This is a genomic window from Pedobacter sp. T50_32, from assembly GCF_057652195.1.
Genome location: NZ_JBYFBY010000002.1, coordinates 749,731 through 865,073, shown reverse-complemented (window position 1 = coordinate 865,073; position 115,343 = coordinate 749,731). Strand labels below are relative to the sequence as shown.

Annotated in this window: 97 protein-coding genes and 1 tRNA gene (2 of these 98 only partly in view); 53 read left to right on the top strand and 45 right to left on the bottom strand. The window is 37.6% G+C overall.

Going from position 1 to position 115,343, the window contains the following annotated elements; genetic code table 11:
- The 4 genes from AC23ME_RS09080 to AC23ME_RS09065 all read right to left on the bottom strand — a co-directional run.
- Positions 1-684 carry the 5' portion of a Gfo/Idh/MocA family protein gene (locus AC23ME_RS09080; protein ID WP_487727438.1) on the bottom strand. 471 nt of this gene lie to the left of the window's left edge, so the window shows 684 of its 1,155 coding nt (coding positions 1-684); it begins with the start codon at positions 682-684; the stop codon falls past the left edge of the window.
- Positions 685-762: 78 nt separating this feature from the next.
- On the bottom strand, positions 763-2,466 hold the full coding sequence (locus tag AC23ME_RS09075; protein WP_487727437.1) for a GMC oxidoreductase: 1,704 nt from the start codon (positions 2,464-2,466) through the stop codon (positions 763-765).
- A gap of 36 nt (positions 2,467-2,502) precedes the next feature.
- Positions 2,503-3,087 (bottom strand): gluconate 2-dehydrogenase subunit 3 family protein, encoded by a 585-nt coding sequence (locus tag AC23ME_RS09070; RefSeq protein ID WP_487727436.1) that lies wholly within the window; start codon positions 3,085-3,087, stop codon positions 2,503-2,505.
- A 134-nt stretch (positions 3,088-3,221) separates the two neighbouring features.
- A complete protein-coding gene (locus AC23ME_RS09065) occupies positions 3,222-4,310 on the bottom strand; it encodes an SGNH/GDSL hydrolase family protein (RefSeq protein ID WP_487727435.1) in 1,089 nt (362 codons plus the stop codon).
- 318 nt (positions 4,311-4,628) lie between these two features.
- Here AC23ME_RS09065 and AC23ME_RS09060 point away from each other — a divergent pair, with 318 nt between their 5' ends.
- The 3 genes from AC23ME_RS09060 (at position 4,629) to AC23ME_RS09050 (ending at position 7,785) form a co-directional block, all read left to right on the top strand.
- On the top strand, positions 4,629-5,573 hold the full coding sequence (locus tag AC23ME_RS09060; RefSeq protein ID WP_487727434.1) for an NAD-dependent epimerase/dehydratase family protein: 945 nt from the start codon (positions 4,629-4,631) through the stop codon (positions 5,571-5,573).
- Between the two features lie 68 nt (positions 5,574-5,641).
- Positions 5,642-6,370, top strand: a complete 729-nt coding sequence (locus tag AC23ME_RS09055) for a YebC/PmpR family DNA-binding transcriptional regulator (protein ID WP_487727433.1) — start codon at positions 5,642-5,644, stop codon at positions 6,368-6,370.
- A gap of 494 nt (positions 6,371-6,864) precedes the next feature.
- The gene (locus tag AC23ME_RS09050) at positions 6,865-7,785 is read left to right on the top strand and encodes a DUF58 domain-containing protein (protein ID WP_487727432.1); all 921 of its coding nucleotides are present in this window, start codon (positions 6,865-6,867) and stop codon (positions 7,783-7,785) included.
- A gap of 152 nt (positions 7,786-7,937) precedes the next feature.
- Here the strand turns inward: AC23ME_RS09050 and AC23ME_RS09045 are convergent, their stop codons facing one another.
- From AC23ME_RS09045 to AC23ME_RS09015, 7 genes are all read right to left on the bottom strand, one after another.
- Entirely contained in the window at positions 7,938-8,219 is a 282-nt protein-coding gene (locus AC23ME_RS09045) for a GNAT family N-acetyltransferase (protein WP_487727431.1), read from the bottom strand.
- A 101-nt stretch (positions 8,220-8,320) separates the two neighbouring features.
- Positions 8,321-9,517 (bottom strand): aspartate aminotransferase family protein, encoded by a 1,197-nt coding sequence (locus AC23ME_RS09040; protein ID WP_487727430.1) that lies wholly within the window; start codon positions 9,515-9,517, stop codon positions 8,321-8,323.
- 102 nt (positions 9,518-9,619) lie between these two features.
- Entirely contained in the window at positions 9,620-10,078 is a 459-nt protein-coding gene (locus AC23ME_RS09035; protein ID WP_487727429.1) for a hypothetical protein, read from the bottom strand.
- Positions 10,079-10,081: 3 nt separating this feature from the next.
- A complete protein-coding gene (locus tag AC23ME_RS09030; protein ID WP_487727428.1) occupies positions 10,082-10,693 on the bottom strand; it encodes a hypothetical protein in 612 nt (203 codons plus the stop codon).
- Positions 10,694-10,732: 39 nt separating this feature from the next.
- Positions 10,733-11,284, bottom strand: a complete 552-nt coding sequence (locus tag AC23ME_RS09025) for an RNA polymerase sigma factor (protein WP_487727427.1) — start codon at positions 11,282-11,284, stop codon at positions 10,733-10,735.
- A gap of 69 nt (positions 11,285-11,353) precedes the next feature.
- Positions 11,354-12,310: a transketolase family protein gene (locus tag AC23ME_RS09020; RefSeq protein WP_487727426.1), complete on the bottom strand. Its 957-nt coding sequence runs from the start codon at positions 12,308-12,310 to the stop codon at positions 11,354-11,356.
- Between the two features lie 71 nt (positions 12,311-12,381).
- The gene (locus tag AC23ME_RS09015) at positions 12,382-13,227 is read right to left on the bottom strand and encodes a transketolase (protein ID WP_487727425.1); all 846 of its coding nucleotides are present in this window, start codon (positions 13,225-13,227) and stop codon (positions 12,382-12,384) included.
- Between the two features lie 225 nt (positions 13,228-13,452).
- Here AC23ME_RS09015 and AC23ME_RS09010 point away from each other — a divergent pair, with 225 nt between their 5' ends.
- Genes AC23ME_RS09010 through AC23ME_RS08995 form a run of 4 tightly spaced genes read left to right on the top strand, consistent with a single transcriptional unit; the run spans position 13,453 to position 19,880 of the window.
- Positions 13,453-15,723 carry a collagen-like domain-containing protein gene (locus AC23ME_RS09010; RefSeq protein ID WP_487727424.1) on the top strand — a complete coding sequence of 757 codons (2,271 nt, stop codon included), beginning with the start codon at positions 13,453-13,455 and terminating at the stop codon, positions 15,721-15,723.
- 2 nt (positions 15,724-15,725) lie between these two features.
- Positions 15,726-16,913 (top strand): T9SS type B sorting domain-containing protein, encoded by a 1,188-nt coding sequence (locus tag AC23ME_RS09005; RefSeq protein ID WP_487727423.1) that lies wholly within the window; start codon positions 15,726-15,728, stop codon positions 16,911-16,913.
- Positions 16,914-16,916: 3 nt separating this feature from the next.
- A complete protein-coding gene (locus AC23ME_RS09000) occupies positions 16,917-17,894 on the top strand; it encodes a PorP/SprF family type IX secretion system membrane protein (protein WP_487727422.1) in 978 nt (325 codons plus the stop codon).
- A gap of 12 nt (positions 17,895-17,906) precedes the next feature.
- Entirely contained in the window at positions 17,907-19,880 is a 1,974-nt protein-coding gene (locus tag AC23ME_RS08995; protein WP_487727421.1) for an OmpA family protein, read from the top strand.
- 126 nt (positions 19,881-20,006) lie between these two features.
- On the opposite strand, the gene bcp is transcribed toward AC23ME_RS08995, so the two are convergent.
- The 4 genes from bcp to AC23ME_RS08975 all read right to left on the bottom strand — a co-directional run bounded on the left by bcp (position 20,007) and on the right by AC23ME_RS08975 (position 23,439).
- Positions 20,007-20,468 (bottom strand): thioredoxin-dependent thiol peroxidase, encoded by a 462-nt coding sequence (gene bcp, locus AC23ME_RS08990; RefSeq protein ID WP_487727420.1) that lies wholly within the window; start codon positions 20,466-20,468, stop codon positions 20,007-20,009.
- A 12-nt stretch (positions 20,469-20,480) separates the two neighbouring features.
- Positions 20,481-22,202 (bottom strand): M23 family metallopeptidase, encoded by a 1,722-nt coding sequence (locus tag AC23ME_RS08985; protein ID WP_487727419.1) that lies wholly within the window; start codon positions 22,200-22,202, stop codon positions 20,481-20,483.
- Positions 22,203-22,207: 5 nt separating this feature from the next.
- Positions 22,208-22,819 (bottom strand): fumarylacetoacetate hydrolase family protein, encoded by a 612-nt coding sequence (locus AC23ME_RS08980; RefSeq protein ID WP_487727418.1) that lies wholly within the window; start codon positions 22,817-22,819, stop codon positions 22,208-22,210.
- A gap of 110 nt (positions 22,820-22,929) precedes the next feature.
- On the bottom strand, positions 22,930-23,439 hold the full coding sequence (locus AC23ME_RS08975) for a T9SS type A sorting domain-containing protein (protein ID WP_487727417.1): 510 nt from the start codon (positions 23,437-23,439) through the stop codon (positions 22,930-22,932).
- A 195-nt stretch (positions 23,440-23,634) separates the two neighbouring features.
- Here AC23ME_RS08975 and AC23ME_RS08970 point away from each other — a divergent pair, with 195 nt between their 5' ends.
- Entirely contained in the window at positions 23,635-25,614 is a 1,980-nt protein-coding gene (locus tag AC23ME_RS08970) for a KUP/HAK/KT family potassium transporter (RefSeq protein ID WP_487727416.1), read from the top strand.
- Positions 25,615-25,784: 170 nt separating this feature from the next.
- Here AC23ME_RS08970 and AC23ME_RS08965 read toward each other — a convergent pair whose 3' ends face one another.
- Both AC23ME_RS08965 and yihA read right to left on the bottom strand, forming a co-directional pair.
- Positions 25,785-26,642: a UbiA-like polyprenyltransferase gene (locus AC23ME_RS08965; protein WP_487727415.1), complete on the bottom strand. Its 858-nt coding sequence runs from the start codon at positions 26,640-26,642 to the stop codon at positions 25,785-25,787.
- A gap of 42 nt (positions 26,643-26,684) precedes the next feature.
- A complete protein-coding gene (gene yihA / locus AC23ME_RS08960) occupies positions 26,685-27,332 on the bottom strand; it encodes a ribosome biogenesis GTP-binding protein YihA/YsxC (protein ID WP_487727414.1) in 648 nt (215 codons plus the stop codon).
- Between the two features lie 136 nt (positions 27,333-27,468).
- Here yihA and ubiE point away from each other — a divergent pair, with 136 nt between their 5' ends.
- From ubiE to AC23ME_RS08890, 14 genes are all read left to right on the top strand, one after another.
- Entirely contained in the window at positions 27,469-28,197 is a 729-nt protein-coding gene (gene ubiE, locus AC23ME_RS08955) for a bifunctional demethylmenaquinone methyltransferase/2-methoxy-6-polyprenyl-1,4-benzoquinol methylase UbiE (protein WP_487727413.1), read from the top strand.
- Positions 28,194-28,949 (top strand): type IX secretion/gliding motility protein PorT/SprT, encoded by a 756-nt coding sequence (gene porT, locus AC23ME_RS08950; protein WP_487727412.1) that lies wholly within the window; start codon positions 28,194-28,196, stop codon positions 28,947-28,949. Before ubiE ends, porT begins: the two co-directional genes overlap by 4 nt.
- Before the next feature lie 47 nt (positions 28,950-28,996).
- Complete coding sequence (locus tag AC23ME_RS08945) at positions 28,997-29,755, top strand: SDR family NAD(P)-dependent oxidoreductase (RefSeq protein WP_487727411.1); 759 nt, start codon at positions 28,997-28,999, stop codon at positions 29,753-29,755.
- 124 nt (positions 29,756-29,879) lie between these two features.
- Complete coding sequence (locus tag AC23ME_RS08940) at positions 29,880-30,326, top strand: GatB/YqeY domain-containing protein (RefSeq protein ID WP_487727410.1); 447 nt, start codon at positions 29,880-29,882, stop codon at positions 30,324-30,326.
- A 108-nt stretch (positions 30,327-30,434) separates the two neighbouring features.
- Positions 30,435-31,199 carry an alpha/beta fold hydrolase gene (locus tag AC23ME_RS08935; RefSeq protein WP_487727409.1) on the top strand — a complete coding sequence of 255 codons (765 nt, stop codon included), beginning with the start codon at positions 30,435-30,437 and terminating at the stop codon, positions 31,197-31,199.
- A 66-nt stretch (positions 31,200-31,265) separates the two neighbouring features.
- Entirely contained in the window at positions 31,266-31,928 is a 663-nt protein-coding gene (locus AC23ME_RS08930) for a CBS domain-containing protein (protein ID WP_487727408.1), read from the top strand.
- Positions 31,929-32,014: 86 nt separating this feature from the next.
- Positions 32,015-32,896 carry an NAD kinase gene (locus AC23ME_RS08925; protein ID WP_487727407.1) on the top strand — a complete coding sequence of 294 codons (882 nt, stop codon included), beginning with the start codon at positions 32,015-32,017 and terminating at the stop codon, positions 32,894-32,896.
- A 1-nt stretch (position 32,897) separates the two neighbouring features.
- Entirely contained in the window at positions 32,898-33,701 is an 804-nt protein-coding gene (gene porG / locus AC23ME_RS08920) for a type IX secretion system protein PorG (RefSeq protein ID WP_487727406.1), read from the top strand.
- A 22-nt stretch (positions 33,702-33,723) separates the two neighbouring features.
- Positions 33,724-34,464 carry an undecaprenyl pyrophosphate synthase gene (gene uppS / locus AC23ME_RS08915; RefSeq protein ID WP_487727405.1) on the top strand — a complete coding sequence of 247 codons (741 nt, stop codon included), beginning with the start codon at positions 33,724-33,726 and terminating at the stop codon, positions 34,462-34,464.
- A 63-nt stretch (positions 34,465-34,527) separates the two neighbouring features.
- On the top strand, positions 34,528-37,071 hold the full coding sequence (gene bamA / locus AC23ME_RS08910; RefSeq protein ID WP_487727404.1) for an outer membrane protein assembly factor BamA: 2,544 nt from the start codon (positions 34,528-34,530) through the stop codon (positions 37,069-37,071).
- 38 nt (positions 37,072-37,109) lie between these two features.
- Positions 37,110-37,640, top strand: coding sequence for an OmpH/Skp family outer membrane protein (locus tag AC23ME_RS08905; protein WP_487727403.1), 531 nt, complete (start codon positions 37,110-37,112; stop codon positions 37,638-37,640).
- An 86-nt stretch (positions 37,641-37,726) separates the two neighbouring features.
- Entirely contained in the window at positions 37,727-38,320 is a 594-nt protein-coding gene (locus tag AC23ME_RS08900; protein WP_487727402.1) for an OmpH/Skp family outer membrane protein, read from the top strand.
- Positions 38,321-38,379: 59 nt separating this feature from the next.
- The gene (gene murI, locus AC23ME_RS08895) at positions 38,380-39,204 is read left to right on the top strand and encodes a glutamate racemase (protein WP_487727747.1); all 825 of its coding nucleotides are present in this window, start codon (positions 38,380-38,382) and stop codon (positions 39,202-39,204) included.
- 114 nt (positions 39,205-39,318) lie between these two features.
- Positions 39,319-41,220 (top strand): class II glutamine amidotransferase, encoded by a 1,902-nt coding sequence (locus tag AC23ME_RS08890; RefSeq protein WP_487727401.1) that lies wholly within the window; start codon positions 39,319-39,321, stop codon positions 41,218-41,220.
- Positions 41,221-41,535: 315 nt separating this feature from the next.
- On the opposite strand, the gene AC23ME_RS08885 is transcribed toward AC23ME_RS08890, so the two are convergent.
- Entirely contained in the window at positions 41,536-41,997 is a 462-nt protein-coding gene (locus AC23ME_RS08885; protein WP_487727400.1) for a type I restriction enzyme HsdR N-terminal domain-containing protein, read from the bottom strand.
- Positions 41,998-42,130: 133 nt separating this feature from the next.
- Here AC23ME_RS08885 and holA point away from each other — a divergent pair, with 133 nt between their 5' ends.
- Together holA and AC23ME_RS08875 are read left to right on the top strand one after the other, a co-directional pair.
- Positions 42,131-43,150 carry a DNA polymerase III subunit delta gene (holA, locus tag AC23ME_RS08880; RefSeq protein ID WP_487727399.1) on the top strand — a complete coding sequence of 340 codons (1,020 nt, stop codon included), beginning with the start codon at positions 42,131-42,133 and terminating at the stop codon, positions 43,148-43,150.
- Between the two features lie 162 nt (positions 43,151-43,312).
- Positions 43,313-45,859 carry a zinc-dependent metalloprotease gene (locus AC23ME_RS08875; protein WP_487727398.1) on the top strand — a complete coding sequence of 849 codons (2,547 nt, stop codon included), beginning with the start codon at positions 43,313-43,315 and terminating at the stop codon, positions 45,857-45,859.
- 464 nt (positions 45,860-46,323) lie between these two features.
- Here AC23ME_RS08875 and AC23ME_RS08870 read toward each other — a convergent pair whose 3' ends face one another.
- From AC23ME_RS08870 to AC23ME_RS08845, 6 genes are all read right to left on the bottom strand, one after another.
- Positions 46,324-46,701: a DUF423 domain-containing protein gene (locus tag AC23ME_RS08870; RefSeq protein WP_487727397.1), complete on the bottom strand. Its 378-nt coding sequence runs from the start codon at positions 46,699-46,701 to the stop codon at positions 46,324-46,326.
- Positions 46,702-46,840: 139 nt separating this feature from the next.
- Complete coding sequence (locus tag AC23ME_RS08865; protein ID WP_487727396.1) at positions 46,841-47,872, bottom strand: LLM class flavin-dependent oxidoreductase; 1,032 nt, start codon at positions 47,870-47,872, stop codon at positions 46,841-46,843.
- Positions 47,873-47,955: 83 nt separating this feature from the next.
- Positions 47,956-48,903, bottom strand: a complete 948-nt coding sequence (miaA, locus tag AC23ME_RS08860) for a tRNA (adenosine(37)-N6)-dimethylallyltransferase MiaA (protein ID WP_487727395.1) — start codon at positions 48,901-48,903, stop codon at positions 47,956-47,958.
- A gap of 51 nt (positions 48,904-48,954) precedes the next feature.
- A complete protein-coding gene (locus AC23ME_RS08855) occupies positions 48,955-49,608 on the bottom strand; it encodes an IS1096 element passenger TnpR family protein (protein ID WP_487727394.1) in 654 nt (217 codons plus the stop codon).
- Positions 49,609-49,718: 110 nt separating this feature from the next.
- Positions 49,719-51,161 carry a CCA tRNA nucleotidyltransferase gene (locus AC23ME_RS08850; protein WP_487727393.1) on the bottom strand — a complete coding sequence of 481 codons (1,443 nt, stop codon included), beginning with the start codon at positions 51,159-51,161 and terminating at the stop codon, positions 49,719-49,721.
- 77 nt (positions 51,162-51,238) lie between these two features.
- Positions 51,239-51,802, bottom strand: coding sequence for an L-threonylcarbamoyladenylate synthase (locus AC23ME_RS08845; RefSeq protein ID WP_487727746.1), 564 nt, complete (start codon positions 51,800-51,802; stop codon positions 51,239-51,241).
- A gap of 164 nt (positions 51,803-51,966) precedes the next feature.
- On the opposite strand from AC23ME_RS08845, the gene AC23ME_RS08840 reads away from it, so the two are divergent.
- Positions 51,967-52,518 (top strand): DUF4136 domain-containing protein, encoded by a 552-nt coding sequence (locus AC23ME_RS08840; protein WP_487727392.1) that lies wholly within the window; start codon positions 51,967-51,969, stop codon positions 52,516-52,518.
- A 208-nt stretch (positions 52,519-52,726) separates the two neighbouring features.
- On the opposite strand, the gene AC23ME_RS08835 is transcribed toward AC23ME_RS08840, so the two are convergent.
- Complete coding sequence (locus AC23ME_RS08835) at positions 52,727-53,545, bottom strand: 2,3,4,5-tetrahydropyridine-2,6-dicarboxylate N-succinyltransferase (protein ID WP_487727391.1); 819 nt, start codon at positions 53,543-53,545, stop codon at positions 52,727-52,729.
- Positions 53,546-53,691: 146 nt separating this feature from the next.
- On the opposite strand from AC23ME_RS08835, the gene AC23ME_RS08830 reads away from it, so the two are divergent.
- A complete protein-coding gene (locus tag AC23ME_RS08830) occupies positions 53,692-54,093 on the top strand; it encodes an RNA-binding S4 domain-containing protein (RefSeq protein WP_487727390.1) in 402 nt (133 codons plus the stop codon).
- Between the two features lie 60 nt (positions 54,094-54,153).
- Here AC23ME_RS08830 and AC23ME_RS08825 read toward each other — a convergent pair whose 3' ends face one another.
- The 4 genes from AC23ME_RS08825 to mnmC2 are packed head-to-tail and all read right to left on the bottom strand — an operon-like array spanning position 54,154 to position 57,250.
- Positions 54,154-54,516 (bottom strand): iron chaperone, encoded by a 363-nt coding sequence (locus AC23ME_RS08825; protein WP_487727389.1) that lies wholly within the window; start codon positions 54,514-54,516, stop codon positions 54,154-54,156.
- Positions 54,517-54,559: 43 nt separating this feature from the next.
- Positions 54,560-55,366 (bottom strand): nucleoside triphosphate pyrophosphohydrolase, encoded by an 807-nt coding sequence (mazG, locus tag AC23ME_RS08820; protein ID WP_487727388.1) that lies wholly within the window; start codon positions 55,364-55,366, stop codon positions 54,560-54,562.
- A gap of 41 nt (positions 55,367-55,407) precedes the next feature.
- The gene (locus AC23ME_RS08815) at positions 55,408-56,520 is read right to left on the bottom strand and encodes an AI-2E family transporter (protein ID WP_487727387.1); all 1,113 of its coding nucleotides are present in this window, start codon (positions 56,518-56,520) and stop codon (positions 55,408-55,410) included.
- A 58-nt stretch (positions 56,521-56,578) separates the two neighbouring features.
- Positions 56,579-57,250, bottom strand: coding sequence for a tRNA (5-methylaminomethyl-2-thiouridine)(34)-methyltransferase MnmC2 (gene mnmC2 / locus AC23ME_RS08810; protein ID WP_487727386.1), 672 nt, complete (start codon positions 57,248-57,250; stop codon positions 56,579-56,581).
- A gap of 426 nt (positions 57,251-57,676) precedes the next feature.
- On the opposite strand from mnmC2, the gene AC23ME_RS08805 reads away from it, so the two are divergent.
- A complete protein-coding gene (locus tag AC23ME_RS08805; RefSeq protein WP_487727385.1) occupies positions 57,677-58,012 on the top strand; it encodes an MmcQ/YjbR family DNA-binding protein in 336 nt (111 codons plus the stop codon).
- A 65-nt stretch (positions 58,013-58,077) separates the two neighbouring features.
- Here the strand turns inward: AC23ME_RS08805 and AC23ME_RS08800 are convergent, their stop codons facing one another.
- Positions 58,078-60,114, bottom strand: a complete 2,037-nt coding sequence (locus AC23ME_RS08800; protein ID WP_487727384.1) for a M13 family metallopeptidase — start codon at positions 60,112-60,114, stop codon at positions 58,078-58,080.
- 285 nt (positions 60,115-60,399) lie between these two features.
- Here AC23ME_RS08800 and AC23ME_RS08795 point away from each other — a divergent pair, with 285 nt between their 5' ends.
- The 4 genes from AC23ME_RS08795 (at position 60,400) to AC23ME_RS08780 (ending at position 66,790) form a co-directional block, all read left to right on the top strand.
- On the top strand, positions 60,400-62,361 hold the full coding sequence (locus AC23ME_RS08795; RefSeq protein ID WP_487727383.1) for a heavy metal translocating P-type ATPase: 1,962 nt from the start codon (positions 60,400-60,402) through the stop codon (positions 62,359-62,361).
- Positions 62,362-62,456: 95 nt separating this feature from the next.
- Positions 62,457-63,080: a Uma2 family endonuclease gene (locus AC23ME_RS08790; protein ID WP_487727382.1), complete on the top strand. Its 624-nt coding sequence runs from the start codon at positions 62,457-62,459 to the stop codon at positions 63,078-63,080.
- A gap of 649 nt (positions 63,081-63,729) precedes the next feature.
- A complete protein-coding gene (locus tag AC23ME_RS08785) occupies positions 63,730-66,267 on the top strand; it encodes an ATP-dependent Clp protease ATP-binding subunit (protein WP_487727381.1) in 2,538 nt (845 codons plus the stop codon).
- A gap of 169 nt (positions 66,268-66,436) precedes the next feature.
- The gene (locus AC23ME_RS08780) at positions 66,437-66,790 is read left to right on the top strand and encodes a septal ring lytic transglycosylase RlpA family protein (RefSeq protein WP_487727380.1); all 354 of its coding nucleotides are present in this window, start codon (positions 66,437-66,439) and stop codon (positions 66,788-66,790) included.
- A gap of 272 nt (positions 66,791-67,062) precedes the next feature.
- Here AC23ME_RS08780 and AC23ME_RS08775 read toward each other — a convergent pair whose 3' ends face one another.
- The 3 genes from AC23ME_RS08775 to AC23ME_RS08765 form a co-directional block, all read right to left on the bottom strand.
- Positions 67,063-68,133: a PA0069 family radical SAM protein gene (locus tag AC23ME_RS08775; protein ID WP_487727379.1), complete on the bottom strand. Its 1,071-nt coding sequence runs from the start codon at positions 68,131-68,133 to the stop codon at positions 67,063-67,065.
- Positions 68,134-68,390: 257 nt separating this feature from the next.
- Positions 68,391-69,629 carry a carboxypeptidase-like regulatory domain-containing protein gene (locus AC23ME_RS08770; protein WP_487727378.1) on the bottom strand — a complete coding sequence of 413 codons (1,239 nt, stop codon included), beginning with the start codon at positions 69,627-69,629 and terminating at the stop codon, positions 68,391-68,393.
- Positions 69,630-69,682: 53 nt separating this feature from the next.
- On the bottom strand, positions 69,683-70,912 hold the full coding sequence (locus AC23ME_RS08765; RefSeq protein ID WP_487727377.1) for a carboxypeptidase-like regulatory domain-containing protein: 1,230 nt from the start codon (positions 70,910-70,912) through the stop codon (positions 69,683-69,685).
- Positions 70,913-71,021: 109 nt separating this feature from the next.
- Here AC23ME_RS08765 and AC23ME_RS08760 point away from each other — a divergent pair, with 109 nt between their 5' ends.
- The 9 genes from AC23ME_RS08760 (at position 71,022) to AC23ME_RS08720 (ending at position 88,639) form a co-directional block, all read left to right on the top strand.
- Positions 71,022-71,735, top strand: coding sequence for a LytR/AlgR family response regulator transcription factor (locus AC23ME_RS08760; RefSeq protein WP_487727376.1), 714 nt, complete (start codon positions 71,022-71,024; stop codon positions 71,733-71,735).
- Between the two features lie 5 nt (positions 71,736-71,740).
- Entirely contained in the window at positions 71,741-73,849 is a 2,109-nt protein-coding gene (locus tag AC23ME_RS08755; protein ID WP_487727375.1) for a tetratricopeptide repeat-containing sensor histidine kinase, read from the top strand.
- Positions 73,850-73,938: 89 nt separating this feature from the next.
- Positions 73,939-74,550, top strand: a complete 612-nt coding sequence (locus tag AC23ME_RS08750) for a hypothetical protein (RefSeq protein WP_487727374.1) — start codon at positions 73,939-73,941, stop codon at positions 74,548-74,550.
- A 103-nt stretch (positions 74,551-74,653) separates the two neighbouring features.
- A complete protein-coding gene (locus AC23ME_RS08745) occupies positions 74,654-76,018 on the top strand; it encodes a hypothetical protein (RefSeq protein ID WP_487727373.1) in 1,365 nt (454 codons plus the stop codon).
- A 64-nt stretch (positions 76,019-76,082) separates the two neighbouring features.
- Positions 76,083-77,762: a hypothetical protein gene (locus AC23ME_RS08740; protein ID WP_487727372.1), complete on the top strand. Its 1,680-nt coding sequence runs from the start codon at positions 76,083-76,085 to the stop codon at positions 77,760-77,762.
- A 10-nt stretch (positions 77,763-77,772) separates the two neighbouring features.
- Positions 77,773-84,192, top strand: a complete 6,420-nt coding sequence (locus AC23ME_RS08735) for a hypothetical protein (protein WP_487727371.1) — start codon at positions 77,773-77,775, stop codon at positions 84,190-84,192.
- A gap of 2 nt (positions 84,193-84,194) precedes the next feature.
- Complete coding sequence (locus AC23ME_RS08730) at positions 84,195-85,733, top strand: hypothetical protein (protein ID WP_487727370.1); 1,539 nt, start codon at positions 84,195-84,197, stop codon at positions 85,731-85,733.
- A 211-nt stretch (positions 85,734-85,944) separates the two neighbouring features.
- Positions 85,945-87,351, top strand: coding sequence for a glycogen synthase (locus tag AC23ME_RS08725; protein ID WP_487727369.1), 1,407 nt, complete (start codon positions 85,945-85,947; stop codon positions 87,349-87,351).
- Positions 87,352-87,367: 16 nt separating this feature from the next.
- On the top strand, positions 87,368-88,639 hold the full coding sequence (locus AC23ME_RS08720) for a glucose-1-phosphate adenylyltransferase (RefSeq protein ID WP_487727368.1): 1,272 nt from the start codon (positions 87,368-87,370) through the stop codon (positions 88,637-88,639).
- Between the two features lie 132 nt (positions 88,640-88,771).
- On the opposite strand, the gene AC23ME_RS08715 is transcribed toward AC23ME_RS08720, so the two are convergent.
- The 5 genes from AC23ME_RS08715 to AC23ME_RS08695 all read right to left on the bottom strand — a co-directional run bounded on the left by AC23ME_RS08715 (position 88,772) and on the right by AC23ME_RS08695 (position 92,064).
- On the bottom strand, positions 88,772-89,323 hold the full coding sequence (locus AC23ME_RS08715) for a hypothetical protein (RefSeq protein ID WP_487727367.1): 552 nt from the start codon (positions 89,321-89,323) through the stop codon (positions 88,772-88,774).
- Between the two features lie 73 nt (positions 89,324-89,396).
- Positions 89,397-89,978 (bottom strand): pyridoxine/pyridoxamine 5'-phosphate oxidase, encoded by a 582-nt coding sequence (locus AC23ME_RS08710; RefSeq protein ID WP_487727366.1) that lies wholly within the window; start codon positions 89,976-89,978, stop codon positions 89,397-89,399.
- A 9-nt stretch (positions 89,979-89,987) separates the two neighbouring features.
- Complete coding sequence (locus tag AC23ME_RS08705) at positions 89,988-90,371, bottom strand: GNAT family N-acetyltransferase (protein ID WP_487727365.1); 384 nt, start codon at positions 90,369-90,371, stop codon at positions 89,988-89,990.
- Positions 90,372-90,530: 159 nt separating this feature from the next.
- Entirely contained in the window at positions 90,531-91,175 is a 645-nt protein-coding gene (locus AC23ME_RS08700; protein WP_487727364.1) for a hypothetical protein, read from the bottom strand.
- A gap of 151 nt (positions 91,176-91,326) precedes the next feature.
- On the bottom strand, positions 91,327-92,064 hold the full coding sequence (locus AC23ME_RS08695; RefSeq protein WP_487727363.1) for a hypothetical protein: 738 nt from the start codon (positions 92,062-92,064) through the stop codon (positions 91,327-91,329).
- A gap of 230 nt (positions 92,065-92,294) precedes the next feature.
- Between AC23ME_RS08695 and AC23ME_RS08690 the strand changes: the two genes are divergently transcribed.
- Positions 92,295-94,082, top strand: a complete 1,788-nt coding sequence (locus AC23ME_RS08690; RefSeq protein ID WP_487727362.1) for a glycoside hydrolase family 15 protein — start codon at positions 92,295-92,297, stop codon at positions 94,080-94,082.
- A 107-nt stretch (positions 94,083-94,189) separates the two neighbouring features.
- Here AC23ME_RS08690 and AC23ME_RS08685 read toward each other — a convergent pair whose 3' ends face one another.
- Positions 94,190-96,382 (bottom strand): bifunctional alpha,alpha-trehalose-phosphate synthase (UDP-forming)/trehalose-phosphatase, encoded by a 2,193-nt coding sequence (locus AC23ME_RS08685; protein ID WP_487727361.1) that lies wholly within the window; start codon positions 96,380-96,382, stop codon positions 94,190-94,192.
- Positions 96,383-96,617: 235 nt separating this feature from the next.
- Here AC23ME_RS08685 and AC23ME_RS08680 point away from each other — a divergent pair, with 235 nt between their 5' ends.
- From AC23ME_RS08680 to AC23ME_RS08650, 7 genes are all read left to right on the top strand, one after another.
- Positions 96,618-97,421, top strand: coding sequence for an ABC transporter substrate-binding protein (locus AC23ME_RS08680; protein WP_487727360.1), 804 nt, complete (start codon positions 96,618-96,620; stop codon positions 97,419-97,421).
- A 63-nt stretch (positions 97,422-97,484) separates the two neighbouring features.
- Positions 97,485-98,357 carry a hypothetical protein gene (locus AC23ME_RS08675; RefSeq protein ID WP_487727359.1) on the top strand — a complete coding sequence of 291 codons (873 nt, stop codon included), beginning with the start codon at positions 97,485-97,487 and terminating at the stop codon, positions 98,355-98,357.
- A 124-nt stretch (positions 98,358-98,481) separates the two neighbouring features.
- Positions 98,482-98,563, top strand: a tRNA-Leu gene (locus AC23ME_RS08670).
- A gap of 136 nt (positions 98,564-98,699) precedes the next feature.
- On the top strand, positions 98,700-100,046 hold the full coding sequence (gene tig / locus AC23ME_RS08665) for a trigger factor (protein ID WP_487727358.1): 1,347 nt from the start codon (positions 98,700-98,702) through the stop codon (positions 100,044-100,046).
- Positions 100,047-100,368: 322 nt separating this feature from the next.
- On the top strand, positions 100,369-101,055 hold the full coding sequence (gene clpP / locus AC23ME_RS08660; RefSeq protein ID WP_487727357.1) for an ATP-dependent Clp endopeptidase proteolytic subunit ClpP: 687 nt from the start codon (positions 100,369-100,371) through the stop codon (positions 101,053-101,055).
- A gap of 72 nt (positions 101,056-101,127) precedes the next feature.
- A complete protein-coding gene (gene clpX, locus AC23ME_RS08655; protein ID WP_487727356.1) occupies positions 101,128-102,366 on the top strand; it encodes an ATP-dependent Clp protease ATP-binding subunit ClpX in 1,239 nt (412 codons plus the stop codon).
- 147 nt (positions 102,367-102,513) lie between these two features.
- The gene (locus AC23ME_RS08650) at positions 102,514-103,386 is read left to right on the top strand and encodes an AMP nucleosidase (RefSeq protein ID WP_487727355.1); all 873 of its coding nucleotides are present in this window, start codon (positions 102,514-102,516) and stop codon (positions 103,384-103,386) included.
- 140 nt (positions 103,387-103,526) lie between these two features.
- Here AC23ME_RS08650 and AC23ME_RS08645 read toward each other — a convergent pair whose 3' ends face one another.
- The 3 genes from AC23ME_RS08645 to sppA all read right to left on the bottom strand — a co-directional run bounded on the left by AC23ME_RS08645 (position 103,527) and on the right by sppA (position 107,541).
- The gene (locus AC23ME_RS08645; protein ID WP_487727354.1) at positions 103,527-104,024 is read right to left on the bottom strand and encodes a SixA phosphatase family protein; all 498 of its coding nucleotides are present in this window, start codon (positions 104,022-104,024) and stop codon (positions 103,527-103,529) included.
- A gap of 5 nt (positions 104,025-104,029) precedes the next feature.
- Complete coding sequence (locus AC23ME_RS08640; RefSeq protein WP_487727353.1) at positions 104,030-105,706, bottom strand: DNA polymerase/3'-5' exonuclease PolX; 1,677 nt, start codon at positions 105,704-105,706, stop codon at positions 104,030-104,032.
- 71 nt (positions 105,707-105,777) lie between these two features.
- Entirely contained in the window at positions 105,778-107,541 is a 1,764-nt protein-coding gene (gene sppA / locus AC23ME_RS08635; RefSeq protein WP_487727352.1) for a signal peptide peptidase SppA, read from the bottom strand.
- A gap of 104 nt (positions 107,542-107,645) precedes the next feature.
- On the opposite strand from sppA, the gene folK reads away from it, so the two are divergent.
- Together folK and AC23ME_RS08625 are read left to right on the top strand one after the other, a co-directional pair.
- Positions 107,646-108,149, top strand: coding sequence for a 2-amino-4-hydroxy-6-hydroxymethyldihydropteridine diphosphokinase (gene folK, locus AC23ME_RS08630; protein WP_487727351.1), 504 nt, complete (start codon positions 107,646-107,648; stop codon positions 108,147-108,149).
- 8 nt (positions 108,150-108,157) lie between these two features.
- On the top strand, positions 108,158-108,535 hold the full coding sequence (locus AC23ME_RS08625; protein ID WP_487727350.1) for an Hpt domain-containing protein: 378 nt from the start codon (positions 108,158-108,160) through the stop codon (positions 108,533-108,535).
- A 176-nt stretch (positions 108,536-108,711) separates the two neighbouring features.
- Here the strand turns inward: AC23ME_RS08625 and AC23ME_RS08620 are convergent, their stop codons facing one another.
- From AC23ME_RS08620 to AC23ME_RS08610, 3 genes are all read right to left on the bottom strand, one after another.
- Positions 108,712-109,389: a CDP-alcohol phosphatidyltransferase family protein gene (locus tag AC23ME_RS08620; protein ID WP_487727349.1), complete on the bottom strand. Its 678-nt coding sequence runs from the start codon at positions 109,387-109,389 to the stop codon at positions 108,712-108,714.
- A gap of 66 nt (positions 109,390-109,455) precedes the next feature.
- Positions 109,456-111,174 (bottom strand): transcription termination factor Rho, encoded by a 1,719-nt coding sequence (rho, locus tag AC23ME_RS08615; protein ID WP_487727348.1) that lies wholly within the window; start codon positions 111,172-111,174, stop codon positions 109,456-109,458.
- Between the two features lie 288 nt (positions 111,175-111,462).
- Entirely contained in the window at positions 111,463-112,329 is an 867-nt protein-coding gene (locus tag AC23ME_RS08610) for a mechanosensitive ion channel family protein (protein WP_487727347.1), read from the bottom strand.
- A gap of 241 nt (positions 112,330-112,570) precedes the next feature.
- Here AC23ME_RS08610 and pyrF point away from each other — a divergent pair, with 241 nt between their 5' ends.
- From pyrF to AC23ME_RS08595, 3 genes are all read left to right on the top strand, one after another.
- Positions 112,571-113,401: an orotidine-5'-phosphate decarboxylase gene (gene pyrF, locus AC23ME_RS08605; RefSeq protein WP_487727346.1), complete on the top strand. Its 831-nt coding sequence runs from the start codon at positions 112,571-112,573 to the stop codon at positions 113,399-113,401.
- The gene (locus tag AC23ME_RS08600) at positions 113,398-114,297 is read left to right on the top strand and encodes a DMT family transporter (RefSeq protein ID WP_487727345.1); all 900 of its coding nucleotides are present in this window, start codon (positions 113,398-113,400) and stop codon (positions 114,295-114,297) included. Before pyrF ends, AC23ME_RS08600 begins: the two co-directional genes overlap by 4 nt.
- 69 nt (positions 114,298-114,366) lie before the next feature.
- A protein-coding gene (locus tag AC23ME_RS08595; protein WP_487727344.1) for a DUF2851 family protein crosses the window boundary here: on the top strand, positions 114,367-115,343 show its 5' portion. It continues 307 nt past the right edge of the window; 977 of the gene's 1,284 nt are visible here — the first part of the coding sequence; it begins with the start codon at positions 114,367-114,369; the stop codon falls past the right edge of the window.

The following is a 115,343-nucleotide window of genomic DNA, read 5'->3' as shown; positions in this document are numbered from 1 at the left end:
TACAACGATATTTAAATCGGCACACATTTTTGTAATTTGCAGACCAGAAATGTATTCTGCTAGTTGTGCTGCATGAGTGCCAATATCGCCCATACAACCACTTATGCCACTTCGAGAAGGGTCGGTACGCCAAGCCGCTTGTTTATTGTCATCGCCTGTGGCAGCGCTTAACCAACCTTGAGGATAGTTTACACAAACCTTTCTGATTTTACCAAATTCGCCGCTTTTAACCATGGCTTTAGCTTGCTTAACCATAGGATAAGCCGAATAGGTGTGGGTTAAAGCTAAAGTTAATCCAGTTTCTTCAACTTTCTTTTGTAATGCTTTGGCTTCTTCTAAAGTAAAAGTAATAGGTTTATCAATCATCACATTGAAACCGTGCTCCAAAGCCAGCATTGCAGGTTCGAAATGCAAATGGTTTGGCGTTACAATACTCACGAACTGCATTCTTACATCGACTGGTAATTTGCTTTCCGCTTCGAACATTTCTTTATACGAAGTGTAGGCTCTATCTTCCGGTAAAAAAAGTTCTTTGCCAGATATTTTTGCATTTTCTGGATTAGAACTCAATGCACCACAGCACAATTCTATTAAACCATCTATGTTAGCGGCAATGCGATGTACGGCACCAATAAAGGCATTTTTTCCGCCACCAATCATTCCCATTCTTATTTTTTGTTTCATAAATCTTTGAGCTAAAAGACCAAAGTTGAAAGACTAAAGCTTTTTATTCATTCGCTTTAGTCTTTGAGCTTTTCGCTTTTACAGGTTTCCTTTTTTCAATTCTTTTACTGCAAAATCTGCTGAACGAGCTGTTAATGCCATAAAGGTTAACGATGGGTTTTGGCAACCGATAGATGGCATACAAGCACCATCAGTTACGAAAACGTTTTTTACCTCATGCATTTGGTTCCACTCGTTCAGTACCGAAGTTTTAGGGTCTTTACCCATTCTAGCTGTACCCATTTCGTGGATAGCCATGCCTGGATGGCAACCGTTATCGTAAGTTTTGATGTTTTTTGCACCTGCAGCCTCTAACATTTCTGCAGCATCGTTCATCATATCTGTACGCATTTTTTTCTCATTGTCTTTGTATTCGCAATCTATAGCCAATACCGACTGCCCCCATTTATCTTTCTTATTGTGATCGATGAAAACACGGTTCTCGTAATAAGGTAACATCTCTCCAAAACCACCAAAGCCCATTCTCCAAGCGCCAGGAGTGGTCATTTTTTGCTTAAACTCTGCGCCAAACGCTAACTCGGCCACATCATTTTGCCAGTTTTGTCTCGATGCACTTCCTTGATAACCGAAGCCTCTTAAATAATCACGTTTATCGCTACCAACGTTTCTGAAACGAGGCACATAGAAGCCATTTGCACGGCGACCGTAAGTGTAATATTTATCGAAGCCTTCAAACTCGCCATTAGCACCACAACGGAAATGGTGATCCATTAAGTTGTGACCTAATTGACCGCTGCCATTACCCAGGCCATTAGGATGAGCTTCTGAAGTTGAATTTAATAAGATGAATGTTGTGCCTAACGTAGAACCATTTACGAAAACGATTTTAGCATAAAATTCCATCGTTTTGTTAGTTAGGGCATCAATTACAGCAACACCTTTTGCTTTTTTCGTGTCTTTATCGTAGATGATATGATTTACAATAGAGTACGGTCTAAGCGTAAGATTGCCAGTTTCCATTGCCGCTGGTAGGGTAGAAGACTGCGTACTGAAATATGCACCAAACGGACAGCCACGGCTACACAAGTTTCTGTACTGGCAACTGCCACGACCGTTATGGGGAACCGTTAAATTTGCTACACGACCAATGGTCAACAAGCGTTCGTTGCCCCATTTTTGCTTGATACTCTCCTTCACAGATTTTTCAACGATGTTCAAATCCATTGGAGGTAAGAAATGTCCATCTGGTAAAACACCTTCTAATCCTTCGTTTTGTCCACTAATACCAGCAAATTTCTCTGCGTAGTCGTACCATGGTGCAATATCTTTATAACGGATAGGCCAGTCGTTACCGAAGCCATCTTTCGCGTTTTCTTCGAAGTTAACATCGCCAAAACGATAACTCTGGCGGCCCCACATCAATGATTTTCCACCAACATGAAAACCTCTGTACCAATCAAATCTTTTAACTTCTGTATATGGGCACTCTAAATCGTTTACCCACCATTTTTCGGTTACTTCGTTATAAGGATAATCTCTTTTTTGCACAGGGTGAGTTCTTTTCATCTCCTCAGTTAACCTGCCAGCGTGTTTCACATCCCAAGGGTTTTTCATGGCGCCATCATAATCTTTGATGTGCTCAATGTTCATCCCTCTTTCTAACATTAATACTTTTAAGCCTTTTTCGGTAAGTTCCTTTGCAGCCCAACCACCACTAATACCCGAACCCACTACAATAGCGTCGTAAGTATTTTCAGCTTTTAAATTTATATTTAAGTTCATTTTGTTTGTTCTGTTTTGTTTAGGGGAAGGATATTTTTAGGTAGCCCAAGATTTTTGACCAGGTTTAAGCGGATAAGCACCATCGTAACTGCCTGGAATTAACACATATTCTCTTGCTTTGGTACATCCAATTTCTGAAGAGAAATAACCCAGAGAAGTCAAATCTCTCACCGTAGTAAAGAAATAAGTGATGTCCACTTTTTCAGGAAGCTTGTTCGTTTTTTGATCTAAAGTTTCTTGCCTCAAGGTAGTTAGCATTTTTTTACGCTCTGCCAACGGAATTAACGCGAAACTTTTTTTGTAAGTCTTTTTGGCTCTAGCTTCAAATTCTGCCAAACCTTTTTTAAATGACTGCTGTTGCTTTGCAGGGTAACAGTCGTTAATCATCATCGGGATAAATTTACCTACGCCTGCTGCTTTTGCTCCGCCCGAAGATTTGGTTGTTGGAATAATTACATCAGCAATTTCGGTAAGCGCCCTTAATTGCTCTGAAGTAAAAGTGACTGCATTCTTTTCGTTTTCTGGAATAGTGTAGCTGCTGAACAAGATATCCGTTGTTCCAGCAGAAATAGCAGTTCCTAAAAGGATAGCCACGCTTCTGAGTGCTTCTCTTCTGTCCATAATTGGTATATATCGGTTTATAAGTGTGTTTTTTACACGATGTAATTTAACGTAATTATAGTAATTAAAAATTATTTCTCAATGCTTGTTACAAAATTGGTACAATAATTTATTTAAAATACATCTAAAACGATTTACTTGATGTTGTAAGTGACTAGTATTTTAGTGATTTGAGGCGCTAATTGTTCTGCCATTCTATAGAAACCTAGGTCGTTCGGATGTACGCCGTCGGTAGTAGCATCATGGTCTTCGCCTAGCAATTTGTCTGCAGTGATCAAGTAAATGTCTTTTACGCCAGCATTCTTTAAACGGTTAAAAGCTGCGGTTATCTCTTCGTTTTGCTTACGCACGCGATCTTTAACAACCAAGTCAAAATTTCCTTGTTCTCTAATTACAGACTGCATTAAGATAATTGGTGCTTTTGGATGTTTCTCTCTCACTGTTTTTACAAAATTCTCAGCACGTTCCTTTATTTGTTCTGGCGAAGGGTTGGGTACACAATCTAAAACAAAGGCATCGGCTTGGATATCGCTTACCATTTTAGCGGCAGACTTCTCCATTTTGGCATTTCCACTGATGCCTAAATTCATGAAATATAAGCCAGTATTTCTGGAAAGAATTGCTGGATAAGCCATTCCAGGTCGCCCTGCAGATGCTCCATGAACAATACTAGAACCATAAATCGCAATCTTATGTCTAAAAGGATTATTCAGACTGCTTATTGTACTGCCTTCGTCTGTTCCTATTTCAAGACTTTTCAGTTCATCGTAAAGTGGTAAAAAAAGCATGCATTCTTTTTCCGAACCATCCATATTTTTTACCAAGTCAAACTTGCTGCAAACAGCACTTGGTCTGCCTACACCTGCAAACTGCCATTTGCCATCTTTTTTAATATAAAGATCTAGTCCTTTTTGTGCAATTGGAGTGAGGTTATTCGAAGCTTTTGCTTCGGTTACACACCATTTTGCCGAAATGCTTTTGCTATTTGTTTTAAAAGTAATTGCTAAACCTGCAGAATGTGTTAGTAGTCGTTTTACGGCAACTGGCAGATCATTATATTTCGCTGTGTCTACGCGGTGGTAAGGAGTGCTTGTGTTAAAAGCCTTGCCATATAAGTGGAAATTGCTTGCATCACGAAATATGGTATTTTGCGCAATTGCCAGCTGCGACATTGTTAAAGCAATCATAAATACTGCGATTACTTTTAATTTACTTTTTTTCATTGGTTTGGTATCGGTTTTAATTATAGAGATAATTGTTTTAAACGAAACAAATTGTAATAATAACAAGGGTAAATATAATTAAAATTAAGAGTATGGTAATATATCGAAACAGGATATTTTCGTCAAAAATTATAAGCTTATTGAAAATTTTAATTGAGTTTGGTGAGGAGATTGAAACACTGCCTTTAATGTACAGATTGGGTGTCCCCATCCGCTTAAATATTTTTACTTGCGAAAGTAAGACAGTTTCTTAAACTCTTTTAAAAAATCCCAACGCTTTTATGCCATTTTTTTAACTTTGTCAAATTTCAATTATTAATGAAGGATAAAATTTTAGTTCTTGGTTCAAATGGACAGATAGGGACCGAATTGGTAACTGCGCTTCGTGTGACTTATGGAAGTGATAATGTTGTTGCTTGCGACATTCGAAGACCAGATTACGAGATCAAAAATGCGGGTCCGTTTGAGTTTGTAAACGTACTAGATAAAGATATACTTAAAGCAATTTTTGAAAAGTATAAGCCTACACAAGTTTATTTGTTGGCGGCATTACTTTCTGCTACTGGCGAGCAAAACCCTAAGTTAGCTTGGGATTTAAATATGAACGGTTTATTGAACGTTTTAGATCTTGCTTTGGTTTACAAAACGGCAAAGGTTTACTGGCCAAGTTCCATTGCTGTATTTGGTCCAAATTCTCCAAAAAGCCATACACCGCAGTTTTGTACCATGGATCCGAACACGGTTTACGGTATCAGTAAGTTGGCAGGCGAGCGCTGGTGCGAGTACTATCATCAAAAATACGGCTTGGATGTAAGAAGTATCCGTTATCCAGGCTTAATTAGCTGGAAAGCAGCGCCAGGTGGCGGAACAACAGATTATGCCATTCACATTTTTCACGAAGCATTGAAAAAAGGAAGTTACTCTTCATTTTTATCGGCAGAAACCGAATTGCCAATGATGTACATGGATGATGCTATTCGTGGTACGATCGAATTGATGGATGCACCTGCAGATCAAATTAGCATTCGTTCTAGCTACAATTTTGGTGGCGTAAGTTTTACCCCCGAAGTGTTAGCAGCAGAAATTAGAAAACACATTCCAGATTTTAAGCTAACTTACGCAGCTAATGATCCGCGACAAGAGATTGCCAACAGTTGGCCAAAATCTATAGATGATAGCTTTGCGCAAAAAGATTGGGGCTGGCAGCCAGAATTCGATTTGGCAAAAATGACGGCAGATATGTTAACGAATTTGAAAAAATAAAAGTGTTTGGCGTTCAGCGTTTGGCGTTTTTCGCTTCCCGCTTATCGCTTAACTCAATACAATAAACAATGGGAAGAGCATTCGAATTTAGAAAAGAAAGAAAATTTAAGCGTTGGTCTAAAATGGCCGTTCAGTTTACGCGTATAGGTAAAGACATTGTAATGGCGGTGAAAGAGTCTGGTCCAAATCCAGAAACTAACTCTCGCCTGCGTACCGCAATGCAGAACGCCAAAGCGGTAAATATGCCCAAAGATAGGGTAGAGGCAGCTATTAAACGTGCTTCTGATAAATCTTTAGCCAACTACGAAGAAATTGTGTACGAAGGTTATGCGCCTCACGGCGTTGCCGTTTTAATTGAAACTGCTACCGATAATACCAACCGTACAGTAGCAAATGTTCGTAGTTATTTCAATAAAACTAATGGTTCTTTAGGTAAAACTGGTTCGTTAGATTTCGTTTTCAACAGAAAATCTATTTTCAGATTTGCACCAACTGAAGAGCTTGATTTAGAAGAATTAGAGTTCGAATTAATTGATGCTGGTTTGGAAGAACTTTATGTGGAGGCTGATGAAGAAGGAAACGATATTGTCGTTGCACAAGGTGCTTTCGAGAATTTTGGTTCGTTGCAAAAAGCTTTGGAAGAGAAAGGTTTGGAGTTGAAAAGCTCGAAACTAGAGCGTATTGCTTTATCTCACCATGAAGTAACGGAAGAGCAAGCGGCAGATGTGTTGAAATTGATCGATAAGCTAGAGGAAGACGACGACGTTCAGGCGGTTTATCACAACATGGCTGAATAATAAGCCAATAACATAAAGCCCTGTGGTAATTATACTGCAGGGCTTTTTTATTTGAAGTGCAAATTACTGCTTCTAGGTACCGATAGTCCCGCTGACTTGTCCCGATAATTCGGGATACATTTCAAGTCCTCTCCCGATGAAAATCGGGATTGCGGGCTTTCCATTTCTGTCGGGGCTAGGTTTCGAAGCTCATTGCATAATCCGTAGCCATTTTCTAGACATCCTGTTCAATTTACTACAATAGGTTTTTGATTGCCACCGCCGTCAAAATTTGAGCTATCGCACAGGCTGTAGTTACCTAAACCCGACTGACAGCGGTACCAATTAAAAGTTTGATGTTGCAGCGTACGTTCGTGTTTGGGATTTAATTGGTTTAGCAAAAGGCGGGACTGAGCTTACCGATAAGCACTGTAATTGCTTTTCAAAAAATAATTATTGATGGCATTTGCCTCTTTTTATAAGCTAATCGAAATCTTTTCGTTATTTTTAAAATTATGCAAGCATCGCAAAAACCAGACGAAATTAGATTTGAAAGTAGCTTAGAACTGCTGGCTAAGCAGGTGGTAGAGGGTTTTATTACCGGTTTGCACAAAAGTCCATTTCATGGTTTTTCGGTAGAATTTGCGGAACATAGGCTCTACAATAACGGCGATAGCGTGAAAAGTATCGACTGGAAGTTGTTTGCCAAAACGGATAAATTGTTTAGCAAACGCTATGAGGAAGAAACGAATTTACGCTGTCAGTTTGTGATTGACGTATCTTCATCAATGTATTTTCCGAACGATAAGTATAACAAGCTCACTTTCGCAGTACAAAGTACAGCTGCTTTGATTTATCTGCTTAAACGCCAGCGAGATGCTTTTGGCCTAAGTTTGTTTACAGATGAATTGAAGTTGAACACGCCTGCGAAATCTACAAGTGTGCACCAAAAATTTCTGTTCAATAAGTTGGAAGAGGTTCTGGCTGCATCTCAATTGAATGTGCAAACCGATTTGTCGGCGGCTCTGCATCAAATTGCAGATTTAATACATAAACGTTCGTTGGTGGTTGTTTTTAGTGATATGTTGCAAACGGCTAATAGTGCAGAACGTTTGGATATGATATTTTCTGCTTTGCAGCACCTTAAGTTTAATCAGCACGAGGTGGTTGTTTTTAACGTAACCGATAAAGCTAAAGAGTTAGATTTTGATTTCGAAAACCGCCCGTATGAGTTTGTGGATATGGAAACTGGAACTGTGTTGAAGGCGCATGCTACCAAGGTTAAAGATGCTTATTTAACACAAATGAGCGATTATAGGGCTAACTTGGCGTTAAAATGTGCACAATATAAAATCGACATGATTGATGCGGATATTAATGCAGGCTTTAATCAAATTTTAGAAGCATATTTGATTAAGAGGCAAAAAATGAATTAAGGCCCCCTCTATGCCTTTGGCATTTCTTCCCAGGGGGGAATATATTCTCGTCACTGCGAACTTAACAAAGCAATCTTTCCAAAAAGTAATCCCGTTTTGCAGAGATTGCTTCGTCGTTCCTCCTCGCAATGACGGAAAAATTTTAAATTGTGTTAAAACAATACATCACCGATCTCGGCATCCTTATCAAATACTGATTTTGCAAACGGGCATAAGGGCATAATCTTTAATTGGTTTGCTCTGGCATATTCCACGGCTTTCATCAACATTTGTTTTCCTATGCCTTTACCTTTAAAGTCTGGGTTTACATCGGTATGGTCTATGATGAATTTGGTTGGACCAGCCCAGGTGTAGGTCATTGAACCTGCTTCTGTGCCGTTATCTACTGCTTTGAATGTGCCTCTTTTCTCGTCGTTTTCTTGAATGATTTCCATGTTTTTGTAGGTTTTTTAAACTTAATTAACCTTCACTTCTTAATGTTTTTCAAAATACTAAACACTAGGGAATTAAGATACATTAAGTAAGTTTCTATCAATTAAGCTTTTTGAGTTATTTTCTCAATGTTTTTTAAAATCACTGCGCAAGCGTTTCTGATTTCATCTTCTGTAATAATTAGCGGTGGTGCAATTCGCATGGCATCACTGCAATGCAAAAACCAATCGCTAATAATTCCATCTTCAATGCAGGCATCTATAATTGCTTTGTTCGTCTCAAAACTATCGAAACCTATCGCAAGCATCAAGCCCTTTCCTCTAATTTCGGTAATAGCTGGGTGTTGAAGGAGCGATTTGAAAAGTTGTCCTTTGGCTTCAACTTGCTCCACTATTTTTTCATCCAGCAAGGTATTTAACGTTGCCAAACCAGCAGCACAGCAAACTGGATGTCCACCAAAAGTTGTCATGTGGCCTAAAATTGGATTGTAAGATAGTACCGACATGATTTCGATAGAACTAATGAAAGCTCCAATTGGCATTCCGCCCCCGATACCTTTGGCAAGTAGCAAAATATCTGGAGCTACGTTGTAATGCTCAAAAGCAAACATTCTTCCTGTTCTGCCAAAACCAGATTGGATCTCGTCGAAAACCAACAAAGCCCCAGTTTCATCACATCTTTTTCTTAAAGCATCCATATAGGCTTGATCAGCAACTCTGATGCCTGCTTCTCCTTGTATAGGTTCTATAAAAACAGCTGCGGTTTCGGTCGTAATTTTTTCTAAATCCGCAATACTGTTGTGATTGATGAAGTCTACATTCGGTAAGAACGGACCGTAACCTGCAGAATAAAAGTCGCTCTCCATTAAACTTTCTGCGCCCTGCGTACTACCGTGATAAGCATTTTTACAAGCCACAAAGCCTTTTCTGCCAGTGTAACGTTTAGCTAATTTCATAGCTCCTTCTACGGCTTCTGCACCCGAGTTTACAAAATACGTGCTGCTTAAATTGTTTGGTAAAACCGAAGCTAAAGCCGTAGCAAAGTTAACCTGCGGACTTTGAACAAACTCGCCATACACCATTAAGTGCATATAAGTTTCGACTTGGTTTTTTACTGCCGCAACTACATTAGGATGGCAGTGACCCACATTACTTACACCAATGCCAGCAATTAAATCTAGATAAGGTTTGCCTTTTGCATCATAAATATGAACACCTTTTGCCTTTACAAATTCGAGCATTAAAGGAGTAGGAGAGGTTTGTGCGTTGTGCTGTAAGAAAAGTTGTCGTTGGGTAAGCATGGCGCAAAAATAGCTGATTTAAATTTCAGTTTTTTGGAAATAACGTCAAATAAAAAAGTCCCAGTGCTAAACTGGGACTTTTCTAAATTCTCGTTGTATAAGCTAATTCGTTTGCGGAGCAGGCATTGCCGCTCTATATTGCTGTAAAATTTCTTTTTTAAAAGCTTCTTGTGCTCTGTAGAACTTGCCTACTGTTTTAATAGGTAAGCTAGATTTAAACTTGTTATAATATTTACGTTCGATATTCAAATCACGTTGTCTAAAATTGAAATCGTTTAAAATTAAAGTTTGAATTTCTTCATCGTCTAAATCTTCAATTTCTTTCAGTTTTCTAAAGCTGATCATTTTTTGAGAACGCTCTTTCCTTAAAGTAGATAGTTCTCTTACATAATCGTTATAGATTGGCCAGAAAATTTTAGCATCTTCTGCCGATAAATCCAATTTTGTAGTTAACCAGGCAACTTTTCTGGCCTCCATTTTTTCTCCACCTCCGCCACGTGGCCCTTGGGCTGTAGCTAGAAAAGGCATAGAAATCAATAGTACAAAAATAAGGTGTTTCATTCTTTATAAATTGTTAGATAAATCACTAGTAGAGAAATTACTTAAAATGTAATTTTCCATTTCGTCATCTGTTACGTTAGCAGTTTTAACATTTTGGCTTTCTTGTACGTATTCTAGAATTACGCTTTCATCAATATCATAAAGCATTTGTTCTTTGGCCAGCTCTGTATTGCGTAACCGTTTGTTTTGATATTGTTCGTTTGCAAACCATCCTGTAGTTGATACAACTACCAAAGACGCAGCAATTGCATATTTAAATAATGGCTTTTGCCAAAGTTTAACTGTGTTTTTGTTGATGATAGTTTTGGCTTCGATGGTTTGTTGCAGCTTGTCAAAATAGCCATCTGGTACTTTAAATCCGCTTGTTTCTTCCGTAAATTGCGCTAAGGTAATTCTCGATTTAATTTGGCTTTCCAAATCATCGAAATAATTTTCAGGTACATTAAAACCTGAATGTTCACTTTTTTGTAGCGAACTCATAAATACAGACTGATTAATCCTTTCCTCCAATCCTTCAAAATAATTAGAAGGAACTGTAAAAGGGTTAGATTTTTTCAGCTCAGCTAATCTTGGCGCTTCGTTTTCCCATTCCATATTTTCGGCCATTTTACTCATTCGTATTTATTGATGTTTTTTTAGACAAAAGGTTTAATCTCAATCTTCATTTAATAAAATAGTTTCGATTTTTTTTACGGCAATGTGGAACGAAGCCTTTAAAGCGCCTACACTCGTGCCTAAAACTTGAGATATTTCCTCATATTTCATGTCGTCAAAATATTTCATGTTAAAGATGATGCGTTGCTTCTCTGGAAGTGTAAGTACAGCTTGTTGTAATTTGCGCTGAACTTTGTCGCCATCGAAATGTGTGGAAGAGGCTAGTGTTTCAGCAAGCTCAGTATTCACTTCATCTAAAGAAATATTATTACGGTTTTTCTTCTTGTTAAGAAAGGTGATGGATTCGTTGGTAGCAATTCGGTAGATCCAGGTGTAAAGCTGCGAATCGCTGCGAAAGTTGTGCAAGTTTTTCCAAACCTTCACAAAGGTTTCCTGTACTAAATCATCAGCATCATCATGGTCTATTACTAACCTGCGGATATGCCAATATATTTTCTGCTGGTATTTCTGTAGCAATAAGTTGAAACCTACATTGCGAGTTTTTTCATCATTAAACTTCGAAAGTATTTCTTCGTCTTCAACTTGCTTCATTTAATTAATTTTTAGACAAAGATTAAGGCTGAGGTTAAGCTTTAGCCTTAATCTCAGCCTCTTTCTGCGCTATTTTTTACGTTCCATCACCTTTTGCACTGCCGCAACAATATCTGATGGATCTAGTTTGTATTTTGTCATTAACTGATCTGGTGTACCGCTTTCGCCAAAGCTATCGTTAACAGCTACAAACTCTTGAGGAGCTAAATAAGTAGTTGTTAATAGGTGTGAAACGCTTTCGCCTAAACCACCTAATTTGTTGTGCTCTTCGCAAGTTACAATGCAACCAGTTTTCTTTACCGACTTTAAGATGGCTTCTTCGTCCAAAGGTTTAATCGTGTGGATATTTATAATTTCAGCATCGATACCTAATTTCTCTAGCTCTTCGCCAGCTTGGATAGCTCTCCAAACCATGTGGCCAGTAGCAACAATAGTTACATCTTTACCTTCGTTTACCATCCATGCTTTACCAATTTCAAACTTTTGATCTTCTGGTGTGAATACAGGCAATACTGGACGACCAAAACGTAAGTAAACTGGACCTTCGTGATCCACTAAGGCTAAAGTAGCTGCTTTAGTTTGGTTGTAATCGCAGGTGTTAATTACTGTCATGCCTGGTAGCATTTTCATTAAGCCAATATCTTCCAAAATTTGGTGGGTAGCACCATCTTCTCCTAAAGTTAAGCCGGCGTGTGAAGCGCAAATTTTTACGTTCTTGCCCGAGTAGGCGATAGATTGACGGATCTGATCGTAAACTCTTCCGGTAGAGAAGTTAGCGAAAGTTCCTGTAAATGGAATTTTACCACCAATGGTTAAGCCGGCTGCAATTCCCATCATGTTGGCTTCTGCAATACCAACTTGGATAAAACGCTCAGGGAAATCTTTAATAAAGGCATCCATTTTTAACGAACCCACTAGATCGGCGCATAGTGCAACTACGTTTTCATTTTTTTTGCCTGCTTCATGCAAGCCTGCTCCAAAACCAGAGCGTGTATCTTTTTTATCTGTAAAAGTGTATTTCTTCATTTCAAAAGTTTTTAGGTTAAGCGATAAGCGTTATGCGTCGTTAAACGCCGAGCGCAAGTCGCAAAACTCTCTTAGTAATCTCCAGCTGTTTCTTTGATTTGACCCAAAGCATTTTCCAATTGCTCGTCGTTTGGAGCAGAACCATGCCATTTGTGTGTGCCAACCATAAAATCTACACCATAACCCATTTGAGTGCTCATTAAATTTAAAATAGGTTTTCCTTTTCCTGTTAGTGATTTGGCATATTCTAAAGATTTCACAATCTCGTCCATGTTGTTACCGTTTGAGGTAATTACATGCCAACCAAAAGCTTCGAACTTAGCGTGTAGATTTTCTAAAGAAAGTACTTTTTCTGTAGGTCCATCAATTTGCTGGCCATTGTAATCTACACTGGCAATAATGTTATCAACTTTGTTGTGTGGTGCAAACATTAAAGCTTCCCAGTTTTGACCTTCCTGCAATTCGCCATCGCCAAGTAATGCAAAAACTAGAGATTTATCGCCATTCATCTTTTTGGCAAGTGCCGCACCAATAGCTACCGAAAGTCCTTGTCCTAAAGAGCCAGAAGCAATACGAACGCCCGGCAAACCTTCGTGGGTAGTAGGGTGTCCCTGAAGTCTTGAATCCAGTTTTCTAAAAGTTTTCAATTCGCTAATGTCGAAATATCCTGCTCTGGCCAATACGCTATACCAAACTGGAGAAATATGACCGTTAGATAAGAAGAATAAATCCTCGTTCTTACCGTCCATATCAAATTTAGGATTGTGGTTCAATACCTCGAAGTAAAGCGCTGTGAAAAAATCTGCACAGCCTAACGAAGCGCCCGGATGTCCAGATTGCACTGCATGTACCATTCGAAGGATATCTCTTCTTACTTGCGAAGCAATATCTTCTAGTTCACTGATTGTATGTTTCATTAAAAATTAATTATAAAGTAATATAACAAAGTTAATTTTTTTATCTGTTTAAAGGCTATCGCCAAATGGCTTTTTATCACTTTTTGGGGTTGATCCAGTAAGTAGTTTTCCACATATTTTGGAAATTCGGTAAAATAAATGTTGATAAGTTTGCGAATATGAAAATTATACTCTTATTTTGAGTACATTATTACCCAAAACTCAACATTTCAGATATTGACGCTTATGAGAATTTTTACTTTTTTAACATTCTTGTTTTTATCTTCAGCGGCTTATGCCCAAACTGGTGCTATTGGTATTGGTACCGAAAACCCTAACGCAAAATCTATTTTAGAAATCTATTCTACTGAAAAAGGTTTGCTAATTCCAAGGCTAACAGAAACACAACGAAATAATCTACAGGCTACAGGTACTGCAAATGCGGCTATCAACGGTCTTCTCGTTTATAATACAACCACAAATAAGTTTAATGTTTGGAACTTGAATAAATGGGATGAACTTGCTGTTGGCGGTGGTGCTGGCGCAGTTGGTCCGCAAGGCCCACAAGGCTTGCAAGGACCCAAAGGTGATAAGGGGGATGCTGGTACCAACGGAAGCCAAGGACTAAAAGGGGATAAAGGCGACAAGGGTGATAAAGGTGATGCAGGCACAATTGGTCCACAAGGGTTGCAAGGTCCAAAAGGTGATAAAGGAGATATCGGTACTAATGGTGTTAATGGAATAAACGGTGCTACTGGGCCACAAGGTCCAGCTGGTAAAAATGGAATAGATGGCGTAAACGGAAATAAGGGAGATAAAGGTGATCCTGGCGACAAAGGTGATATTGGTTTGCCTGGAGTGAATGGTGCTGTTTGGTCTAATGGAAATCTAAATCCGCCAGCTGCCGCTTCAGAACCCGCTGGTTCAAAAGACGGTGATTACTACCTAAATAACACAAACGGAAAAGTATTTATAAGAAATAACAATGTTTGGCAGGAGGTTGCAAGTTTAACTACTGGTATTATCGGACCCGTTGGTCCGGCTGGAGCGCAGTGGTATAATGGCACGCTTAGTCCGCCAACTAATGCCACAGAGCCTAGCGGCACGAAAGAGGGTGATTTGTATCTGAACAATAACTCTGGGAGCGTTTACAAAAGACAGTCTGATGGTACTTGGCAATCAATAGCGAATTTGACCACTGGCGTTGTTGGTCCCCAAGGTCCGCAAGGTGCTGTTGGTCCACAGGGCCCTCAAGGAACCAAAGGCGATAGAGGTGATGCAGGTGTTGCTGGTCCGCAGGGGGCGCAAGGTGCTCAAGGAGCTATTGGCCCAGATGGGCCAACAGGTTTAACTGGTCCTGCTGGTCCGCAAGGTCCTACAGGCTTAACTGGTCCTCAGGGTCTTAAAGGCGATAGGGGCGATAAAGGTGATAAAGGAGATACGGGTGTTGCAGGTCCTCAAGGAGCAGTTGGCCCACAAGGTGCTGTAGGTGCCAAAGGCGATAGGGGCGATAAAGGTGATAAAGGAGATACGGGTATTGTGGGTCCTCAAGGAGCAGTTGGCCCACAAGGTGCTGTAGGTGCCAAAGGCGATAAGGGTGATAAAGGTGACAAGGGAGATGTTGGTACAACAGGTCCTCAAGGTGCAGTTGGTCCACAAGGTGCGAAAGGAGATAAAGGCGATACAGGTTCTGTTGGTCCTCAAGGAGCAATTGGCTTGACTGGTCCGCAAGGAGCAAAGGGAGATAAAGGCGATGTCGGTGCTCAAGGTGTTCAAGGTTTGCCTGGTGCTACAGGTCCTCAAGGGGCGGTAGGTGCCAAAGGCGACAAAGGTGATAAGGGCGATAAAGGGGATACTGGAACTACAGGTCCTCAAGGTTCGATAGGTTTGACTGGTCCGGCTGGCCCAGCAGGCCCAACTGGAAGTGCGGGACCGCAAGGTGTGAAGGGAGATAGAGGCGACAAAGGCGATAAAGGTGACGCTGGCGTTGCTGGTCCTACGGGTCCTCGTGGAGCGCAGGGAAATCCAGGTGAGCAAGGCCCCGCTGGTCCGCAAGGTCCATCTGGAAATACAGACTCGTGGTTGCGTAAAGGCAATGGAGAAGGAAACTTCGGTGGAACCACTACTCCTGGTGTCAACAATGATTTCGTAGGTACCACAGACGCAAAAGAGTTAGTTATTGCAGCCAACCGAACAGAAGGTATCAGATTAGCAACCGACGGTAAGGTGAGAATTGGAACGAACGGTACTTACATCGCTTCAATTTCAAAAGCTTCCTCAAATGCCAACATACCGGCAATTGCGGTAAAGGGCTCTCATAAACAAACTTTCACCCTTACTGGCGTAGCTTTAGGTGCAAGCGTGGCGGTATCGCCATCTGTAGAGCTTCCTAACGGGATAATTATAGCGTACGCAAGAGTAGTTTCTGCTGGTCTGGTTGAAGTTAAATTTACAAATGTTGGCGATACAGCTACATCTGCGTTGGCTGCTACTTTCTACATCAGCGCAATTCAATAGCTATGAAAGCACGTTTTTACATCGTTGGTATATTATCCATTTGTACAAGTTCGCTGTTTGCGCAACTTGTTAACAATGGAACTGTGCTTTTTGTAGATAAGAATGCGCAGCTTACAGTAACTGGCAATTATGCCCATAAAGATGGTGCTGTAGTAAACAATGGCGAAATAATTGTTAAGGGAGATTGGAATAACAAAAGTAAAAATCCAGTTTTTGATGGCAAATCTTCGGGAGCTGTAATCTTTAACTCAAAAGCAAGTTCGTTTGGTGGAAATCCGACGTTATTTCCTCACTTGCTATTTAAGGGGAATGGTGTTTTCTATGCTAAAGCTCAGTTAATTGCAAGGCTTTCGCTCGATATAGATGACGCTGAAATTCAGGCGGTAATTCCAGAGGCTATCACGGTAATGAATGATAATCCGCTTTCTTTATTTAGAAATAAAGGATTTATTAATACAAGTCTAGGTGTGGATGGTTCGTTGGTGAGATATACTAAAGCCGGTGAAGATTATGTATTTCCGCTTGGTGTAAGTGCCAACTTGCTGCGTTTTGTTACTGTTAAACCAAAAGATGCTAATACCATTGGGATGTCTTTTTTAGACAAAGACCCTAGTTCTGGAGGGTACAGTAGGTTAAGTAAGACCAAAGCAGTAAGTGAAATTAATGATGCTTTTTATCACGTGGTTCAGCGCTTAAATGGTGTTGGAGGTATAGATTTAACTTTCCATACATCAGCAACAGAGAGGTATAACAATTTAGCAAGCTGGACAAGGAATGCCATTTGGGATAAGGCGACATCAGTGCCCAATAAAAGTAATGCTGTCATTGCACCAGGTTTAACACAAGCTTTGTATCATCAAAATGCAGATTTGGCACTAGGTAGCAGCGTGGCTTTTGCGCTTGCCCAAGTTACGAATGCTAGTCCATTAGAACTGTATAATGCTTTTTCTCCTGATGGTGATGGTAAAAATGATACTTGGGAGGTTAAAAATATCGATGCTTTTCCTGATAACGATTTGAAGATTTTCGATCGCTCAGGGAATATCGTTTACAGAATGAACAGCTATAATTCATCTAAATACTGGGATGGGCAAAACGTAGCTTCTGGAACCTATATCTACATTTTGAGAGTGAAGATAGACGGAGCAGATCAATATTTTAAAGGTTCAATTACAATGGTTAAAAATTAGGCAATGAAAAGGTTTTTGTTTCAGCTTTTAATTGTTGTTTGCCCTTTTGCGGCAGTTGCGCAAAATGAGGTAACCTATAGCCAATATATGTTCAATAATTTATTGGTAAATCCAGCATATGCTGGATATAAAGAAGATATTAACATCAATTTGTTGAGCCGTAATCAATGGGTGGGTATCAAAGGGGCGCCAACAACACAATCTTTAATCGCAGACGGTGCGTTTTTCAATAACAAAAATGTAGGCTTAGGGCTTTCTGTTTTAAATGACAGAGTTGGTATACAAGGGCAAACGGCTATTATGGCCAATTATGCTTACCGCCTACCTGTTGGACAAGAGGGGCGTTTGAGTTTTGGTGTGGGTGTAGGGGCTATACAGTTTTCTTTAAACAGTGATAAAGCCATTGTTGGTGATATCACTGACGCAACTTTTAGCGGTACGCAGAATTACCTATCTCCAGATGCAAAATTAGGCATCCATTACAGCGATAACGTTTTTTATGCCGGCCTTTCGGCAAATAATTTGTTAACAACGGCACTCAATAAAAATAATCAACAGGCCCGATTTGTGATTTTGCCACCTATCCACATTTTCTTAACAGTTGGAGCAATAATAAATGTTAATGAAGATGTGAAGATGAAACCTTCGGTTATGCTACGCGATGACCCCCAAAGTATGGGTAATTTAGATTTAAACGCATCTTTTTTGTTTAAGGATGTACTCTGGTTAGGAGGCTCTTACAGAATGGGTGTTAATATGTGGAAAACTACTAACAATTTAAATCCAACTTTTCAACAAAATTCGCTTGTTGGATTAGTTGAGGTTTTTGTTGCAAAACAGTTTCGCATTGGGTACGCTTACGACTACAGCTTGTCTGGACTTAAGTCGTATTCATCAGGAAGCCATGAAATATCATTAGGTTTCACTATTGGAAATAAAAACTACAGAAACAGTGCTTTAACTACTCCGCGGTATTTTTAACGCAGAGTTTTTATGAGATTAAAAAAAATTTTCAGGGCCACTACTCTTTTTTTGTGTATCTACTTACTTCCATCTGTACTTTTCTCTGATGATATTAAGGAAGCCGATAAACTTTATCAGCAACTTGATTACAAATATGCTTTAGAAATCTACGAGAAAATCATGAAGGCTAATCCGAGTATGGAAGTAGCTCAGAAAATTGCCAATTGCTATCGTTTCATTAACAATACAGAAGCTGCAGAAGCTTGGTACAAAAAAACTACTGCTTACACAAACGCTACTGCAGAAAATTATCTTTACCTGGCAGAAGCCTTAAAACAAAATGGAAAATTTGATGAAGCTGCGGCTAATTTCATCTTTTGGGGGCAAAAAAATCCAGCACAAGCTAAAGAAGCTGAAAAGCAGGCTAATATTTGCAGTGTAGCTAAGACTTGGTCAGAAAATCCAGACATCGGTGCGCTGTTAGAAAATGAAATAGGTTTAAATTCTGAAAACTCTGATTTTAGTCCGGCAAGATTTGGATCTGAGGTCATCATCATCTCTGATAGGTGGCAAAAAAATAAAAAAGGTGAAGAAATTTACGGTTGGACCGGTAATCCTTACCTAAAAATCTACAGTGCCTCTCCATCATCTAAGCAAGTAAATATTCTTAAAGGAACAATCAATAAGGGTTTTCACAGTGGGCCTGTAGCGGTTTATCCAAGCTTAGATACTGTTATTTTCACAAGGGCTGTCATGTCTGCCAATAAAAAAATGAAAATTGGTGATACAGGTAAACAGTATTTATTGGTAGCTGTAAAGAAAGGCGATGAATGGGTTGCGAAAGAAAAACTGCCATTTAACGAAGAAGGTCTATTTTCAGTTCAACATCCAGCTTTATCTCCAGATGGTAAGTTGTTATATTTTGCTTCAGATATGCCAGGTGGTTTCGGTGGAATGGATTTGTATTATAGCGAAAAATTGCCAAATGGAACGTGGTCTAAACCATTAAACTGTGGCGATCAGGTGAATACACCACAAGACGATGTGTTTCCTACGGTTAGGCAAGATGGTAAGTTCTATTTCGCTTCCAAAGGTCATATCGGTATGGGGGGCTTAGATGTATTTTCTGCTGTTGGCGCTAAGAATAACTTTAAGGATATAGAAAACTTAAGGGCGCCACTAAATTCACCAAAAGATGATTTTGGTATTTTATTCAACAACGATTTAAAAACTGGATATTTATCGAGCAATAGAAACGGCGGTGTAGGATTAGACGATATTTATAGATTTACTACAGGTATCAAAGCTGAACCGAAATCGCAAATTTATGCGGTAAACGGATCAGTGGTAGAGAAGGGAACAAATGCGCCAATTGCTGGATTAGAAGTACTGTTAATTAACAAAGGTAACGGTACAGAGAACAAGGTGTTTTCTGATGCGCAAGGTAAGTTCGCATTCACTTTAGAAAAAGAAACGGACTACATCGTAAAAGGAAATCCACAACAATATTTTACCACCCAGTCTGGAGAAATATCTACGAAAGGGGTTAATCAATCTACAGTTTACGATATTAAGTTTGAACTAGAGCGTTCTAAAGATGTATTTACCGTGAAACTTAACAACATCTTCTACGATTTTAATAAATGGAATATCAGAAGAGATGCGATCTCTGATTTAGATAAGGTGAACGATTTTATGGCGAGTATGCAAAATGTACGCATGGAATTAGTAGCTCATACAGATGCAAGAGGTACCGCTGCATATAATCAAATCTTATCCGAAAAGCGAGCCGCAAGTGCTATGGATTATCTCATTAACAAAGGCGTGCCGGCAGATCGTTTAAATGCAATAGGTAAAGGCGAAACAGAATTGTTGAATGAGTGTGGTGACGGGATTAAATGTACCGAAGCACAGCACCAACTAAATAGGCGTACAGAATTTAAAATTGTAAAGGTTACGCCGGTAGTAGCAATGGTAACAGCTACTAAACATCAAATGAACTAATCAACATACAATAACCTAGTGTAAATCCTTTTCGATTTTCGGAGAGGATTTTTTTATGCGCTATGTTGCAAAGTGAAAACTTACGAAGTTTCAACAACTTCGTAAGTTTGTATGGTGAGATTGAATTTAACCCAACAATTCTAAAACCTGTGCTGTAGAATTTTTTGTATCTACTTTTTTAATGATATGCGCAATGTTGCCTTCTTCATCTATTACAAAAGTAGCTCTGTTGGTGCCCATATATTTTTTGCCGTACATGTTTTTCTCTCCCCAAACGCCGTAAGCTTCTACAATCTCCTTATCGGTATCTGCCAGCAAAGTAAAAGGCAAGCTGTGTTTGGTAATGAATTTCTGATGTGATTTTTCATCGTCAACGCTTACGCCAAGCACTTCAATTCCTTTTGCTTGTAAACCTTGATAGTTATCCCTAAAATCGCAAGCTTCGGCGGTACAACCTGGGGTGTCATCCTTTGGGTAAAAATATAACACTACTTTTTTACCTTTAAATTGATCTAAAGTAACGGTATTGCCATTTTGGTCTTTTGCAGTAAAAGCTGGTGCTTTGCTGCCTTCTTGTAATGTGCTCATCTTATTAATGATTTAGCGATTAAATTCAATTGCGTATCTTTTGGTATTGTCTTTCATATCCACAACAAGTAACTCAAATGTATGTTTACCTGCGACAGTTTTTTCATCGAAGGTGTGCCATAGGTTTGCTGTTTTTGCATCAAATTCCATCAACACCCACTTGCCGTCAATATAGCCATTAAAACTCTTAATCCCTGATAAATTATCGCTGATCCTGAAACTCATTTTGCTTAGGCCGGCCATGTTTTTGCCATTGACGATATTTACTGGGACGATATTTGGTGCGATAGTATCAATGGCGATGAAGAAACTGCCGAAGTTACGAGGTTTAGCTTTTACCCATCCATTTTCAAAATATCCGCCTTGCGAAGAACGACTGCTGCTTACAATTAATGCTTTGCTTTGGTGTTTGATGATCGAACTATCTGCTTTTATCCAAAGCTCAAAACCTGTATGCAATGGTGTAAGGTTATTATGGATGTGGTGGATTTCCGAAAAAGCATTTTGCTGAGGCTTTGCCGTTTTTTTGTATTGAAAGTTGAAATCGTTGTACAATGTGCCTTTAGGGAGGATCACCTTTACATCGTCGGTATTCAGCTCGTTTTGTTTGTTGTAAGCAAAGCTTGTTCCTTGCGGAGGTTCTGGCGTATTAATCACAGCTTTTGGATCAGCAAACACGTTAAACGCTAAAGTAGTTTTATTGCCTCTAGCATCGCTAATGGTATATTTAACCTTGTGCGTCTTACCATCATTGAAATTAATACGACCATTATTTACTGAATTGAAATAGATCGGCAAAGGATTTCCTGGATCTACAAAACTTTTTTGGATGCTTTGCTTGGTACGAAGATAGGTTGGGTAGTCGATATGGGAATTAATCGCTTTGCTCACATCGAACGTAAATCTCTCAAGTGCCGAAGTATAAATCTTAATGTCATCAACTTCTAACTCTATCGAATATGCGCCATTATTTCCAGATGCGCCGTTGTGCCTATCATTAACCACAATGCCAAAGCCAACTTCGCCACTTAAATTTATGGTGCTAACTTGATTAAGCTTGTAGGTTCCTTTACCGCCAGTAACCTGAAAATACTGCTTTGGTGTAAATTCGTTAAAAGGTTTTCCGTTTAAACGATAAACATACATCGCATGAACAACAGGAGGAACATCGTCTGGTATGCTAATACCCAACAATTGCGGGTTGATAGTTGCTTCGGTTTTGGTATCACGAATTTCGAAATGTAGGTGCGGACCACCAGAACTACCCGTATTTCCCGTATAAGCAATTACTTCACCTTTTCTAACGGGTATTAAGTCTGAAGACGGAAATTCATCAATTTCGTAAGAAGTTTTCTTATACTGGATATTTTTTACAATCTGTGCAATTTTATGGTTAAACCTCGATAGATGTCCGTAAACAGTAGTGTAACCATTTGGATGGTTAATGTACAAAGCCAATCCGAAACCACTGTTTTGCACTCTCAATCTCGAAATGAAACCATCCGTCGGTGCGTAAACCGGATAGCCGATACGCTGGTTGGTTCTAAAATCTATGCCCGAATGGAAATGGTTGGAACGTAGCTCTCCAAAAGATCCTGCCAAAGCTGGTGGTTCAATGTCTAAGGGCGAACGAAAATCCGTTAGCGGATAGGTGTGACTACTATATGTTTTTTGCGCTTTTAGAGGAATGTAAATTGAAGATAATAGTAAAAGGAAAATTATATAATTGCGCATCAAGTTTATTTTATATCAAAATTAAGTAGTTGTTTTTCTTCTAACCAAGCTTCCAATTTGTCGCCTTGGTTTACCTTGCCCACACCTTCTGGCGTGCCTGTAAAAATTAGATCTCCTTTTTTTAAGGTGATGTATTGCGACACAAAAGAGATGATCTTTTCAAATGAAAACAAAAGGTTGGCCGTGTGTCCGTTTTGCTTACTTTCGCCGTTTTTTTTCAGTTCAAATTTCAAATCGTACATGTCTTTATAATCGCTCTTTGGGAAGAAATTACTAATTACCGCAGAGTTATCGAACGCTTTAGCCAATTCCCAAGGCAATCCTTTTTCTTTGTGCTCGCTTTGGATATCCCTTGCTGTAAAATCAATGCCCAAACCAATTTCTTCGTAATAGTTAGAAGCAAATTTCTCGGCAATATGTTTGCCTTCTTTACAAATTTTAAGTACTATTTCTAATTCGTAATGCACATCATTAGAAAATTCGGGAATGTAAAAAGGTTTATTGTCTTTTAATACCGCGGTATCAGGTTTTAAAAATATGATGGGTTTTGTAGGGATCGCGTTGTTAAGTTCTGCAGCATGTGCAGCGTAATTTCTACCAATTGCAATAATTTTCATGCCGTAAAAATAGGGTATTTTTTTTGGTTAGTTGCTGATTTGGTTAATCGGTTAATTGTTTAAACCAGTTCATTCAGTTAAACAGTTGAAACGATAACCAGTTAACTCAGTTACAATACCGATATCCTTTTAATAACAGGTTCTCCGCCCGCTACAATACGCAGAAAATAAATTCCAGAATTTAGTTTAGCGGGCATATTGTAGGTTTTGGTGTGCTCGCCGTGTTGAATACGTTCGTTGGCAAGAGTTACAATATCATTGCCCAGTAAATCAGTGATTTTGATAGACAAACTGGTTTCTCTTTCTAAACGAAGATTGATATTTAGCTGGTCTACAACTGGATTTGGATATATTTTTAAAACATTAAGCGTTTTGCCATCTTTTGCCTTTGTACCGTGGTCACCATTTGCGCTGCCAGAATTAATATTATAACTAGGTCTGTAAGTTTGTACACTGCCTTTAATAACAGGAATACGACTTACAACCTTAGCTTTTGGCCTTACAGAAAATTTTGTGGTGTCGGCTTTTTGAGCGAAAACAGTACCGCATAGCAGCAACAGCATCATTACTAAGGATGCTTTAATGCCATTGAGCGCTATTTTTACTCTGTCTGTTTTCATTAAAATGCTTGACAAAAATATAAATATTTAAACAAAAAAATCAAACAAAAAGTTGAAGCTTTATATTATTTAACAATATTTAACAGAGATATAAAATGATTTGATTTTAGAGCGATATTTTAAATTTTTAGCTTTTCGAATCAAATAAATTTTAATCTTGAATATTTATGTAATTTTGCTTCAAATTATTATTGCGTGTCAAGTCATAAAAACGTTAATGCCCTTACTGCCGGAGGGTTATTATTAACACTAGGTATAGTGTTTGGTGATATAGGAACGTCACCTCTTTATACATTAAAAGCCATTTTTAACATCGCGTTAGCGAAAATTCAGGTAAACGGACAATGGGTTACTCCAACGCTAGATGAAAAACTAGTTTTAGGCGCTTTGTCCTGTATCATCTGGACGTTAACCTTACAAACAACTATCAAATATGTAATTGTCACCTTAAGGGCTGATAATAAGGGTGAGGGTGGAATTTTCTCGCTTTATTCGTTAGTACGCAAGAAGGCGAAGTGGTTGGTTATTCCTGCAATTATTGGCGGTGCCGCTTTGCTGGCAGATGGTATGATTACGCCAAGTATTACCGTTACTTCTGCCATTGAAGGCTTAAAACTAAAGTTTCCTGAGCTATCGATACTTCCAATTGTACTTGCAATAGTTACCGTACTTTTTGTGATACAGCAGTTTGGTACCAACTTGGTGGGCAAGCTTTTTGGACCAATCATGCTATTGTGGTTCTTGGTGCTCGGCGGTATTGGCTTTGTTCAAATATTAGACAGTCCGTTTGTTTTAAAGGCACTCAACCCATATTATGCGTTCGATTTATTGAGGACTAACTCAAAAGCACTGCTCATTTTAGGTGGCGTTTTCCTTTGTACTACAGGGGCAGAAGCATTGTATTCGGACTTAGGTCACTGTGGTAAGGCAAATATCCGTGTAGCTTGGGTTTTCGTAAAACTAATGTTGATTTTCAATTATTTAGGTCAAGGTGCTTGGATTTTAAATCACGCTAACTACGATATTGCGACCACGAATCCATTTTTCGAATTGGTGCCAGCTAGTATGGTGCTGTACCTGGTAGGTTTAGCTACGCTTGCTGCGGTAATTGCCTCGCAAGCAATGATATCTGGCTCTTATACGCTCATTTCAGAGGCGGTAAGGCTCAATTTATGGCCAAAAGTGAGGATCAACTATCCAAGTGTGCAAAAAGGACAGCTATACGTGCCATCTATCAACTGGATATTGTTTGCAGGTTGTATCATTATCGTTTTGATATTTAAAGATTCGAGCCGTATGGAAGGAGCCTATGGTTTGGCAATTAACCTTACTTTCTTAATGACCACCGTTTTGGTTGCAGTATATATGTTGCGCAAAAAGTTTCCGATGTATTTAATCGTGCTTTTTGTTTCTGTTTATATGGCAATAGAATTGGCCTTTTTAGTAGGTAACATGTCTAAATTTACGCATGGCGGATGGTTTGCTTTATTAATGAGCTCTGTGTTATTAAGTGTAATGTGGACTTGGTACTCTGCACGAAAAATCAAAAATCGCTTTGTGAAATACGTAGAAATTGAGGATTACTACGATATTATTAAAGAATTGAGTAGCGACATTTCTGTGCCTAAATTTTCTTCGCAATTAGTGTATTTAACTAGCGCCAATTTTAAACAAGAAATTGAGTCGAAGATTATCTATTCGATTATCCAAAAAGAACCTAAACGTGCAGATGTTTACTGGTTGGTTCATGTAGATGTAATGGACGAGCCTTACACCATGGATTACAAAGTAGAATTTTTAATTCCTGGTAAACTGATTAGGATAGATTTTAAACTTGGTTTCAGGATTGAGCAACGTGTAAACTTGCTGTATCGTAAAGTGGTTGAAGAGCTGGTTAAAAATGGCGAAGTGGATATTACAAGTCAATATACATCCTTAAATAAGCATAAAATAACAGGTGATTTTAGGTTTGTGCTTTTGGAGAAAACGATGAGCAAATTTACCAATTTGAGCTTCTATGAGGAAACCATTATGGATTACTACATGGTTTTAAAGAAGCTTAGTTTATCTGAAGTAACCAGTTTTGGTCTAGATTCAAGTTATGTAGATGTAGAAAAGGTTCCGTTGATTTTTGTTAGCCCAGATGATATTGAGCTACATAGACTGCCGGTATAAAGCCTAGTTAAATCTTTCTTAAATGGACAATTCTTTTAAAGCATTGTCCATTTTTTATTTGCATGAATGAATAATATCCTTTCGTGATTGGAGATCTGCAAAATCAGCGGGTCAAATCTGCGAAAATCAGCGGGAAGATTTAGCAACCAGTGAACTAATGAACGATCTAACTACTTTGTCCGCAAGTAAGCATCAACCAAGAAACAAACAGCAAAAACAACCGAAGCGTAACCATTTGTAGTTGCAAAGGCTCTGTCTACCTTACTAATGTCGTTAGGTTTCACCAAACGGTGCTGATAAATCAACATAGCGCAGAAAAACACAACGCCAGCATAGTACGTCCAGCCAAAATCCATAAAATAAATGGGGCTGATGACGCAAGCAGCAGAAAGTACGTGCAAAAGCGAAGATAGTCTTAGCGCATTTTTTGGTCCTAGTGCAGAAGGGATAGAGTGTAGTTTTTGGGAACGGTCAAACTCTTCATCCTGTAATGCATAAATGATATCGAAGCCACTTACCCAAAATAGTACCGCAAAAGAATACAATACTGGTACAATACTAAAATGACCAGTTACTGCAATGTATGCCCCAATGGGAGCTAAGCCCAAACCAACGCCTAAAACCAAGTGGCAAAGTGCTGTGAAACGTTTGGTGTAGCTATAAAAGAGTACCGTGAAAATTGCTATCGGCGAAAGGTAAAAACAAAGCGGATTGATCAAATAGGTAGTAGCTATAAACAATGCGCAGTTAACAATTACAAACGTTAAGGCTTCTTTGGCAGAAATTTTCCCTGCTGGAATATCTCTTGTTGCAGTGCGAGGGTTTTTAGCGTCGATATCCCTATCTAAATATCTATTGAAAGCCATTGCAGCATTACGGGCAAACACCATGCAAAGTACAACTGCCAATAACAAATACCAGTTAAAAGGATTGCTTGTGGTGGTTACGCCCAAGAAAAAACCGATAAATGCAAAAGGCATTGCAAATATGGAATGCGCAAATAAGACAAGAGAGAAGTATTTCTTCATTTAATTAACGAGGTGTAATAGTAGCCTTAAGCGAAATTGTGTCTATTTTTCTGGATTGCTAGCAGCGTAGAATTTTGGATCTATCACTGGTTTTAAGAAATCTTGGTTCACTTCCTGAATAAACTGTAGTACTTTTTCCTTTCCCTGTCCATTCTCAGAAGAGGTTACAAAAAACGGAGGAACTTCTTCAAACCAGCCAAGCAATGCTTTATTGAATTTGGCTACATTTTGGTCTGTTTTTGGTCCAGATTGCTTATCAGCTTTGGTATAAACTAAGGCAAATGGAATTTGACATTCGCCTAACCACGAGCAAAATTCCAAATCAATTTTTTGAGGTTCTAATCTGCTGTCGATCAGTACAAAAACGCATTGAAGATTTTCTCTTTTGGTGAGGTATGCCCTAATGAATTTCTCCCATTTCTCACGGCTGCTTTTAGAAACTCTTGCATATCCGTAACCAGGTAAATCTACAATGTACCATTTCTCATTCACTAAAAAGTGGTTAATCAACTGTGTTTTTCCAGGTTTTTGCGATGTTTTGGCTAATCCCTGTTGGTTAACTAACATGTTGATTAAGGATGATTTGCCAACATTAGAACGTCCAATGAAAGCGTACTCGGGCATATCTGGTAGTGGCAAAGCCGATACTTTTGTATTGCTGACTACGAAGGTTGCAGATTTAATAATCATAAGGCAAAGATAAGGTTAATTAATAAATGACCAATTAAACCAATAACCAATCATCAATTGACCAACAACGAAATTACCACAGTTAACCATTTAACCAATTCCTACAGTTAACCAAAATAACCTATCTTTGCCAAGCATGAATCCACAAATTACTCCTTATTCTGGTACCGAAACAAAAAAAGAGCAGGTAGCCAGCATGTTCAATAATATCTCGGGCACTTACGATTTTCTTAATCATTTTCTTTCTTTAGGGATTGATATCATTTGGCGTAAAAAAGCAATTAAGGAACTTTTAACTACCAAACCGCAGAAAATATTGGATGTAGCTACTGGAACAGGCGACTTTGCATTTGAATCCATTAAGATTTTAAAGCCACAGCAGATCATTGGCGTAGATATTTCCGAAGGAATGCTGGAAGTGGCGAAGAAGAAAATAGCGGATAGAAACCTTGGTCATGTTTTTTCTGTACAAAAAGGAGATTCTGAAGGCCTGAATTTTGAAGATAATACTTTTGATGCCATTACGGTAGCGTTTGGAGTGCGTAACTATGAAAACCTGGAAAAAGGTTTAGCTGATATGTTGCGTGTGCTAAAACCAGGAGGTAAAGTGGTTGTTTTAGAGTTTTCTAAGCCGAAGGTTTTTCCCGTTAAACAATTGTATCACTTCTATTTTAAATATGCTACTCCATTTTTTGGAGGTTTGTTTTCTAAGGATAAAAAAGCTTATGCCTATTTAGAAGAATCGGTGCAGGCGTTTCCAGATGGCAAGAACTTTACAAACCTGATGGAAAAAGTTGGCTACCAACATACCAAACACCGTTCGCTTACGTTTGGAATTAGTGCCATCTACACCGGTATTAAATGAAGAAACCCTTACTAATTCTCTTATTTTCTGTCATCGCGTTTACGCTTAAAGCCCAAAATTGGGGCGGTGGTATAGATCAGCAGGATTTTAACTGGGGATTTAGTTTCCAATACGTAGCATCAGAATATAAAATAATCAGAAGCCCAAAATGGCGTGATATTTTTCTAGATTATGAGCAAAATGATAGGCCGATAACAGATCAGCTTAATACAATAAGCTCGCCACTTTCAGCAGGTTTTGGGATAGGTTTTGTCGTAAATTTAAGATTAACCAAGAACGTAGATTTGCGAAGTACGCCAACTTTGGTTTTTAATGATAGGTTAGTAGATTATCAGTATGCAGTACCTTCGGTGAATGGCCCATCAGATTTTGTGGACGGGAAAACTCAGCAAAAAGTATCTGCAACCATGGTAGATTTTCCTTTGGGAATAAAATTGAAATCTGAGAGAAGGAAGGACTTTAGGGCATATCTACTGCTGGGCGCAAAATATTCAATGGATTTAGCGTCGGGAAAAAAAGCAAATGATGACGACAAGGCGCTTATCTACAAGATTTTAAAGAATAAAAGAAACTTTGGTTCGTATGAAGCTGCAATAGGTTTCGATCTTTATTTTGAATACTTTAAAATGTCGCCCGAATTGAAAGTTAGCCATTCTTTTGGAGATATTTTAAAGCACGAAAATCATCCATTTGCAAAGCCAATAGAAAAAGCTATTTTAAGAAGTTTTACTTTTAGTTTATTTTTCGAGTAATCGTCATTTAATAAAAAGTATAACTTTGTGCCAAACACAAATTAACAATGGCCAAAATCGCATTAATTACAGGAGCTACATCTGGTATTGGGGCAGCTAGTGCCGATACTTTTGCCGCTCAGGGTTATGATTTGATCTTAATTGCCCGCCGTGAAAATCTATTAGAGACACAATCACAACAACTTACAGGGAAATATGGCGTAAAAGTCAAAAAGATCCAAGCTGATGTGAGGGACAAGGAAAATATCAACTATGTTTTAGAAACTCTGCCTGCCGAGTGGAAGGATGTAGATGTTTTAGTGAATAATGCAGGTTTGAGCCAAGGTTTAGATCCGATAGATAAAGGCGATACCGAAGACTGGGACAGAATGATTGATACCAATATTAAAGGCCTGCTTTATGTTACTAAAGTAGTTTCTGGTTGGATGGTAGAAAGAAAAAAAGGACATATCATCAATATTGGCTCTATTGCTGGTAAGGAAGTTTACCCTAACGGTAATGTATATTGCGCAACCAAGCATGCGGTAGATGCATTAAATAAAGGAATGCGTGTCGATTTGCTGCCACATGGTATTAAAGTTACTGCAATTAATCCGGGTATGGTAGAAACGGAATTTTCTATCGTACGTTTTAAAGGAGATGAAAATAGAGCAAAAAAGGTATATGATGGATTGGAACCATTAATGGCCCAAGATATTGCTGATGCAATTTGGTATGTAGTAAGCAGACCAGCGCATGTAAACATCAACGATATGCTGATTATGCCAACTGCACAAGCTACTGGCACTATCGTAAAAAGAGACTAATAAGGTTAACTGTATAACTGGTTAATAGGTTAACTGTACCTTGCCAACGATTAACCAGTTAACCGATTTCAACAATTAACCATTTTAGACAGTTAACCATTTTACAGAATTAACCCATTTAGATATGATTTCAACAAACATAGATCAAGAAATAAAACAAGCAATGTTAGCCAAAGACCAAGTTCAGTTACGAGGACTTAGAGCTATCAAAGCTGCGCTGTTGTTAGCAAAAACAGAAAAAGGACAAGCCGAAGAGATCAACGAAGAGGCTGAAATAAAAATTTTACAAAAGTTGGTTAAACAGCGTAAAGAATCTGCGGATATCTACAAAACTCAGGGTAGAGAAGATCTTTACCAAGTAGAGCAAGAAGAGATAGACGTGATTTCTAAATTTTTGCCTAAACAAATGGAAAGAGCCGAAATTGAAGCGGTTATCGCAAAAATTGTTGCCGAAACTGGTGCTACTTCTGTGAAAGAAATGGGTAAAGTAATGGGGCTGGCGAATAAAGAATTGGCTGGAAAAGCAGAAGGTAAATTGATTGGCGAAATCGTAAAAAGCCAGCTATCTTAGGCTTTCTGCAAATAAGTAAATAATAAAAATGTGATATTATTTCACATTAATTGCATTTACTCTATTAACTTAGTGGCATATACCAAAAAACATACACAATAAATATTTATGAATTACGAAGTAATCGAACAAGAGGGTTTCAAGTATATAGAGGTTGGGGAAGGAGAACCTTTAGTGTTACTTCATGGTTTGATGGGGGAATTAAGTAACTGGGAGTACGCTATTGAAAAATTCAGAAGCAAGTATAGAGTTATAGTGCCAATATTGCCTATTTACGAACTCCCGATATTAACGTTGGGTGTAAAAAGTTTGTCTAAGCATTTGCATCGTTTCCTTAAGTTTAAGAAGCTAGATCAAGTAGTATTGGTGGGCAATTCGTTGGGCGGCCACGTAGGTTTAGTGTTTACCGTAGCGCATCAAGAATACGTAAAAGCTTTAGTGCTTACCGGAAGTTCTGGTTTGTACGAAAATGCTTTCGGCGGATCTTTCCCGAAAAGAGAGAGCTACGACTTTATTAGAGAAAAGGTTGAGTTTACTTTTTACAACCCTGCTACCGCAACAAAAGAGCTTGTAGATGAAGTGTTTAAAACCGTTAACGACCGAGCACGAGTAATCCGTATTTTAGCTTTAGCAAAATCAGCTATTAGACATAATATGGCTAAAGAGCTAAAAAAAATAACCATTCCAGTGTCTTTAATTTGGGGCAAACAAGATAAGGTTACTCCTCCAGATGTTGCGAATGAGTTCCATGAGCTATTGCCAAATTCTGAGCTAAATTGGGTGGATGAATGCGGACACGCACCTATGATGGAGCAGCCGGAAGTATTTAATAGCTACTTAGAAAAATTTTTGGACAGAATTTTGCTTAAATAAGTTGAAGATTAGACAGCTACCTTTTTAGATATGCTGTCAACCGAAATAAAAAACTGAGAACTGAACATGATTGCAGGAGAACTCATATCGAACATTATTCCACCTTTACGTACATCAGATACTGTACGCAAGGCACTGGATCGTATGAACGAGTTCAAAGTTTATCATCTGCCTATTGTAAATGAAGCTCAGTACTTAGGCCTGGTATCCGAAGAAGAACTAATGGAAGCTAGAGATATGGAAATAGCGATTGGCGCTTTACCATTAGCTTTGCTTAATACTTTTACCTTCGAGAATGCTCATGTTTATGAAGTGATTAGGTTGTTCAGTGAACTGCAGTTGTCTGTAGTACCTGTTTTAGATCTGCAAAAAAATTACTTGGGAGTGGTTTCGACTAATAGTTTGCTTAATTTTTCGGCAAGTCTTTATGCTGTAACCGAACCTGGCGGTATCATTGTACTTTGCATCTCCAACAGAAATAATTCTTTGGCGCACATGTCGCAAATTGTAGAAGCCGATAATGCTCAAATACTATCATCTTACATTAGCTCATTTGCAGATTCTACTCGATTAGAAGTTACGCTAAAGATAAACAAGACAGATCTTTCTGGTATAGTAGCTTCGTTTGAACGTTACGATTACGAAGTGAAAGCAGTTTTTAACAATAGCAATCACGACGACGATTCCATGGACCGATTTAATTCTTTTATGAATTATTTAAACGTATAATCCATCAATAAGCATCATGATCTTTAACAAAGGATTTAGAGAGAGATAGATCAAGACAGGCTTTACCAATAAATTAAACAACCCGAATGAAAATAGCCCTTTACGGTAGAGATTTTAATGATAGCGTATTACCGTTTGTGCAAGAGGTATTTGATACTTTAACTGCAAATCAACTTGAAATAACCGTTTATCGCAAATTTTTCGATTTCGTTAAAGATAAAATTAAACTTCCCGCTCAAATTTCTACGTTTTCTGGTCACAAAGAGTTATTAAGCAAAGCTGATATTTTGATAAGTTTAGGGGGCGATGGTACTTTGCTAGATACCTTGGCTTTAGTGAGAGATTCGCAAATTCCCGTAATTGGAATCAACTTTGGGCGATTGGGGTTTTTGGCAAGTATCAATAAAACTGAAATTCAGGGAGCTATTAAAGCCTTAATAAATGGCGAATATGCTATTGATAAACGCAGTTTGTTAAGTTTAGAGTCGAAAAGTGGTTTGTTTGGCGATGAAAATTTCGCACTGAATGATATCACCATACACAGACGAGACGATTCTGCCATGATGATTATCCATGCCTATATGAACGGTGAGTTTGTAAACTCGTACTGGGCAGATGGATTGATTATTGCAACACCAACAGGATCTACCGCTTATTCTCTAAGCTGCGGTGGACCAATTATTTTGCCAAGTGCGCAGAATTTTGTCATTACTCCGGTAGCGCCACATAATCTAAATGTAAGGCCAATTATCGTTCCTGATGATGTTGAGCTAACTTTTGAGGTGGAAGCTCGTAGTACCAAATTCCTCCTTACTTGCGATTCGAGGACAGAAACTGTAGATCGTAGTGTGAAAATCAGTATCAGCAAAGCAAAATTTAATATAAATCTTATCCGCCTTAACAATGAAACGTTTCTAACTACGTTAAGGAATAAATTGCTTTGGGGTATTGATACCCGTAATTATTAGGATGAGTTTCAAAAAAACGCTGTTAGCTATTATTTTTACTTCGTTTCTCACTACAAAAGCTAATGCTCAGACCTGGGAAGTAGGTTTGCAGGGAGGCGGTGCCGGCTATATGGGCGATTTAAATCCAACCAATCCTTTAAAAGTAAGTGGCCTCCATTTGGGAGGATTTATCAAAGCTAATTTTGATCCAAATTGGGCACTATCTTTCAATTACAACAACGGAAAAATTAAGGCCGACGACGCAAAATCTAGCAACGAGCAGTTTAGACAGCGAAACTTGAGCTTCAGTAACAAACTTCACGAATTTAGTTTTATGGTCGATTTTAATTTCTTCGACTATTTTTCAGGGGGTGGATATTCTAGGTTTTCCCCATATTTATACACTGGCGTAGGTGCGGTACTTTTTAGTCCTAAAACGATGTATCAAGGTACCGAATATAAACTCGCACTTTATGATACAGAAGCAATTGATTATAAGACTTATGCTTTAACAGTGCCTTTCGGTTTCGGTTTAAAATATAATTTTAAGAGTAATTGGACTGTTATGACCAATATTGGCTACAGAAATGCTTATACTGATTATCTTGATGACGTTAGTGATAAATATCCTGACCCTGCAAATTTTTCTAGTGATATTTCGGTTAGACGAGTTCAGGAGGCATTATCTGACCGTTCTGTAGAAGTTCTAGGTCCTCCCGGTATTGGAGGTAAAGACATTCAAAGAGGAGATTTTAGAAAAAGAGATAATTATATGTTTGTAGGTATTGGCATAACTTATACCTTTGTGAGCCAAAAGTGCTTTTAACATAAAAGCCTCAAAAACAGTAATGGATTTTAAAGATCAAATAGATATTAATCGCTTGCCAGAGCATATTGCAATCATTATGGATGGCAATGGCCGTTGGGCAAAAAACCAAGGTAAATTTAGGGTTTTTGGTCACGAGAGTGGTGTGCTTTCTGTAAAGGATATTGTAGAAGGATGTGTAGAGATAGGCGTTAAATATCTTACTGTTTATGCTTTTTCTACCGAAAATTGGAACCGTCCAATTGACGAAGTAAATGCTTTGATGGAATTGTTGATCTCGACCATTAACCAAGAAGCGGAAACCCTCAACAAAAACAACATTAAGTTAAATGCCATAGGCGATTTAAAATCGTTGCCACAAAAGTGTATTGATGACTTGGCTGCCGCAATGGATAAAACCAAAGCAAATACCAAATGCACTTTAACTTTAGCATTAAGCTATAGTGCAAAGTGGGAGATTGTAGAAGCAGCTAGAAAAATTGCCGAACAGGTTAAAGAAGGTAAAGTAGCTATCGATCAGATTGATGAGCAACTATTTGCTTCACAGTTAACTACAGTAAATATCCCAGATCCTGAGTTAATGATACGCACTAGCGGAGAGCATCGTATCAGTAATTATCTGCTGTGGCAAATGGCTTATACCGAACTTTATTTCACAGACAAACTGTGGCCCGATTTCAGAAGAGAAGATATGTACGAGGCCATTGTAGATTATCAAAAACGCGAACGTCGCTTTGGGAAAATTAGTGAGCAATTGAACTAATTTTTCTTTTAACACTTTTTAACATGAGTTTAAATTAACTTAGCAACGTTTTTTAGATTGTAAATGAGAAGAATATACCAACTAGTATTTCTGCTTTTGATCGGTTTTCCGTCGTTAGCACAAATTCGTAACCAACAACAACAAGCTACCCCTTCCTTAAAAGTAAACGGCCTAAATTTAGACTATTTCACGCCAAGAGAATATATCATTGGTGGTACTACTTTAAGAGGTTCGAAATATTTAGATAAGGACGTAATTATTGTACTTTCTAAATTAACCACTGGCGAGTCTATCATGTTGCCAGGAGAGGCTACAGCAAGTGCCATTAAAAATCTTTGGGCGCAAGGCTTATTTGATGATATCAAGCTTAACGTGTCGAAGATTAATGGCGATACCGTTTATTTCGATATCGAAGTTGTAGAACTACCGCGTTTAAGTGGTTTTGAATTCAACGGAATCAGTAAATCTCAAAAAACAGATATTCAAGAAAAATTGGGTGATAGAGCTGGAAAATCTATCATTAACGATAATTTATACAATACAACCAGATCTGTAATTACAAAATATTTGTACGAGAAAGGATTTTTCTACACTACCATCGATTACAAATCTAAGCCAGATCCTAACCAAGAAAACAGTGTAATTTTACAGGTTAACATTAATAAGGGAAGAAGGGTTAAAGTTCAGAAAATCGAGTTTGAGGGAAATAAAGAATTTTCATCAGCTAAGCTTAGAAAATATCTGAAAAAAACCAAGCAACGAGCTTTCTATAAAGTTTTTGGTAGCGGTAAATTCAATAAAGAAAAATACGAAGAAGATAAATTGAACTTTGTTGCGAAGTTGCACGAAAAAGGTTATCGCGATGCGGCAATTATTAGCGACAGTGTTTACAAATACAATGATAAAACGGTTGGCATCAAAATTAAGATGTACGAAGGACCGAAATATTACTTCGGAAATATTACTTGGATAGGCAACGCAAAATACAATACTGACTTTTTAGAGAAGATTTTTGGAATTGAGAAGGGTGAAGTTTTCAGTGAAGAAAAATTAGAGAAAAAATTAAGAGGAAGTGCTAATGGAGACGATGTTTCAAGTCTTTATTTGAACGATGGTTATTTGACTTTTAACGTAGATCCGGTACAAACTAAAATATATGGTGATACGGTAGACGTAGAAATGCGTATCTACGAAGGACCAAAATATACGGTAAACAAAGTAAGTGTATTAGGAAATACGATAACAAATGACAGAGTAGTTTTGAGGGAAATTCGTACCAAGCCTGGAGATTTCTTCTCAAAAGAACAATTAATCAGAAGTGTTCGTGAAATTGGTCAGTTAGGTAACTTTGACGAATCGAAAACTAACCCGGTACCTAAACCTAACCCAGCAGATGGTACGGTAGATATCGTTTACCACGTAGAAGAAAAACCTTCAGATCAAATCGAGTTGTCAGGTGGTTTTGGTGGGGGCCGTGTTATTGGTACCTTAGGTTTAACTTTCAACAACTTCTCGTTAAGAAATTTATTTAAAGGCGAAGCTTACAGACCATTACCAAAAGGAGATGGCCAAAGGTTAAGCTTACGTGGACAAACTAACGGTAAATTCTACCAATCATACAGTTTTTCATTCTCTGAGCCTTGGTTTGGAGGTAAAAAACCAGTAAGCTTTGGTGTTAGTGCATTTACATCGTTACAATCTAACGGTTTAGCTAAAAGCCACGAACGTTTTTATGGTATCCGTTTAAATGGTGTGTCGTTTAGTTTGGGTAGAAGATTGAAATGGCCAGATAACTGGTTCTCATTATCTCACTCTATCAACTTAAATCAGTACATCTTAAACAACTATCCAGGCTTCTTATTTAGCACGGGAGAGTCGTACAACTTAAACTTTACCCAAGAAATTGCTAGGGATTCAAGAAATCATAATATTTTCCCAACGGGTGGTGCTTATTTAAGATTTACGGTACAGGCTACACCTCCTTATTCGTTATTGAACAATGTAAATTATAACACCGCGTCTGATAAAGATCGTTACAGATTTACAGAGTACCACAAGTGGAAATTTGAGGCACAATGGTTCGAAACTGTGGTGGGTAAATTGGTATTCAAAGGACAAGCGCAATTTGGTTTCTTAGGTTCGTACAACAGTGCAGTAGGTCAGTCGGCGTTTGAGCGTTTCAAATTGGGTGGTGATGGTATGCAAGGTTTCGATTTCTTACAGGGTTCTGAGATTATCGCAATGCGTGGTTACTCAAACAACTCGGTTATTCCTGTTGGATCTAATCCTAATATTGCGCAACAGTCTGGTAGTCCTATCTTTACAAAATATGTGATGGAGTTAAGATATCCAGTAATTAGTTCACAACAAGCAACTGCCTTTATGACAGTTTTTGGTGAGGCTGGTAACACTTGGGATAAATTCCGTGACTTCAATCCATTTAACGTTAGAAGGTCGGTTGGTGTTGGTGCAAAGATATTTTTACCAATTTTTGGATTACTTGGCATAGATTATGGTTATGGATTTGATAACATCCCAGGAGTTCCTGATGCTAACAAAGGACAATTCCACTTTAGTATAGCACAACAAATGGGCGGTTTTAACTAATTAGAGGACTTAACACACAATTAAAAAGAAATCTTAGTATGAAAAGGATATTTTTAGCAAGCGTTTTACTCTTAATGGCTTTAGGAGTATCGGCACAAAAAATGGCTTACGTAGACACGGAGTATATTTTAAAGCATGTTCCAGATTACAAGTCATCATTAACACAAATTGAAGGTTTGTCTAAGCAATACCAAAAAGAGGTTGACGACGTTTTCAAGGAAGTGGATGCAATGTATAAGGCCTATCAAGCAGATCAGGTGTTATTAACTGATGATATGAGAAGACGCAGAGAGAACGATATCATCGAAAGAGAGAAAAAAGCAAAAGAATTGCAACGTCAGAAATTTGGCCCAGAGGGAGATTTATTTCAAACTCGCTCTAAATTATTGAAGCCAATTCAAGAAAAAGTTGCCTCAACCATTGCAGAAGTTGCAAAAAACAAATACATTGACTTTGTTTTTGATAAAAGCAGTGAAAGCACCATGATGATTTACGCCAGTGCTAACTACGATATCAGTAACGATGTAATTATTAGATTAGGTTATAAGCCTGGTACTTTAGTAAAATAACACACATAAAATAAAACGAGCTTGCTAGCTCGTTTATACCATTGAAACCAATAGACAAACATTAATAACATTAGGAAAAATAAAAAATGAAAAAGTTAATTAAAGGATTATTTGTAGCGGCAGGATTACTTTTAACTACACAAGTTGTTAACGCTCAGCAAAAATTTGGTCACTTAAATTCAGATGAGATTTTCGGTACTTGGTCAGAAGCTAAAACAGTTTCAACTACTATCGAGAATTTAGCTAAAACTAAGCAAGCTGAAATTGATAAAATGATCGCTGAGTATCAAAATAAATTAAAAGCTGCTCAGGAAAAAGAGAGAACACTTAGCGAAGCAAACAGAGAAGTTATTGTTAAGGAATTAACACAAGCTCAAACTGAGTTAACAGATTTGCAAAAAAGAATTGAAGATGCTCGTAACAAAGCAAGAACTGATGTTGAAGCTAAACAAGCTGAGGTTTTCCCTCCATTGCAACAAAAAGTAGCTACAGCTATCAATGCAATCTCAAAAGAAAAAGGTTTAGCTTACGTATTTGATATTTCAGCATCTCAAGGTTTCAATAACTTGGTTTATTTTGATGGTGGCGAAGATATCACTCCTGCTGTAAAAGCTAAATTAGGTATTTCGGCTACTGCTCCAACTGCTGCTAAACCAGCTGCAGGTGCTAAAAAGCCTTAATCAAAATATTAAATAAATACGGCGGAATTAGGTAAGCTTAATTCCGCTTTTTTATGCACATGAACTTCCAAAATTCTATAGGTATATTCGATTCTGGCTTTGGTGGCTTAACCATATTTAAGTCTATTGCTGAAAAATTACCTAATTACAATTACATCTATCTAGGCGATAATGCTCGTTCTCCTTATGGAGATCATTCTTTCGAAACTGTTTATCAATATACTTTAGAGTGTGTAGAATGGCTTTTTGCACAAGGTTGCCCCTTGGTAATTTTGGCGTGTAACACCGCATCTGCTAAAGCACTTAGAAATATACAACAGTTAGATTTACCTAAAAAGTATCCGAATCATCGGGTTTTAGGAGTAATTAGGCCTACAGCCGAGGTAATAGGAGAAATGAGTAGTACAAAATCGGTAGGGGTTTTAGGAACTAGGGGTACTATAAAATCCGAATCCTATCTTATTGAAATCAACAAGTTTTTTCCAGAAGTAAATGTTTACCAGCAGGCCTGCCCAATGTGGGTGCCACTAATTGAAAATGGAGAACATACTGGCAATGGTGCAGATTACTTTGTTAAGCAATATTTAGATTTGTTGCTTGAACAATCATCTTCGATTGACACGGTTTTGCTAGCCTGTACACATTATCCATTGCTGTTGCCAAAGATAGAGGCATATCTCTCATCTAGCATAAAAGTCGTTTCGCAGGGCGATATTGTTGCCGAAAGCTTAGTAAATTATTTACAGCGACATCCAGAGATTGACCAAAAGATAAGCAAGCAAGAACAAACTTTGTTTTATACCACTGGCGATGCCGAAACCTTCAATCAGCATGCTTCAGTTTTTTTGGAGAAAGAAGTTCAAACAGTAAAAATAAAACTGTAAGTTTTTCTGTCTCAAAAATATAACACAAAAATGATGTATTCGTAGTAATTCTAATTGTTTCTCACTAGGTTTTGAATATATAAAAGGGTAAATTTGCACCTTCATTCACAATCAATGAGCGAACAAATCAAACACGAATGCGGGATAGCCTTTATCCGCTTGTTAAAACCTCTCTCATACTACCAAGAAAAATACGGTACAGCACTTTACGGCCTAAACAAATTGTATTTGTTGATGGAAAAGCAGCACAACCGTGGTCAGGACGGAGCAGGTATTGCAACCATTAAATTAGACATGAAACCGGGTAGCCGCTACATTAGCCGCTATCGCTCAATGGCCCAAAATGCCGTTGCAGATATTTTCGGTTACGTGCAAAACAAATTTGTTAGTATACAGGAAGAAACTCCTGAGCTGATGAAGGACACCGAGTTTTTGAAGCAAAATGTAAGCTTTATTGGTGAGGTATTGTTGGGGCATCTACGTTATGGTACCCACGGCAAAAATAGTATCGAAAATTGTCATCCTTTTTTACGCCAAAATAATTGGATGACAAGGAACTTGGTGATTGCCGGTAACTTTAACATGACCAATGTAGACGAACTGTTAGAGCAGTTATATGAGCTAGGTCAGCATCCTAAAGAGAAAGCTGATACCGTTACAGTATTGGAAAAAATAGGTCACTTTTTAGATGATGAAAATCAGGCATTATTTGACGAATACAAAAAAGATGGCTTAACTAACGTTGAGATTACTCAAAAAATATCAGATAGCTTAAATATCGCAAATATTTTAAAGCGTTCGGCAAAAAGCTGGGATGGTGGCTATGCTATGTCTGGTATTGTTGGTAACGGTGATGCTTTTGTGATGAGAGATCCAGCAGGTATTCGCCCAGCGTTTTATTACGTAGATGATGAAGTAGTTGTTGCTGCTTCAGAAAGACCAGCGATCCAGACTGCATTTAAAGTGCAGATCAATAATGTAAAAGAGATTAAGCCAGGTCATGCTCTAATTATCAAAAAAGATGGTACGGTAACAGAAGAAATGTTCCGCGAACCTTTAGAAAAGAAAGCATGTTCGTTTGAGCGTATTTATTTTTCAAGAGGTAGCGATGCCGATATTTACAAAGAGCGTAAAAAGCTTGGAGAATTGTTGTGTGATCCTATATTAAAAGCAGTTAACCACGATTTAAAAAACACGGTTTTCTCATTTATACCAAATACCGCCGAAGTTTCTTTCTATGGCATGGTAGATGGTTTGCACAAATACATTAGAGATGTGCAAAAGGAAACTTTGTTGAAACGTAAGGAGGTTTTAGATGACACCGCTTTAGATGAGTTGTTATCGATGCGACCACGTGTAGAGAAACTTGCGATTAAAGATGTGAAACTACGTACCTTCATTACTGCAGATGCAGATAGGGGAGAAATGGTGGCTCACGTTTACGATACTACCTATGGCGTGATCAAAAATCATACGGATACTTTGGTTGCTGTAGATGATTCGATTGTGAGGGGTACAACGCTGAAACAGAGTATTATCAAAATAATTGATAGGTTACATCCTAAGAAAATTGTAATTGTTTCTTCTGCACCGCAGATTAGATACCCAGATTGCTATGGTATCGATATGTCTAAAATGGGGCAGTTTGTAGCTTTTGATGCAGCAATTCAATTGTTGAAACAAAGAGGGCAAGAGCATATTATTGAAGAAGTTTATCAAAAATGTAAAGCTTCTCTAGAATTGCCGAAAGAAGAAATTGTAAATCATGTAAAAGAGATTTATAAACCTTTTACACCGCAGGAAATTTCAGATCAAATTGCTAAAATTATTACGCCAGCTGAAACGGTTGCTGAAGTTGAAGTTATTTATCAAACTTTAGAAGGTTTACACGAGGCTTGTCCAGATCACGTTGGTGATTGGTACTTTTCTGGAGATTACCCTACACCAGGTGGTAATAAGGTAGTAAACAAAGCTTTTGTTAACTGGAAAGAAGGAAATAACCAAAGAGCTTATTAAGCTAAGCTTAAAATAAATTAAAGGGAGAGGTCTTAATAGATTTCTCCCTTTTTTTATTGTATTCAACTTGCCGTCATTGCTTTATTGATCTTATCATTCAGAGCGCAGCGGAGAATCTGTTTTGAAATTTGCGAGTTGGATTATTAGATGAACTCGATACAGTCTTAACTTAAAGAATTGCGGATTTGAAATCCGATCAACAAACAACGTAAAACTTGATAGAAGTTGACGGAGATGCAAATCTCTGAGTGCTTTTGTTGGCGTCCTCGCCAACGAACATTTTAAATCGCAATGACGATATGTTGAAGATCCTTGCTAAACTAATAAGCTGTACACTGGCAATTCCTCCACAAAAGAAAAACCTTTATTTACATGATCTATCTGAGCGTAGTAATGGTTTAATCCATTAGTAATCACCAACCATTTTGCCTTATAAACAGAATTATATCTCGCCGCTTGGTCAAAGGTTGCCTGAGTAATATTTACTGAAGGAGCTTTACATTCAACAACCATCAGTTTGTCACCTGCTTTAGTCAAAACTAAAATATCGCTACGCTTTCTGGTCTGGTTTAAACTTAGGCCACCTTCAATTTGCATTAAACTAACAGGAAATTGCTTTTCTTTGATAAGATATTTGATAAAATGCTGCCTCACCCATTCCTCTGGCGTGAGCACTAAATGCTTTTTCCTTGCTTCATCAAAAATATAATGCAAGCCATCCCTTTGGGTAATTTTAAAAGGATAAAAAGGCAAATTTAGCGGGGTGGGGTTGAACATGTGATGTCAAAAATAAGATTGTTTTATTGTTCGTTGCTAGATTGTTGAAAATTCAACCTTAAAAGAATGGCTTGGCACATTTAATCATTCAAAATTCACTCATTCTGTCATTTTATAATTTGTAACTTTGGGCATGACTGCCGAGGATATCATTAAGGATTTAAAAGCTAGAAAATTTAAACCAGTTTATTTGTTGCAAGGCGAAGAACCATATTTTATTGATCAAGTCGTAGAATATATGGAGAAGCATGTGTTGTCAGATGGCGAAAAAGGTTTTAATCAGACTGTACTGTACGGTAAAGATACTGATATGGCTACGGTAATGAATGCAGCTAAGCGCTATCCAATGATGTCAGAATACCAGTTGATTATCGTAAAAGAAGCACAGGACTTGAAGTGGGCAAACGAGGGAGCAAGCAAAGAAGCCGATTTCACTCTTGCTTATTTCGAGAAACCACTTCCTAGCACAATTTTAGTGTTGGCCTACAAATATTCCAATTTCGATAAACGTAAAAAAATCTACAAAGCCATCAATAGCAATGGTGTCGTTTTTCAAAGTGATCCAGTGAGAGATTACAAACTTGTGCCCTGGATTGAGGATCATATCAAAACTAAAGGTTACAAGATAGATCCGCAGGCGGTAGCTTTAATGGCAGAATATTTAGGTACAGATCTTTCTAAAATTGCTAACGAAGTTGAAAAGTTGTGTTTAAATATAGACAAGGCTACTACTATTCAAACAGATCATATTCAACGCAATATTGGGATTAGTAAGGAGTACAATGTGTTTGAACTACAAAAAGCACTTGCTAGTCGTAATGTGTTAAAGAGCAATCAGATTATTAACTACTTTGCAGGAAATCCTAAGGCCAACCCGATGATTATGGTAATGGCCAATCTCAATTCTTACTTTTCTAAGATATTAAAATACCATTACCTGCCTAATAAAAATGATGCGGCTAGGGAGCTTGGCGTAAGTCCGTATTTTATTAAGGATTACGAAGTGGCAGCCAGAACTTTCAATGCAGGCAAAACCTTCGATATCATTAGTTTATTACGAGAGTATGATTTGAAGAGCAAAGGTTTGGATAGTACTGGCAATATTACTGATGGAGATTTGTTGAAAGAACTGGTATTTAAAATCTTGCATTAAAATTCTGCCACAGATGATGTTGTCTTTCTTTTGATATTAGAATCTGCGTAGCTATGGATGATTAGCTTTTTTAATCGTGTAACTAAGAAGTTATATCTAATTCTGAATTTTTCGTAGCGCTTCTTTTATTTTTACTTCACAATTAACTTATACTACAAATTGATGAAGAAAAATCTATTTACCCTATTATTGGTTGCTGGAGCGGTAACATTTGCGCACGCTCAACGGCCAACTCAAGGTGGAGCGACTCCTTCTGACAGTACCCGTAGAGCACCTGGTGCTATGGGAGCTGCAGCAGCTGCAAAACCTAAGCCTTACAATCAGGTAATTACTGATAAGGCCCAAACTAGACTTGGTTTAGTGATCTCACACAAAATTGAAGACAAGTATTTCTTTGAAATTGCTGATTCTGTATTAAACAGAGATATTCTAGTGGTAAGCAGGATCTCAAAATCATCAGCTACGCTTAGAGACAACCAAGTTTACGCTGGCGACCAAATTGGTTCTTCAGTAATTAGATTTGAGAGAGGACCAAACAATAAGCTATTTATTCGTAAAATTAGCTTTAGAGCCTACAGTCCAGATTCTACCTCTTCAATGTACAGAAACGTACAAAACTCTACAGTGCAAAATATAGCTGCATCATTTAATGTTGCTGCATACGCTAAAGATAATAAAGGTGTTGTAGTTGATGCTACAGACTTCATCAATAGCGATAACGATGTGTTTTATTTCTCTTCTCCTGCAGCGAAAACTAGATTTCGTTTAGGAGCTCAGTTATCAGACAGAAGTTTTATCAATTCTATTAAAACTTTCCCAACTAATACAGAAATTAACGTTACTAAAACTTACAGCATGAGCGCTGCACCTACAACTGGTGCTCCTGGAGGTATGATGGGCGGCGCAGCAGGAGGTTCTATTACCATAGAGCTTAACACTTCATTGGTAGCTTTACCTAAAGTTCCTATGAAAGCTCGTTATTTCGATCCACGTGTAGGTTACTTCGCAATTGGTTACACCGATTTTGATGCTAATCCACAAGGTGTTAAAGATTTAGCATTGGTAAAACGTTGGAGATTAGAGCCAAAACCACAAGATGTGGCTAAATACAAACGTGGCGAATTGGTAGAACCTGCTAAACCAATTATTTTTTACATCGATCCGGCTACACCTAAAAAATGGGTGCCATATTTAATTGCGGGTGTTAACGATTGGCAAAAAGCGTTTGAAAAAGCTGGTTTCAAAAATGCTGTAATTGGTAAAATGGCGCCAACTAAAGCACAAGATTCTACTTGGAGTTTAGATGATGCTCGTAACTCGGCCATCGTTTACAAGCCATCAGAAATTCCAAACGCAAGTGGTCCGAGTATTTCAGATCCACGTACTGGCGAGATTATGGAAAGCCATATCAACTGGTACCACAACGTAATGAAGTTGGTTCGCGATTGGTATTTCATCCAAACAGCAGCGGTAGACAAGAGAGCTCGTACGGTTAACTTCAGCGATGAGTTAATGGGCGATTTGATCCGTTTTGTTTCTTCTCACGAAGTTGGTCACACCTTAGGCTTACGTCACAACCACGGTTCAAGTTCAACTGTTCCTGTAGAGAACTTACGTAACAAGAAATGGGTCGAAGAAAACGGTCATACACCATCTATCATGGACTATGCTCGTTTCAACTACGTAGCGCAACCAGAAGATAATATCTCTAAAGTAGGTTTATATCCACGTATTGGCGATTACGACAAATGGGCAATTGAATGGGGATACAGATATTTCCCAGATAGCAAAAACGTAACTTCTGATATGAAGATATTGGATAAGATGACACTAGAATCTGCGAAGAATAGACGCTTGTGGTTCGGTACTGAAACTAATCCAGACGATCCACATTCGCAAAGTGAGGATTTGAGCGATAACGCTATGAAAGCGAGTGACTATGGTATTAAAAACTTAAAAGTAATTGTAGCAAACTTAAAAACTTGGACTAAACAACCTGGTGAAAACTACGATGAATTAAGTAATATGTACGGTCAGTTAACAACTCAATTTGGTCGTTACATTGGTCACGTAAGTAAAAACATTGGTGGTATTTACGAAAATCCAAAAACTGTAGATCAAGTAGGTGTAATTTACGAACGCACTCCAGCAGCTACGCAAAAAGAAGCGGCAACTTGGTTAAGTGCACAAGTATTTACTACGCCTAAATGGTTGTTAGATCAAACTATTTTAGATAACATCAGCGAAAGTCCATTAGTAGTGGTTTCTAAATTGCAAAATGCAGCTTTAAACAGAGTAATTTCTACAAGAGTATTAGGTAATTTAATTGCTGCCGAAGCTGCAGATGGTGCAACTGCCTACAAAATCTCTGACTTGTTCAAAGATTTAAATGCTTCAATCTTTACTGAATTGAAAGGCGGGGCTGCTATAGATGTATATCGTAGAAACTTGCAAAAAGCTTACGTAGATAGATTAATTACAATCATCAATCCTCCAGCTGCGCCAACCAGTTTAGCTGCTGCTTTTGGTAGGAGCGCTGCTCCTAGCGGTTTATCTGCAAGCCAAACTGATGCTGTGTCTGTAGTTAAAGGACAGTTACGTGAGTTAGATAAAGCAATTAAAGCTAATTCAACTTCAGATTCTTTAAGTAAATATCACTTAGAAGATTTGTCAGATCGTATTGAAAAAGCTTTAGACAGCAAAAAATAAGAAAGCTTAAATAATTCTCTAATCCTCCGATAGTACATATCGGGGGATTTTTTGTTTTTGGAGCGCAAAGCTAGTGTTGCTATTATCGCCTGTCCCGCTTTCCGCTGTAGCCCTCGTTCGCTTACGCTCTTTCCCAGTGCACTCTCGGGGCTGCCGCTTTAATCGGGGCTATGAAACAATGAAACTGCCGTTTAGCACCTGCCCAACAAAATGCAAAAAGAACCATTGCCTTTGTTAATTAAACCTGTATTGCAGCGGATATACTTTTTGGTGCGTCATTTCGACGAAGTATGAGGAGAAATCTGTTTTTAAGAAGCGTTTTAGTTAGAGATTTCTCACATGCGTTCGAAATGACGGAGAAATGTGACAAAAAGATAGTAGCGAAAAGCAGGGCTATAATTGCCAAATGCTACCAGCATTGTTTTCCAAAAAAAATATCGTCAGAAAGTTGCAATCACTATATTTTAAATTGCAGAAAGCAACAGACATCCCCAGCCTAAAATCATCAATAATCCGCCAAGAGGTGTAATGGGGCCAAGAAATTTAAAGTTCTTCTTCAAGTATTCGGCTAAGGAAAGTAAGTAAATGCTAAACGAAAAAAGAACAGTGCCAATGGTGACTAAATAATAGGCCCAGTTGATTAAGCTAAGCTCAAAATTTGCATTGTAGCCAATGAGGATCAAGAATAAAGCGCTGTAAATTTGATAGCGTACACCAACTTCAAAAGATGCTAGTTTTTCTGCCGACAATACTTTCTTTAAGGCGTGTGCGCCAAAGGCACCAAATACGATTGATAATAATCCGAATGAGGCACCAGTAATAATTGCACAGTTGTTAGTCATGCGGTAAAGGTAGTTATAAATTTGTAGCGACTAAAAAATGTCATCATTGCGAGGTGCGAAGCAATCTTACGACTATGACAGGATTTTTAACCTATCGCTTTAAGATTGCTTCGTACCTCGCAATGACGATAATAGCTTATTATTTTGCCAATGCTTTTCTTACTTGCGGCGCAATCTTCTCGCCGTAAATCTCGATAGATTTCATCATGTGATCGTGAGACGGGGCACCAACATCCATGTGTGCAGAAAACCTGGCTAATCCAAACAATTCGTTCATCATAATAATTTTTTCTGCAGTTTCGTTAGCATCACCAATAATTAAATGGCCATGTTTCGATCTTCCGTAATCATATTGCCCACGTTGAAACGGTGGCCAGCCTCTAGATTTCCCAATTCTATCCATCTGTGCAGAATAAAAAGGGTAGTAGTAATCAGCCGTAGCCTGACTGTCATCTCCAAAGAACGAGTGCATGTGCACACCAACTTGGAACTTACCCATGTCGTGCCCTGCATCTTCGTAAGCTTGCTTATAGTAATCAAACAAAGGCTGGAACTGTTCTGGATTACCACCAATAATAGCGAACATTACTGGTAAACCTAATTTGCCAGCTCTAACAACTGATGCCGGAGTGCCACCAACGGCTACCCAAATTTTCAAATTATTATCTACCGCACGAGGTAAAATCTGTTGTTCTTTTAACTCTGGTCTAAATTTTCCTTTCCAAGAAATAGTTTCCTGTTCGTTAATTTTTACCAAGAGGTTTAGTTTCTCTTCAAACAAGGCATCGTAATCTGCTAAGTTCTGACCGTATAATGGAAACGACTCGATAAAGCTTCCACGACCAGCCATTAACTCGGCTCTACCATTAGAAATTAAATCTACAGTAGCAAAACTTTGATATAATTTAACAGGATCTGACGAGCTTAAGACAGAAACTGCACTTCCTAATTTGATGTTTTTAGTCACAGTTGCTGCTGCCGCTAAAATAATTTCTGGTGCAGAAACAGCGTAGTCTGGTCTGTGATGTTCGCCAATACCGTAAAAATCTAAGCCAACTTCATCCATCAGCTTAATTTCTGCTATAATTTCTTGTAAACGTTGTTGTGCCGATTGTACTTCGCCTTTGGCGTTAATCTGTAAATCGCCAAACATTCCAATACCTAATTCCATATTGTTCCTTTTATTTGATACAAAGATAACTCTATCTATATCGTAAAGTTTTTGATGTATGTTAAGAAATGATTGGTGTTTAACTAATTATTGAGATGTAATTTTTGATTAACAAATCTAATCACCTCTTCATTTTGTGCAGGTTCAAACCAAGTTGTGTCTGTGTCTTTCCTAAACCAAGTTAATTGTCTTTTCGCAAAGCGACGGGTGTTTTGTTTAATCTTATCTACGGCGGTTGGTAAATCAGTTTTGCCATCTAGATAGTCGAAAATTTCGGAATAGCCCACAGTTTTTAACGCGTTAAGCTCCTTGTGAGTCTCCAATGACCTTACTTCTTCAATCAAGCCATTTTGTACCATAATATCCACTCTGTGGTTAATTTGATTGTACAGTTTTTCTCTATCGGTGTTTAAACCAATTTTGATGATATTGAATGGACGTTCTTTTTTGTTAGATGTAAGAAAGGAACTTAATTTCTGGCCTGTAGATAATACCACTTCCAAACCACGTATCATTCGTTGCGGATTGCTTTGGTCTACCTTTGAAAAATATTCGGGGTCTAATTCTGCCAATTGCTTTCTGATAGCTTCAATCCCTTCGTTAGCAAATTGTTGGTTCAGTTGCTCACGGATGTCTAAGTTGATATCAGGCATATCATCTAAGCCATTGCATACAGCGTTAATGTACAGACCAGATCCACCAACCATTACCAAAACATCATGTTTGACAAACAGTTTCTCTATCAAATCCAAAGCCTGTATTTCGAAATCTCCGGTGCTAAAAAGCTGGGTTACACTATGCGAATTAATGAAATGATGTGCTGCAGCAGCCAATTCTTCTTCAGAAGGTTTGGCTGTACCAATACTCATTTCTTTAAAAAATTGTCTAGAATCTGCAGAAATAATCTCTGTTTGGAAATGTTTTGCCAGCTCAATCGCTAATGCGGTTTTACCAATAGCCGTTGGCCCAACTACAACAATTAAAGTTTTTTGAGGTGGACTTTCAGGATTGTTGGATTTAATAGATAACATTGATTATTAAATAAAATTATTCCAACAAAAACGCTTTAAAAATGCTAAGGATTAATAGTTATCCTTATCGTTACCGTAGTCGTCATTCCCATATTCATCATCTTCGCCATCGCCGTACTCATCATCTTGCTCATCTTCATCATCGTCAGATTTCTCTTGGGTATTAATACCACTTCCGCCCATTGCTTCTAGTTCTTCCGTATCTTCTGGCACGAAATCCATTTCATTTAAGAAATCGAAATCACTTTCTGCTGCGGCAGTTCCAGTAGCAATTTGAGCAACATTGTTTTTGTCAATAATTTTTGGTGCTTCTCCAACACTTTTAACCAAGTAAGGATATTCGATTTTAGGGTCGGTATCAAGAATAATTTTGATCAGTTCAACGTGGAAATCGTAAGGACGTTCGAAATTATAGATGTAGTAAAATTTTTGGTGAGGATCTTCAATAAAAGCGCTTAACTTCGATTTTTCCATTAAAATTACACCATTGTCAATCTTACGCTGCGTAGGATGGATGGCAATTTCATCACCTTTAATCCAGTTATCTGTACTTACATAAAATGACGATGCTTTATCAGCATTGTATCCGGTACTACGATGTATGGCTCTATGTAAATCTTCGAAAGTTTGGTTGCTTTTGATGTCTATTTCGCGGGTAATATCGTCGTAATCTTCAAAAGAAATTCTAAATCTATAAATTGCCATGTGCTATAAAATGCTTTGTTTCGCTCGTAAAATTATGAAAAAAATGTAATTGTTAAATTGATTAATTGCTCAATTGTTAAATGTAGAAACTCAAAACATCAACTAATTGTTTAATTATCTGCAACTTTTAAGCCCAAATCTTTAGCTTTTTCGAGCATAAATTTAAAAGCTTCGTCGTAACTGTTGGTAATATCACCTTCTAATATCGCTTCGCGGATAGCATTTTTCAAAATGCCAACTTCTTTTCCAGCAGCTAAACCAAAAGTTTCCATAATATCGTTACCAGATATAGGAGGTTGCCAGTTACGTAATTGATCTCGCTCTTCAACATCTTTAATCTTCTGTTTTACAAGCTCAAAGTTGTTACGGTATTTTTTGATTTTATATTCGTTCTTTGTCGTTACATCGGCATTGCAAAGTAGCATCAGCGCTTCTATGTCCTCTCCGGCTTCGAAAAGTAAACGACGTACAGCAGAATCAGTAATTTTATCTTGTGCTAATACAATTGGACGTAGGTGAAGTAATACCAGCTTCTGCACAAATTTCATCTTCTCATTTAAAGGAAGTTTAAGCTGTGCAAATATCTGCGGAACCATGCGAGCGCCTTTGTCTTCGTGACCGTGGAAAGTCCAGCCGTGGCCTTCTTCGAAACGTTTGGTAGCGGGTTTTGCAATATCATGGAGGATAGCAGCCCAGCGCAGCCACAAATCATCGGTCGTTTCACAAATGTTGTCTAAAACCTGTAGTGTATGATAAAAATTATCCTTATGACCTCTGCCTTTAATGATATCTACACCATATAATTTAGCCATTTGAGGGAAAATCAATTCTAGTAAACCTGTGTCAAAAAGGTAGTTGAAACCGATGGAAGGTTTTTTAGCAAGGATGATCTTATTCAGTTCGTCGCTAATTCTTTCTTTCGATACGATTTTAATGCGTTCTTTTTGAGATTTGATGGCATCAATTGCCGTTTGATCTATTTCAAAATTTAACTGTGTCGCAAAGCGGATGGCCCGCATCATTCGTAAAGGATCATCAGAAAATGTAACTATAGGGTCTAAAGGTGTGCGGATTAACTTATTTGCTAAGTCTTCTAAACCATTAAATGGATCTACAACTTCACCATAATTTGCCTTATTTAAGGATATCGCTAAAGCGTTGATAGTAAAATCGCGGCGTAACTGATCGTCTTCTAAAGTGCCATTTTCTACAATTGGTTTGCGGGAATCGGCTCTGTAACTTTCTTTACGTGCACCAACAAACTCAACTTCTAAATCTTCATGCTTTAACATGGCAGTGCCGAAATTTTTAAACACGGCAACGTTGGTTTTTAATTTCTGACCAACTTTTTCTGCAAATGCAATTCCATTGCCCAAAACTACTACGTCTATATCTTTCGAAGGTCTTTTAAGGTAGATATCCCGTACAAAGCCACCAATAACGTAGGTTTCGGTATTTGTATTCTCGGCAGTTTCAGCCAAGATTTTAAAGATAGAAGCCTCAATACTTCCCAACAGGGACTTAACATCTTGAGGCTGTGGATTGGTTTGCATAGGTGGCAAAGTTAAGAAAAACCTAATAGCAATTCGTGCTGAAATCGTACTTCGTCAATCTAAAATCGTCAATTGAATTATTTTCTTATAAAATCAAACTGCCCGCCAGAACCTAATTTAACAATAGTTGAAGGTTGTTTTGGCGTTCTATCTTCCTGTTCTAAATCTATAATATAGTCTACTGCATCTTTAACATCCTCACTAATCTCATCGAAGAACTTTGGTGTAGGTTCGCCACTAATATTTGCTGACGTAGAAACAATAGGTTTGCGGAAACGCTGAATTAACTGCTGACAAAAATCGTGCTTTGGTATTCTTATGCCCACACTTCCGTCTGAATTGATAACGTTTGAAGCTAAGTTTTTTGCATTAGAAAAGATTACCGTCAGAGGCTTTTCCGCGTATTCAATCAAATCGTAGGCAACTTCAGGAACATCATTCACGTAGCTTTGTAGTTTGTTATCGGTATCTAGCAGTACAATTAAACTTTTATCTGCAGAGCGACCTTTAATTTCATTTACCTTGGTAACAGCTTCAACATTAGTTGCATCGCAACCTAAACCCCAAACCGTATCTGTAGGATAAAGAATTACCCCGCCATTTTTTAGTACCTCTAAAGCTTTATTGATTTCTTCTCTCATCGCCATTTTACAAAGTTAAGCATTAGAAATGAAGCTTATCTACCTAATTTATTACATTTTACCACATAACATTTGACTTTTATATGTGTTTAAAGATATAAGAACCAGAAATTTATCAGTAAATTTATACTGGTCATAAATATATAACAACACACACAAATGTTATGAAAAGGATAATGCATTTAGGCAGTTTTTTGTTAGTGGCTGTGCTGCTATCTGCCTGTTCGAGTTTACGCGTTGCATCAGATTTTGATAGAGACGCAAATTTTGATAGTTATAAAACCTATAATTTTTACGCTAAAGGACTTGAAAAGTTAGCCGTAAATGGTTTGGATAAAAAGCGGATTATGGCTGCTGTCGATACAGAAATGCAAGCCAAAGGCTTTACTAAAGCAGATAAGCCAGACTTGTTTGTAAATTTAATTGTAGTAAAACGCGAACGAACCGATGTTTACGATAATGGTTTCGGCGGTCCTTGGGGATGGCGTGGAGGCTGGGGTTGGGGAATGGGCTGGGGACCGTTTTGGGGCGGTGGCATGCGAAGTTTCGACCGTTATGAAGAAGGAATGTTTATCATCGATTTGCTAGATACAAAAACCAAAATGCACGTTTGGCATGGTAGGGGAGATGGTTTCAATCTCGATAGTTTCAAAAATAGAGAAGAGCGGATTGTAGTTGGTGTGAAGGAGATTTTAGCACAATATCCGCCACAATAGAAGTAAAAAGACTAAAGACCAAAGGCGGAAAGCTCCAATGACTAATGTCAATAATCAACAACAAAGTACCAATTATCAAATAACGAGAAGCGGAAAGTAAAGCAAAAATAAAGACCAAAGACCAAAGAACGAGATATCGCAGTTTGATTGCTGTCGATTTTTCTCTTTCTGCTTTAGTCTTTGGTCTTTTCGCTTTAGTCTTTCAGCTTTAAACCGCTACATTATTTTCTCTCAAGGCATCATTAAGAGAAGTCTTTTTATCTGTAGACTCTTTACGCTTGCCAATAATCAAAGCACAAGGTACTTGATACTCGCCAGCAGGGAATTTCTTAGTGTAAGAACCAGGAATTACAACAGAACGTGCTGGAACAATACCTTTATATTCTACAGGCTCATCGCCAGTAATGTCAATAATTTTAGTTGAAGCCGTTAATACCACATTTGCACCTAAAACAGCTTCTTTTTCTACACGCACACCTTCTACAACAATTGCTCTAGAACCTAAGAAACAATCGTCTTCGATGATTACTGGAGCAGCTTGAACTGGCTCTAAAACACCACCAATACCGACACCACCACTTAAGTGAACACGTTTGCCAATTTGCGCACATGAACCTACAGTCGCCCAAGTATCAACCATGGTACCTTCGTCTACATAAGCACCGATGTTTACGTAAGAGGGCATCATGATTACGCCAGGAGCCAAGAAAGCACCATAACGAGCACTTGCCATAGGCACCACACGAACACCTTTTTCTTTATAGTCGGTTTTTAAATCCATTTTATCATGGAAAACAAAAGGACCAGCTTTAGTCTCACCCATTTGCTTGATAGGGAAATAAAGGATAACTGCTTTTTTAATCCATTCGTTAATTCCCCAGCCGTTTAAAATTGGCTCTGCAACTCTAATTTCTCCAGCGTTAAGTCTTTGAATTACAGTTTCAATAGCTTCAGTATATTCTTTGTATTGTAATAAGCTTCTGTCTTCCCAAGCTTCTTCTATTTGTTTTTTTAGTTCGGTAATCATTGTATTTTAAAATTTATGCAAAATAAGTGTTTATAAATTAAAAGTTGAACGTTATCAGTTAAAAGTTAGGTTTACTAATTCTATTCCCTAACTTCAATTACCAAATAATAACTACTAACTGCTCAATATTGTTTAATTTTGATGTCATGGGAGAAGCAGAAAAACTACGTGTCGACAAATATCTTTGGGCTATTCGTGTTTTTAAAACCAGAAGTTTAGCAACTGATGCCTGTAAAGCTGGAAGGGTAAAGCTAAAAGGACAAAATATCAAAGCTTCGGCAGTAGTGAAAATTGGCGATGTTTACCAAATAAGCAAAGGCGCAGAGCGAAAAGTAATTGAAGTGGTAGATTTTTCTTACAACCGCACTGATGCTAAAATTGCTGTAACTAAGTACAAAGACTTGACACCAGTTGAAGAAACCCATGCTTTTAAATCTGCTTTTCATTCGCCAACTTTAAAACGAGATAGGGGAGCCGGAAGGCCAACCAAAAAAGACCGCCGAGAAACTGATGATTTGTTAGGAGGTTTTTGGGAAGATGATGACTAGTTCTAAGTTTTCAGTTAACAGTTGGCACTTTTCAGTTAACCGATTAACCAGTTTCAACAGTTAACCTTTCTTCTTCTTTGCCAAGTTCTGTGTTACGCAAAAAGCAACAATCTTTTCAATCAAATCCATTGGTAGAGGCTTATCTATTGGAAACTGAACAGTGCCTTTAGAAGTTTTATAGTCCTTCAAATCATCCGCTAAAACTTCTACAGCCTTGCCGCCCGGATATAAGCCAATGTGATTTTTGTAGCCTGCAAAATGGATTAAGTTGCCATTCAGTGTAAAGGTCGGTATCGCATAGCTGATTTTCTGCTTCGCTTCGGGAACCATAGCTTGCAAATCTTCTCGTAATTGCTGTAAGATTTTTTGGGTTTCTTCCGGGTAAGATGCAATGTATTCGTCGATGGTGGTATACTTTTCCATATGCTTTATATTTGTTGAGACGCAAGATCTTGCGTCTTTACTGCTACAGTTTTTTAGCCTCGTTCCAATAAATATCCATTTCAGCCAGCGTCATATCTGCCAAAGCTTTGCCGCTTTCTTTTGCTTTTTCTTCCAAATATTGGAAACGTTTAATAAACTTCTTGTTGGTTTTTTCTAATGCATTCTCTGGATTGATATCGATAAAACGAGCGTAGTTAACTAGAGAGAATAATAAGTCGCCAAACTCACCTTCTGCTTTTTCAATATCAATTTCTCTACCATCAACTATATTGAACTCGTTTTTAAATTCTTGCAGCTCTTCTTCAACCTTTTCCCAAACTTGCTGTTTTTCTTCCCAATCGAAACCAACGCCTCTGGCTTTTTCTTGTATTCTGCTAGCTTTCACTAAAGCAGGCAACGAAGTCGGTACCCCGGCCAAAACAGACTTATTGCCTTCTTTTAGCTTTAGTTTTTCCCAGTTCTGTTTAACTTGTTCTTCCGTATCAGCTTCTACATCACCGTAAATGTGCGGATGTCTGCTAATCAACTTGTCGCAAACGCCGTTCAGGACATCAGTAATATTAAACTGATTTTGCTCATCACCAATTCTGGCATAGAAAACCAAGTGCATCATCACATCACCCAGTTCCTTCTTGATTTCCTGCATATCGCCATCCAAAATAGCATCAGAAAGTTCATAAGTTTCTTCAATAGTTAAATGGCGTAGCGTTTCCATGGTTTGTTTTTTATCCCATGGGCATTGCGTACGTAACGTATCTAAGACATTTAATAAACGTAAAAAAGCACCATCTGGCGTTGTAGAAATTACTGGAGGAATATTAGCAGGCATAAAATAAATGTAAATATAAAACGGGAAGGTTGGGAATTAACTTATTCTTCGGGTGTGGCGAGTTTTTTCTTTCTAAGTAAAAATAATTTTTTCTTCTTTCTGAAAGGTTTTTCTTCTTCGCCCAATAAAATCGCCCATGCATCTAAACCATCCACTTTTTGGAAGATAATTTTAAACATCGCCAAATATGGCATACATAAAAACATACCAGAAATACCCCAAAGCATTTCGCCAACCACTATACCAATAAAAGCAATAAGCGCATTTATTTTCACTTTCGAACCCACAATTAAAGGCATTAAAATATTGCCATCTATTGCATGGATACCAACATAGGCAAATAAGACAAAAAGCGCCTTGGTAGCGCCAGCAGTGGCAAAAGTAATGAGTACGCTAATAATTAGCGATATCGAAATTCCTAAATAAGGAATGATATTAAAAATGCCAGCGACTAAACCTAATAAAATGGCATATTTCACTCCTAAAATCGAAAGTGTTAGTACCATCAGTAAGCTTACAATAATCATCTGTATGAACAAACCGGTGATGTATTTTTTGATGATATACTGAATTTCGTTGATGGTTTCTGATACTTTTATGCGATGTTCTTCTATAAAAACAGTACTCACAAATTTGTAAAGCAAGCGCCTGTAATTCAATATGAAAAAAGTGAATAACAATGTAAAAGCAATAAACAACAAACTAGATGACAATGTAAGTAATGTAGTTCCTATTACACTTGCTGTTGTTGCTAGTGCCTTTTCTGCACTATTTCCAAGATAATTTCCTGGTTTTTTTAAGGTTACGTGAAATGTTTTTGAAATCCAGTGCTGCAGTTCGTGAAATGAATTGGTCACCTGCTTTTCTAACAAAGGCCAATCGCCCCACAATTCGCTAAGCTGCAAGGCAAAGAAATGCCCAACCCCATAGAGTACAGCCAACATAATAATTACCGTTAAAATAGTTGCTAAACTTCGTTTAAACCTCAGTTTTACTTCAATAAAATTAGCCAGCGGCAACATTAAAAATGCTAGCAGTAAAGAAAAGAAAAGCGGCGACAAGATGCTTTTCCCTATAATGGCCAGATATCCGAGCATTATAATAGAGAGCAGTGCGAAAGTGAGCCTAACTATAAATGGTAGTTGTATTTGCATGTTGTTTATGTAACAGGAATAAGTTAAAGAAAATTCTAGACTTTATACATTTATTTCTTCAAATGGTTTTAACGGCTCTCAACATTTCTCTTTTGCCTGGCGCACCAGGTAATTTTTCAATTTCGAAACCACAACTTTTAACAGCCCTTTTTAAATTTCCGGTGATGGCGTAGGTTACAAAAATGCCACCTGTTTTAAGAAAGCTACAGGCATGGGCAATCATTTCGTTAGTCCAAAGCTCTGGCTGGTGCCTTACCGAAAAAGCATCAAAGTATAATACATCAAAACGTTTTTTGGTATCAAAATTTTGTAGTGTCGTATGGCTAACCTCTAAGTTGCAACCAGATGATAGTTCTAGATCATTACCAATTGCTGTTTCATACTTTTCAAAAAAACTATTCCAAACCGGTTGTGGTACATATTGGCTGTAACCTGTAGAAGCAATTGTGTCTGCCGATAAAGGAAAAGCTTCAATAGAACGATAATTTAGCTGCCTATTTACCTCTCTGCAGTGTGCGTAGCTCAATAAAAAGTTTAAACCTGTGCCAAAACCAACTTCAAAAATATCAATTTCAGGTTTGTCGAATTTCTCCAATCCATGCTTTAGGCCAGCCTCAATAAATACGTGCCTGCTTTCTTGCAGCGCCCCGTGAGAAGAATGGTAATGTTCGCCAATTTCTTCATTAAATAAAGTATTAGAGCCGTCGGCGGTAGGGGTGAGGATATTCATATAGCAAAATTAAGCTAAATTACTGGATTGTTGAGCGCAGCGAAATCGATACATCGGGATTACATTGTTTTATGGTTAAATTGTTGGGTAAATCAAAACCTAGATAATTCGAATTGAATTACTGGATGTTTTTGGAAATGGTCGTAGGTACTCTTCGAAGGCTGTAGTCCCGCTTTTCAATGTAGCCCTCGTTTGCTAACGCTCTCTTGGGGCTGTCGTTGCAATCGGGGTTTATAAAACTTAAACCTGTGCACAGCACTTGCATTTTAAACCCGACAGTAGCGAGCACGTAGTGGCAAACCGATGTGTTTGCCCGAAGTAAAGCGGATGGCGGGACGAACAGTAATAATAGCACCGTTTTGCTTTTCAAATAATTGATAAGTTGAAGTCTTTGTTCTTTTATCCTTGTTACTTTATCTTTACCTTATGGATATCGAAAGTTTTAGAGAATATTGCTTGAGCCTGCCTGGAACTACAGAGGGAATGAAATGGGAGCATCTTTGTTTCATGATTGAAGAAAAAATCTTCGTGTTGGTAGATTTGGATACGCATGGTTTTTGTATCAAATGTACGCCAGATGAGTTTGATGAAATTGCTGCTAGAGATGGTGTTAAGCAAGCACCACATTTTGCTAAAAAGCAGTGGGTTTTTGTGGATAACCTAGAGGTGTTTAATGTTGCAGAGTTGAAGCGTCGTGTAGAGCGTTCGAGGGAGTTGGTTCTTGTTAAGCTGCCAAAGAAAACGCAGGCGAAATATGCATAATAAGATGCCACAGATGCACAGATTTATTTGAGAATTATCTGTGCATCTGTGGCTAATTGTTTCAATTACCAAAGTTTAATTCTATCTTCTGGTTTTTTGTAAAGCTTGTCGCCAGGTTTTACATCAAATGCATTGTACCAAGCATCCATGTTTACTGGTGCACCGATAGTTCTGTACGGACCTGGAGAGTGCGTATCAGTTTTAATTAATTGCGCAGCTGTTTCGGGTAAAACATTGCCTCTCCAAACTTGTGCCCAAGCTAAGAAGAAACGTTGGTCTGGTGTAAAACCATCAATTTTCTCGTTGCTCTGACCTTGTTTAGTCATTTTGAAAGCAGTATAAGCAGCATTTAAACCACCTAAGTCTCCAATGTTTTCACCCATGGTAAATTTACCGTTCACGTGAAGCGTATCTAAAACGGTATATTTATCGAACTGCTCGCCCAACAATTTTGTTCTAGCATTAAATTTAGCTCTGTCCTCGTCAGTCCACCAGTTTTTTAAGTTACCATCTTTGTCGTACTGACTACCAGTATCGTCAAAACCGTGGCTCATTTCGTGACCAATTACTGCACCTATGCCGCCGTAGTTAATGGCATCATCAGCATCTGGATGGAAGAAAGGGAACTGTAAAATACCAGCTGGGAACACAATTTCATTCAAAGTAGGACTGTAATAAGCGTTTACTGTGGGAGGTGTCATGCCGAAACGTTCTCTGTCTACAGGTTTACCTAATTGATTGATGTTTTCGTTATAGCCCCATTTGCTCGCATTACGTAAATTTTGGAAATAGGTAGCTCTGTTGATAACCAAACCATCGTAGTTTCTCCACTTAGTAGTATAACCTACCTTAGGTCTAAAAGCGTGTAGTTTTGCTAAAGCTTTTTCTTTTGTAGCATCGCTCATCCATTCTAAACCTTTAATGCGGATTTCGAAAGCTTTACGTAGGTTAGAAATCAATTCGTCCATACGAGCTTTTGCGGCTGGTTTAAAGTACTTAGCAACATACAACTGACCTAATAAATCTCCCAAAACGCCATCCGTTAACGATGACATACGTTGCCAACGCGGTGTTTGAACCTTTTGACCAGTTTGTGCCTGCGTAAAAGCAAAGTTCGCTTTCACAAACGGTGAACTTAAACTACCTGCAGCACCTTTTAATACATTCCACTCTAAGTAAGTTTTCCAATCTGCAACAGAAGTTGAGGTTAACAAACTGTTTAAAGTTTTAAAGAAAGCCGGAGAGTTTACCAGTACTGTATCTTGTCCGTTAACTTTTAATTGGGTTAAAGTGTTTGTCCAATTAATATTTGGCGTAATTTTGTTGAAATCTGCAACGGTTAATTTGTTGTAGGTTTTGTAAGGGTCACGCATTTCTAAACGGCTCATTTGTGCTTCTGCCAAAGCTTTCTCAATAGTAAAAACCGTTTTAGCTTTTTGTTTTGCTACAGCTTCTGTGTTACCAACTAACGTAAAAAGTGTAGCCATATAAGTATCATAAGCTTCCCTAATTTTTACACTACGACTGTCGTCTTTCAAATAATAATCTCTATCGCCAAGTGTTGTACCGCCTTGAGAAACGTTTACCATGTATTTGGTTACGTTTTTTCTATCCTGACCTACTCCGAAACCATACAATGCTCCACCAAGACCATTTACACGCATGTAAGTAATATGGTCTAGCACTGCCTGTAGGCTATTTAACTGTTTAATTTTCTCTAAATCAGCTTTGATTGGTGTATACCCCAATTTTTCGATAGTTACGCTATCCATCGCAGCAGCATAGAAATCGCCAACACGTTTAGTTACAGAACCTGCAGGTGCTGTTTTATCTGCAGCAGCAGCTTCTACTAAGCCTCTTACTGCGTTTACGTTAAAATCACGAAGTTCGTTAAATGAGCCCCAACGTGTTTCTTTTGCGGGAACTGGATTGTTTTTTACCCATACACCACTTGCATAAGCATAAAAATCATCGCCTGGTTTAACGGTTAAATCCATGTTTGCCGGGTCGATAAATTTTTTAGGCGCTTGTTGGGCATTTGCTATACTCACCGAAACTACGCCAAGTGCAGCAAAAAAGGTTTTAAATTGATTGATATTCATCTTCGATAATAAATTAGAAAGATGAAGTTAGATAAAAAGTAAATGCTATGAATATTCTTAATAGAAAAATTACTTATTGAACCAATCGTAAAGTTTAATTAACCCAATTTTGCGGAGAACCTCATTAGTGAAAGAAGACAATCTGAAAGCTTTCATGCTGATTTGTTTTTATATGTATTTAACATTCTTTAACACTTTTTATTGTGCGATGAAAAAAATAATGTGACACTACTAAAACTTTATCGACTATAAAAAACGTAGTTTTGAATAATTCTAAACAAGGATATGGCACCACACCAACACCAAACGGATGGCTGCTGCGGACATCAGCACCAACACGATAAACATACAGACGGACACGACCATGAACATGACCACGACCACGGTGATGCTTCCTCAATTAAAACGTATTTACCTGCAATAGCAAGCCTGGTACTTTTACTTGTAGCAATAGCATTTGATTATTTTTCAGTTCCTTTTTTTAATGGTTACTTCAGGTTGGGCTGGTATTTGGTAGCTTATATTCCTGTTGCTTTGCCAGTTATTAAAGAGGCTTTTGCTACCATTGCCAAAGTCGATATTTTTACAGAGTTCCTGTTAATGGCGTTGGCAACAATCGGCGCTTTTGCTTTAGGCGAATATCCAGAAGCGGTTGCCGTGATGCTGTTTTACAGTATTGGCGAGTTGTTTCAAGGTGCTGCGGTAAATAGAGCAAAGAATAACATCAAAGCGTTATTGGATGTTAGACCAGATACAGCAACAGTTTACAGGGATGGTAAATATATTTCCGTAAATCCAAAAGAGGTTAGTATTGGAGAAATTATTCAGCTAAAAGCAGGAGAAAAAGCATCTTTAGATGGAGAATTAGAAAGTGAAAGTGCAAGTTTTAACACTGCTGCATTAACAGGAGAAAGCAAACCAAAAACGATTAGAAGAAGCGAACAGGTACTGGCTGGGATGCTTAATCTAGACGGAGTGATTACATTAAAAGTCTCGAAGAAATTTGAGGATAGTGCACTTTCTAAAATTTTAGATTTGGTGCAAAATGCCAGTGCCAAAAAAGCAAAAACAGAATTGCTGATACGTAGGTTCGCTAAAATCTATACACCTATTGTGTTTTTCCTAGCTGTTGCTTTAACCTTCTTGCCTTACTTTTTTGTAGCCAACTACGATTTTAATATGTGGTTGTACCGAGCTTTGGTTTTCTTGGTCATCTCTTGTCCTTGCGCTTTGGTTATTTCCATTCCATTGGGGTATTTTGGTGGAATTGGAGCTGCATCTGCCAATGGCATTTTGTTTAAAGGTTCTAATTATTTGGATTTAATTACCAAAGTAAATACCGTAGTTTTAGATAAGACAGGAACTTTAACTCAAGGCATTTTTAAGGTTAAGGAGATACAAAGTGAAATTCCTGAAAAGGAGTTTGTCGGTTATTTGGCTAGTATCGAAAGTCAGTCTACACATCCGATAGCCAAAGCAGTTGTAGAGTATGGCGGTGCTGATAATTTGTTGCCAATCCAAAATGTAAAAGAAGTTGCTGGCCACGGATTAAAAGCAGAAATTAATGGCAATGAAGTGCTGGCAGGAAATGGCAAGTTGCTTAAACAATTCGGTATTGTTTATCCAAACGAAATAGATGATAAAGTAGAAACTACAGTTCTTTTGGCAGTTGGTGGAAAATATGCAGGTTTTGTAACTATTGCTGATGAAGCCAAGCCAGATGCTAAGCAAGCGATTGTTGCTTTGCATGCTCTTGGTGTAAATAAAATTGTGATGTTAAGTGGAGATAAAACTTCCATTACGCAAAAAGTAGCGACAGATTTAGGTGTAGATGAAGCGCATGGCGATTTACTGCCAGAAGATAAAGTTGCACAGTTAGAAAAGCTAAAAGCTGAACCAAATAGGATAATTGCTTTTATTGGCGATGGTATAAATGATGCGCCTGTTTTAGCATTAAGCGATGTGGGCATAGCAATGGGTGCTTTAGGCAGCGATGTTGCGATAGAAACTGCCGACGTAGTAATCCAAAATGATATGCCCAGCAAAATTGCTACAGCTATTAAAATTGGCTATGCAACGAAGAAAATTGTTTATCAAAATATAGGTTTGGCGTTTGGGGTAAAAGCCATTGTTTTAATTTTGGGTGCTGGTGGTTTAGCTACCATGTGGGAAGCTGTTTTCGCAGATGTCGGTGTGGCGTTTCTGGCCATCCTTAATGCAGTTCGTATTCAAAGGATGAAGTTTTAAGTATTGTGCTGAATATCTTTTGTCTAGTGTGTTTTTATGGCAAGATTTGAGCCCCTAAAAATTACTTTTTTAATCGATTTTTACTAAATTTGAATATGCCTACAGTAAAAACATATCCACAGCTTGATGAAAAGATTTATTCGGTTAACGAGTTAGATGAAAGTTTAACTTATAGCTATGCGAATTATTTAAATTGGCTTTTCGATGAAAGGTTAGAGTTGATTAAAGGGAAAATCTATAAGATGAGCCCTGGACCATCACGATATCATCAGAAGGTTTTCGGAAAGATTTTTGTAGCCATTGCGAAATTTTTAGAAGGAAATTCTTGCGAAGTTTATGGTGCACCGTTCGATGTTCGTTTTCCTTCGAAAAGTAAAGATGACAGGGATATCTATACCGTTTTACAACCAGACATTTGTGTGATTTGCGATAGGAGTAAATTAGATGAAAGAGGTTGCTTGGGTGCGCCAGATTTGGTAATAGAAATTCTATCGCCGGGAAATAATAAGAAAGAGCTACTGCATAAATATAAAGTATACGAAGAGTTTGGCGTGAAGGAATATTGGATAGTTAGCCAAAGCGACCAAAGTATTTTGATTTACACGTTAAGTAATGAAGGGAAATACGTTCCCTCAAAAATGTTTACGTTAAGTGAAGAAGTTACTTCTTCGGTGTTGCCAGGTTTTGTATTAAAGCTTGATGATGTTTTTGAGGATTGAACTTTAGTTCGAATTTCTGCTTTGCGCAACTTTGCGATTTCTTCGTTTGCTTTGCGGTTAATTTAAACACAAAGATTTTTTAAGTACTCGCAAAGAACGCAAAGGTTCTTAAACTTTGGAAATCTTAATAGGCGATAGGATAGGAAGATTGACGAAGTTATTAGCATAGGTTTTGTTCTCCAAACCCGATTGTAGTGGTAATACTTTTTGTTTCACAAGCCTATCAAACTTCGTAAGTTTTGAAACTTACGAAGTTTAAGTGTATTAACGGACACAAAAAGATTATAACGGAAAGCGGGACTTACGCTGATAGAAATTCTGGCTTTGCTTTTCAAATAAATAACAAACTGTCAAAAGTTCTACTTTTTTACTAGATTTTGTATCTTTTGTCAGTAATTATGGGCAATATAAAGCTTACAAAAAACCGACAATCGGGGTGTTCTCGTATATTTTATTGTAAAAATCTTATTTAAATAGGGTAACAAAAGCATCGGTTAAAACATATTTATAGTAAAACGCTGTTATAGATGAAGCGATAAGTAGCGTAATCCACCAATATGGCGTAATTGTTGATAAAATATAAAAACCGAGACGCCTTATTTATAAAACAAATTTATAGTTTAGTGTCGTCCCCGATAACATACAGATTATGGAAGCTAAATTTTCACCACAAGTTAAAGACGTGATTTCTTTCAGCAGGGAAGAAGCCCTGAGGTTAGGACACGATTATATAGGAGCTGAGCACTTGTTGTTGGGCCTTATTCGCGAAGGAGATGGTATGGCAATTAAGATTTTAAAATCGTTAAGTGTTGATACGTTGAAACTTCGCCGCTCTATTGAAGAGGCCGTTAGGGGCACTTCGAGCGTTACGGTTAATTTGGGCAATATCCCATTAACCAAACAAGCTGAAAAGGTTTTGAAGATTACCTATTTAGAGGCAAAAATATTTAAAAGCGATTTAATTGGTACGGAGCATTTATTGTTGTCTATTTTGAGAGATGATGATAACATTGCATCGCAAATTTTATTGCAATACGGTATTAACTACGAGATTTTTAAACAAGAGGTAGAAGTTAATAAAAACGGATTTAGAGACGAGGCGCAAGGTGGTGGTACTGCCGGCGGCGATGACGATTATCAAGAAGAAGAAAGCTTCACTGCTCCTAAAAAAGTTTCAGATATTAAATCGAAAACTCCTGTTCTAGATAATTTCGGTAGAGATTTAACACGTGCTGCGGAAGAAGGAAGATTAGACCCAATTGTTGGTCGCGAGAAAGAGATTGAGCGTGTGTCGCAAATTTTATCGCGTAGAAAGAAAAACAACCCAATTTTAATTGGTGAGCCTGGTGTGGGTAAAAGTGCAATTGCCGAAGGTTTGGCATTGCGAATTGTACAACGCAAGGTTTCTAGGGTGTTGTTTGGCAAGCGTGTAGTTACGTTAGATTTAGCTTCTTTGGTGGCTGGCACAAAATACCGCGGTCAGTTTGAGGAGCGTATGAAAGCGGTAATGAACGAGCTGGAGAAATCTACAGATGTGATTTTGTTCATCGATGAAATTCATACGATTGTTGGTGCAGGTGGTGCTTCGGGCTCGTTAGATGCTTCGAACATGTTTAAGCCGGCATTAGCCAGAGGCGAAATACAATGTATCGGTGCTACCACTTTAGATGAATATCGTCAGTACATTGAGAAAGATGGTGCTTTAGACCGTCGTTTCCAAAAAGTGATGATTGAGCCTGCTTCTCCAGATGAAACGATTGAAATTTTAAATCGTATTAAAGAGAAGTACGAAGACCACCATGGTGTAACTTATACCGAAGAAGCAATTAATGCTTGTGTGGCTTTAACATCTAGATATATTACTGATAGATTTTTGCCTGATAAAGCGATTGATGCTTTGGACGAAGCTGGTTCGAGAGTTCACTTGACCAACATTCACGTTCCTGATAACATCATTGCTATTGAAGCGAAGATTGAAGATATTAAGTTAGAGAAAAACCGTGTAGTGAAGAGCCAAAAATATGAAGAGGCTGCAAAACTTCGCGATACGGAGAAAAACTTATTAGAAGAATTAGATAAAGCTAAAGCTGAGTGGGAAGCAGAAACTAAGACTAAACGTTATGAAGTTTCTGAAGATAATGTAGCTGAGGTAGTATCTATGATGACTGGTATTCCGTTGCAACGTGTTGGACAAACCGATAGCACTAAGCTATTGAACATGTACGATACTGTCGCTGATAAAATTATTGGTCAGGATGATGCGATTAAGAAATTAACTAAAGCTATCCAACGTACAAGAGCTGGATTAAAAGACCCGAAAAAACCAATTGGTTCGTTCATTTTCTTAGGCCCAACGGGTGTTGGTAAAACGGAGTTGGCTAAAGAATTGGCTCGTTTTATGTTCGACACTGACGACTCGCTAATTCAGATTGACATGAGTGAATACATGGAGAAATTTGCTGTTTCTCGTTTAGTAGGAGCGCCTCCGGGATATGTTGGTTACGAAGAAGGTGGTCAGTTGACGGAGAAAGTTCGTAGAAAACCTTATTCGGTAATTTTGCTAGATGAGATTGAAAAAGCACACCCAGATGTATTTAATATCTTGTTACAAGTATTGGATGAAGGTCAGTTAACCGATAGTTTGGGTAGAAAAGTTGATTTTAGAAATACAATCATCATCATGACTTCGAACATTGGTGCACGCCAATTGAAAGATTTCGGTGCTGGTGTTGGTTTCTCTACTACTGCTAAGGTAGACCAAAATGAAGCGCACAGCCGTGGTGTAATTGAAAATGCGTTGAAACGTGCTTTTGCGCCAGAATTCTTAAATAGAATTGATGATGTGGTTGTGTTTAACTCATTAGGTAAAGAAGAAATCTTCAAAATTATTGATATTGAGTTGAGAGCTTTATTTGGAAGAGTACAAGGTTTGGGTTACCAAATTAAATTAACCGACGATGCTAAAAACTTCATCGCTGAGAAAGGTTTTGATAGTGCATTTGGTGCTCGTCCGTTGAAACGTGCTATCCAGAAATATTTAGAAGACCCAATTGCTGAGGAAATTCTAAAAGGAGAAGTAAACGAAGGCGATACGCTTGAGGTAAACTACGATAAGGAAAAAGAAGAGATTGTAGTTGCGCCAACAAAGGGCAGTAGCAAGAAGAAAAAGAAAGAAGAAGGAGCATAATCCTTAAAATAGAAAGTCCCGAAAGTAATTTCGGGACTTTTTTTATGTTTAAATAATATGAACATATTTTATGTTTGGAAAATTTTAGCCACAGATGTACAGATGAATTTATTGGATTTAAATATTATAGAAATTTGTGCATCTGTGGCTAAATATATAATAGATTAACATGAGAATATTGATACTACTTTTTGCAGTGAGTTTGTTGTTCGCTTGTAGCCCAAAGGTTAGCCAAACAGGTAAAGCGTCTTATTACGCAGATAAGTTTAACGGAAGAAAAACTGTCAGTGGCGTAACGTTTAGAAATTCGAAGAAAATTGCAGCACACAAAACCCTGCCTTTTGGCACCAAAGTGAAGGTTACAAACCTAGCCACAGGAAAAAGTACCAAAGTTGTAATTCAAGACCGTGGGCCGCATGTAGCAGGCAGAATTATAGATTTATCTAAGAAATCTGCAAAGAAAATTGGTTTGATAGAACAAGGGGTAGGTAATGTAAAGATTGAGTATAAGAAAAAGAAGTAGCAGGTAATTAACATATGTTCAATTTAAGCTATGTTTACATTCTTTATCTAATCGTTTTTTAAATGTGTTTTTTAGCTCGCCGCCGCTGGGCTCTTACTTTTTGACCGCAAAAAGTAACAAAAACTCTCGGTTGCTTATTTTTCTTTCAAAGTAAATGCTTGGGCTTATTGATACTACCCGAAAAATAAGAGACCGAAAATAAGCTGAACGAAGGATGGAAGCGCTATCGCTAGCTAAATCCTCAATTTCTCATCCCGAAATCACGCTAATTATCAAAACAAACCTAATTGAGCTTGTGGTTTTCTGAAATGAGAACTGTCGAGCTCTATTTTTTTTACGTTCAATCCGTTTAATCTGCAGTGTAGTTTAAAAGTGGTGTTTATTAACTGTGCAAAGTTTCCTTCGCCACGCATTCTCGTTCCAAACCTACTATCGTTTACGGTTCCGTTGTGGCAATCTTGTATTTGATGCCAAACTTTATCAAACCTATCGGGAAAGTTTTTTCGTAACCAATCTTCAAATATTTGATGGATAATCCCATTTAACCGTACCACAGTGTAGCCCGCAGAAATAGCACCAGCTTCTGCGCAAGCTTTTAATATGGCAGGGATTTCGTGATTGTTTAAACCAGGTATCATTGGTGCTGCCATTACGCCCATCGGTACATTAGCTTTGCTTAATTGTTCGATTACTTTCAACCGCTGTTTCGCTGTGGTAGTTCTCGGTTCTAATTTCTGTCTTAAATTTTCATTTAAGCTGGTGATAGATACAAATGTGAAAACCAAATTGTGCTTCGCCATTTCTTGTAGGATATCAATATCACGAAGTATCAGTGCATTTTTTGTGATGAGCGAAATGGGTTGTTTATATGCTAACGCAATTTGAAGTATCTGTCTGGTGAGTTTGTATTTTCTTTCGCAAGGCTGATAACAATCTGTATTTCCAGAGAGACTGATAGGAATAGCTGGCCAACCTTTTTTCTCGATGAACTTTCGGAATAACTCTGGGGCATCTTTTTTAACGATGATTTTGCGCTCGAAATCTAAACCAGCACTAAAGCCCCAATATTCGTGAGAGTTGCGGGCGTAACAGTAAATACAACCATGTTCGCAACCTTGGTAGGGGTTAAGCGAGTACATCATGCCAACGTCAGGACTTTCTACTTTGTTAACGATGCTTTTGGCAGAACTATAAATGAAAGATGTTTTTTCATTTGAAATTTCCCAATCATCAATGCCTTCTACATGTTCTTGACTGAGGGAGTTTTTTAAAAATTTGTTATTTGTATTAAGTTGTGCACCTCTGCCACTTAAATAAACATTTCCTTCTTCATCACTTTTCATAAAGTGAAATTACTAAAAATATTAGTATTTTGAAGTGATTTTTTTACTCTTTTTGCTGGCGAAAAATACTGTAATTTGGATAGAGAAATTAACCTAGTCGCAGTTAATTTGCATTTTAAACCCGATTGCAGCGGATCGCGATGTAAGCAACTGTTTTTATTGTTTTAACAAATACTTGTATGTTGCACAGCTTTAATCGGGAGTAGCGAAAAGCGGGACTAAAGTAACCTACAGAGGTAGTATTTGCTTTTCAAAAACTATTTCACAGCTGTTGGTTCAAATTCTAATGGAAGTGCCTCCGCAAATCTTTTGTAAGCCCAATAACCATCAGATACAAAATCTCTTTCATGAGTGTTTCCTTTATGATAAATTGCGCTATTTTTATAAAATAAAATAGGTGGATTTGAGACTAGAATACTTGAGGTTTGAAAACCAGTCAGGCCTTTTGGTCTTTGTAGATAAAGTCCTGACTCAGAAAATCTTTTATTTTCAGTGTCTTTTGTATAAATAACTAAAATTTCTTTTTCAAAATTAAGAGACTTTAGTTCTTTACCCTCGCTTTTTACCAAGGTTTCAATATCTAGCTCATTTTCGTCGAATATCAGCTTCGGTTTTTTTCTTTCATTAATCCAATATTCGAAAGAAACTGATCCTTCAGATTTATTATTGTTTATTCTAATATTAGCAATTGCTTTTTTTAAGTTTAGGTCGATAACGCTATCCGGCTTACGGTCGATATTTTTAATTCGTTTGAATACTTTGAAACCTTCCAGTTTTGCGTTGCCATTATAAAGTGACTTAAAAAAATGTTGTTGAGAACCATAGTAAGCAATGTCTCTGTTTTTTAGCCAGTTGTTGTGTTTAGAAGATGGACTTTCCAGTTCCTCAAAAAATGGAGAGCCTGAATACGAAACTCTACGTGTAGAATAATTATAATTGAAATGCTTAAGCAGATATTTTATTCTATATCCTAAAGCTTTGTTCTCTACAATTAGAAATTGATCACTGCTTACTGATAAGGTTGTATTTTCTTTATCATAGTTTACATTTAAGATATCTGGGTTTAGAATTTTGCACTTTTCTGCGTTAGAAGTTTTACCGATGAACAATTCAGTGAACATTGCAATATATGCAGGGCGATTTGGATCTGATTTAATTACAACTTCATCTAGTGAAATAATACTTGGTAATAATGAAGCGTCGAGATAAATATTTTTGTCGGAGATATTAAATTTTTTAGAATATGGAACATACCCTACAACATGAATTAGAATTTCGTAGTTGCCTATAGGGATATTATCCAATATGAACTTGCCTTGGTTATCTGACAAGGTCATAATTTTTGTGCTGCTTATGTATATTGCAGCTCCAGGTATTGATCCATTTTCATCTCTAACTACACCACTAATTTTATAAGTGTTTTGAGCAAAACTTACAGTGTATATTAATAGCACAGCAAAAAAAAGAATGGATTTTATTTTTGATTTTCTATTCATTAAACGCCGAGTATATGCTAAAGATCGGTATTAATTAACTAAAATTTTTAAACTTATTTTAGTGTAACAGGTTTAAATTCAATAGGTACTGCGTCAGCCATTTTTTCGTAAGCCCAATAGCCCTTGTATAAAAAGCTTCTTGGATTGGCAACGCTTCCATTTTTATAGAACAATATGGGCGGAGCCACTAAATTAATTAGCGACACTTGATAATTTCCCATGTCGGGCGCACGACTTACCTGAAATCCCATATTGCTGTATTCTATGCTTTCTTTTTCTTTGGTATACATCACAAAAAGTTCGTCTGTATAGTTAAGGCTTTTCAGGTCTTGGTTGTAGGTCTTAACCAAAGTGTCGGTAAGCACTTTTGCTTTATTTAAAACTGCCATACTTTTAGGTTTGCTACGTTCTTTTAACCAGTAATTCAACGAGTCGTCTTTAGTAAATGTAAGCATATTAATAGCTTTTGAACCCGTCGACAGTTTCCTGATATTTGCACTGATGACACTATCTGGCTGTCTGTTTTTATTGCCAATTGTCGCTAATTTATGTATCACGAAACCTTCTTCATCAATTTTATTATCGTAAAGCGATTGATAAAAATGCTGCGGCGAGCCATAATAGGCAGTATTTCGCTTTTGGTTCCATCTTTTGATTTTAGATTTTGAACCTTTCATTTCTTCAAAAAATGGAAAGCCAGCAAAGTAGACGATACGGGTTCTATAGTCATATTCGAAGTTTTGTAACAGGTATTTAATTCTGTAGCCTAAAGCTTTGTTCTCTATAATGAGAAATTCATTGCTATTTACAGTGAGCATTCGCTGTTGCTTATCGTAATCTATAGAAAGGACTTCGCTGTTAAGTATTTTGCACTCTTTGGCATTCGGTGTTCTGCCGATAAAGAAATCTTTAAACACGTTAAGATAGTGCAAGCGGTTTGGATCTGGTTTAATAACCACTTCGTTTAGTGTTACCGCATTTGCTTTTAAGGTTGCATCAAGGTGAATGTTTTTATCGATAATGATAATGTTTTTTGCAAAGGGGAGGTAGCCAACAACTTGAATTAAAATATCGTAACTACCTGCAGGTAATTTAGGTAGTGAAAACTTACCTTCATTATTGGTAATTGTAGATATTTTAGTGCCACTTAGATAAACTGCTGCACCCGGGATTGTTTCTTTATCATCTCGTACAATACCGCTGATGCTAAAATTACCCTGGCTAAAAGATGTTTGACAAAACAGTAGAATAAATACCAGAAGGATTAAAGATTTGATCTGCATGCCCTAAGTTAACTAATAAATTAGTTTCTGAAAGAAATATTTACGAAAATTTCGTAGATAACTTTTTTGTTGTCTTTTGTGTATCTTTATGTGAATAAGCCAAACACCTATGAACGAGATGTTAAACTGCATAATTATTGATGATGACGATCTTGACCGAATGGCGGTGGAGGCGGAAGTTAAGCTTTGTCAAAACCTAAAAATAATTGGCAGTTTTGGAAACCCAATAGAGGCGCTATCTACCTTGCAAACCACTAGGCCTGATATTCTTTTCTTAGATATTGATATGCCCGAGTTAAATGGGTTGGATTTTGTGAGGCGCATTACGGATTTAAATTCTATTAATGTTATCATCTCTTCTCATCCAGAGTTTGCGCTGGAGGGTTTTCAGTTAAATGTATTCGATTTTATTTTAAAGCCACTAGAAACTACTCGGTTTGAGCACACAGTAAAACGCATTTGCGATTTTGTACAGTTGATAGATAAGGCAAATGCCTACGATGTGATGTTCGAGAATGAGAAAATCATTTTTAAGGAAGGACACAATACAGTTAATCTTAATGCCAGCGAAGTGATTTATTTGGAAGCTTATGGTGATTACACCAAAATTGTAACCGATAAAAAAGACCACCTCACATTAACAACTTTAGGCAGTTTTTTAGAGTCGCTGCCAGAAGGGAAATTCAAAAGAATACACAGAAGTTATGTGGTGCCAACTCATCGCATTGCTAGCTATGGTGCCAAAACACTTACTTTAATTAATGGAACTGCTTTGCCTATAGGTAAAACATATTTAAAAGAAACCAAGCAAGTATTAAAATAACAAAGATGAAGAACTACCTATCTACATTATTGTTAGCTTGTTTAACTACGTTGGTTTTTGCACAACGTAATGAACATACTGATCAATTAAAAAAGCAAGAAAAAAAATGTGCAGACATTTTAGCAACTTTTAGCGGTAAGCCCGAAACCTTAAATGAATTAATTAAAGAAGGCAACATTGGACTAAAAATGACCAAGCCCAATGACCTTGAGTTTAAATATGCCTTTAACATCGCCATTGGTACAGGATTTTACTACAAGCAAGATTTTAAAACTACACAAAAGCACTTTGAACAGGCTTACGCCGATGCTCAACAAGCCAAATTATTGGAGAAGAGCTTAAAGCCTTTAGGAAACTTAGTAGTATTGTACCACTATTTAGGTTTACAGGCAAAGGCCGATTCGGCGGCACAGAAGTTAAAATCGATAGCTGAAAGTAATGACACCTTAAAAACAAAAGGAAATATTTACTATAACCTTGGGATTTACAATCAGCAGCAAAAATTTTATTATAGTATAGCTTTGGGCAATTTTTTAAAGGCAGTAGAATTACAAAAGCCAATTGCCGATACTACTAAAATTGCAAAGCTGAGGTTAGATTATGCGGTAATGTTGGCGATGGTGGCCGAGATTTATCTATACATGAAGCAACCCCAAAAATCGATTGAATATTTAAACGAAGCAAAGCCTTTTTTAAATGCTTCGAAGATTATTGATATTACCGCTTATGGGAAATTTATACGTAGTTATGTGCAGCTCAGCAATAAAAAGGAGGCGTTAAAATACTATCAATTATTGCACAACGTAGGAGAGGGGGGAAATTGGTCGGAGTTGGTTTCTTCTAGTGTAGAAATGGCCACATTGGAGATGAAGGGAAACAATTACGCACAAGCAAAAAAGTATCTTGATAAAGCTGATGAGCAAGCCAAAAAAGATAACAAGGAAATCCTTACTTCATCTGTTAATTTAGCTTACGGTGATTACTACAAGGCTGTGAAAAGTTACCCGCTAGCTATTAAATATTATCACCTGGCGGAAAATGGGGCTAAAACCTACAACAAAGAGCAGTATGTAGATTTACTGAAGTCGCTTACTGCCGTAGAGATTTCATCAGGAAACCAGCAAGCTGCACAAAAACATTTTAACGAGTATGTTTCATTGTCTGATAGCTTGAACCAAAGTAAAATATCGTTGAATTTGGCAGAGATGGAAGCTAAATTTCAAAACCAATTTAAGGAACAAAAAATTGGTGCGCTGCATAAAGAAAATGATATTAAAGATTTGCAGTTGCAGCAAGAAAAAACTACACGAGCCTTGTTAATTGGGGGAGCTGTTTTGCTACTATTGGTTTTAGGTGCAATTTTATATAGCTACAGCACCAAGCAGAAAGCAAATCGCTTACTTGCATTCAAAAACGCACAGTTAGATAGTTTAAATGAGGAATTGAGCAATGCCAATCAGACGAAAGCAAAATTATTCAGTATCATTTCACATGATTTACGAAGTCCGGTTAGTCAGCTTTTTACGTTTTTGAAGTTGCAGCAAACCAACCCGAATGCTTTTACTGAAGAAAATAAACAACAACATCAGCAGAAATTAATGCAGTCGTCTAGGCAATTGCTAGCTACAATGGAAGATTTGTTGATTTGGTCGAAAAGCCAGATGGAACATTTTGAGCTGGCTATTTGTCCTGTTGCCATGAACGATTTGTTTACAGCCGCTAAAGGTTTGATGCAAAATCAGGCAGATGCGAAAAACTTAGAGATTAACATCGGAAACTTAGCTGTAACCACCATACAGAGTGATGAAAATTTGTTGACGATAGTGTTGCGGAACCTTATCCAAAATGCGATAAACCATGCTTTCGAAAATACTTCGATTGATTTAAGTACTGGTTTGGATGAGCAGCAACATGCGTTTATATCAATAATAAACAAAGGAGAAGTTATCCCGCAAGAGCGGATAAACGAACTGATGAACGATACCCAAGTGAAAAGTAAATCGTCTGGTTACGGTTTATTGATTGTTAAGGAATTACTGGAAAAGGTAGGTGCATCGTTGCAGATAGTTAGTAGCGAAGAAAGTACTACGATGAAGGTTGTTTTTAATAAGTAATCCTTTCATCGATTATTCCATGACCTTTACAGATTATAAAAGTTATTGGCCTAATTCCATCCATAGATTTAAGTTAAATCTTAATGGATATGAAGACAAACTCAAAAACAGCTAGAAAATTTGGCATCCAGCTATTTATTCTGCCACTTCTTGCATCTGTAATTTCTTGTACCTCTAACTCGGGTACTAAGCAGGCCAATGGAGATGTTCAAACCTCAAAAAATACAGCAGAATATTTCTCCGTAAAAATTGATGGCGCATTGTGGGAAGCTTTTCCATCCAAAGAGTTTAAAACTTACAATGTGAGCTACAAGGAATTGGGACATCAGTTTTCTATTTTTGCAGAGGCCGAAGACGGGTCTAGAATGGATTTGTCGTTTCACTCTGCTATAGAATTAAAACCTGGCAACTATCCATCAACCAGAAACGACAATGGAATGCTGAGCGGTGTATTTTATTTTCCAGAAGCCAAAAGTTCTGACAAAGAAATGGCGAGCACCACATTCGATCATCCTGTTCAAGAAAATACGGTGCAGCTCATTAGCATCGATAAATCGGATACAAAGGCTTATATCATAGAAGGTACGTTTTCACCAACCTTACATGCCGTTTACGAAACCAATCCTAAGAAGACCAGTAAACTAAGCGAAGGAAAATTTAGGGTGGTATACAGACCAGATGCTATCCATCCGGCATTTTAAACTTGTAATTCCGTTTACCGATTATTCCTTTCCCTTCATCGATAATATACCTCTTTCACGGTATTGCTTCTCTAATTTTAATCAACATAAAATCCTAAATGCAATGAAAAATCGCGGTTTTTTTCTAATTATCATCTGCTGTGCGCTATTGTTTAACGCTTGTTCAGAAACTGGATTAACTGGGCCAGAAGGTCCGGCTGGAGCTGCGGGACCTGCCGGAGCGGTTGGCGCTGCTGGTAAAGATGGCAGTATCATGTACAGTGGTACAGGTGCGCCAGCTACAACATTAGGTGTAAATGGAGATTACTACCTCGATAAAAACACAGGTAATTTGTATGGACCTAAAACTGCGACAGGTTGGGGGACACCAATAACTTTGGTTGGTGCTACTGGAGCAAATGGCAACAACGGTTCTAACGGAACCAATGGCACTAATGGTACGAACGGTACAAATGGAAGTACTACCCTAAGTGGTACAGCAGCTCCATCAACAACAATCGGTATAAATGGAGACTATTTCTTAGATAAAACGAACTTTTTACTATATGGACCAAAAACTACAGCTGGCTGGGGTACGCCTATTTTGCTTCGTGGTGCACAAGGTGCGCAAGGGCCAACTGGTCCGGCAGGAGCTGATGGAACGATAATTTATGCCGGAGAAACGGCTCCCGACCCAACACTAGGCAAAGTGGGCGATTTTTACTTTTCTCGTTTGCCAGTAATGCTTTATGGACCTAAACATGCAACTTTTGGTTGGGGAATGGGCACTAGTTTAAAAGGAGCTGATGGTACAAACGGTACTAATGGATCTAACGGCACCAACGGAAATACCATCCTAAACGGTGGGGGACCTCCACAAAATACTCAGGGCAATAATGGCGATTACTATATCGATTTAACTGCATATACCATGTATGGACCTAAAAGCAGTGGTGCTTGGCCTTATCCTGGATTTAGTTTACGCGGTGCAGATGGTAATTCTAATGTAATTGCATTGGAAACAGCAGATAATTTCACTTTTTTCTGGAAGTATGACAATGCAGACGCTAATGCGCTAACAAAACAGGGAACTTTTGCAAATGATACCACTACTGTGTTTAACATTCCATCGGCAAACGTTGCAGCTGCAAAAGCAGGAATTGTGATGGTGTATTTACGTAAAAATGAAGGCGCTGGTGTATACAGTTGGAAACAGTTAAATTATACCGAAGCCTCTACAGCTGGCACTGGACAATTGCTATATTATAATTATTACTTAAGAACCGATGCTACGACAGCAAAAGTGAGGATTGCTTATAAAAATGGATACGGGTCTACGCACACACCATTTGCTGTAGATAAGGTTAGGATAGTGATTGCTCCCCAAAGTTCTACAGGAGTGTTAAGCAATATGAACCAAAATACACCAATGTTGCAGACCATGCAAAAGCTTAAAATCAGCGACAAGGATTTTATAAAGTTGAAATAATAGCCGCATAGCTGATGTTCAATTGTCGCATCAGCTTAATCATTAACCATAAATATTGATGCACATGAAAAGGCTTTTAGTTCTCCTTTACTTCATATCTGTAGGCTTTGTTTTTAGTGGGAAATCACAAGACGTAGCTCAAATTGCTAAACAGAAACCAGTCGCATTGAGCGGGAATTTTGGCATTGGTTTGGGTACCTACAATGTAAAGGGCATCCCCTCAAGGCAAAGAGATTTCTCTTACATTTTTAACGGCGCACCAACTTTGTCATTGTACGGTGTATCTTTTCCATTTTCGGTAGTAGTGAGCGACCAGCAAAGAAACTACACGCAACCGTTCAATCAGTATGGTATTAGTCCAACTTATAAATGGATAACCGTACACGCTGGCTGGCGTAGTTTAGAGTTTTCGCCATTTACCCTAGCGGGACATAATTTTTTGGGTGGCGGTGTAGAGCTAAATCCTGGGAAGTTAAGGTTAGGTTTTGTTTATGGGAGATTTAATAAAGCGATAGAAGAAGATTTGAACCAACCTTTGGCATTAGCGCAACAGCCAGCTTACAAACGTACAGGCTACAGTGCAAAAATTGGATTGGGAACGGAACGTAACCATGTAGATTTGATTTTCTTGAACGCAAAAGACGACGCAACATCACTTAGTAGGCCTATTACTTCTGGAATTTTAACGCCATCAGAAAATATGGTTTTAGGTATTTCTTCGAAGTTTAGCTTTTTGAAAAGATTTGTTTGGGATATGGATGTTTCTGGTAGCATTTACACCAGAAATGTATTATCTGATACTGTCAAAAACCTAAAACTAGACAAAGTCGATTTTATCAAAGATTTAGTAACACTAAATTCATCAGCGCAACTACTTACCGCTGGACAAACGAGTTTAGGTTACAATGCTACCAATTATAACATCAAACTGAAATACCGCAGGGTAGACCCCGATTACAAAAGCATGGGTGCTTACTATTTCGAAACCGATGTGCAGAATTATACGGTAGAAGGAATGGCAAGATTATTTAAAAGTCAGCTGCAGGTAGGAGGCAGTTTTGGTTTACAGAACGACAATATTTTAAAAGATAAAGCTTATCGTTCTAACCGAAAAATAGGCTCGGTAAATGTTTCGTATAACAAGCCTGCTTACGGTATCGATTTACGTTATACTAATTTCGGTATCACCCAAGACAGAGGTCTAAATCCAATCATCGACCAATTTCGCGTAGCCAGAACCAACCATAATCTAAGTTCTATTTTGCGATACAATATCAATAAAGAAACTATTTCTCACGGCTTTATATTGGTTGGTAATTTACAATCGCTGGTAGATTTAAACAATTTCACCAAGCCAAATAGCAAATCTAACAGCAAAGCAGTAAATGTTGCTTACCAATTGGATTTACCAAAAAGAGCTTTTGGTATTAACACCAGTATGAATTATACCATCGCCGAAATGGCTTTTGGTAATTCCGTTTTTTATGGACCTACGGTAGCATTCAACCAAACTTTGGCTAAATCGAAAATTGGTTTAAACACGGCGTTCACCTATCAGTGGCAACGCACAAACCAAATAGCAACTGGAAATATCATCAACCTTAATTTAAATACATCATACAAACTGAACCAGCGCAACGCAGCAAACTTGAGTGTGGGATATCTGAAAAGTAATTCTAACGATGTGCTCATGCCTTCTTTCGATGAATTGAGGTCAAATCTGAGTTTGGTACACACCTTTTAATCCGATAGCCATGAACAATCTTTATCTATTCATCAACTATTTTAAAAGAATATCAGCTTTGCTGTTTATTAGTGTATGTGCCTTTTTTAGCAACAATGTGCTTGCTCAAAGTGTAAATATTAACGTCAATATTACTCCACCTTATTCGCCTTTTTATTCGGATTATTCTGGCGCAAATGCATCGAAAGTGTTTTTAACCTTACAGAATTTAACAAATACTACGAAAAACATCAAACTTACTGGGCAACTGGAAGGCGACAATGGTATTAGAATTACTACAAAATCTAACTATGTGCCATTACAGCCAATTGTTTTAAATCCCAATCAGGTAAGGCAACTCAATGGTTTAGCTTTAAAAGATATTTTTGATGTAAACACGTTGAATGTTTACGGGGTAGATAAGGTGAAATTGGTGCAAACATCACGCTTGCCCGAAGGAAATTACAAGTTTTGCATACAAGCGGTTGATATGGCCACCAATCAGGTTTTATCGGCAACGGAACCTTTGGGTTGTACTACCATCAGCATTACTTATCCAGATGCGCCCGTGTTAATTGGTCCACAAGCCAATTCAAGTGTATTTGCAACTACGCCTCAAAGTGTGGTTTTTAATTGGATAAATGCGGGTTTTGCACCTGCCGGAACACAGTATGTTTTACAGCTTGCAGAAATACCTCGTGGCGTTAGAGACCCTAACCAATTACTTAATTCAGTTTCCTTTCCTTTGGTAAATAAAACACTGAGCGGATTTTCGTACATTTTATCACCAGCCGACCCGCCTCTGATAATTGGTAGAAATTATGCGTGGCGAGTGAAAGCAGTAGACCCAACTGGCAGAACGGTTTTTAAGAACAATGGCGTTAGTCAGGCAAATACATTTGTATATCAAGCTCCTGTTGTTTTGGCTATTGCGCCAAGTGTCATCAGTCCCAATAATGCGAAGATTTCACAGCTGCTTTCTCAAAATTTGGCTTTTAGATGGTCGGGAGTAGGCACTAGAAATGCTAATGCACAGTATAATTTTCAGTTGGTAGAACTACCAGATGTAAATTCAAATCCTCAAAAAATATTTGATAAAGAGGTATTTTTGATAAATACGAACACCAAAGAAACTACTTACATTAATACCGTGCCTTTAAAATTGGGTAAACGTTATGCTTGGCGTGTGAAGGTCTTTGATTTATCTGGTATACAATATCAAAACAACGGATTTAGCGAAATTGCAGCTTTTGACTGTGTAGAAAATTCGGGCATTTCTGAAACCTTAGTTGCTGCACCCAAAATTATTTCACCAATTGACAATCAGTTGATTACACAAGCGGACGCAAATGTACCACCTTCGGTTAAAATAGATTGGACAGCACCATCGTTAACGCATGCCGCTACTTACAAGGTTTTAGTTTCTAAAGTGCCAAATGGTATCAGTCCTCAATTAGCTTTGGCTACCAATTTGCAGTTGATACACAATAGTTCTGAAACGTTCATTACTACTGGTGCAACTCCAACGGTTAACAGGTCTGCCATTGTAACCAAATCGGAAGACGGTGCTACTTATGCTGTTTGGGTTTTGGCAGAAGCTAAAGACAAAGAAGGCAAGATGGTTAGGTTCGAGAACTTAGGTAAAAGTAATTTGGTGACCTTCGTTTATAAAGAAAAACCAAAAGCGACCGAGCAGCCACCTGCACCTATCTTAAGTACAATTACTGGTAGGTTTTTATATCGATACAAACAAATAGACGAGCAGCCAAAAAACATAAATTTGAATTTCCCTCAAGTAAGAACCAACCAGTTAACGGGGCTATATCTAAATTCTTCTGTAGACAAGGTGGATTATAGCGCTTATCCAGATGCTGTTGCGGGCGACAGGTTCTATATGTTGGGAAATGAAAAGCCCTTAAAAAATGTAAAGGTAGATTTTACTTACACTTTGGTTGAAAGTAAAACTAAAAATCCGCAAACTTATGCTGATGTTAAACCAGTTGGTAATCTTAATTCTAATTATTTAGAAGGCAAGTATTTGGATATAAATGGTGAGAAGATTTTTTATGATAAAGTTGTTGGTAATGCATCGGTACAATTAAAGCCAGATGGAAGTTTCAGCTTTACCTTTACGAACAATTACAAACTTGGTTATATCGGTACAAAAAATGGTAAAAGCTATTTTGGGGTAATTAGACCATTAATTGATGATGAAAGTTATTTTACCAGTTCTGAGATGTTTATTTTTCCGAAAGTTGGTAAAACTACGGTGTTGCCTGATGAATTGGTTTTTGTTAAATCGTACAATGTTGATTTAACCGTTAAAGCTCATAAAGACTTCAATAACCAAGCTGTTGATCCAGGAAAAGTGCTTTCTAATTACCCGGTAAATATTTTAGAACATCATTCTTATATCACAGGGATAAATGATGGTGCTACTAAGCCAAATAAACATACAGACGCGGCAGATGACCCCTTAACGATGCCAATAGAAGCTGATGCAGAAAACTACAAAGGGCAAACCGTTAAATATCATGGGGAAGATTTGCAGATAACAGCTATTACTAAGACCAATGGCGATGGTGTGGCAAAAATACAAAATTTGCTACCTCATCACAGTCACATGGCTGTTGGTGCATTAAATCCGTTTGAAGGGAATTTTAATTATCAGCCAGAGGGAATTTTAATTTCGAGTGCTTCGGCAAATACTGCCATTCAGGAGCAGGCTTTTAATGCGGGTTACAATATTTCTGGTGCAACTTTTAATAGCGAGTTTAAAGTGTTTACCATCAAACAAGAACTTAGTCTTAAACCTAAAAAGCCGGAGATTTACCTCAGAGCTATCGTTGCCCAAAACGGTGTGCCGGTTGGTGTACCTTATGCTTACGTAACCATTTATACCTATAATTCGAATACTGCAACAGCGACGATAGTTGACGAGGAAACCCACAAAACAGATGTTAACGGCTACTTTCAGTTAGGTGATTTAAAAGAAGGAGTGTATAGGAAAATTGTGGTTTCTAAATATGGTTACCAAGATAAAGTTGTGGCAGAAAAGCAAGATATTAAACTTGGTGAACGTTTCCCTGCATCGGTAGAGCAAGAATTAGTTGGTGCTGGAGCAATAACGGGTTTTGTGGTGAACCAAAAAGGACAACCTGTAATGGCAAACGTTAGGGTTGGTAATGGACCGTTTATCAAAACGCAAAGCAATGGCTTTTTCTTGATACAAAATGCAGCGACCTTGGTGCAAGCCGTTGAGGTAGTACCTGTAGTAGATAATTATTTTCCAGAAACTTTATATCCTTACATCAAACCAAACGATTATACGGTTGTAACTACGTTAGATGGTACTGCAAATGGTAGAATTATCCTTAAAGAAAAACTACATCGGGTACAATTTAAAATAGTGGATGAGAATGGGCAGCCAGTTAAAAAGAGCGATGTAGGTGTAGGTAACAACACAGTTGCATATTATGCGAGCAACGCTTATACTGGCCTAACGCAAGAAATTGCTTTTGCAAGTCCAGATAACGAATTTAAGGTGAGGGTAGTGGCAAGCGGTTATGTAACCTATGATGATTACGTTAAAATTCCAATTTCTAAAACAGTAAGGCTGATTACCTTGAAATTAGCTAAAGGTCAGACAGTTTCGGGTTTTGTGAGAGATGCCACTACTGGAGCACCAATTGCAAACGCCAGAGTTTACACCGTAAGTGGTACAAACGAAGATGGCGAAATACAAAATTCCGTTTATACCGACGGTGCGGGAAAATACACGTTGTATGGTGCTATTAATCCTAAAATGTGGATTGCTGCCTTACAGTTCAGCCAAGATTTACCAATTAAAGTTCATGCAGTAAAAAGTGGTACACCAGGTTATGTAATGGAAGTAAAAAGTGTAACTGGCTACAATGGACAAGCTAACGCAGATTTCAATTTGAAGAAATTAGAACAGAAAGCAGAAATTTGGGGCTTACCAATAGAGGTTCATTCTTTACACAAGCCAAATTATTACACTTCGGTTATTACAGGAGCGTTTACTAAGCTACCAACCAACAATAATTTTAAGCAAGAACTGGCGGATGTTAAATTGCCATTTAAACAATTAGCAACCGTACAAGCGGCTAATGGCGGTTTTGCACCATCAGGAACAAGTATAGAGGTGCAAACAGCAGCACTGAAAGTTAAAGCTTTCGACCAATTTTCGGCAGAAGTTATTGGTTCTGATAAAGAAAATACCTTTACAAACCTTAGTATTACCAACAGAAATGGTGTAGGTATGTTATTGGGATATGTAACTTCAGAATTGTCATCATTTAATTTTAGTTACAATTATAACGGTAAGTTTTTATTAGATAACGGGATAAGAATTGCCGGCAGAGCAGCTACGCTTCCAGTGCTTGTGTTTGCTTCAAATCCTAATTTGGTAAATGAAACAAAGTATTTGGTAAATCCATTATATGGCAAGAGCAGCTTTAAAATACACAACTTTAATGCAAGTTTAAAGGTAGGTTCTGATAGTTATTTGGATAAACTAGGCTATAATTTAGCGGCAAACGTAAACCTCAACATTCCGTTGGTGGGCATATCAACTATGCCAGCTGGACAGTTCAAAGTCACCACAAATGATATTGTTTGGAGCCAGCATACGGGAGATATCAATATCCCATTGGAAAACTGGAGTTTGGTAGGTAAAGGTTTACAATACGAAATCAATCAAGGTGGATTTAGGGTTTTGCAGGGTAATTTAAAAACTGATTTGCCACAAGTAGCACTTACCGATTTATTGATTATGCCAAACTCGATAGATTTAGGCGTAACGGAGTTGAAGGGAAACGAAAAGTTAAGTTTAGCAGGCGTAGCGCCACTTTGGTTAACTCGCGGCGCAAGAATGACACTAAATTATGATGCCGCTGCATCTTTCGATCAAAAACCACATTACCGTTTAAACTTAAGTAGTCCGCAAAAAACGGTGGCTTACCTAGCCGATTTACCTGGTATAGGCAATTCGAAAGTGAATATCAATATGCTAAGTGCTTATAGCGATGGAAAGCATAAGACCATTTTGGTAGAGCCAACCAAGGTAAATTATTATAATGTTGTTGCACAAACGGTATCAGGTATCGAAGTAGGCAGCGATTTCTTTACGCTCATCGGTAATACAAATTTAGAAATTCCCGGTGCGCCTGATAATGTAACGTGTAGGTTCAAATACCTGAAAAAACCTTCAGATAAAAATGCTGATAAAAATGGGGTAGTGCTCAATATAGAAAAACTGCAAACCGACGTAGAAATGGAAGGTAAAGTGAAGTTTGAAGGTTTGACTTATAACATTTCAGAAAATTTGTTAGCGGTTGATGGTAAAGTGCATATCTATAAAAACACCTTAAATGATGCTATAAAAGACATAAACGGACGAATTACAAAAACACCAGATAAAATCGATATGCGTTTTTTGCCGAACCAACAAATAAAGATGGGTGCTAAAGCTATGGCTATTTTACAAGGAGGTAGTTTAGTAGAAAATAAAAAATGGAAACTAGTGAACTTTACGGGACAACCAATAGGATACGGTGAACCGAACAAAGATTTGTTTGCTAAAGATGCTAACCTTATAGATTTTGTAGTAAACGGTGCCATCGAGAATGATAAACTAAGTCCTAAACGAATACAGTTGGAAGGTATTACTACGCCATTTGGCGATCTTGCAATTACCTACGATTTTGAGAAGTCAATTTTCAACGGAAGTTTAGCTTTCAAAAATGCAGGCATCACATTAGGTTACATGACCTTGCAAGATGGTAGTGCTAATTTACAGATTGATAATAACGGCGCAATTTTCGTTGGGATTGTTGATAACGCCGAAGTCACTGGTGTAAATACTTTGCCAAGCTCACTTGCGAAAGAATTTAAAAGTGGTATGGCACTAGGTTATTATACGGCATCAGTACCAGCTCATCTACGAAGCAAATTATTGGGCGTATCACTACGTAACAGTTTGCCGCCATCGTTTGACAAAGGCCTAAAAGGATTTTATGTGAACTTGATGAAAACTCTCAACAAGGATAACTTGCCTAAGTTGCCTGGACCTACCTTAAATGATATTCCACTTGTGGGAAGTTTCGTGCCTGTATTCGATTTTTCTGCTGGCGTAGATGTCTATACATTAGTAGATTTTAACAACACATTTACAGTTACTATTGGAGGGCTAGGTTTTGCCAATGCTTCTTTCTTATACGATTTAGAACTATGTACTATTGGCGCTAGCGCAGAAGGTTTAGCTTCGTTTGCCTTAACGTATTCGGGTAAGAATTTAGATGGTAATATCAACTTCACACTTAATGGCGGCCTATCTTATTGTCTAGGTACACTCTCTGCTGGTGGCCAACTATTATTGATAAAAGATGCCAACGGATTTACATTTAAACCTTCTTTAAATTTTAAATAGCTATGAAGTATCTCATCATATTCAGTTTGCTGTTTTCGGCACATATTGCTATTGCGCAGCAAAAAACTACACCATCGACCAGCCAAAACAGCACTATGCCAAGTTTTAGTGCAAAGTATGATGGCGGCGATGTAATCCTTAATTATCAACCTGCGTTAGCAATTAGGGCAGATAGCTTAATTATCAACGTAGTTAGAAAAGGGCTTGATGGTGGAAAAACCATAAGAGCTAACAGAAAAATTGCGGCGAATGCGATATATAAATTTGCAGATACTTCTACCAGAAAAATGCCCGGTATTTATCAATATGTAATTACCGCAACTATTGGCGGTAACACAGTAGCTACAGAAAATGCTTGGGCCTTAGCTTATCCCGCCGATGCGAAACCTAATGCAATTTTATTCAAAGTAGAGAACATTAAAGGAACCAATCACAATGTGATAAAATGGAAGCTGCAAAATAATTTTACCGTAAATAGCTTGGTGCTACAAAGAAGCCGTAGTATGGATGGTAAATTTGAAAAAGTAGCAACGTTAAATCCAAAAGATAGTGTGCATGTAGATAATGTTCACGATAGTAACGAACCTTTTTATTACCGTTTAGATATGACCGCCCATCAAAGCGAAACTGTTTATCAATCCATTACTGTATTTGTAATTCCAGAGTTTGTGATTGTACCGAAAGCAGTTGTGGGTATAAAAGCTGCGCAAAAAAATAATGCTGTTTACGTAACCTGGAGCAATGCCGATGAATTCGCCAGAGGGTATTATGTTAAAAAAAGAGTTGGCAATGCTGGAGATTTCGTGGCAACTTCATCTATCATCACCAAAAATAAAACCAATAATTATTTATGGAAAGATACTTTGAGTTCCTTACAACCAAAGGAGATGTACCAGTACGTGGTAGTGGCCGAAAGTAATTCGTTTAACCAAAGTAATCATTCTGATACAGCTACGATTTCCTTTCAGTCGATAGTAAAGGTTTTATCGCCACCAACCGATTTGCGAATACTTACCGCAAACGATACGACATATAATTTAGTTTGGTCGGTTGATAGTTTGCATAGAGACGAAGTTGTGGGTTATCAATTATACCATAAAGCGAAAGGAGCTTCGGGTTTTAATTCAGTTAAAGATGGCTTTACAGTGGGCAAACAAAACTACATCTCTATACCAAAACCAAAAGATGGCGACAGTTATTATGTAAAGGCCGTAAACGGGGATATACAAAGCGCAGCCAGTATGACTTACACTTATGCGAATGCCTTCCAAAAAGAATTTGGCCCTAAATATTTGAAGGCTGCCGTAGTAGATGGTTTGTTAAATATCAAATGGTTAAAAGATGAAGAAGTAAAATTTAAAGCTTTTAAACTTTACAAATGGAATGGGAAATCTTTCGCCTTAGTAGAGCAAATAAACGCTGAAAAAGATTTGGTAGCTACAAAAAGTTACGTTGCTGGTGAATTGAATATCTATAAGTTAACTACCATAAATTTACAAGGCGAAGAGAGTAATGGTAGCAAGATTTTGCAGGTGAATTAATTTATTTTTAGCCCATAGTTTAATACATATTTGAAACACGAAGCAGAACGCTCTCACTTCAAAAAAAATATATTAAGTATCACCAATCAGCTATCTTCATAACTAAAGCCAAATTTGATATTCCTTAGTTTTCTAAATTAATTTGGAGTAAAAGTTTGCAATACTCGATGATTTAGGTAATTTAAAACAATTTCTATCCGAGTATCATTTTATGGAGATCATACATCTAAGTGCAGAGTGCTATCCCGTTGCTAAAGTAGGAGGTTTGGGTGATGTTGTTGGTGCGTTACCAAAATATCAGAACAAGCTTGGCCATGTTGCCAAGGTGGTTATGCCCGCCTACAATTCTAAATTTTTATTCGAAAACGAATTCGAAACAGTTTACGATGGCTGGGTAAAAGTTGGCTCAACTAATTATCAGGCTAGAATATTAAGAGAGGCAACCAATAAACTCGGATTTGATATTTTTTTGGTACATATTGCAGGCTTGTTCGATAGAGATGGCGTGTATGGATTTAATGATGATACCGAACGTTTCATCGCATTTCAAATTGCAGCATTAGACTGGATTGCACAGTGGGAGCACCGCCCTGATGTTGTGCATGTACACGATCATCATGCAGGTTTAGTTCCATTTATGATGAGCAACTGCTATCAATATGCGCATTTAAACCAAGTGCCAACTGTATTAAGCATCCACAATGCACAGTACCAAGGCCAGTTCGGTTGGGATAAGTTACATTATTTTCCAGCATTTGATTTAATCAATACCAGTAAGTTAGATTGGGCTAATGCAATTAATCCATTGGCTGCCGCAATTAAATGCGCTTGGCGTGTTACTACGGTATCTCCGAGTTACTTAGAGGAGATTAGCCACAATGCCAACGGATTGGAAGGACTGCTTGCGCAAGAGCGTTGGAAATCTTTCGGAGTGCTTAACGGGATAGACAGCGAAGTGTGGAACCCGCAGAAAGACAAAATGATAGCGAAAAGCTATAACGCCCGGACCATAGAAAGTGGAAAAAAAGCAAACAAAGAAGAGCTTTGCCGTGTTTTTAATCTCGATCCGAGTAAGCCTCTTTACACCTTTATCGGACGTTTAGTTGGAGAAAAAGGAGCCGATTTGTTACCTGATATTTTTTATAATGCGTTGGCACAAAGTGATGGCGAGATCAATATTTTGGTTTTAGGCTCTGGCGATTCTCAGGTAGAAGACCGGTTGAATGAAATTACGCACCATTATCAAGGAAAGTACAATGCTTACATTGGCTACAACGAGGCGTTATCACATCAAATTTATGCAGGGGCAGATTTTTTATTGATGCCTTCGAGGGTAGAACCTTGCGGATTAAACCAAATGTATGCCTTAAGGTATGGCACCATTCCAATTGTTCGCCGCATTGGCGGATTAAAAGATACGGTGATTGATATTGGTGATGGTGGTTTTGGTATCTGCCACGATCAAACCAGTGTATGGGATGTTAACCATGCTATTGGAAGGGCATACGAGCTTTATCTCGATCAGCAAAAAATGAAAGAGATAAGAAAATATATGATGTCAATAGACCATTCGTGGGATAACTCGGCACAGCAATACATAGATATATACCAAATGTAAAACAATAAATTAAACGATGACGGACAAAGTATTAGGCGTAATTCTTGGCGGTGGTCAAGGTTCCAGGTTAGCACCATTAACATTAACTAGATCTAAGCCGGCGGTGCCTATTGCGGGCAAATACCGCTTAGTAGATATTCCAATTTCTAACTGTCTAAATTCGGGCATTCATCGTATGTTCGTGCTAACGCAGTTTAACTCTGCCTCGCTAAATAAGCACATTAAAAATACTTACCATTTCAGCCATTTTTCTAAGGCTTTTGTAGATATTTTGGCTGCTGAGCAAACACCAGATAATCCAGCTTGGTTTCAAGGTACTGCAGATGCGGTGCGCCAATGTATGCACCATATTGTAAGCCATGAGTTTGATCATATTTTAATCTTATCGGGAGATCAGCTGTACCAAATGGATTTCAAAGATATGCTACAAGCGCATATTGAGGCTAACGCTGAAATTTCTATTGCTACAATTCCGGTAACGGCAAAAGATGCAAATGATTTTGGTATCATGAAAACCGATGAGGAGAATGTGATCACTTCATTCATCGAAAAACCAAAAGACGAATTATTGCCAGATTGGACTTCAGATACTGGAGAAGAAATGCAACGTGAAGGCAAAAACTTCTTAGCATCAATGGGGATTTATGTCTTTAATAGAGATGTGCTGATCAAAATGCTGAACGAAAATCCAGAAGAAAAGGATTTTGGTAAAGAGATTATCCCAAGAGCACTCGAAAATAACAAAGTGTTGAGTTATCAGTACGAAGGTTACTGGACAGATATCGGTAATATTTCATCATTTTTTGAAGCAAACTTAGGCTTAACAGATGATTTGCCTCACTTCAACATGTTCGATACTGCTCATACGATTTTCACTAGAGCAAGGATGTTGCCGCCATCAAAAATTTCGGGCACTACCTTAGAAAAGGCCATTATTGCCGAAGGTTGTATTGTGCAGGCAAGTAGGGTAGAGCATTCTGTATTAGGTATCAGATCACGTATTGGACGAGGAACTACCATTGCAAATTGCTACGTAATGGGTAGTGATCGTTATCAAACCCTTGAAGAAATTAACGAAGCCAACAGAAATGGTATGCCGTTGCTAGGTATTGGCGATAGATGTTACATCAACAATGCAATCATCGATAAAAACTCTAAAATTGGTAACGATGTACGCATTAATGGCGGCCCACATTTAGCAGAAGGCGATTATGGTTTGTACGTGGTGAAAGATGGTATTGTAGTAGTGAAAAAAGGCGCAACTCTGGCAAGTGGAACGGTGATTTAATATAGTTGCAACCTAAAATATAAAAGCCTTTCAGGATATCTCTGAAAGGCTTTTTTGTGGGTTATTATTTGCTTTTTTTTGCTGTTACTTACGTTTAGACCAGATGGAATCGTGGTTGCGGTCGGCTTTCTATTATAGCTTGCTAATGAGTTTCAATGTTTTCAAATCGTAGATCCCTATTTCATTTTTATCTGTGTTGTCATACTTGCCATTATTATTTGTATCATAATGTCCAGTAATTACAATAGTTCCAGTCTTTTTATTAACTACCCAAGTCCTAACAAATAGCTTATTGTCTGTAAGTTGAGTTTTTTGTTTGCCATCTGTAGATAAAACGATGATTTGTTTTGGGTCGTTCCAGTCAATCCCTTTCTTTCCATTTAAGTCAACGGTTTGGGCAGCTACAATAATTTGGTTTACGCCCAAGTCGTCAATTTTTACTTGTTCAATTTTTTGAAGGTAGCCGTCGCCTGGAAATTCAACTTGGTTAGTTTGTCCAGTTTTGGTGTCGATAAAAAGCAAATAGCGATTTTTAACGCCATTCATTTTATCTCGATTTTCAGCGGTCGCAATTACAAAACTGGTGCCTTCCACTTCAGTTAATTTATTGGTATAATTATATTTGTCTTGGCTGTAAGAAGCGAATGTAATTGAAATTAGTGCGAGAATTATGAAATTTTTCATTTGTAAAATTGTTTTTGTTGTGGGTGTATCTAAGTTTGCGCCTAACGTGTGTTAGCAGAAGGTATATTTTTGGTCATGGTTGTAAGTCTGTTTTTGTCCATTGTCCACTCTTTAATTCAAATAATTTTCTGTCGTGAAAACGAGTTGGGTTAAATGCTAAAAATTCTACTCTTATTGGTTCAATTGCATAACCACCCCAATTTTTAGGTCTTGGTAATTGTTGGTTTGCAGAAGCAATTTCAACTTCTTTATACTTTTTGTCCAGTTCTGTAATGGCATTTAGTATTTGTCCTTGATTGCTTACAATAGAAACAATTTGACTGTCTCTATTTCGTTCGGCAAAATACTTGTCCGCAAGTTCGTTGCTTATCGTCGTTGCATTACCTTGTATTCTCACTTGTCTTTCGGTTTCAGTCCACCAAAAAGTTAAGGCAACTTTGTTGGTGTTACTAACTTCAATTCCTTTCCTTGATGTTAAAGTTCCTGTTACAATGAAGTTGCTCTCAACAACTTCTTTTAAAGAAACGAATCTTGAATTTGGATAATTGTCTGTGCCGATTGTTGAAAAACAACATGCTGTAGGAACGCTAACCGTCGATAATTTTAGTTCTTCGTCAAGCCATTTTTTAAAAAGTTCTATTGGGTTAGTTGCCATTCTGCTCTGTCAAATATAAAACTGCTTTCTTGTTTTGAAGCCAACTTTTGGATAATATTCCATTGCCGTTGGAACGGATAAAAGTAAAACCATTGATTGGTCGCCAACTTTTTCTTTTGTCAAGTTAATAAGTTGTCGGCCAATACCTTCTTTCTTATAATCGTCTCTTACAGCAAGGTCTGAAAGATAACAAGCCCAAACCCAGTCAGTAATAGAACGAGAAACTCCAACTAATAAGTCACTGTCCCAAGCTGTAACAATGAGATTTGAGTTGTCAAACATTTTTTGGATACGTTCTCTATCGTAAGTTGGTCTTGGCAAACCAGCATTGTCATAAAGTTCAATAATTTGGTCTGCCGTTGGTCTTTTATCAAGGCTATATTCTATGTTCATATTCTAATTTTTGAGAGTTTTACAATGTTTGATACTAACGTTTTGTAGGTTTAAGTTGAGCCTAATTACTTGTACAACAAAACCTGTTGCACTAATCTAAATAAATGGCTTCAATTTTTGATGTTCTCCCTGCGCCCGAGGCTTAACTTAAACCTGTTGTTATAGGCTGGTTTGTAGTAATTTTTTTAAATTTTTAAGTTCTTCCAGTGTCTGCTCTTGGTCGTCAACGACTGATATTTCATCTAAAGGATTATCTTTAGTTTCCGAATTAATTCGTTTGAATATTTTTTTTTCGTTAAAATATTTTCTGCTTTCGAAAAATTTGGAATTGCTTCTATCTAAAGGCATGTGATATTTTTCAAATTTTTCGTAAACGAAGACAAGCTCGGAGTTATGAATATAATATTCTGTAACTACTCGAAATGTTGTGCCCATTTGGTCGGTGGTTATTTTCTTGAGTTCATTATTCAAAATAAAGAACTTAGCTTCTCCACCTTCATGGGTTCCTTCTAAAAACTCCCTTTGGACTTTTGTCCATTTCGTAATCTTATTTATCTTTCCAAAATATGTACGTATTTTTAATATCAAACTGTCAGCTTGATGTTTGGATGGTATATATGAACTTTTTTCACTTTGCGCTATTGGTTGTTCTATTGCTAGTTTTTGTGTAACAGTGTCATTATGCAAAGTGCTGTCTTGAAAGGAAAGACCATTGTGTTTAGTGGAATTATCGTCCTTGTCTCGATTAATACAACCAAAACAGATAAGTGAGATAATTGGTAAAAGCATTAACCTTGTTTTCATTGGGGATTCGTTTGTCAACGGTTTGGGGCTTTGCGTTCGGGCGGGAAATCGAAGTACAAAAGGTGATATTATTACTAAAGTTCAATTGAAAACTGCTGTTAAATTTTGCACTTCAGCCCGCCTGACGCAAAACCCTTGTTACCAGTAGTTTTTATTTCATTGCTGTCTGTATCTGTTCTAAAATTTTCGTCAATTTTTTATATTCATCATTAAGTCTCTTTTCTTCATTTTTAAGTCCATCTACAAGGTCGTTTAGCGAATTAATGTCTGCAAAGTTTGAAGACTTCGGGTGTTCAAAGTTGAAAATGTCTTGAAAGTGTTTATGGAAGTGGTCTACATTTTTTGTCAGAATAGAGTACTCGGTTACAAGTTCAAAATACTCGGCAATATTGTCGTCAAGTTTAGCTTCAGTTATCCTTTGTTCTTGTCCTTTTTCATAATGTTTTTTAAAGCTGTCTTCTTTATCTGAGTTTTGTTCTAAATTAGAAGCACGTAAATAATATTGCTTGTGAACCTTATACATTGATAAGTCCTTCAAGACTTGAATGAGTAAATATGTTTTAGCACGACCACGAGACACTAATTGTTGTTTTTTCACTTCCTTTTCTTTTCTTGTTTTCCATTGCTCTATTAAAAACGTAGTAAGAAGTGTTAAACCAGCACCTATTAGCAAAGGAATTAAAGTCGTCCACATTGAGTTTGTTTCACTGTCCTTTTTAGTCAGGTCTGCAACCAAAGTGTCAAAGGATTTATTTACTATTTCAACTTTGTCAGTTTTGTATATGGTGTCTACTTGTATTGTTTTATTTACAGATGGTTCGTTACTGCCCGTTTGAGCAATTGTCAACGAGTAAAACAGTAAAAATGTCAATGTTAGTATCTGTTTCATAAAATTACTGGTAACTTGTATATATGCGCTACAAAGTTGCGCCAATACCTCCATAACAGACGGCTTTGCGCAACTACTTCCTGTATAAAGATAAAAAAGAAACAGAAATGAAAACGATTTTTTGGATATCAACAAGAATAATTGCCCTTTAGGTAGCCGCCTGTAATTTCAGTCTTTCTAAACCATCCCTAGTTTTTGCTGTTGTACTAAGATAAACATCCCATTTTTATATGACAGCTACGCATTTATACCAAACCGGAATTATCGGAAACTGCTCTTACATCGCTCACATTCATAAAAACACTAATATCAGTTGGCTTTGCTGGCCAAAATTCGACAGCTCTTTCGTTTTTGGCAGTATGCTCGATGAGCAGAAAGGCGGTAAATGTACCATTTTGCCTACCACAGATTATACCTCGCATCAGTACTATATCGAAAATACAAATGTACTAAGAACAGAGATAACCGCCGCCGATGGAAAATACAGGATCACCGACTTTGCGCCTCGTTTTCATTTGCATGAACGTTATTTTAAACCTTTAATGTTGGTGCGTAAAATAGAGCCACTAGAAGGGACAACGCCTAGAGTAAAGGTTGCTTGCGAGCCTGTATGCGATTACGGAAAAGATACCATGCGAACAGCCATTGGCAGCAACCATATCGATTATTTAGGCTGCGAAGAAGAGATGCGCTTAACTACAAACGTATCCTTAAACTACATTTTAGAAGAACAAGATTTTGTACTGAATGATGCTAAATACCTGGTTTTTACCTATGGCTATGCTTTAGATGCACCATTGATTGCTACCGCAGAAGATTTTTTACGAGAAACCACTGCTTATTGGCGTACTTGGATCAAACACTCGTCAATAGCGGGTTTTTATCAGCCTTTGGTTATCCGCTCTGCGCTAGTTTTAAAAATACATCAATACGAAGATACAGGGGCAATTATAGCGGCCAGCACCACGAGTTTGCCAGAATCTCCAGGTAGTACACGGAATTGGGATTACCGTTATTGCTGGCTTCGTGATTCGTTTTACGTCTTAACTTCGCTAAACCACATCGGCCATTTTGAGGAGATGGAGAAGTATTTTAACTACATATCAGATATTACCTTTGATTCGGATATTCGTTACCAACCACTTTACGGCATCACTGGCAAGCGAAATATCGTAGAACGAACACTCGAACACTTGCATGGGTATATGGGAGAGAAGCCAATTAGAGTTGGGAACCAGGCCTATGAGCATATCCAAAATGACATTAATGGACAGGTGTTGATTTCGATGTTGCCACTTTACACAGACCATCGTTTTGTTTTCTCTGAACGTGGAGATTCTTTACGTTGGATAGAAAGTGTGCTAGAAAAAATAGAAATGACCATTGATGAAAAGGATGCGGGTATTTGGGAATTCAGAAATATTGCGAATACGCACTGTTACAGTAATTTGTTTCAGTGGGCGGGCGCAAATGCTGCTTTAAAAATGGCAAAGACTATAGGCAATGTAGCGCTAGAAGAACGAGCCAAAGTGCTAATTGATAAAGCTGCTGCCCATATAGAAGCTTGCTACGACGAAGAACGAAAAGTGTATACCAATGCGGTTGGCAGTAAGCATTTAGATGCGAGTACGCTACAGCTGATTATGATGAATTACCTAGATCCGTCATCGCAACGTGCAAAAGATCATTTGATTGGCCTAGAAAAAGAACTTAAAATAGAGGACGGACTTTTCTATCGTTACCTTCACGCAGACGATTTCGGTAAACCTAAAACTACCTTCTTAATCTGCGCTTTTTGGTATGTAGAAGCATTGGCTTGCGTTGGTAGAGTAGATGAAGCCATTGAAGCCTTTGAGAACATCATCAAGTATTGCAACCACTTATTGTTGTTTAGTGAAGATGTGGATGCGAAAACTGGTAGTCAGTGGGGTAATTTTCCGCAAGCTTATAGCCATGTTGGTTTAATGAATGCCGCTTATCGTATTGCAACGAAGTTGGATAGGCCTGTGTTTTTGTAATAACTTTCTTTCCCGCAGATTTCGCCGATTTTTTACGCAGAATACGCAAATGATATCTGTGAAATCTGCGGTTTCTTGTCTGCTAAAATCTGCGGGAAAATTTAGTCTTAAACCTCAGATGTAACTTTACCTTCTTCCAATATTGATTGCAGCAACTCTCTTACCTCTAAATGATCTTTTAAGTAGAACTTAGCTTCCGAAATTTCACTTCCTACTTTTATCGTAATTGCGTTATTCGGCATTGCCTTGAAAATATCTTCGTCGGTATGGTCATCGCCCATGGCCAAAATAAAATCATAAGTAGTTTCATGGATCCAGTTAAGGGCAGCTTTACCTTTGTTCACCTCCATATTTCTGAATTCGATTACCTTGTTGCCGGGCATGATTTGTAAACCTTTATCTGCAGCCAAAACTCTTAAACTATTAATAATTTCATTGGCTCTTAATTCGCCCAAACCACTTTCCGTTTTGCGGTAGTGCCAAACTAATGAGAAACTTTTTTCTTCGATAAATGAGCCAGGCGTACGATCGGTATAGGTTTCTAAGATGTTTTTAATTTCACCTTTCCATTGGTCGTTTAGCAGCGGTAAAGAATGCCATTGCTCATTTTGCTTTTTCTGCCAAGCACCATGTTCGGCTATGATACCTAAATTTAAATGTCCAAACCACTGCTCCAAAGTTTCGTGTTTTCTACCGCTAATAATTACCACAGCATTATTCGGGTCTGCGGTAAAATCGCTCAGTAATTTCAATAGTTCTTCATCAGGGCTGGCTTCGTCTATGTTGGTCTTAAAGCCTACTAAGGTTCCATCATAATCTAAAAAGATGATCCGTTTCTGGGTAGCAGCATATCTGCTGATAATTCCCTGACTTACTTTGTTTACTGCGTGTTTGGTTTTTAAAGAATGTTGTAGTAGCTTGGCATCGTCCATACGGGTTAAGAAGTTGCTTACCCACCTTTTAACGTTGAATTTGCTCACCAAGGCTCTCATAATCTGCATCCTTCGCTTTTGCTCGTCCACTGGCATCATTAATGCTTCTAAAATAGCATTCATAATATCGCCAATGTTGTTTGGATTAACAATAATCGCATCGTTCAGTTCTTTCGAAGCGCCAGCCATCTCACTTAATATCAGTACGCCTGTGTCGTCTCTTCTACTGGCAACGTACTCTTTGCTCACTAGGTTCATGCCATCTCTCATTGGTGTCACCAAACAAATATCAGCTACGCTATACATAGCAGAAAGTGTTTCGATAGAAAAAGAGCGATAGAAATAATTGATGGGAACCCAATCTAAGGTTCTGTATTTAGCATTGATATTGCCTACCAATTGGTCTATTTTTTCTTTTAGCTCCTTATACTGTGCTACGGTATCTCTAGAAGGCACCACAATCATAAACAAACTTATTTCGCCAATAAACTTCGGATGTAATTGTAGCAAAAGCTCGAATGCTCTAATCCGTTCTAAAATTCCCTTGCTGTAATCTAACCTGTCGATAGATAGTGCAATTCTGCCACGTTTTTCGCTGTTTAGGTTGTCTATTTCGGCTAGTACCTGGCGTTGCAAGGGCAGCTTTTCAAATTTATCGTAGTCAATTCCCATAGGAAAAGGTTCTACAATGATTTGCCGATTATCTATAGAAATAATATTTGAGGAGAAAGTAACCGGAGTCAATCTCGAAGCTGTACTTAAAAAATGTCGAACATCATCGTAGGTATGAAAGCCAATTAAATCTGCACCAAGCATCCCTTCAATCAATTTATCACGCCAAGGTATTAATCTAAAAATCTCAAAAGATGGAAAGGGGATGTGTTGGAAAAATCCGATTGTAGTGTTCGCTAACCTTTCTCTTAACAACGATGGTAGGCAAAGTAATTGATAATCTTGTATCCAAATCTTGTCGCCTTCTCTGAAAGCTTTTTGTGTTGCTGCGGCAAATTTTTCGTTTACGCTCATATAGCTATCCCAGTAAACTTGCTCAAAGCGGGCGTAGGTTACCAAATAATGGAAAACTGGCCATAACACTTCGTTAGAAAAACCTTCGTAATAAAGATTGATTTCTTCTTGTGTTAGAAATACGGGAATGAGGTTAAGTGAGGCTAATTTTTTTGCAATTTCTGGTTGGTCTTCTTCTGGAATATCTATGCCGGGCCAACCCACCCAAAGCATACTTCCATTTTTGTATACGTCGCCAAGTCCGGTGGCTAAACCACCTTCACTTTTTTTAAGAACGTATTTTCCATTGTTTTTACTGATTTTAACGGGTAGTCTATTCGAAATAATAATTGTTTTGCTCATGCTTTTAACTTAAGTATCCTATATATAAAAAGTCAAAATGGCTGCTTTTGTTTGCTTAGAATTAAAAACGGTGCCGATTGCGCTAATTAGAAATGTTGCTTTTTGGTGTATTTCCTTTGTTAAATAAGCCTGATAGAAAGGAATCCCGATTCTTCATCGGGAGCACTGGAAAGCAGGACTACAGAATGAAAGAACCACTAGGCCTTCACTTTCAAATAAAAATTATCTTTGTGCAATGCAAAAAACCTTCACAGATCAGCTCGGCAATCAGATTACCATCAATTATCCTCCTAAAAGGATTGTTTCTTTGGTGCCTTCGCAAACCGAATTACTTTTTGATTTGGGTTTAGATGAAGAGATTGTTGGGCTAACCAAGTTTTGCATACATCCGATAGAGAAATTTGCCTCTAAGGCTAAAGTTGGCGGCACCAAAAAACTGCTTATTGAAAAAATTAGGGATTTAAAGCCTGATCTGATTATTGGCAACAAAGAAGAAAATAGCAAAGCTGATATCGAATTATTGCAGCAAGGATTTCCAGTTTGGATGAGCGACATCTATAATTTGGAAGATGCTGTGCAGACCATTACAGATATAGGCAATTTGGTAGATAGGCAGCCCGAAGCGAATTACCTAAATCATTTAATTGGTGCAGGTTTTCGTGATTTACAAACTTTGGCGGTAGAAAAAGCGATTGATAAAACAGTTGCTTATGTAATTTGGAAAGACCCGTACATGCTGGCTGGTAGACATACTTTTATTGATGATATTTTAAGGAAGATCGGATTGCGAAATGTGATTTCGGAAAATAGATATCCAGAAATTGAGCTTTCGCAACTGGCAATCGAAAACTGCGATTTGGTGTTTCTATCATCAGAACCATACCCATTTAAGGAAAAACATGTGGAAGAAATTCTGTCTGCTTTGCCAAACGCTAAAGTAATGTTGGTAGATGGAGAGATGTTTTCTTGGTACGGAAGCAGATTAGTAAAAGCAGTACAGTACTTTTTTGAGTTTCAAAATCAGTTAATTAGAAAATAACTTTCATTTTAGTTTTTAAAATAATTTAAAAATTATAATTTAGTTTTTAAATTTTTGAAAATTATGCGTCATTTATTATTTGGATTAGCTGTTGTTGGCCTGAGTGGTTTAGTTGCTTGCAGTGTGAACAAGTCTGGAAATCTAGCTGTAAGTAAGGATATAGTTATTCCTAACGAAGTTTTGCCAGTAGCTCAAAAACCTTGCTTTGAGGGAGCTTATTATCGTAAATTGGTTTCTAGTCATGATTATTGGAGAGGGATAGAGGGCACGGCGATTTTACCAACCATTGCTTTTGATGAAGATAGAAAGCATCCTAAGAAACCAGGACAGTATTTAGATAATCCTTCTATTTATTTAGGTGGTAGTATGGGTAACCAAGAAACAGATATTGGTTTAACTTGGGAAGTGATTAGAGAAGAAAACGGCCAAGTTTCTAAAGAACGCAAGGCATTTAGACCATTTTTACGCAGAACAGAACATGAAAGTGGACAGAAAGCTGTTTTCGAAAATGCACCTGCGCAAAAGGAATATTATTGGTATCCGGGAGAGGAAGTGAAAATGTCGCTGGTTCTAATTGCCAATAAAAAAGTACGTTTTGTGGTTGAGGGTGCAGGGAAAAAATTTGAAAGAGATTTTGATTGCGATGGTTATCTGTTGAGTGCAGTGGGCGAGTTTAAACGTGTAAATGCGATTGATCAAGTTGCTAACGAAGGCAAGCCTGTACAAGTTACCAAAGCTAAGGTGCTTAATGCCGAATGGAAAAATACCAGCCTCTTTAGGTTAATTAATAATGAGTTGGTGACAGTACCTTTCAAGAAAACAAGATATACAGAGATGATGTGTCCAGCTGTTGGTTATTTCGATGTTAAAGCAAGCGCAGCGCAGGCATCAGTAGGTGCTGAGGGACTTTCGATCAGTGGAGTTGTATTTAAATAGAATTTATTTTCATTGAATATGAATGGTTTAGGTTTTGGATATTTTTTAATTGAAAATTTTTTCTCAATTATTGCAAAATAGTCAATGTAATTTCTATCTTTGCAGTCCTAAATAAATCCTAACTGCGGAAGTGGCGTAATTGGTAGCCGCACCAGACTTAGGATCTGGCGCTTCACGGCGTGGGGGTTCGAGTCCCTTCTTCCGCACTAAAGATAAAGGCCGTTCCAATGCAAATTGGAACGGTTTTATTTTAAAAAGACATTGTTGAAATAAAAGTTGATGTGTTGTTTGGGTGAGATAAAAATCTCAATACTCAGTACTCATATCTCATATCTAGATAGAATGAATATTACACAGGAAAAAATTGACGATTTAAACGCTTTAGTAAAGATTACTTTAGCCCCTGAAGATTACACTCCAAATGTAGAGAAAGCCATTAAGGAGCAGGCTAAAAAAGCTAATTTACCAGGTTTCCGTAAAGGAATGGTGCCAGCATCGCACATTAAAAGAATGTATGGCAAAAGTATCTTGGTAGAAGAAATCAACAATATGTTGAATGATAACATCTCAAAATATCTTACAGATAGCAAAATTGAGATTTTAGGTCAACCATTGCCAGTATTAGAAGAAGAAGGTGAGTACAATTGGGATTATAACGATACATTCAATTTTTCTTACGAGTTAGGTTTAGCTCCTGCAGTTGATATCGAGGTTTCTTCTAAAGATAAATTTACGCATTACAACGTTAAGGCTGATGAAGAGACTTTAAACGAACGTGTAAAAAATATCCGTAAGAGTTATGGTAAAATGACAAATCCTGAGGTTTCTGCAGAAGGTGATGTACTTTACGCTGAATTGAAGCAATTAGCTAACGACGGTTCTGAGTTTGAAGGTGGTATCGTAGCTACTGGTTCTCTTCGTTTAGATCAAGTTACTGACAAGAAGATCTTGAAGACCTTAGTTGGTGTTAAGAAAGACGATACTTTAGAGCTTGATGTAAACAAAGCTTTGGGAGGTGATGCATCTGCAATTGCTAAATTGTTGAACATTAGCGAAGAAGATGCTGCGGAATTGAAATCTAAATTCTCGGTATCTGTTAAGAACGTAAACCGTTTAGAAGAAGCTGATTTAAACCAAGAGTTTTTTGATAAAATCTTTGGTGCTGATGCAGTAAAAGACGAAGCTGGTTTCACTGCTAAAATTACAGAAGAAATCGAGTCGATGTTTAAGCAAGATGCTGATCGTAAATTGCAAAACGATATTTACGCACAGTTTACTGAGCAAACTAAAATGCAATTACCAGATGAGTTTTTACGTAAGTGGTTAAAAGCTACTAATGAGAAATTAACTGACGAAGAGTTGGCTCAAGGTTATGATGATTTCGCTAAAAACTTGAAATGGACTTTGATCGAGAATAAAATCATCAAAGACAACGATATCAAAATTGAATATACTGATGTTTTAGAAGCTGCTAAACAACGTTTAGATGCTCAGTTCAGAATGTATAGCCCAACTCCACTTCCAGAAGATCAATTAGCGCAATATGCTGCTAACTTCTTGCAAGAAAAAGAAAATGCTAACCGTATTTTCGAAGAGGTTAAAGCTTTGAAAGTTTTCGATTATATTAAATCGGTAGCTACTTTGAACGAAAAAGAAATTGCTTACAACAAATTCACTGAATTGAAGTAAGAGGTGTTCGACTGACCGTTTGTCAGTACGTTAAAATATACAAGGCAGCTAAATTTTAGCTGCCTTTGTAATATAAAAGCCTTTGGTTTTTCTTAATTGGTTGTTAGTAATGCGATTGATAAAGTTTTTTGAACATTTGAAAAGAAGCGGTGAAATGCTGATTAATAGCGTGAGCTATTTTATAATGTCGGATAATCTGCTAATTTAGCGGAGTGCCTAAATTGGCACGAAAATTAACGAACCTTATAAAATAATTGCTGAAATAATTAGTTTTGAGAGTATACTAAAAGCTAATCTTAAAACGCTAAAACCTAATCGCAAGATGAAAATAGACAAAGACGAATTTAGAAAATATGCCGTTAAACATCATAGAATTAACGGATTAAACGTAGATAGATTTATTGGTGCTACTAACAATTCGCCAAAAGGGATGACACCTTACATCATTGAAGAGCGTCAGTTAAATGTAGCTCAAATGGACGTGTTCTCACGTTTAATGATGGACCGTATCATTTTCTTAGGTGATGCAGTTTATGACCAAAACGCAAATATCATTCAAGCGCAGTTATTGTTCTTGCAATCGGTAGATGCACACAGGGATATCCAAATCTACATTAACTCTCCAGGTGGTTCGGTTTATGCAGGTTTAGGTATTTATGATACCATGCAATACATCACACCAGATGTGGCAACAATTTGCACCGGTATGGCGGCATCTATGGGTGCAGTTTTATTGGTGGCAGGCGCTAAAGGTAAACGTGCAGCGTTAAAGCATTCTAGAGTAATGATTCACCAGCCATCAGGCGGTGCGCAAGGTGTGGCATCAGATATGGAAATCAATTTGAGAGAAATGCTTAAGTTGAAAAAAGAATTATATGACATCATTTCATCACATTCTGGACAATCTTACGAGTGGGTAGAAAAAGCATCTGACAGAGATTATTGGATGACTTCTTCTGAAGCTAAAGAGTTTGGAATGATTGATGAGGTATTAGGCGGAACAAAATAAATCAGTTAACAGTTTTCAGTTTGCAAATAGCAAGGTACTGAAAACTGTAAATTGAAAATTGAAAACTAAAAAATGGCTAGACAAGGAAAAGATTCACATTGCTCGTTTTGCGGCACTCCAAAAAATGAAACCTTAATGTTAATTGAGGGCTTGGATGCTTATATCTGCGATAAGTGTGTTAATCAAGCCAATGTTTTACTGGCGCAAGAACTAGGAAACAAGAAAGGTAAGGCTTTTGATGAGTCGTTTAAACTCTTAAAGCCTGCAGAGATTAAGGAACATTTAGATCAGTACGTAATTGGTCAATATGATGCAAAGAAGGTACTATCTGTGGCAGTTTACAACCACTATAAGCGTTTAAGCCAAAAGATCGATAAAGATGAAGTAGAGATTGAGAAATCGAACATCATGCTTGTTGGCGAAACTGGAACAGGAAAAACGCTTTTGGCGAAAACCATTGCTAAGATTTTACACGTTCCATTTTGTATTGTAGATGCGACAGTTCTAACCGAAGCAGGATATGTGGGAGAGGACGTTGAGAGTATCTTGACTCGTTTGCTACAAGCTGCGGATTACGATGTGGCTTCTGCAGAACGCGGTATTGTTTATATTGATGAAGTAGATAAGGTTGCCCGCAAGAGTGACAATCCTTCTATTACCAGAGATGTAAGTGGTGAAGGTGTACAACAGGCATTGCTTAAGATCTTGGAAGGAACGATTGTGAACGTACCACCACAAGGCGGTAGAAAACATCCAGACCAAAAGATGATTGCAGTAAACACTAACAACATTTTGTTTATCTGCGGTGGTGCTTTTGATGGTATCGAAAGAAAAATTGCTAATCGTTTGCGTACTACCGCAGTAGGTTACAAAGTGAAGAAAGACGATGTAGACTTAGACTTGAAAAACTTGTATAAGTACATCACTCCGCAAGATTTGAAATCTTTTGGTTTAATTCCAGAGCTTATTGGACGTGTGCCAGTTTTAACGCACTTAGATCCATTAGACAGAGAAGCTTTGAGGAATATTCTTATTGCGCCTAAAAACTCATTGGTTAAACAGTATATGAAATTGTTTAATTACGAGAACGTAACCTTGAAATTTGATGAGGATGTATTAGATTTCATTGTAGATAAGGCAATGGAATATAAACTTGGCGCTAGGGGTTTAAGATCGATATGTGAATCGATCATGTTGGATGCCATGTTTGAAACGCCATCTGTAAATGATGTGAAAGAGTTGGAAATAACACTTGAATATGCCAGAGAGAAATTTGAGAAATCTGATTTCAAAAAACTAAAGGCAGCATAAAAAGATAAAATCCCGACTTGTTCGGGATTTTTTTTAACCTGTCGGTTTATGGTTTTTAGTAGATAGAAAATGGTCTATTAACGATAAGCCATCAACTATTATCCAAAATGAACAAAAATTTATAAATTTAAAGAAAGGAGAAAATATATGAATGAAGAAAAAGATGTAAAAAAAGACGAAGAAGTAGTAAAAATCGCAAAGAAAGCGAAAAAAGTAAAAGAGGTTGAAACTCCAGTTAGAAAAGGTTTAAAAACCAAAGAGGAGATCGTAAAAAATTGGTTGCCTCGCTATACGGGCCGACCGCTGGAAGAGTTCGGTCAATATATTCTGTTGACTAACTTTAGTAAGTACGTAGCCTTATTCTCTGAGTGGAATGATAATGCACCTATTTACGGTTTAGACAAACCTATGCAAAGTGTAACGGCAAACGGAATTACCATCATCAACTTTGGTATGGGTAGCCCACTTGCAGCAACTATGATGGATTTGCTAACTGCCATACAGCCTAAAGCAGTATTGTTTTTGGGTAAATGCGGCGGTTTAAAGAAGAAAAACCAAATTGGCGACCTTATCCTTCCAATTGCAGCAATTAGGGGAGAAGGAACTTCTAACGACTACCTGCCTGCCGAAGTACCAGCACTGCCAGCATTCGCATTACAGAAAGCAATTTCTACTACAATTAGAGATCACTCTAGAGATTATTGGACTGGAACCTGCTACACTACCAACCGCAGAGTTTGGGAGCACGACAAAGAATTTAAGAAGTATTTGAAAAGCTTGCGTGCCATGGCGGTAGATATGGAAACAGCGACAGTTTTTACTACTGGTTTTGCTAACAAAATTCCAACTGGGGCTCTATTGCTAGTATCAGATCAACCGATGATCCCAGAAGGTGTAAAAACATCTGAAAGTGATAGCACGGTTACTGCGAATTATGTAGAAACACACTTAAGAATCGGTATCGATTCATTGAAACAATTGATTAATGGAGGCCAGACTGTAAAGCACCTTCAGTTTTAATCACAGAAATTGACTAGCCTGTCATACTGAACCTTTCTAGCATCTTCAACAGATTCTTCAAGCGTTCAGAATGACAACCCTGTCAATATCACTAACTCTCGCAGCCAAGGGAGAAATCCCGATTTATCGGGACAGAGGGGTTAATCCAACCCGCTTTTCGGGAAATCAAACATTGTCAAATTTCCGGTATCATTGCTTATCAATTTCCACTCATCAAAAGGAAATTCGATAATTGCTACGCTACAAGTTGGCATATTGGCTATGTATTCATCCGTAAGGTAATTTAGCAAATCGGTTAAGCCTGGGTTATGTCCAAATAAGGCAATGCTATTAAATTGATCATCCAACCCATTGATAACGTTAAGAAGGGTTTTGGTGTTCGCTTCGTAGATGTTGGCATTAGTTGTCAGTTGATCGGCAATTAAATTCCAGCCTGAAGCAAAATATTTCGCTGTTGTTATTGCCCGTAACGCTGGACTACTGATAATTGCATTGGGTTTAATGCCTTTTAATGCTAGACGCTCTACCATTTCTGGAGCATTTTTGTGACCACGATGATTTAAAGGTCTGTCAAAATCTTTAAGGTTGAAATCTCCCCAATCAGACTTTGCGTGCCTAACGATAATCAGTTGCTTCATAACATTTAAGGTTTTTTATTGGCGAAGAACGCTGTGATTTGTTCTAACGAAAAAGTATTTAAACATTTGTCAGCGGTTAATCCGCCTTTGCGACCAACGATAACGCCGTAACGCATATCTAAGAAACCTTCTTTACGGTGCGCATCTGGATTAACAGAAAGCAGCACACCTTTTTCTAAAGCATAACGATGCCAACGCCAATCTAAATCTAAACGAAGTGGATTGGCATTAATTTCAATTACCACATTGTTTGCTGCACAAGCATCAATCACTTTTTTATAATCGATATCATAACCTTTTCTACTCAATAATAGTCGTCCGGTTGGGTGGCCTAAGATAGTCGTATAAGGATTTTCGATGGCTGTAATTAAACGTTCAGTTGCTTTTTCTTCCGTCATTTTCAGTTGACTGTGCACTGAAGCTACCACAAAATCAAAGGTTTTTAGGATTTCCTCACTATAATCTAAAGAGCCATCGTATAAAATATCGCTTTCTATGCCCTTGAAGATCTTGAAAGGAGCCAGTTTTGCGTTTAGTTCATCAATCTGTTGATGTTGTGCAAATACTCGTTGCTCGTTCAAACCTTTAGCATAAAATGCTGATTTTGAGTGATCGCAGATGCCCAAGTATTCAAGTTTGAGTACATCGCGACAATAAAGCGCCATTTCTTCTAAAGTATGCACACCATCGCTCCAATCAGAGTGGTTATGAAGGCTTCCCTTTAAATCGTTATCAGTAATTAAAATGGGTAGCTGATGTTTTTTTGCAAGTTCAATTTCTCCGAAGTCTTCACGTAATTCTGGAAGTATGAAATCTAAACCAGCCTTTTCGTAAATCTCCTCTTCGGTTTTAAAAATCTGGTTTCCCGCTAAGGCAAGTACTTGATTTACGTGCTCATCGCTACCAGTTAACCTAAAGTAGTCTAGGTAGAAATTAGTTCTTGGTACAATAAACAGCTTTACATTTAAGCCACTTTCTGTTTGTGCTGTAAAAATATTGGTGCTAGTTTCTACAAAACCAAGTTCAAAATTAATAAGTTGTGTAACCAGCACCTCCGGATTTTCGGAGCCGATTACAAATACTGCTTCTTCAATAATTTCGCATAACCTACGGTATTCTCCAGCAACAGCAAACAAAGCATCGTGTTCAACTTGTGTAAGCCAAACAGAAATTTTTTCGTGTATTTCGTTGACCAAAGGTTCAGCTTTCGCATATAGAAACTTACCGTCGGCAGCCATTTTAAACTCAAGAACTTTCTTAATTTCTTCTTGAGTTTTTAAACCAAATCCTTTAGCCTCGATCAAACGATTTTCATTACAAGCATAATAGAGTTCGCCAATACTTTCAATGTGTAAATCGTTCCAAATGGTGGCGATTTTTTTAGGACCGATGCCTTTAATTGCCAGCATTTCTACAATTCCTGGGGGCGTTTGGCTCAACAGCGTTTCAAGCTCGCTCATTGTACCAGTTTCCAAAAGCTCAATTACTTTTGCGGCAATACTTTTGCCTACGCCATCAATTTTATCAATTTCAGTAATTGGTTTACTTGCAATGGCAAAAGGCAACTTGTCTATCTTAAAAGCGGCATTAGCCACAGATTTTATCTTGAATGGATTTTCGTTGTGAAGTTCCATTAATTGAGATAATAATCTGAGTGTACGAGCTATGGGTTTGTTTTCCATTATTGTGTATTGCGATTTGCGATTTGCGTATTGCGATTTGTTCGCATAACGCCAAACGCTCAACTGTAATATTACTTTATTCTAATCTCGTAATCCATTCTAGCTTGCATGCCTGCATTGCTCATTGCTTTTTTCATTTGTTGGTACAAAACATAGTTTTCGCCAAACTCTTTTTTAGCGTAATAAGCACTTACGTTATCTTTTGCAGAGCCTAAGAATTCTTTCAAAGGATCTATTTTTTCAGGATATTCTACCACTCTGTAGTCTTTCAACTTTGCTTTTTTAGCCGCAGAAGCAACAGCGTCACCAAAGCTGCCTAATCTGTCAGCAAGTCCGTTTTTCACTGCTTCTGTACCAATCCAAACACGGCCGCCACCTAAGCTGTCTACCTGAGTTTTCGATATTTTTCTGCCATCAGCCACTTTAGTGATAAACGTATCGTAAATTCTGTTAACGCCTCTTTGGATAATTGCTCTTTCGGCAGGAGTTAAAGGTCTGTCTGCACTCATAATGTCTGCGTACTCACCAGTTTTTACACCATCGAAAGTTAGCCCAAGCTTATTGTTGAATAAATTTTGGAAGTTGAAAATAACACCGAATACACCGATAGAACCAGTAATGGTATTTGGTTGTACGAAAATACTATCGGCAGCACAACCAATATAATATCCGCCAGATGCGGCAACATCACCAAAAGAAGCCATTACCGGTTTCACTTTTTTACTCAATACCATTTCTCTCCAAATCACATCTGAAGCCAGAGCACTACCACCGCCAGAATTTACGCGAAGCACAATTGCTTTCACATCATCATCTAAACGAGCTTTCCTGATAGCACGTGAAATACGTTCAGAACCGATTTGGCTGTCAGAACCTTCGCCGCCAACAATATCGCCATTGGCATAAATTACGGCAACTTTGTTTTTAGAACTAATATCGCCTTCTGATGGTAAGCTCTTGATGTAATCGTTGATACTTACACTGTTGATGTCTTTTTTCTTGTCAATGCCGGTAATATTTTTCAGCTCGTCCAAAATCTCATCCTTGTATTTCAATCCATCTACCATTTTGTAAGCCAAAGCATCTTTTGGATGTTGAATTTTGTACTGGTTTGCGATTTGGAAAAGGCTGTCTTTCTCGATTTTACGGGTCTGTGAAATTCCTGTTAAAAAAGTGTCGTATAATCCGTTAACGTAAGCGGTTACCTGTTGACGGTTATAATCGCTCATTTTAGTATTGATTAACGGTTCAACGGCACTTTTATAGTTTCCTACCCGGATAATTTGAGCTTCAATGCCTAATTTCTCTAGGGCACCCTTAACGAACATCAAATTTGAACTGAAACCTTTAAATTCTAAATCGCCCTCTGGATTTAAATAAACTTTGCCAGCTGCAGATGCCAAATAATATGCACCTTGGGTATAGATTTCACTGTAGGCAATTACAGGTTTTTTACTTTTCTTAAAGTCAATGATCGCATTTCTAACTTCTAACATTGATGCCATGCCCGCATTTGGAGCACTAACATTGATGTAAACCGCTTGGATTTTTTCATCAGTCTCTGCTTTTTTCAAAGCTCTAATCACATCATTAAAGCCAATGGTTTTATCAGAGCTGCCAAATAAGCTACCGAAAGAATCTTCCGGTGTACGTTCTGTAATGGCTTGGTCTAAGTTGAGGTACAGTACCGAGTTCTTCTTAACTACAGTTTCTTTTTCGCTGCCAATTGAAGAAATCATCCCAATGAATACAATGAAAAATAGGATACCTATCACCACTGTTGAAATAACAATACCTACTACGGTAGCAAAAACATATTTGAAAAATTCTTTCATAAGTTTTAATAACGTTTATTTTGTAAAGATAAAAAATGCATTGTGATACCGAAATAAAGCAAGCAAGGCAAGAAAAGAATTATAGCTAGGCTTGAATATACGATATGAAATTAGAGCAACAAGAAGCTTATTTGTTACTGGGAACTAATATGGGCGATAGAGCACAAAACTTAAATGTCGCTATTGCGTTTATTGAGAGAGAAGTAGGACAGGTTTTTGCAAAATCTAGCATTTATGAAACTGCTGCTTGGGGCAAAACAGACCAGCCTGGTTTTTTAAATCAGGCTATTGGCGTAAGGACTAATCTTTTGCCATTGGAGATGCTGGAAGGTTTACTAGCCATTGAACAAAAGATGGGAAGAGTGAGGTTAGAAAGATGGGGGCAGCGTTTAATAGATATTGATATTATTTTCTACGAAGGTGTTATTGTGTTGGATAATAGTGATTTACAATTACCTCATCCAGAGATGCACAAACGTAGATTTGTTTTAGAACCTTTAAATGAAATTGCCGGAAATTTTGTTCATCCAATTTTTAAAGAAAAAGTTTCGAGCATTTTAAGTAACTTAACCGATGAATTAACAGTCGAAAAATTAAAAACTAACTAAATATAACGATGATCAACCCGGCGAAAAGTAAAGAAGATTTAGATTTGTCATATTTGAGAGAGATGTCTGGCGATAGCGCAGAATTTATGATAGAAATGTTGGATACTTTGGTAGAGCAGATTCCTGTTTATTTAGAAGATTTACAGCGAGCGGTTGATGCCAAGGAGTGGAAAGCCGCATCTGAGTTTGCACATAAAGTAAAACCTACTTTTTATTATGTAGGTAGAGAAGATATTAGAGATTACATGCAGATAATTGAGCGTAATGCTAAAGAAGAGGTGGATGTTGATAGCATTCCTTCGGCATTACAAGAAATTAAAACTGAATTGAATGTTATTCTTCAGCAGGTGGCTAAGTCTAAAGCTGAATTAGAGACACAGATGTAATCCTGTAATCGTTTTACCACTTTAGACACACCTGAGAAAACCTAATTCTTAAATGTGTTTATGGCCTTATGCGTTTGAAAAGACATGCTTCTTAAGTGTACTAAGGTTTCTTAGGTGGTTAAAATAAGTTTCCTTGATTTTCCACCCTAGATGTCTAAGAGAAAATAAAGCTAAACTTAATTTTCTTTCTGCCTGAAATAAACAAACGACAATCCTATGTAAAGCAATAAGATTAGCGGTAATGCTACAAATTGTTGCCAAACAAAAAGCACTAGCGATAAAATCATAAATACAAACTTGATTTTGTTTTCGCTCCACTTTAGGTTGCTAAATTTTAAGGAGAAAATCCTGATTTCGCTTACTAACAAGTAGCTACTTACTACAGAAATTCCTGCCAAAATTATCCAATTTCCAATAATTTGAGGATAATAATCTGCAACGTAAGGCAATGACACGATGAACAGCGTATTCATCGGTGTGTTTAAGCCTATAAAATCTACCGTTTGGCGTGTATCATTATTAAACTTAGCTAATCTTAACGCCGAAAATAGAGTGATTAAGAATGCTAAATAGGGGATATATTCATTTGGGCTGTCGCTAGCTTTAAACAAATGGAACATGATAGCTCCTGGTAAAAAGCCGAAGCTTACCATATCTGCTAACGAATCTAAATCCTTTCCAATGTTATTTTTAATTTTCAGCGCTCTAGCGGCCATCCCATCAAAAAAATCGAATATCCCCGATAGGATTACAAAATAGGCAGCACTTTTTAAATCGCCATTAAAACAAAATACAATACCTATACAACCAGATAATAGATTAGCACAGGTTAAAGCATTAGGGAGGTTTAGCATTTGATTTAGTCTTGAGTTTAGCGTTGGGCGTTGGTACGTCGCTAAAACGTCCAACGCCTAACGCTTTTATCCATTCATTCCCATAAGGAATTCTTCGTTGCTCTTAGTACCTTTAATTTGGGCTTGTACCAGTTCCATAGCTTCCTGACTATTCATATCGGCTAAGTGGTTACGTAGTACCCAGATACGTTGTAAGTTTTCTCTATCTAACAATAGGTCGTCTCTACGTGTGCTAGATGCAGTAATATCAATTGCAGGGAAGATACGTTTGTTAGATAATTTACGATCTAACTGTAACTCCATGTTACCTGTACCTTTAAATTCTTCGAAGATCACCTCATCCATTTTAGAGCCAGTTTCTGTTAAAGCAGTAGCTAAAATAGTTAACGAACCTCCTTTTTCTATATTACGGGCAGCACCGAAGAAACGCTTAGGTTTGTGTAATGCGTTAGCATCAACACCACCAGATAAGATTTTACCAGAAGCTGGAGCAGTAGTGTTGTAGGCTCTAGCCAGACGAGTGATTGAGTCTAATAAGATCACCACATCATGACCACATTCTACCAAACGTTTAGATTTTTCTAAAACAATGTTCGCAATTTTTACGTGACGCTCAGCTGGCTCATCAAATGTAGATGAAACAACTTCTGCTCTTACACTACGAGCCATATCGGTAACCTCTTCCGGACGCTCATCAATTAACAAGATAATTAAATAAACTTCTGGATGGTTTTTAGCAATCGCGTTAGCAACTTCTTTTAATAAGTTTGTTTTACCTGTTTTTGGCTGCGCCACAATTAAACCACGCTGACCTTTACCAATTGGGGTAAATAAGTCCATAATACGTGTAGAATAATTGTTGCTTTCGGTAAATAGATTTAATTTTTCTGTAGGGAAAAGTGGTGTTAAATAATCGAAAGGCACACGGTCACGCACATCTGCAGGTACACGTCCATTAATGCTAATTACTTTTACCAATGGAAAATATTTCTCACCTTCTTTCGGTGGACGGATACTTCCGTTAACGGTATCGCCAGTTTTTAAACCAAACAATTTAATTTGCGACTGCGATACATAAATATCATCTGGAGAAGATAAATAGTTATAATCTGCCGAACGCAAGAAACCATAGCCATCAGGCATAATTTCCAACACACCTTCGTTAGTGATGGTGTTGTCGAAATCTAAGTTAGAATAACTGGTTTCGTTTTGTTTATGGTTACCGCCACCATTGTTATTATTTTGGTTCTGATTTTGATTTTTTTGCTGACGGTTTTTATTCTCCTCTCTTTGAGGTTTTTCTTCCTGTGCAGGTTTGTTTTCAACCACTATTACTTCACTGCCTTCATTGGCAACAGGTTTATCTTTAGAAACACGGTCTCTTTTAGATTTTTGGTTTTTTAATTTATCAGCAATGCTTTCTTGTTTTGAAAGATCTTGACCAGTAACCAAAGCAATTGCTTCAAAATCTGGCGAAGGAATTTCAATTTCTTCTGAGCTGTCGAAAAGGGTAGGCTCTGCAGCTTTCTCTTCCTTCTTTTCTTCTGCCACAGGAGCAGCATCTTTAGCAATACGCGTTCTTTTTCTAGCAGTTTTTTCAGTAGAAGCTACTTCCGCTACAGGCTCTGGAGTTACAGAAGCTTGAGCAGTTTCGGTTTGTTTTTGAAGAATTTGTTCGATTAAGTCGTTTTTGCGTAAATCGCCAGCATTATCAACACCATTCGCTTTTGCTAACTCACGTAATTCCGCAGTTAGCTTTTCAGTTAGTTCTGTTTTACTAAACATTTATATTTTGTCGAGAATTTTATTTTTTGGGTTTAACCAAATAATACAACCAAAAAAGGGCTTAAAAGATTTAAGAAATTTTTCTTGCTAAGGTTTTTCGGGAGGTATTCAGATAAACGTTCTGAGAATTATGGCACAATTGTAGGAAATTGGATTTTAATCTGCAAGATATTTTTGAAAAAAAATAACGGAAATATTTGAACGCCAATTACAAAATGTATAAGATTTTAATTAAAAAGCTATTCTACATCACATAGAATAGCTTTTGTTTAAACTTTAATTTGGGTATTAATTTGGCTTATTAATGATAATTCTTGTAGGCGTTGGTCCAGCAATTCCGTTTTGATCAAAAGCTATCTTTACTTTTTCTTGTACGCCAAAATAAACACTCCAATAGTCTGCTTGAGTAGTATAGGGACGTATTGCCAGGGTAGTCATTCCATTACCCACGTTCAATACACTTACTTCCGGAGCTGGCGCTTCTAATACTTTATCATGCTGTTTCATTGCTGTTATAGCAACCGCTCTTGCTTTTTCAATATCCACATCTAAAGCAATGGCTATTGTTAAGTCTACACGTAGATTACCATGCGTGTTATAATTCGTAATTACACCCGTAGATAATGCTCCATTTGGCAAGATTACAGTTTTGTTTTCTGGAGAAAGCACTGTAGTATTAAAAATACCGATTTCCGTTACAACACCAATTATTCCTTGCGCTTCTATCATATCATTAACTTTAAAGGGCTTGAAAATCATCAGCATTACACCGCCAGCAAGGTTACCTAACGAGCCATTTAATGCTGCGCCAATTGCCAAACCTGCGCCTGCCAACAATGCCGCAAAGCTGGTAATATTCACACCTAACATTCCAACTATAGCCAGAAACATCATTACAGTTAGCATTACCTTAATTACAGAAACCAGGAATTTTTGTAAAGAAATATCGAAGCCGCGAAGCGACATCATCTTTCTTGATAAACTAGCTATACGACCAATAATCCACTGGCCAATAAGGTAAACCAAGATTGCGCCCAGTACTTTCGGTGCATAATCTAAAGCCATATTTTTAATCTTATCTAACCAGACTTGGCTGCTGGTTAAAACCTTATCAGAATTTGCCAATAAGTTTGTGTCAATTTGTAATAATTTCATAGGTAAATAATTATATTAAGGTAGAGAATTAGAAATGTTTCAAATTCATGAGACGAAAGTAGAAAACAAAAATGCATCTATTCACATTTGAAGACGTAAATCTTAAACGCTGTGGTTTTGGATCTAAGAATTTTGTGAATTTTGTCAGTTAGATATAGAAATACAGCAAAATCCTAAAAATCTATACTCTTTTGTGCATTAAATATCCATCTTTGCAACATTATCTTAATTTCAACCACAAATGAACAAGCAGCAGCTTTTTGAACAAATTCAATTAAAGAAATCTTTCTTATGTATAGGTTTAGATCCAGTTTTAGATAAACTGCCTAAGCATTTATTAAAATACGAAGATCCAATTCTTGAATTTAACAAACAGCTGATTGATGCAACACATGATTTGTGCGTGGCTTATAAACCTAACACTGCATTTTATGAAACTCGTGGTGTAAAAGGTTGGGATACTTTGGTGAAAACTTGGAAACATTTTCCGAAAAATATATTTACCATTGCCGATGCAAAACGTGGCGATATTGGTAATACTTCGGCAATGTATGCAGAAGCCTTTTTTAAGAAAGAAAGTTCTGAGATGAGTTTTGATTCTGTAACAGTTGCACCTTACATGGGTAAAGATTCTGTTTCTCCTTTTTTAGCTTACGAAGATAAATGGGTAATTCTATTAGCCTTAACTTCTAATGAAGGCAGTCAAGATTTTCAAGCGAAGCAAAGCGATAACCAGAAGCTTTTTGAGCAAGTGATTACCACTTCTCAGCAATGGGCAGATAGTAACCAAATGATGTATGTAGTTGGTGCTACCAAACCAGAAGAATTTCAAAACATCCGCCGTTTGGCGCCAGATAATTTTCTTTTAGTACCAGGTATTGGGGCACAGGGGGGCAGTTTAAGTGCAGTTTGCGAACACGGTTTGAACAGAGAGTGTGGTTTGTTGGTTAATGCTGGCCGCAGTGTTATCTATGCAAGTAACGGCGAAGACTTTGCCGAAAAGGCAAGAGAGGAAGCGTTGAGCTTGCAGCAAGAAATGGAGCAAATTCTGAAGGCTGCCAACTTGATATGAACCAGAAAAAAGACGTTAGGTTAATTATAGCTCTTTTCGCAATTGCTATAGTTTGGGGTACCACTTATTTGGGCATTCGCATAGCGGTACACACTATTCCGGCATGGTTTGTTGCAGGTTTGCGACAAGTTGTTGCTTCTTCATTGCTATTGGCAATTTTGCTTTATAGAAAAGAATTTAAATGGATAGGCTGGAAAAGCCTCGGTAGACAAATTCTTGTTGCCAGTTTAATGATAATTGTTGCTAATGGAATGACAACCGTGGCAGAAGAAAGTATTCCGAGCGGATTAACTTCTTTGCTAACGGCACTTTCGCCAATTGTAGTGTTTTTAGGGAGTTTGATTTTCGGTCTTCAAAAACCTAGTATAAAAGGTTTTATAGGAGTAATTATTGGATTTAGTGGAGTGGCATTTATTTTTAGAGATGGAATTGGCGATATACTAGATCCATCTTATAAAACAGGAATTACCTATTTAGCAATAGCTATTTTAGGTTGGGCTGCAGGAACTATTTATACAAAAAAGTACACGCACAAAAGCAGCAATATTTTCCTCGACTTGTTCTATCAATTTGCCTACGCTGCAGTAGCTCAACTAATTATCGCCTCCATAGTTTCTCCAGATACAGATTTTAATAGTTGGAGTTGGCAAAGTATGGCTGCCATTGCATATTTAGGTATTTTTGGATCTGTAGTTGGTTTCTTCTGCTATAATTATGCGTTAAAGAAAGTAAGTGCGACAGAAGTTTCCATCCTTTCTTATTTCAACACAATAATAGCTATTTTCTTAGGATGGTTAATTTTGAATGAGACCGTCACTTATGATTTATTGATTGCTACGGTGTTGATTATTCTTGGCGTATTCATTACTAACTATAAAAAGAAAGAAGCAAAATAAATCTATGCTATTTTACTTCTAATAGTTTTGAGTGGGCTGAGAAGAAGCAATTTATTGCTAAATTCAAATATGCGCTTCCCCGAAGAATTTTTACATTTTGTTTGGCAGTTTAGGTTGTACGATCCCTTACAACTTCAAACTGTTGATGGGAAATCTTTGAAAATTCTTAACTGTGGTTTTCCGAATAAGCATGCTGGACCAGATTTTACCACGGCCAAAATAATAATAGACGAAACTATTTGGGTAGGGCAGGTAGAGGTTCATTTGAAAGCTTCAGATTGGAACGTACACCAACATCAAACCGATAATGCGTATGATAATGTCATTTTGCATGTGGTTTGGGAGCAAGATATAGAAATTGCCAACAAGGATGGTACCATACTTCCAACATTAGTTTTGAATGGCAGAGTTAAGGAACATCTATTCGAGAACTATCAAAACCTTATTCAGTCGGTAGCGAGTTTTCCCTGTGAAAATCAATTGAAAGATGTAGATGGATTTGTAATTAATAGCTTTCTTTCGAGAATTTTGATAGAACGTTTAGAACAGAAATCTGAGGGGGTTTTTGAGCGCTTAGCACAGCTGAACGGTAATTGGGATGAAACTTTTTATCATTTTATGGCAAAAAACTTTGGTTTTAAAGTAAATGCTTTGCCTATGCAGGTGCTAGCACAAAACTTGCCACAAACGCTGTTTGCCAAACATAAAGATCAGCCATTACAGGTAGAAGCGTTAATTTTTGGGCAGGCAGGTTATTTACAACAAAGTTTTGAGGAAGATTATCCCAACGAATTGAAAAAAGAGTATTCGTTTTTAAAGAAGAAGTATAATTTAGTTGTAATAGATATTTCTTTGTGGAAGTTTTTAAGAATGCGACCTCAGAATTTCCCGACGTTAAGGTTGGCTCAATTTGCAGCGCTCATCGTAAAATCGAGCCATTTGTTTTCTAAAGTGTTGGAGGTTAAAAATGTGAAGGATCTAAAGTTTTTGTTTGAGGATTTGCCTGTGCATCCATTTTGGCAAACCCATTATCATTTTAATAAGGA

Excerpts from the sequence above, each read along its gene's own strand:
- AC23ME_RS09075 (WP_487727437.1), bottom strand. The coding sequence starts at position 2,466 with ATGAACTTAAATATAAATTTAAAAGCTGAAAATACTTACGACGCTATT.
- AC23ME_RS09070 (WP_487727436.1), bottom strand. The coding sequence starts at position 3,087 with ATGGACAGAAGAGAAGCACTCAGAAGCGTGGCTATCCTTTTAGGAACT.
- AC23ME_RS09065 (WP_487727435.1), bottom strand. The coding sequence starts at position 4,310 with ATGAAAAAAAGTAAATTAAAAGTAATCGCAGTATTTATGATTGCTTTA.
- AC23ME_RS09060 (WP_487727434.1), top strand. The coding sequence starts at position 4,629 with ATGAAGGATAAAATTTTAGTTCTTGGTTCAAATGGACAGATAGGGACC.
- AC23ME_RS09055 (WP_487727433.1), top strand. The coding sequence starts at position 5,642 with ATGGGAAGAGCATTCGAATTTAGAAAAGAAAGAAAATTTAAGCGTTGG.
- AC23ME_RS09050 (WP_487727432.1), top strand. The coding sequence starts at position 6,865 with ATGCAAGCATCGCAAAAACCAGACGAAATTAGATTTGAAAGTAGCTTA.
- AC23ME_RS09045 (WP_487727431.1), bottom strand. The coding sequence starts at position 8,219 with ATGGAAATCATTCAAGAAAACGACGAGAAAAGAGGCACATTCAAAGCA.
- AC23ME_RS09040 (WP_487727430.1), bottom strand. The coding sequence starts at position 9,517 with ATGCTTACCCAACGACAACTTTTCTTACAGCACAACGCACAAACCTCT.
- AC23ME_RS09035 (WP_487727429.1), bottom strand. The coding sequence starts at position 10,078 with ATGAAACACCTTATTTTTGTACTATTGATTTCTATGCCTTTTCTAGCT.
- AC23ME_RS09030 (WP_487727428.1), bottom strand. The coding sequence starts at position 10,693 with ATGAGTAAAATGGCCGAAAATATGGAATGGGAAAACGAAGCGCCAAGA.
- AC23ME_RS09025 (WP_487727427.1), bottom strand. The coding sequence starts at position 11,284 with ATGAAGCAAGTTGAAGACGAAGAAATACTTTCGAAGTTTAATGATGAA.
- AC23ME_RS09020 (WP_487727426.1), bottom strand. The coding sequence starts at position 12,310 with ATGAAGAAATACACTTTTACAGATAAAAAAGATACACGCTCTGGTTTT.
- AC23ME_RS09015 (WP_487727425.1), bottom strand. The coding sequence starts at position 13,227 with ATGAAACATACAATCAGTGAACTAGAAGATATTGCTTCGCAAGTAAGA.
- AC23ME_RS09010 (WP_487727424.1), top strand. The coding sequence starts at position 13,453 with ATGAGAATTTTTACTTTTTTAACATTCTTGTTTTTATCTTCAGCGGCT.
- AC23ME_RS09005 (WP_487727423.1), top strand. The coding sequence starts at position 15,726 with ATGAAAGCACGTTTTTACATCGTTGGTATATTATCCATTTGTACAAGT.
- AC23ME_RS09000 (WP_487727422.1), top strand. The coding sequence starts at position 16,917 with ATGAAAAGGTTTTTGTTTCAGCTTTTAATTGTTGTTTGCCCTTTTGCG.
- AC23ME_RS08995 (WP_487727421.1), top strand. The coding sequence starts at position 17,907 with ATGAGATTAAAAAAAATTTTCAGGGCCACTACTCTTTTTTTGTGTATC.
- bcp (WP_487727420.1), bottom strand. The coding sequence starts at position 20,468 with ATGAGCACATTACAAGAAGGCAGCAAAGCACCAGCTTTTACTGCAAAA.
- AC23ME_RS08985 (WP_487727419.1), bottom strand. The coding sequence starts at position 22,202 with ATGCGCAATTATATAATTTTCCTTTTACTATTATCTTCAATTTACATT.
- AC23ME_RS08980 (WP_487727418.1), bottom strand. The coding sequence starts at position 22,819 with ATGAAAATTATTGCAATTGGTAGAAATTACGCTGCACATGCTGCAGAA.
- AC23ME_RS08975 (WP_487727417.1), bottom strand. The coding sequence starts at position 23,439 with ATGAAAACAGACAGAGTAAAAATAGCGCTCAATGGCATTAAAGCATCC.
- AC23ME_RS08965 (WP_487727415.1), bottom strand. The coding sequence starts at position 26,642 with ATGAAGAAATACTTCTCTCTTGTCTTATTTGCGCATTCCATATTTGCA.
- yihA (WP_487727414.1), bottom strand. The coding sequence starts at position 27,332 with ATGATTATTAAATCTGCAACCTTCGTAGTCAGCAATACAAAAGTATCG.
- ubiE (WP_487727413.1), top strand. The coding sequence starts at position 27,469 with ATGAATCCACAAATTACTCCTTATTCTGGTACCGAAACAAAAAAAGAG.
- porT (WP_487727412.1), top strand. The coding sequence starts at position 28,194 with ATGAAGAAACCCTTACTAATTCTCTTATTTTCTGTCATCGCGTTTACG.
- AC23ME_RS08945 (WP_487727411.1), top strand. The coding sequence starts at position 28,997 with ATGGCCAAAATCGCATTAATTACAGGAGCTACATCTGGTATTGGGGCA.
- AC23ME_RS08940 (WP_487727410.1), top strand. The coding sequence starts at position 29,880 with ATGATTTCAACAAACATAGATCAAGAAATAAAACAAGCAATGTTAGCC.
- AC23ME_RS08935 (WP_487727409.1), top strand. The coding sequence starts at position 30,435 with ATGAATTACGAAGTAATCGAACAAGAGGGTTTCAAGTATATAGAGGTT.
- AC23ME_RS08930 (WP_487727408.1), top strand. The coding sequence starts at position 31,266 with ATGATTGCAGGAGAACTCATATCGAACATTATTCCACCTTTACGTACA.
- AC23ME_RS08925 (WP_487727407.1), top strand. The coding sequence starts at position 32,015 with ATGAAAATAGCCCTTTACGGTAGAGATTTTAATGATAGCGTATTACCG.
- porG (WP_487727406.1), top strand. The coding sequence starts at position 32,898 with ATGAGTTTCAAAAAAACGCTGTTAGCTATTATTTTTACTTCGTTTCTC.
- uppS (WP_487727405.1), top strand. The coding sequence starts at position 33,724 with ATGGATTTTAAAGATCAAATAGATATTAATCGCTTGCCAGAGCATATT.
- bamA (WP_487727404.1), top strand. The coding sequence starts at position 34,528 with ATGAGAAGAATATACCAACTAGTATTTCTGCTTTTGATCGGTTTTCCG.
- AC23ME_RS08905 (WP_487727403.1), top strand. The coding sequence starts at position 37,110 with ATGAAAAGGATATTTTTAGCAAGCGTTTTACTCTTAATGGCTTTAGGA.
- AC23ME_RS08900 (WP_487727402.1), top strand. The coding sequence starts at position 37,727 with ATGAAAAAGTTAATTAAAGGATTATTTGTAGCGGCAGGATTACTTTTA.
- murI (WP_487727747.1), top strand. The coding sequence starts at position 38,380 with ATGAACTTCCAAAATTCTATAGGTATATTCGATTCTGGCTTTGGTGGC.
- AC23ME_RS08890 (WP_487727401.1), top strand. The coding sequence starts at position 39,319 with ATGAGCGAACAAATCAAACACGAATGCGGGATAGCCTTTATCCGCTTG.
- AC23ME_RS08885 (WP_487727400.1), bottom strand. The coding sequence starts at position 41,997 with ATGTTCAACCCCACCCCGCTAAATTTGCCTTTTTATCCTTTTAAAATT.
- holA (WP_487727399.1), top strand. The coding sequence starts at position 42,131 with ATGACTGCCGAGGATATCATTAAGGATTTAAAAGCTAGAAAATTTAAA.
- AC23ME_RS08875 (WP_487727398.1), top strand. The coding sequence starts at position 43,313 with ATGAAGAAAAATCTATTTACCCTATTATTGGTTGCTGGAGCGGTAACA.
- AC23ME_RS08870 (WP_487727397.1), bottom strand. The coding sequence starts at position 46,701 with ATGACTAACAACTGTGCAATTATTACTGGTGCCTCATTCGGATTATTA.
- AC23ME_RS08865 (WP_487727396.1), bottom strand. The coding sequence starts at position 47,872 with ATGGAATTAGGTATTGGAATGTTTGGCGATTTACAGATTAACGCCAAA.
- miaA (WP_487727395.1), bottom strand. The coding sequence starts at position 48,903 with ATGTTATCTATTAAATCCAACAATCCTGAAAGTCCACCTCAAAAAACT.
- AC23ME_RS08855 (WP_487727394.1), bottom strand. The coding sequence starts at position 49,608 with ATGGCAATTTATAGATTTAGAATTTCTTTTGAAGATTACGACGATATT.
- AC23ME_RS08850 (WP_487727393.1), bottom strand. The coding sequence starts at position 51,161 with ATGCAAACCAATCCACAGCCTCAAGATGTTAAGTCCCTGTTGGGAAGT.
- AC23ME_RS08845 (WP_487727746.1), bottom strand. The coding sequence starts at position 51,802 with ATGAGAGAAGAAATCAATAAAGCTTTAGAGGTACTAAAAAATGGCGGG.
- AC23ME_RS08840 (WP_487727392.1), top strand. The coding sequence starts at position 51,967 with ATGAAAAGGATAATGCATTTAGGCAGTTTTTTGTTAGTGGCTGTGCTG.
- AC23ME_RS08835 (WP_487727391.1), bottom strand. The coding sequence starts at position 53,545 with ATGATTACCGAACTAAAAAAACAAATAGAAGAAGCTTGGGAAGACAGA.
- AC23ME_RS08830 (WP_487727390.1), top strand. The coding sequence starts at position 53,692 with ATGGGAGAAGCAGAAAAACTACGTGTCGACAAATATCTTTGGGCTATT.
- AC23ME_RS08825 (WP_487727389.1), bottom strand. The coding sequence starts at position 54,516 with ATGGAAAAGTATACCACCATCGACGAATACATTGCATCTTACCCGGAA.
- mazG (WP_487727388.1), bottom strand. The coding sequence starts at position 55,366 with ATGCCTGCTAATATTCCTCCAGTAATTTCTACAACGCCAGATGGTGCT.
- AC23ME_RS08815 (WP_487727387.1), bottom strand. The coding sequence starts at position 56,520 with ATGCAAATACAACTACCATTTATAGTTAGGCTCACTTTCGCACTGCTC.
- mnmC2 (WP_487727386.1), bottom strand. The coding sequence starts at position 57,250 with ATGAATATCCTCACCCCTACCGCCGACGGCTCTAATACTTTATTTAAT.
- AC23ME_RS08805 (WP_487727385.1), top strand. The coding sequence starts at position 57,677 with ATGGATATCGAAAGTTTTAGAGAATATTGCTTGAGCCTGCCTGGAACT.
- AC23ME_RS08800 (WP_487727384.1), bottom strand. The coding sequence starts at position 60,114 with ATGAATATCAATCAATTTAAAACCTTTTTTGCTGCACTTGGCGTAGTT.
- AC23ME_RS08795 (WP_487727383.1), top strand. The coding sequence starts at position 60,400 with ATGGCACCACACCAACACCAAACGGATGGCTGCTGCGGACATCAGCAC.
- AC23ME_RS08790 (WP_487727382.1), top strand. The coding sequence starts at position 62,457 with ATGCCTACAGTAAAAACATATCCACAGCTTGATGAAAAGATTTATTCG.
- AC23ME_RS08785 (WP_487727381.1), top strand. The coding sequence starts at position 63,730 with ATGGAAGCTAAATTTTCACCACAAGTTAAAGACGTGATTTCTTTCAGC.
- AC23ME_RS08780 (WP_487727380.1), top strand. The coding sequence starts at position 66,437 with ATGAGAATATTGATACTACTTTTTGCAGTGAGTTTGTTGTTCGCTTGT.
- AC23ME_RS08775 (WP_487727379.1), bottom strand. The coding sequence starts at position 68,133 with ATGAAAAGTGATGAAGAAGGAAATGTTTATTTAAGTGGCAGAGGTGCA.
- AC23ME_RS08770 (WP_487727378.1), bottom strand. The coding sequence starts at position 69,629 with ATGAATAGAAAATCAAAAATAAAATCCATTCTTTTTTTTGCTGTGCTA.
- AC23ME_RS08765 (WP_487727377.1), bottom strand. The coding sequence starts at position 70,912 with ATGCAGATCAAATCTTTAATCCTTCTGGTATTTATTCTACTGTTTTGT.
- AC23ME_RS08760 (WP_487727376.1), top strand. The coding sequence starts at position 71,022 with ATGAACGAGATGTTAAACTGCATAATTATTGATGATGACGATCTTGAC.
- AC23ME_RS08755 (WP_487727375.1), top strand. The coding sequence starts at position 71,741 with ATGAAGAACTACCTATCTACATTATTGTTAGCTTGTTTAACTACGTTG.
- AC23ME_RS08750 (WP_487727374.1), top strand. The coding sequence starts at position 73,939 with ATGAAGACAAACTCAAAAACAGCTAGAAAATTTGGCATCCAGCTATTT.
- AC23ME_RS08745 (WP_487727373.1), top strand. The coding sequence starts at position 74,654 with ATGAAAAATCGCGGTTTTTTTCTAATTATCATCTGCTGTGCGCTATTG.
- AC23ME_RS08740 (WP_487727372.1), top strand. The coding sequence starts at position 76,083 with ATGAAAAGGCTTTTAGTTCTCCTTTACTTCATATCTGTAGGCTTTGTT.
- AC23ME_RS08735 (WP_487727371.1), top strand. The coding sequence starts at position 77,773 with ATGAACAATCTTTATCTATTCATCAACTATTTTAAAAGAATATCAGCT.
- AC23ME_RS08730 (WP_487727370.1), top strand. The coding sequence starts at position 84,195 with ATGAAGTATCTCATCATATTCAGTTTGCTGTTTTCGGCACATATTGCT.
- AC23ME_RS08725 (WP_487727369.1), top strand. The coding sequence starts at position 85,945 with ATGGAGATCATACATCTAAGTGCAGAGTGCTATCCCGTTGCTAAAGTA.
- AC23ME_RS08720 (WP_487727368.1), top strand. The coding sequence starts at position 87,368 with ATGACGGACAAAGTATTAGGCGTAATTCTTGGCGGTGGTCAAGGTTCC.
- AC23ME_RS08715 (WP_487727367.1), bottom strand. The coding sequence starts at position 89,323 with ATGAAAAATTTCATAATTCTCGCACTAATTTCAATTACATTCGCTTCT.
- AC23ME_RS08710 (WP_487727366.1), bottom strand. The coding sequence starts at position 89,978 with ATGGCAACTAACCCAATAGAACTTTTTAAAAAATGGCTTGACGAAGAA.
- AC23ME_RS08705 (WP_487727365.1), bottom strand. The coding sequence starts at position 90,371 with ATGAACATAGAATATAGCCTTGATAAAAGACCAACGGCAGACCAAATT.
- AC23ME_RS08700 (WP_487727364.1), bottom strand. The coding sequence starts at position 91,175 with ATGAAAACAAGGTTAATGCTTTTACCAATTATCTCACTTATCTGTTTT.
- AC23ME_RS08695 (WP_487727363.1), bottom strand. The coding sequence starts at position 92,064 with ATGAAACAGATACTAACATTGACATTTTTACTGTTTTACTCGTTGACA.
- AC23ME_RS08690 (WP_487727362.1), top strand. The coding sequence starts at position 92,295 with ATGACAGCTACGCATTTATACCAAACCGGAATTATCGGAAACTGCTCT.
- AC23ME_RS08685 (WP_487727361.1), bottom strand. The coding sequence starts at position 96,382 with ATGAGCAAAACAATTATTATTTCGAATAGACTACCCGTTAAAATCAGT.
- AC23ME_RS08680 (WP_487727360.1), top strand. The coding sequence starts at position 96,618 with ATGCAAAAAACCTTCACAGATCAGCTCGGCAATCAGATTACCATCAAT.
- AC23ME_RS08675 (WP_487727359.1), top strand. The coding sequence starts at position 97,485 with ATGCGTCATTTATTATTTGGATTAGCTGTTGTTGGCCTGAGTGGTTTA.
- tig (WP_487727358.1), top strand. The coding sequence starts at position 98,700 with ATGAATATTACACAGGAAAAAATTGACGATTTAAACGCTTTAGTAAAG.
- clpP (WP_487727357.1), top strand. The coding sequence starts at position 100,369 with ATGAAAATAGACAAAGACGAATTTAGAAAATATGCCGTTAAACATCAT.
- clpX (WP_487727356.1), top strand. The coding sequence starts at position 101,128 with ATGGCTAGACAAGGAAAAGATTCACATTGCTCGTTTTGCGGCACTCCA.
- AC23ME_RS08650 (WP_487727355.1), top strand. The coding sequence starts at position 102,514 with ATGAATGAAGAAAAAGATGTAAAAAAAGACGAAGAAGTAGTAAAAATC.
- AC23ME_RS08645 (WP_487727354.1), bottom strand. The coding sequence starts at position 104,024 with ATGAAGCAACTGATTATCGTTAGGCACGCAAAGTCTGATTGGGGAGAT.
- AC23ME_RS08640 (WP_487727353.1), bottom strand. The coding sequence starts at position 105,706 with ATGGAAAACAAACCCATAGCTCGTACACTCAGATTATTATCTCAATTA.
- sppA (WP_487727352.1), bottom strand. The coding sequence starts at position 107,541 with ATGAAAGAATTTTTCAAATATGTTTTTGCTACCGTAGTAGGTATTGTT.
- folK (WP_487727351.1), top strand. The coding sequence starts at position 107,646 with ATGAAATTAGAGCAACAAGAAGCTTATTTGTTACTGGGAACTAATATG.
- AC23ME_RS08625 (WP_487727350.1), top strand. The coding sequence starts at position 108,158 with ATGATCAACCCGGCGAAAAGTAAAGAAGATTTAGATTTGTCATATTTG.
- AC23ME_RS08620 (WP_487727349.1), bottom strand. The coding sequence starts at position 109,389 with ATGCTAAACCTCCCTAATGCTTTAACCTGTGCTAATCTATTATCTGGT.
- rho (WP_487727348.1), bottom strand. The coding sequence starts at position 111,174 with ATGTTTAGTAAAACAGAACTAACTGAAAAGCTAACTGCGGAATTACGT.
- AC23ME_RS08610 (WP_487727347.1), bottom strand. The coding sequence starts at position 112,329 with ATGAAATTATTACAAATTGACACAAACTTATTGGCAAATTCTGATAAG.
- pyrF (WP_487727346.1), top strand. The coding sequence starts at position 112,571 with ATGAACAAGCAGCAGCTTTTTGAACAAATTCAATTAAAGAAATCTTTC.
- AC23ME_RS08600 (WP_487727345.1), top strand. The coding sequence starts at position 113,398 with ATGAACCAGAAAAAAGACGTTAGGTTAATTATAGCTCTTTTCGCAATT.